Consider the following 104887-nt stretch of genomic DNA (forward strand, 5'->3'; position numbering starts at 1 on the left):
ATACTCAAGCTTCCCATCTCAAGATCGGCAGATCACCGATAGCACTGAGGGCCGCCCTTCGCTCCGTCGTGCCGGTAACCCTGGACCAACGGCACAGATGAGCCTGGTACTCATTCACTCATTCACTCATTTACTCATCAGGGAGTGAGTCGATGTACGCAGTGAGGAAGTCTTTGATGGACATGCCGCGTTTTGCTGCTTGGATGCGCAACTTCTGGTGCTTAGTCGAGGCAAGTTCGAAGTTCACGCGGCGGGTGGGCTCTTCGTCCTCGAGGGACTTCATGAGCTTGTCCCTGCTCTTGGTTGCGCTGGGACGGCCTGGGCCGAGATTTCCAAGGCTACTCATTTACTCAAATACTCATTTCCGCGTTGGTGAACTGCTCAACTTCGGCGATCAGTTCGAGGACTTCCTTGGCTGCTTCAGACTTTGGGTACATTTCCAAGACGGTGCTGCCGGTAGCTGCCGTTCCGGGGTAGTCAACACGCTGGTGGATGCGACTAGTGAGAACGGGCAGCTCGTAGCCTTCAAGAACCTGGGCGATGTCCTTGCCGATGTTCGTGCCAGCGATTGCGCGCGAGACTACGAAAGCTGCGCGCAACTTGCCGTCCGTAATCTCGATGCGACGCTTCACTAAGTCCACGAGGTCCGAGGTGGCCCATATGTCGTAGGGCGAAGGCTGGACGGGGATCAGGATGACGTCAGCTGCTTTCACGGCGGATACGGCGAGGTCGGCAGCTTGCGGGGCTCCGTCGATAACGACGTAGTCCACCTTGGCCAGGGCTTTGATGTCCTTGTCAATGGTGGGTCGATCGATCCCGAGGACGGTTAGCGGGTGATCCTCGCGAACTGCGGCCCAGTCACGGGCACTTCCCTGAGGGTCGGAGTCGACGAGGAGGGTAGATTGCCCCGAGAGCTGAAGTCCTCGGGCTAGATGCGTGGCCAGGGTTGTCTTCCCGGCGCCACCCTTCTGGTTCAGTACGGCGATGACTTTCAACGGCAACCTTCCTTCACTCATTTACTCAGATACTCATTTACTCACATACTCTCATGAGTAAATGAGTATCACAACGCCTAAGGGTTTGGGCTGAGCGGGTTGGAAGCTGCATCACCGGTTAGGCCGGGGCAGTACTGCACGCCGTTAGGCTGATCTGATGGTTGTTACGGGTGTTATTCGGGGCGATGAGGTGGATCAGGTGAGCGCTGAGGGCTCGTCCTACGAGGAGGCGAAAGCTCTGATGCTGTCCCGGGTGCCGGAGGGCCAGCGGCTGATCGCCATTCACGCGGATCGGGCCTCGTAGGAGATGGGTTCCGCCGAGGGGACTGGGGCCGGCCCGGGTCAGGCTGTGGAGTTACCAGTCCACGTCCGTGCGACGCAGGTGAAGAGGGAGCATCGTTCGCTCATCCTGCGCAGGAAACGTGTGGGCACGTGGATCGTCTATGACGTCCGCTACCGGGACGGCGAGGTGCAGCACGACGTCAATCTCAGCACGGCGCTGATGCATGGCCGGTACCCGGCTGATTTCTGGTCTACCCGGCATGGTGCCGACGCGGTTGCCGGTACGGACGGCACCCCGGGTGCGTGGGTTGATTACCCGTACGGTCACCCCTTGACCGACTGACCACTTACTCACCGGGGGAGTGGTCGGAGCCTGGTGTCGGGGGAGACCGCTACGATGTGCCGATGACCCCCGTTCCTCGCCCCGGTTGGCATGGCATCCCGCCGAGCGCGGACCGTTTCGAACCCCCACTCCAGCTCCCCCCACCCAGCACACCGGTCACGGAGCCCACAAAGGCGCCGGCCCTGTGGGTGGAGCTGGAGTACCCGGACGGGCAGCAGCAGACCGTGAAGGGCTTCGCCATGGCATGGACCAAAGAGGCCGTGTACGCGCAGTGGATCGAGTTCTCCCGGGCCCGCACAGCGTGGGTGCGCCCGGACCAATGCACCCGGCGCGAGATTCCCGTCAAAAACCTCCCCGGCGAGTGACCCTGACCGGACGACCACCGCCGGAACCGGCGTGACCTCCGTAGCGCGGCAGCCGGTGTTCCGTGGTCCTCCATCTGCGCAGAGCACCGGCTCTGTTGGTGTTCTATACCCCGAGCGCGCCCGCGGAGGCTGTGCACGCCCGCCGCTCACTCCGAGGTGAGGTATCCGGTGTCGCTGACGGTGGTGGGGGTGTGCAGGCGGTCAGGGTGGTTCCTGCTGTGCCCCTGTGCGCGGGACAAGCAGCGAAGCGTGGGGGGCTTGTGCCGTGCACCTGGGTGCAGGAGGCTCAAAGCTTCAGTAGCGTCTCCAACTCATTGGTCATCTTTCTTTTGACGATTCTGGAACCCAGGGGAGTCTTCGCCTGGGTTTACGTTTGTGATGGATTGCAAGTCCAGCGGTGAGTCCGCCGACTTCTCCACGCCTGAATCATGCTCGGACGAGGATTGCTCTGCCTGTGTTAGCGCACCTGCTGCCCGGATGAGGTTCGCGACTCCCGGGGTCGCCGCGACGTCTGATAAGTCAACGCCACCGAACATCCCTCTTACGTCGATGGGGGGCACGAAGCCCGAAAGATCGAACCCCGGAAGCATCCCTGCTGTATCGAAGTGAGACTTCAAAAAATCGGACCACTTGATACCAGGTAGCCAAGATGAGGTGTCGATCTCGGGCAGCGGCCCGGGGAAGTCGAACAGATTGAGGTAGGCCAGGGAAACCATGCGCTGGCGTCGCGCCTCCTCTGTCCATAGGGATCTGTTTGGATCGCTTGGCAGCGACTCAATAGTGAAAAGTTCAAGACTCTCGACCTTTGACGACTGATTGAAAGTGATTCGTCCCCCGGTCTTCAGGGGCTTTGATACCAGCACGGCATCCCCACTGTGCGTCCTTGTCTGAATAGTTGCGTCGACAGTGATCTCAAAGTTTGCTGTCCATCGGCCTTGGCCACGTCGTGCAGGATCTGAGTAGTGCCAGGTGTAGCCGGTGGAATCAGCGTTCGCTATCGAAGCGGAGACCGCGTTCAGGGACAGCGCTGCTTGGGACGGAGAGATCTCCTGACCGTTCATCTGCTCCTCCAGGAGGAATGACAGTGCGGGCCCGTCCAGCTCTGAGATGAGAGCAGTCATCTCATCGTCGGAGATGGGTCCGTGAAGTGCAGCAAGGTGTTGTTCCAAAGTCTGCAGGCTGGTCACATATTTCACCCGCTGCACCAGCCCTCGAGCGTCCAGGTCCTTTCGAAGGTGAGAATGAAAGAGGATGGGGCAGTCGTTGTGACTTCCTTGGTTATCCCCGGTCCAGTTCGGCGGGATAGGGCCGAAGTCTTTGTGGTTGTCGCTGACAAACCACACTTCGGCGTCCGGGTTCTCCTCGGCTATAGACATGACAGTGAGCCAGATCACCGTGTCTCTGTAGCCGTCTCTTGTTCTGTGTTGGTAGGGAGCAATTCCATAGGCAGCACGATTTGCGATTTCAAGATGATCCACTGCCGACGGTGAGACGACTTCGGCTCCGAGTTCGGTGAACCTTCTCATCAGGTCGGCTTCGTAGCTGTCGATACGAGCCTTGATCGCTTTAGTAATCGCCGTCACGTCATCCTGTAAGCCAAACTTTCCCAGACGCGCGTCCTCGAACGGCTTGCACTCTTGGGTCCATTTTTCTCGAACCTTACGGATGGTTTCCATCTCGACAACGTCTGGGACGGCGATCTGAATCGCCCATTCCTCTCGGTGGTCGCCTAGTGATTTCCACGGGCCAGCATCCAGCAAGGGAGAGTTGAACAGGATATTTGTATCAGGGACGATGACGATCACAAGATCAGTATTCCTCAATCTGAGGCAGCAAAACCTTGGATCAGGCTGCGGCCCATAGCGCGCGTTGATGCTCGTACTCGTCCTCGATCGGTGGCTGCCAGTATTCGTCCGCTTCCACGTCGTAGAGCTCGTGCTCCTCGAGCTGGGGGACCAGGTGCCGGTCGAGCCAGGCGTGCCAGGCGGCGCGTTCCTTGCGGTAGCGGGTGAGCTGAGCCTCCCGGTCCTCGGTGGCACCGAGCCGGTCCGCGAGCTGGGCGAGATTCGTGGTGGCCACGATCTCCCAGCGGCCGTGGTGCCGGCGAATCATGCCCAACGCCTCCATGCCGGCCAGATGGTCGGTGAGGGCCCGGCGTGAGATCCCGGTAGTGCGGGTGAGCTCGGCGGTGGTGGGGGAGCGGTGCCCACGCTCGATCGCCTCGTAGGCAAGGGCTGAGACATCGCCGAGGACCCGGAACACGGGCCGAATGGCGTGGATCTTGCCCTTGCGCCAGGTGAGCTCGCGGGCGAGCTGCTGGAAGTGTTCGGGGAGCTGCACGGCGTACGTGTCGGCGTTCTTCCCGCGGCCCCGGTCGATGCGGGTGAGGATCCCTGCTGATGCGTGCTCGAGGACCGGCAGGAGCCGTGCGATCGTGGCGTGGCTCTTGCCAAGGGCGAGGGCGAAGGTGCGACAGCCGACGTCGAGGATGTTCGTTTCCATGGTCCGCATGTACGCCAGCACCGCACGGATCAGGAAGCGGAGGTGGATACCTTCTCTGCCTCGTTCCATCAGCCGGTAGTCGAGGCTCGCGTAGAGGACATTCTCGAGGTCGTTCACGAGCTGATGGATCGAAGACGAGCTTGCCGGGAATCCCGGTGAAGGAGCGGCTGTAGGGCTGCCCCCCGTGAGCAAAGTAGGGCTTGTGTCGTATTTGTGCGCAGTCTTCGTCCCGGTGCGCGGGAAGGGGCTTTTCGCAGGTGTCCGGGTGGCGGTGAAGGCCTGGGCTTTGGCCCATTCCAGGGGCAGGAGCCGGTCGGTCTTGGCCCCGTAGAGGGCGGCGAGACCGGCGTATTGCCCGTTCATGCCGGCCTGGACCTGGTCGAGGCTCCAGTGGCAGGCGGCGAAGTGGTTCAGGACCGCCATGCGGGCCTCGGAGTCGCTGGCGTACCGGCTGGTGTCGTACAGCCCAGTGCGGGCCACGGAGCGCAGCGGCCGCTCGTTCCCTGCCGACGGTACCGAGGGTGCTGCGGAGCTCTTGGCCATCGTGTGGACGGCTGCTGTCGCCGCTTCTGTGCGTGCCTGGGTGCGGCGTTGCTGCTCGAGGCGATACAACTCCGGAGCCAAAGCCGTGCGCAGGGCTACTACCGCGCTGACGGGGTTGCGGCGGGTAAAGATCCCGTAAGCATCCGTAAGTGGCGTAACGAGGCGTTGGTGGCCGCCGGACTTGTGGGCGGATCCGGGGACGCGGATGCAGCCGTGGACGACGTTCTGGTGCGGGCTCGGATCAAGGCTGACCGCCCGGCGTCCGAGGGCTTCGACCAGCTGACGGGCCTCGGCCGCCGTCATCGGCTCCTGCAGCGGCACGTACAGGTGGCGGCCGCCACTGGGGGACTCATCCTCGACGTAGGCGAGGCCGGCTGCGTGCAGGATCTTTCCGAGGCGCCGGGCGTCGTCGTCGACGACCGACTTCCGGGCCTTAGAGGTGTCGAGGTCGAGGACAAGTGTGCGGACGGTGCCATCGACGTCGTGCAGCATGACTGCTGCAGGCTGTGCAGGCACCGTCTTGGTGATCGGCCGGGGAGCAGTGGGCCGCGGGTACTGGAACCGGCCGTCCTTCCACCGTCCAAGGCGGTAGAACTGCTGGCCTGCGATGAGGGGCGCCAGAACCCACGCATCGTCGGCGTGTGAATCGTTGCGGCGTGGCGAGGCGTGAACGACTAGAGGAGCTTCCAGCACGTGTAGTAGAATCTTTCTCGTAGTAGCAAACAGGCACAGCGAAAGCAGTGGCTGCGGAGCTTCTCACCGAGGATCTTGGCGGATATGACGGTGTGAAGCTCGAAAACTTGGATGAAGGCCCGCGCTAAGCGGGCCTTCGTCGTTTAACTGGCTTTCGCCATGTGCAGCGCCTCCGGAATGATGTCTCGGTCGGCCCAGGGGGGCAGCCCGTCGTCATTGAGTTCGAGGTGCTTGAGAATCAACTCCAGGCCTTCAGCGGCACTGACTCCAAGCTGTTGAGACACGTTCTCCAGCTTGGCCTTGCAGTCGTTGGGCACCTTGTAGTTGACCTGCGTCATGTTGAGCGCAGCGCCGCGAGGTCTCCTCAGTGTCTTTCCCATAGAAGTCACTCTAGCCCTAGGCTTTAGCTGCCGTGGGAACAAGCCATGGGTAGGCGTGTCGCGCACCACGTGAAGCTCCTTCAGCTGCCTGACAAAAATGTGACTCTAACGCTACACGATTGGAACATGTTCCGAACTAGACTGGAGACTCCATTACGGCTTGAGGAGATGCATGGATGACCGACTGCGCTCTCTTGCGATGGATGCGTTTCTGCAGCTGGGCCTTCCGACGCACCTGACTCTGGCGCTGCTGATCGCGCACGTAGAGCGTACCCGCGGCCGGCGGATCGTCATCGTGGAAACAGCGAAGCTGACCGGCAAGAAGATCTGCGGGTTGTGGATCCCCCGCGAGAACGTCGACGTTGTCTACCATTCGGTGACGCGCGGTCCGCTGCACAGGCAGCAGATGATCTTGCACGAGATTTCACACATGATCCTCCGTCATGATGAAGTCGACGGTGCGACCTGGCAGGGAATTAAGGTGTTCCAGCAGCTGTCTGGTGAAGTGGTGGCCAAAGCCCTTGCTCGTGGCGACTTCCGGTCGGACCTTGAAGCCACGGCCGAGCACCTGGCGGATCTGCTCGCTTCTGCTTTGCGAACATCAAGCAAAGAGATCCTCAGTTATGAGGACTACTTCGAATGATTACCGTCGCCGTAGCCGTGTTCATGTGGGTACTCGTTCTCATCCTTGCCTTGCGCGCACGGAGGCGGCCCGATAACTCCATGCTGCGTGCAGCTGGACTTATCGCCGCGTCTCTGACGACGAATATCGACCAGGTTTACCTTTGGGTGAACGCGCAGCTGCCCTGGGCTAACGCACTCGACCTTGTGGCGAACCTGTTATTGATCACGGGCATCTACTACCTCTCTAGCGCCATCACTCGAGGAGCAACCCGCGTAGCGGCCCTGCGAGAGAGGGGAACGATCTGGATGCGCGGCGCGGCGCAAGCCACGGCCGTCCTGATGGTCGTCAGCTTCTCTCTCATTGAGGATCCGGTAGCGTCACCAACCTTCATGCGCGATTACGGGAACCAGGTCGCGGCCGCCGCATACTCCGCCGTGCAGTACATCTACATCTTCTCTGTGATGAGCGGGACGCTCATCACTTGTGTTCAGAACGTCCCGAGGATGCGGCGACCGCGCTTTCGAGTGGGTTTCAGCATCATAGGGGCCGGCTGCTTCTCAGCGCTGGCACTATGTTCAACAGTGATTGCCATGGACGTTGCCAATGTCCTTGGCGCGGCTGGGTTTCTGTCCGCCGCGGGGCCCATCTACGACCTCCTGTACCTGATAACGGTTCTACTGCTGTGTATCGGGTTGGCCATCCCGCCCGTTGGACGGCTCGTCACGTCCGTCTCTTTACGACGAAAACTGGCTCGGATTGAACCGGGTATTCGGAACGTATGGCTCACGACCGTAGCAAAGTCGCCGACTGTGAGCTTGGTCGGGACAACGTCTCAGGACGTGCAACATGAGGGTCGCAGTGGAAGGCGGAGCCTGGAAACAGTCCATCGACTCGTCATTGAAATTCATGATTGGTTGAACGTGGAAAGCAGCTCTGACCTCAAACTCACACCTGCCCAGCGTGAAACCTTGGAGCGCGCAGAAACGCTGTGCCTGCGCCACGGACGGGCAACCAAATGAGGCGGCCGATGATCGGTGTGATGTCGATGTCGACGGCTGTTGTCGGCCTCCTCGCGGTGCTGCCCTGGTACGTGCGGAGGGTTGTCACCGATGCGAGGGCTCAGCGTCGGCTTGTGGAGGTAGTGGGCCATGGGGAGGACGACCGGGGCGAGTACCTCGAGTTCACCTGCGGATCGTTCGCTGATCACCCGGGTCAACTGAGTATTCGGGCTGCGTCAGGTGGACCTTTGATCGCTTTGGACGCACCGGTCCTCGGGACTTTCACCCGGAGGTACGTGATGCGAGGGAACACTTGTCGGGTTGCGAACGATCGATGCGGACAGCTCTCCGGATTTATGGGCGAGACTCCGCTGGACTTTGGCTTGGTGTACGAGGACGTCGACATCAACGGACGGCCGGCCTGGGAGGTATCTCCCGGAGTCCCTTCACATGGTGTGTGGGTGATCCACGTGCACGGCCTGGGGAGCTCTCGGCAACAATGCCTTCGGGCGATTGGCGTTTTCGAGCAACTCGGCTTCACGTCTCTTGTACCCACCTACAGCACCTCTCTCGACCTCGGCCGTCAGGCAGGGCATCGAAGCGCCCTGGGGACTACCGAGTGGCGTGACGTAGCAGCTGCCGTTACCTACGCAGCCAGCTGCGGCGCATCGGGAGTCCTTTTTGTCGGATGGTCCCTGGGTGCATCCATCGTCCTTCGTGCCGCTCGTGAGGTAACTGCACTTCCGACTGTGGGCGCGGTACTCGTATCGCCCGCGCTGGATTGGGCGGCCATTATCGACAGCGCACTTCGACAGTGGCACCTGCCTACGTGGCTCCGTGCCTGGACAGTGGCAGCATTCGATCTCTTCCGATGGCCGTCGTCCCCCAGAATCGGCCTTCGGCGATTGCCGGGAGCGTCATCCGACAGCGATCCGACTTTTCCCACGCTTGTCCTCCATGGGTCCGCCGACAAGTCAGTGCCGGTGGAGTTATCCCGCAGGTACGCAGCAAGAAATGCCACGAGCGTTTCATACGTCGAGTTCGATCACGCTCATCACACGCTGGAGTGGAATAGTGATTTCGAAGAGTGGACGCAGGCAGTACAGGACTGGTGCCGTTCCATCGGTCTTACGCAGGACAAGAGGACACTCGTTCACACTTTGGAGGGGAAGTAGACGTGGCCACTGAAAGCACCGCACAACGAAACCTGAGGGAATCTCAGATCCTCAGCAGGAAGATCGACCTGCTGCTGGATGTGATTGTGACCTCTGAAGGCAAGCAGTTCGAGTTCAACGACATCGCCGCCAGCCTTGCAGAGCGCGGCGTGAAACTGTCTCGGACCCGGTGGCATCACCTGAAGGTGGGGGACTCCACCGTGAAGCAGCCTTCCGAGGTCATCGTGGCCCTGGCCGACTTCTTTCAAGTCGATTCGGATTACCTTCTTAAGGCCGATGGTGAGGTTCCCGAACGGATCCAACATGAGCTGGAGTTGCTGGCCGCGATGCGGCGAGCGAAGGTCAAGGAGTTCGCAACCCGGACGCTGGCGGAGGTAGATAACGACACTCTCGATGCGATTGCAGCTCTGCTCGATGACTCCAAAAAATACTAGCTAGCACCCTACGTTCTGAACATGTTTGGAACGATCGTCGAAGGGCGCTAGGCTCGTTGTGGCAGTAGTGTCCACTACTGCTTCGGAGCCACCCCTGGGAACTGATAGTGAGTCATGTAAGAGCGCCTGATCCTTGCAAGGGCGAGCTCGTCAATGACGACCTAGTCTGGCAAGCCCAACGCAGACTTCAAGGCGTCAAGGTGGCTCTGCACTGTGTCACTCACGACGGTGTACCTGACCCGCTGGCCAGTTCGGTCCTCGACGGGCATTGTCCGAGCCGGATCAGCAACAACAACACCAGAGTCAGCAAACTGGTAAAGGTGCGCTTTCACCGTCGGGCGGCCGAGCCCGGTACCTTCCGCTACTTCTGCAGCCGTAGAGGGCCCATGCTTTGCTAAGTACCCCAAGACCGCCACCTTCGCGTGGTTGCCGCCGAACGCGTCAATAGCTGCCTCGATTGCGGAGGACGCGTATGGACGGACGTATCGGGGCATGGAATATATCTTGCCGCACCGCCTCAGAAACGAACACACGGCGAGCTTAGCGCATACTTAAACTATGCGCTAAGCTCGAAACGTAGAAGGTCAGGGCTCGAGCTAACCCGGTAGACAGCGCCTCTTAATCGGTCCGTCAGAGCACTGCGTGCCACCAAGCCAAACAACGATGAGGGGGAATGGTTCCTGAGCGACGATGAGAAGCGCGGCTCGGCTCCGGTCGTCGCACTGGCTGTACTGGTTCCGATCCTCGCCGGCCTTCCTCTGTTGGGGGTCGGAGCGATTGCAGTCTTGACGCAGACCGAGGAACGCACCGATACATGTTCGATCACGGACACCGGAACACTGGCGTCGACCCCGACGATTCCTAACGGTTGGGGTCCTTTGGTGGAGGCTGCGGCGAAGACCGCTGGCCTACCGGTCAGTGTTGTTGCGGCGCAGTTGAAGCAGGAATCAGGCTGGAACGAAGGTGCACGGAGTTCCGCAGGTGCTCAGGGCATCGCACAGTTCATGCCCGGCACGTGGGCGATGTACGGGGACGGGGGTGACCCGTTCTCGGCTGAGGACGCGATCCCCGCGTACGGCCGCTACATGGCTGCACTGAAAGATCAGGTGCAATCCCTGGCCGGCGACGATGCGGATCTTCTGGTGAAGCTCACCCTCGCGGCCTACAACGCGGGCCCCGGTGCCGTGCAGGACGCGAAGGGCGTTCCGCCGTTCACGGAAACCCAGCAGTACATCGAGAAGATCCTGAACACCGGGCAAAACGAGTTCACGACCGACTGCGCAGCCCCGACTGGGGCAGTGGCGTGGGACGGGGACCTCGGAGACGGCGAGTGGACGACCCCACTGCCCGGCGGCGTGTTCACCTCCGGCTACGGGCACCGGAACATCCCGGGCCTTCCCGCCTGGGCGCAGGACCACGTCGGAGTTGACCTATCCACTCCGGGCTCCGGCTACGGCAGCGGCGGCAAGGTCATCGCACCGACCGAAATCCAGGTCACAGGCTTCCTCCCTGTTGACGGCTGCGTCATCGCCAAGGTCATCGAGGAGGGAGAACCGGCGTTCAAGTTCGCCTTCTGCCACCTCAACTCCAACAACGTGAAAGTCGGAGACGTCCTGGAACGCGGCGATGTCATCGGCATCGAAGGCAACACGGCAGGACTCGGGCAGGTGGCCACGCATCTGCACTTCGAGATTTACAGTCCCGAGTCACCGGACGCGGCCTACCCCTACAACAACTTCAACATCGACCCCGAGCCGATCCTGAAAGAGAAAGGAGCGTGGGTGCAATGACCCTCCGCTCACACACACACGGATACCGGGCCGCAGTTCTCGCCGTCTCGATGGTCGTCCTGACCAGCTGCGGCGCTAACGCTCCCGCCTCCAACGACGACGTCGCGCCGATTTCCGCGCCGACGACCACCTCCGAAGGCTCCTCCACGTCGACCCCGGCCGAGGAGATCCTGGGCGGGGACACATTCGTCTCGCCTGAGGACGCTGACCGGTCCGACGTCGACTCGACCGCCCGGGTCGCGGCCCTGATGCTGCACTCCTGGGATACGACGGTGGACCGCACGGAGACGGCGGCCGCGGTCCGTGCAACACCTTTGATGAGCGAGGAGTGGGCGGCGAACCAGGTCGAGCCGGAACGGAACGCGAGCAACGGTGACTGGCTGGAACCAGCCGAACACGCCGCCTACAGCGTTCCCCGGGCCGTTCCCGCGATCGGTGACGCCGCGCAGGACGTCGCCGACGACAAGGCGATCCGGGTCCTCGACGTGACCTGGCGGTGGGTCGCCCGCGACGACACACCGCTCGAGGGCACCGGTCAGCGGCAGGTCACCCTCTACCTCGAGAAGGTGGACGGCCAGTGGGACGTCGTCGGGCACCAGACCCGGGACCTGACCGCAGCGGTCGGGGGTCAGCGATGAGCCACGCCGTACATCCATGGCCGGTGATCGTCCTGACCATCGGGGAAGGCGAAATCGTCGCCGACGCCAACGGTGACATCCTCACCTACCCGGTCCTCGGGGATGCATCCCCGGCCGACGTCGCGGCCGATGCCGCGTCGGAGGCATGCCGCCGGTTGGGCTTGAAAGCCTGCCGGGTACAGGGCCACACCGCGGACGGCGAGGTGTACGAGATGATCGTCGACACCGAGTTCGGCACTCTGGAAGAGCGTTCCACCGACCCCGCCACGACGCTCACTAGCGGCCAGGGAACCATCCACGAACAGACCAGTGCCCGCAGGAGCGGGCGTCTTGGCCGTCGTCGTACCTCAAGCGGAGCGACCGCCGCCCGTGGTGGCGTACGGCGTCCGCAGGCACGCCGCCGGAAGCTGATGATGTGGGGCAGTGCCGGGGTCTTCGTCGTGACCGTCGGGGTATGCGGGGCATACGTCCTGCAAGATCCCGAAGCGACACCGGCCGCCACCATCTACACGCCGCCCCCGGCGCAGCTCCCGGTTCCGGCTCCTGCCGGGTGGGACACCTACGCGACGTGGACGGCACCGATGCAGTCCTCCACGGTCCGGGCGATCCTGGACCCCTCTGGGCAACCGGTGAGCGTGGACGGGTCAACCCTGACCGCACACGACCCGGAAACGGGGGTGGAGCGGTGGACCCGCACCGCACCGTTCACGGTCAGCCAGGTAGCGGTCTTCACTCTCGACGGGCAGTCCCGGGTCGCGGCGTCGACCGCGCGTGAGCTGGTCATGTTCGGGGACGGGGCCGACCCGATCCGGGTCGACGTGCCCACCAACGGGACGATCGTGCTCGACGGCGGGACAGCGCCCCGGGTGGACCTCCGGACCAAGCAGACCCTGATCGTCGCCGCCGACGGCAGCACCGTATCCCGGGTCGTCCCCGCGGCCGCCGAACCAATCGAAGCCCTCGGCGCGGACCTGGTGACCGCGGACCTGCAAGCCGGCAGGATCTGGCGGATCACCACGGACTCCGCCGCCCTGCCCTCCCCGGCAACACTGCCGTCCCCGGCAAAGGGTGCGGAACTGATCAGCGTCCTCGGATCCATCGACGGTCGCGTGGTGGCCGCCTGGAAGAACGGGGACGGGGCAAGCGCCGGAGTGAGCATCGGCTTCTACGATCTCGGGACCGCCTCGGATGCCACGGAGGTGACGCAGGCCGCACTCGTGACTTTCGAGGGCGGGGACGTCTCAGCGTCCGGGATTCAGCTGGACCGGGAGAACGGTTTGATGCTGGCCGGGTCCGTCCTCATCGACGTCTCCGCCGCAGAAGCTCACCGGCTCCCCGGCGCAGGCAAGCTCTCGGCCGGGTACGCCTGGGTCAACACCGGCGGCGAACAGTCACGCATCAATCCCCAGGGCGAGGTCGAGAACACCACCGACTCCACGCAGGCCTCCGTCCCGGACCTCATCACCGCGGACGGGAAAGCGATCACCCGTGCCACCGGATCACCCACCGGAGACGCACCCAACTCTCTGTACGCGCTGGCGGACACCGGGCCCCGTCCGACCGCTTCACCGACCTCAACCACGAAACCCACCATGGCGCCGACTCCTGCGGCGACAAATACCCCTGATCCTGCCTCCACTTCCGCTGTTCCCTCAAAGGAGAACCCCTGATGAAAATGACCGCTGTGATCGATCAGACCGGAGCCCTCGACCTGGACGTGGAAGGACACAAGACCCACGCGGATTACTCCACGGTGACGGAAGCGCGGCGTTCCGTGATGACAACCGCGACCAGCCTTGCTGCGGACGCGACTACCAGCGTCGAACTGCACATCGAGGACCCGGCCGGAGCTCGGACGGTCCTCGTGCAGGCCGATGGAGCCGTCGTCGAGCAGGCCGCCACCACAACCCCGGATGAGCAGCAGACCCTTACGCCCGAGGCTGCACCGGCGATGTTGGCTGTGCCTGAGCCACGACCAGCGCCTGCGGCACCTACCGAGCCGGTGACGGAATCACCTGCACCGAAGACAGCGGTGGCGGTCCTTGAACCGGATACGGATGCAGAGACGGACACGGCGCAGGCACCTGCGGACGTCGTGCAGCAGGCACCAGTGGCAGCACCGGCCGAGAAGGATGAGGTCACGACTGTAGAAGTCCTGCCGACGCGCCGGTCCTCGATGCCGTCGTTCGTGGATCGGCCCGATACGGCGTCTCCGGCGCAGCTCGGGATGCGTGGACTGCTGAACCACGTCGGGATGAAACTCGCCCCGTCCGCCGATGAGCTGGACCAGCGCAAGGACGAAAAGACGGTGTCCCAGCACTGGGCGGGGCCCCGGACGATCACGGTCCTGAACCCCAAGGGCGGCGCAGGTAAGACGCCGACGGTGATCTGCCTGTCAGCGGTGTTCGCCCGGCTCGGCGGGTCCGGTGTCCTCGCCTGGGACAACAACAACTCACTGGGCTCACTCGGCTGGCGGACCTACGATGCCGGCCACGAAGCAACCGTGGTCGACCTCCTCGGGCAGACGGACTACTTCATGACCGCAGGGGCCCGCACCGGTGACCTGGCGTCCTACGTCCACCACCAGCCCGCCGACCAGTACGACGTGCTCCGCTCCGATGACCGTTCGGGTGCCAAGGCCCGTCATGAGGTCACCGGCGCCGAGGTCCACCGCCTGTATGCCGTGGCTGCGAAGTATTACCGGCTGATCGTCAAGGACTCCGGGAACACCGAGCGCGGGGACAACTGGGAGGCGATGATCAGTCACACCGATCAGGTCGTGATCCCGGTGAAGTCCGTCGATGACGCAGCCGAGGGCGCATCCAGGATCCTCAGCGCACTACGGGCCGGGGACGAGCACGCGCAGGCGTTGGCGGACCGCGCAGTGGTGATCGTCCTCGGGTGCACGCCCGCGCATGGCAAGGCGAAGCTGGACGCACTGGCCGAGTCCTTCCGCCCGTTCGTGAAGGCTGTCGCCACGGTGCCCTATGACCCGTCCCTGGTCGAGGGCCGTATCCGGTTCTCTGCGATGCTCCCGCGGACCCGCCGTGCCTGGCTCCGTGCTGCCGCTCTGATCGCGGAGGAGCTGTGAGCGTGACGACCAAGGGCAACCCGTTCATCACCGAACCGGAAAGAGCACCGGAAGAGGACCCGATCGACAATGACCCGATCCTCGGGCACCGTGAGTCGCTGCGCGGTCCGCAGAACATCCAGCAGATCCTGGCCGAGGAACCTGTCGAGGAAACCGAACCTGCGGCATCAGTCGTGGTGACCACCGCGACGCTGTGGTTGGTTGGTGCCTCCGGTGGCGTCGGGACCACCACCCTTGCGGGCATGTGCTCGGAGAACGTCGTGGACGAGTCCGACCAGCAACCAACCTGGGCGGGGCGTGCCTTGCTGGTGTGTTCGACCAGCGGGTCCTCCCTCGAGGCCGCACAGCAGCTGGCCCGCAAATCAGCGTCCGGGCAGCTCGCCTATGAGCTGGTCGGCCTGGTCATCGTCCACGACCGGCCGAAAAACCGGCTGACAAAGCCGACCCTGGACTTCGCGCGCGGCGTCGCCCGCATGTTCCCCGTCGCCATGACCGTCCCTTATGAGGCGTCCTGGCGTGAAGTCGGCGCAACCCCACAAGCTTCCGGCACGCGCCTCAAGAGCGTGCTCCGGAAAATCGAAAAGATCGCCCACACCGGGCACTGAGAGAAGGAAACCATCATGTTCGGAAACACTCTGGCAGCACACACCATCACCACCATCAACGCCTTCACTCCCTCCACGGAGGGCACGATCACGGCCCAGACCTACACCCCGACGCAGCCTCCCGGCACCGAAGGTCTCACCACGGTCATGGGCTGGGTCCTCTGGGGCGCCACCGCACTGCTGTTCGTCTACTTCATCTTCGGCCTGGTGCAGGCCGGTAAAGCACGCCGCAATGGGGAATCGGTCGAGGCACCGCTCTGGCCGATGATCGGAGCACTCCTGATCGGCTCGTCCGGGGCGATCTGGACCGCTGTCACCGCAGCCTGATCCATACCTGACTGACCCACCCGCAACGAGACAAAGGACAGACGATGAGTACACAGGACACTACCGACGGACCTACCGGCCGCCCCGCATGGTTCGGTGCTGCTGTCATGCTGCTGATCCTCGTAGTGGTGGGCCTCGCAGCCTGGGGCATACGGACCTTCTTCTTCGACAACAACGCTGATGACTCTGCCGCACCGACGAGCCCGACCAGTCAGGCTCCCGGTGCGGCAGAGCCCACACCTTCCACCACGACAGGACCCGCCGTGGTGGAGGCTGATACCGCGTGGGACTGCCAGGCGGACCTCAGCGACGATGACACTTCCGTCGCCGATTCCGCTCCTGTGGTCGAGGAGTGGGTAGCCGCCGGCTACAACGTCGTCCCGTTCTCGGAGTTCGGAGGCTGCCAGAAGCAGCCTTCAACCCTCCGGGTCGGATACTCACACACCGAAGCCGGTGCACTGATGGCAGCGGCCACCTATGTGGTCGCACTTGATCCCTCGGTCAGCGAGGAAGCAGCACCCGATCTTGAAGCGGCGGTAGCGGAAGGACCGAATCGGGTCCTTCTGGGGGAAAGAGCGCAGCGTATTCGGGATGGAATCGAGCAGAGCGAAGATCCTACGCCCATCACACGGCTGAATTTGATCGGCTACATCCAGAACAACTATGACGCCGACACGGCGTCTCATCTACTGATCTACTCGGCAGCGGATTCAAATGGAGTCGACCAGACGCTTGTTGCTCAGGTTGACCTGGTCTGGGAAGACGGAGACTGGAAGCTCGACCCGGCGTCCGGCAATGACTTCAACACATGGGCCCGGTACCAAGGGCAGCCCTACATTGAGTGGGGACCCAGATCTTGATTGGGGTAGTGGTAGGAAACTTCCTGGAAACGGCTGCTGGGGACGCGATTGAGAAGCTCATTACTTTTCTCGCGGGGTGGGTCATCCAGATTCTGACGGAGATTTTGAACTTCGTCGGGACGTGGTGGTTGAAGATTGGGGCGCCCGAGATGGGCGAGGGCTCCGCAACCGAGCGGATTCAGACGTCGACGGTGCTTTTCGTCGGTGTCGCGGGTGTCCTCGGTACTGCGTTTGCGCTGATTAAGGTTGCCCGTGATCAGGACCGCAGCTCGGCGGAGAACCTGGTGATGGGAATGGTCCGCACCGTTCTGACGACGGCGATCACGGTTCCCATGGTGGCGTTGCTGTTCGCTGCGACTGATGAGCTCGCACCGTGGTTGGTCACAACCATTTCCGGGTCCGCGCAGGAGGACGGGCTTGGGCAGGCTATGGGGCTGGAGGCTATCGCGGGTGGTGAGATGACGTTGCAACTCGCTGGCGTCATTTTGGTCATCGTTCCTTTGGCCCTGTTGGGGGCAGTCCTGAACGCGTTCATCGTGATCTTTTCCTACGGTATGGCGATCGCCCTATGTGGGGTCCTGCCGATCTTCGCCGCTGCTTCGCAGACCGAGCGCGGCCGGAAGTCCTTCGACAAGGCAGTGGCGTGGCTTGCCGCCGTGGTGCTGTTCAAGCCTGCCGCGGCGATCCTCTACGGGGCGGGTCTCGCGTTGCTCAAGGGCATCAACGGCACAGCGGAGAACGAGCTGGGGAACACGATGATCAGCCTGATCACGGGCCTCGTGGTGATCCTCAGCGCCTCCGTTGCGATGCCTGCCCTGGCGAAGGTCCTCGTTCCGGCGGTCAGCGCGGGACCGCAAGGGATGGGTGCGTCAGGGCTCGCGATGCTCGGCGGAGCAGTGGCGCTCGGCGCGGTCACTGCCGGCGTCGGGGCGGCGGGTATGGCCGCCGCCGGGACCGCAGGAGGAGCTGGGACCGCAGGCACTGCCGGCGCCGCAGCGGCAAGTGAGGCGGCTGGGACCGCAGGCACTGCCGGCGCCGCAGCGGCAACCGAAGCGGCTGGAACCGCAAGCGCTGCCGGAACAACGGGGGCCGCAAGTGCCGACGGGACGAGCAGCGCGTCTGCCCTGACCGGCGGAACTGGCGGACCTGGTGGTGCTGGTCCCGGCGGGGGCGACGGGACCAGCGGTGGCGCTGCCTCGAGCGGTGGGGCCGGAGCTGATGGTGGTGCTGGTTCTGGTGGCAGCACCGGAGGAACCGGAAGTGCTGGTGGTTCTACCGGTGGACCGACGGGCGCAGAGCAGCAAGCCCAGCGATCCGGCGCACCGGGGGCCACGGAGACCGGAGCGGACAGCAACAACAGTGGAGGAGCTGGTGGAGGTGCTGGTGCCGAGTCTGGTGGAGGCGCAGGCGGACCAGCAGGTGCGGAGCGGCAGACAGCTAGCTCGGGGGCACCTGCTCAGACGGAGGGCGACCCGGGAACGGTCTCAGGTGATGGAGGGTCCAACGGGTCAGGAGGCGGTCCGGCTGGTGCTGAACCGTCAGCTGGGTCAAATGCTTCTTCGACGGGATCTGCCGTACCGGACGGCGACGGACCGCAGGCACCAACGGGCGCGGGCAGCGAGTCACCAACTGCACAGGGGTACCGGGACGGCGCCCCTGGTGGGGCGGAAAAGTCGGCAGATAAGTCGGCGCTTAATCGACAGCGCATCGAGTTCGCATTGCGGGACGCGGCGAAAGACATGGAACGCGGAATGGAAAGCGGGAATGACGTATGAGCACTGATCAGCAGGTTGTCCGGCAGTACGGCAACATCGCCGAGGACAAGACGGCGGGGCTGATGGGGTTCACCATGGCCTCGACCGCTGTCCTGGGTGTCGGGGCAGTGGGCGTGTTCATCGCGATCATGATGTCGCAGATTTGGGTGGCTATCGGGCTCTCCGTTCTCGCGTTAGCCGTGGCCGCGGTGCTCGGGTCTAAGGATCGGTATGGCCGTTCCAAGCCCGAGCGGTGGATCGCCCGTTCCATGCACACCAAGGGCAAGACGGCGGGCGCCACCACGTACAAGGCCGGGCCGGTATCGCAGATCCCGGACGGCTCATTCCGGGCACCGGGTCTGCTTGCCGCAACGGAGCTGATCGACTTCCAGGACCTGTTCGGGAACGAGGGTGTCATGCTGTGGCACCCACGGCTGAAAACCGGGACCGTGTTCTTTTCCACCAACTCTTCCGGTCTGGGGTTGCTCGATCAGGACCGGGTGAACCGCCTGGTCGGGTCGTGGGCGGCGTTCCAGCGTGACGCCGGATCGAACGCCCGGGTGGAGCAGATTGCGGTGACCACCCAGTCGACCAATGACCCCGGCGAACGTCTCCCGGACGCGGTGGCCGTGGCCCGCCAGCAGGCCGGTAACCACGAGGTTCCCTCGTTCGCTCGTGAGGTCATGGACGACGTGGTGCACAACCTCAACCACAATGTCCCCAAGCTCGAGCAGTGGGTATCGCTGACGTTCAGCGGCAAGGCCAGTGATCAGGGCCGGGCGCCGGAGCGCACCGCCGATGAGCTGGTGTCCGATGTGAAGTCCCTGCTGCAAGGGTTCATCGAGGAACTGGAGTCAGCAGGTGCGGGCAGTGTGGCGCTGATGAAGGCCGCGGACCTGACGGATCAGACCTATGTGGCCTACAACCCGCTGGGCGCGGCCGCGGTGGAACGGGCCCGTCTGACCGGTACCGGTACAGGGTTGACGTGGCATGAGGTCGGTCCGGCCTCGGCACGGACGGTCGGGTTCCCGGGTCAGTACGAGCACGCCGGTGTCGTGTCGAAGTCCTGGCAGATGTTCCGGCCGCCGGCCGGGACGTTCCGGGAGAACGCGCTGGTGGCGCTGTTGAGCCCGGATTCGAGCATGGTGCAGAAGCGGGTGACCGTGTTCTACCGGCCGCAGGCGCCGGAGAAGTCAGCGGTGCAGGTGCAGGAGGCGTTGACCAATGCGCAGTTCGCCACGAACCAGAAGGGACGCCGTCCGACCAGCTCGCAGATCATCGCTCTCGAGAAGGCCCGCAAAGCCGAGCGGGAGCAGGCCGAAGGTGCGGCGTTGGTGCGGTTTGCGATCGGGATTACCGCGACCGTCCACACCCCGGAGCAGCTGCCTCAGGTGGAGGCGTCCATCATGCGCAACGCCTCCAGCGGGATCCAGATGCGGGTGCGTGGGTGTGACTACAACGACGATGCGGCGTTCGCGTTCAACCTCGGCTTGGGGCTCATCCCAGAGAATGTCGCCACTATTTCCGCCAGCGTGAGAAAGGCCCTGTAGATGTCTGTCTTCGATCAGCTGGTCGACAAGGTCAGCGACAAGTTCTTCGGCAAATCCGCGGCGGCGACGACGGCGGCCGCCGCGTCCTTCCCGCAGCTCACCGACAAGGGCATCAAGGTCCGTGACGGGGGCATGGTGACGTGGGTGGAACCGCCGCCGGAGTTCACGGCCACCTCGAACCAGACCGCCGGCCTCTGGCCGTTCTGCGTCGGCACATCCTCGCCGCTGGTCGGGGCGATCCTCGGCCGGAACCTCCTCAACGGGTCCGTGGTGTGCGGGGACCCGATCAGTCTGTTCCTGCGAGGCATCATCTCCTCCCCGTCCGGGTTCATCCTGGGCCTGAACGGGCGCGGGAAGTCCTCGGTCGCGGTCCGCATGGCATTGGCCCTGATCGATCAGGGGTTCCTGATCCTCGTGGCCGGGGACCTCAAACCCGACTTCGCCGGCGTCGTGAAGGAAACCAATGGCCAGATCATCCGGGTTGCCCCGGGTGTCGGAGCGATTAACCCATTGGACGCCGGACCGCTCTGGAACCGACTCGGAGGCCTGGAGGCTCCCGTGCAGCGTCAGATGCGCGCCGAGATTCACAGTCGCCGGCTGATGACGCTCTCCGGGCTCATCGAACTGGTGTTCAAGGAGCCCCTGGACGCGAAGAAGCAGGAGCAAACCGTCCTGTCCATGGCGATCGCTATGGCAGCAGAGAAGGCCGAAGCCGAGGGCCGGCAGCCGCTGGTCGGCGACGTCGTCGACGTCATCAAGAAAGGCCCACCGCAGATCCGGGCGGCGCTGCTCATCGAGGACTCCACGGAATACCTGCCGCAGGTGAAGAACCTCCTGGCGGGCCTGAACGCGCTCGGGGAGCACGGCCCGTTCGGGGACGTGTTCTGCCAGCCGACGACCGAAGAAATGCTCATGGACAAGTCGGTGGACTTCGACATCTCGATGATCGACGAGTCCCAGCTGATGCTCCGGGCCGCGGTGCAGACGGTGTGCTGGTCCTACGGGCAGGCCGGTGTCTCGGCTGCGAAGACCATGGCCGATGCCGGGCTGATGGAGGAACGCCATCATCTGATGATCATGGACGAGCTGTGGCAGTCGCTGCGGGCCAGTGAGCTTTTGGTCCACCAGATCGACGCCCTGACACGCCTGAACCGGACCAAGGGGCTGGGTCAGCTGATGATCACGCACTCCATGAAGGACCTGCTGCTGTCCACGGACGAGCTGACGAAGATCGCCACCGGATTCGTGGAACGCTCCTCCGTGAAGATCCTTGGGGGTCTCGCGCAGAACGAGATGAGCCTTATCGAGACGGTGTTCCCCGTTTCCGAGCGGGAGAAAGCCTTGCTGGTCGGGTGGTCGGCGGAAGGGTCGATGAACCCGAACACCGGTCAGGTTTCGCCCCCGCCCGGGCGGGGCCGGTTCATGCTCAAAACCGGGGACGAGCCCGGTGTGCCGTTCCGGGTGAACCTCACCGCCGGGGAGCACCGCGCCCACAACACGAACAAGGCATGGGCTGCTGCGCAGGAGAAGGTGAACCGATGAACAATCAGGAGAACGGTTCGGGTGCCACAGTCATTGGGGTCCTGGGCGCGATCGCTCTCGCGGTTGGCCTGATCCATCTTGGGGCGGTTCTGACGCCTGTGTCGGTGGACTTGCCGTGGAATCCGATCGCCTTGGGTATCGGCCTGATGCGGGGCACGCCGTGGCCGCCGGCGGCCACCTGGTTGCTCGGGGCCGAAGCACTGCTCGTCCTCGTGGCGCTGGGGTGGTGGGGGACTCGCACTCCCTCGAGGACCAGTAGCGCAGCGCGTCGGATGAGTCCGGGCGGGAAGATGCGTCCGGCCATGGAGGACGCCCGGCTGGTCGAGGCGGCCAGACTGCACCCTGATGCTGAGGGGATCGGCCCGGGCCTGACCATCGGGTACACCGGGGACGCCGGCACGAAGGCCGTCATTCAGGGGTGGCGTGAGTGCTCCGCGCACGTGTGGGGCACCGGGCGGGGTAAGACCACGACGCAGGTCGTCCGTCATGCCACCGAGGCGCCCGGTGCGTACCTGATGACCAGCAACAAGGTCGACGGCGTCGCCGAGGTCCTGGCGGCCCGCTCTGAGACCGGGACGGTGTGGTTGTTCGACCCGCAGCGGATCTGGCGTGACAGCCACCGCCCCGCGATGATCTTCAACCCGCTCTCGGTCGTCACGGACACGATTAGTGCCGGCGAAGTCGCGTCGATCTTCGAGACCTCGTCCGCTCCTAGCGCCGGGTCGGGCCGCGGGGATGCGCAGTTCGATTCGCAGGGCCGCGACTTCCTGTCCTGGTGCCTGCTCGCGGCCGCCAAGAGCGACGGCACGATGAGGGACGTCCTGCACTGGGTGTCCGGCGCCGACTTCCTGGAACCGGCCGGTCTGCTCCAGCGCGCCGGCCATGCGGGCCCAGCTGCCGCGTTGAAGGGCATGGGTGACCAGCCGGAGGACACGCGGGGGTCCGTCGCCGCCAGTGCCCAGCGCATGGCCTCGGCCCTCGTGCACGACGAGCTCGTGGCATGGTCGACGCCGACGCCGGGGGTTCCGATGTTCGACCCGGCACGGTTCGTCACCGGCAAGGACACGCTGGTCCTGCTCTCCCAGGACGCCGCCGGTTCCGGGGCCGCATTCGTGTCCACCCTCGTCTACGCGGTGTTCACCGCCGCGCAGCAGGCCGCCCGCCGCGCCGGTGGACGCCTGACTGTGCCGCTGGTGGCTGACCTGGACGAGGTCGGGAACGTCGTCAAACTCAAGCAGCTGCCCGAGTGGTATTCCTACTTCGGGTCCATGGGCATCGTCGTCAGCGCGTACTTCCAGACCAAGGGGCAGGGCGTGGCGATGCTCGAGCGCACCGGCTGGGACACCCTATGGTCCGCGGCCGCGATCAAGGTCTACGGCGGCGGGTCCGACGACGACGCGTTCCTGGGCTCGCTGTCCAAGGTCATCGGTCAGTACGACGCGAAAGTCCGCAGCTCCTCGACGTCGAAAAACGGGTCCTCCCGGTCCGTGCAGACCCAGCGCCGCGACATCATGTCCGTCTCCCAGCTCTCCGAACTACCCATGAACCGGGCGTGGGTGAAGACCTCCAACGGAGGCGGCACCATTGTCCGCACCATTCCCTGGTTCCGCGACAAGACCATCAATACCCCCATCGGCCCTACGGTCGAGCGCATCAAGACAGGAAAAACCTCATGAGTGATGATCTGGCGTCGCACGAAGAGACCGGACAGGACCCAGAGGTCATCACCCCGGCCGACCTGGTCGCATGGGTCGAGGAGTTCATTTCAGAAGTGGAGTCCGTAGACCGCTCCAGCGGCCAGCACTGGTGTTCCCAGTGGTGGAATCACCCCGAGGCCGTCAGCCGCTTTCGTGCGCTGCACGAGAAGTGGTTGGAAGCTCAGGCGGAGGGCGGGATGTCGGGCTGGTGGGTCGATCACTTCGACAGTCACGCGACCGTGCTTTTCGCCAAGCGTGGTCCCTTCGGCGAATGTGGCACCACGCACCAGTCGAAGACGAGCCGGAAGGTACTCGCGTGTGAAGCGCCCCCTACCGACTGGTCCTGGGACTAACTAAGTCACCATGAACAGCGGCTGGTCACACGTCCGCGTTGATGTTTCTCGAACTCAGGTTGGCCTCACGGTGGGCAGATGGAGCCGCCGTTGGTTGTTACGCACCCCATATCGTCCATGAACCCATTTTGGGTTCCTCCGGCCGGCGCGTTTGGGACTACTGTCGTCGTGACCGACGTCCATGAGGTGATCGTGTTGGCAGGAATCCCGTCTTGGGCGGTAAGTTCGGTTCTTCTCTCGCCGATGAATAGGCCCGTGTCGGGGTCGACGATGATGTCCTGCCGAAAGTTGCCGTTTGTTTCCACCCTGCCGATCGCGGTGCCGGTGCGACCATCGAGGGTTGCCTGGTCCTCGACGAACTCGACGCCGGGAATGAGCGCTGCCGCTTGGTAGAGCGATGCCCGCACGTCGGCGGGGAGTACTCCTGACCGCAGCCTGTCGGCGATGAAAACCAGGGCTTCCCCGTCTTGGGACGGGCCGGAACCGAGGGTGGTGCGGTAGATGTAGTTCAACAGGCGGTGCGGGTCCCGAGGTAGGTCGGACAGTGCTTCTGGGGAGACCTGAGAGTCGCCGCTGTACCAGCGGCCGGCGGGTGCGCGGAGCTTCTCCACGTAATCCTCGCCGTGCTCGGCGTAGATCGCGGCGAAGTTCGCCTCTGACGCCGCCTGCGATTCCGGGCCAAAAGACCCATACGGCTGGCTGACAGGGCGGAACCACACCCAGTCATCGTCACGATCTTCTGGGATGTACATCTGGTCCGTGGTCAATGCAAGGAAGGACGTTCCATCTGTGGAGTTGATGTTCACTGCCTTGGTTTCCACCAGCAGGTACTCCCCATCGCCGACGACAGGATCGGAAAGCTGAACTGCGCTGGTAGCTGCCTGCTCCAGAACGGCCGCCGCGGCAGTCTCGGAGCCACCGCGCCAACCGGCGAACCCGACCACGTCCGTGAGCACGAGCGCGACAGCAAGGGCTGCGGCTGCAACTGAGCTAACGCCGATCCACCGTCGTCGGGATCGAGGAGAGCTGATTTCTCGCCCTGCGACGGAGTTGTGGCTTTCGGTGCGACCCGGGGTGTTAGCTTCGGCGGCATCGATGCGGGCGAAGAGAGCAGCTTCCATTCGGCGCATTGAGTGCTCGTCCAGGATGGGTGCGGGTGCCGTGGGGGTGTTCATGCTTCGTTCCTCTCAGCGGTCATTTGCATGCGAAGCTGCCGTCGAGCTCGGGAGAGGCGGTTGCGTACTGCGCCGTGGGTGACGCCAGCAGACGCAGCGGCTTCCTCGTAACTGTTGCCATTGATCAAGCAGGAGGTAATGAGGTCTCGGTCCAGGGAGGGTAGATCCTCGATCGCCGCAGTGAGACGTCGCTGCAGCTCTGCGGCCAGCACGATCGTTTCCGGGCTGTCGGACACGCCAGTGTCGAGTTCTTCGATCAGTGGCACCGTTCGCCGCCTGTTCGCTGCGCGCCGGCGATTCGATGCTTCGAACCGCGCCGTGATGATGAGCCAGGGCAGCACTGAGTCGCCGACGATGGTCACTTCGTTGCGCTTCTGCCAGAGGAGGAAGAACGCGTCCTGTGCTGCCTCTTCGGCGTCCGGTTCGCTCCTGGTGACGACGAAGGCCGCGCCGTAGACGATGGGCAGATGGCGGCGGAAGAGGACACGTAATCCTTCCAGGTCCCCTCGCTGCACGCGCGCGATTGGCTCCAGGTCGCTCACCCGTGCGTCCACTGCCAATATCCGTGCATCGGATCGATCCCCATTCGCTTGATGGTCAGACGATGACTTCGCCCATCGAGTTACGTCCAGCCGACGGAAATCGTCTCAAAGATCGGTTCTCGAAAGAGGAATCGACTGCGACGTGAGTGCAGGAGCGCTCGAGGTGAGGGCGTTAGTCGATCCGCTTACGAACGTATTTCCCAGGCTGGCCCGAGCACCGCGGGTACAGTCGTCCCAACGTTGAAGTTGGGGGACTGCAATGACCAGTGCTGGAAACCGTGTGATAGTCATCGTGTTCATCGGAGTGGGGCTACTCGCCGTCGCGGTGATTCCGTTCCTGGTCATACCTGTGATCGTTGCCGGCTCTTGGGTCCTCGCAGCGAAACTGAGGACCACTGACCCAAGCTTCTCCCTGGCATGGCTTTGTGCTGGCGTCACTGCCAGTCTCCTAGCCGCAGCAGTGGGCGCCAGCATCTTTCTGGCACCGCAGGCCGCCGTGTCAGTCCTCCTACTTCTGGGATTCATCGTTCACGCGGTGACGGTACTTCTCTTCGGTCAGGCCTGGAGCCAAGGAAGCAACCATCCGGCGGCTGCTTGGGTCGCTTCAGTGTCCTTTGGTCTGGTGGGCCTCCTCGGGGTGGTGCTGATGGTGACTTTCGGCCGAGGGATTACCCTGGCCGATGCAGGGCAGTCTTCCTGGGTGATTGACACCCTGCTCCTGCTCAGTGTCATCGGCATACCCGCATCCCTTCTGACAGGCCTCATTGCCCTCGTCAGAATGCGCACACACCGTACGCCGTCGCTCACCCGCTGAAGGATCGCTCAGCGCGACGGTTTACCCCGTCCACCCGTCACGCTCAAGGATCGCCAGTAACAAGGGCACTCTAGGCTGGTTGTATGGAGCCACTGTCAGGTCCGCAGCAGGATTTACTACGCCGGATCGTCGAGCACGCCGGCGACCTTAGAACGATCCTGGGCGCACAGTTCGCTTCCTGCAGGACGGCGCCGGAAGAGTACTGCGCGGAGTGCTTTCTGATCGACGTCATCGGGGATGTGCCCCTGCTGCCGGCGGACACCGAATGCCCCTTGTCCTTCGACGCAGACGTCGAAGGCGGCAATGCTCCTGACGACCCTGTTTTCGTGCTGCTGTGGCATGAGAACGGGCAGGTGGACAGCGCAGAGATCTCCGACGTCCTCAACCATCCGGTGCTGGCAGATCTGCAAATTGTCGAACGAGTCATTGAACCCGGGCGGAAAAGCTGATTGGCCCTTGCCGACGCTTTCGTTTCCTAGATCCAGCCGGTCCCTTAGGGATCCTCCTATGGATGCCGTCTGGCAGACGACCGTGGTCGGCAGTAGCGTGGCATGACTTACGAAGGAAGGCACGAGATGAGGGAACAAGGTATCAACGGGCCGGACAGGAAACTGCACTGGTCGCAAACGAATAGATTTGCAGGCATCACGAGCATTTTTGGCGCGGTCGTAGCTGCCGTCATTACCGTCACCCTGTTTCTCTCTGGGGAGACGTTGTGGGGCTTCTTAATGCTCATCGCGTTCCTTGCCAGCATCACGGCCATGACGCTCAGATTTAGGCGATTGAGAAGGGGTGGGGGTGCAGCTTAGCTCTGGGTACCCGCTGATTGATATGGCCACCGGGGACAGCTGCCCGCCTAAGGATCCGCGACCGGACGTTGTCACTCGCCTGGTGGAACGACACGCGTGGCTGGTCTCAGGCGCTGGTAACCGGTGCATCTTAGGGTCGGATCATGGGGAATGGCGTTGATGGTGTGAGGGACGGTAGTCATCAGATCGGTCGTGTCCAGATTGTTGATCTTGGCGCCGATTCGCCGGAGGAACGGTCCCTTGATTCCGACAGCCGTCCAGCACCCTCGAAACGGAGGCGATTCGTTGTGGGCGGGCTTGTCGGGGCCGGGTTGGTCGGTGGGCTTGCCCTTCTCCCGCCGATCAACGACATCCCGCCTCCTCAGGAGATCAGCCCTCCCATCGAGGCGCTCAGCGCCTGCCAGGCTGTTAAGCAGGCAGAGCAGGATGAGGCCGCCATGCTCATAGGCGAGGATGGCGGGGGGCCAGCGAGGAATCTCCCATCGGGATACAGCTTGTTCGGCGTCATGGCATCGCCGAACACAACGAGCCTCATCGGCATACTGCACCCGGACGGTTCCGTCGAGATCTGCGAAGAATCCGCACGCCGCGCATCGTTTACTGTCCGCTTCACCCCGCAGGCCGATTTGGGTGAGCTCCCGGAGGGTATGACCTACGCCTACGACCAGGCCCGTGGATTGACGGACAACACTCTGACCTTGGGCGTGAAAGGTGTCCGGCTCGGCGACGGGACAGTCGTACGAAGCCTGACCCTGTCCGATGGGCGCACTGTTCCAGCCGCGCCGGGCTCCGAGCAGCAAGCCAACACTTAGGGAGTGACGCTTGCGCGCAGAGCGATCCTTCTGCGAACGGCGGGTACTGCGCCTCGGTGACTGGCGATTGCGTGCCCCATCCTGCAAGAGCGAATAGTTGTGCCGCGACCTCTGAGGGATTGAGTTCGTCAGTATCGATGCGGTGGACGAAGGTAGGAGCCTCCTCATCGAGTCGTCTTCCCATTGCAGCACTGTGGTTAAGCAACCCGGCGTCGATTGCCTCGTGGTTGCGGTGTTCCATTCGTGAACGGGCGTGCCGGTCACTGCTGCGCAGGAGCACTGCGGTCACGATCGGGTTATCCCCCATCGCTGCAGCAAGATCCGCTGACATGAGTGCGGCCACGGTGTTCGTGTAGATGAGGCGGTGGTATCCAAGGGATCGGTACGCAGACCACATGGAGGCAAGGTTCTGCTCAGCGAGGTTCGCTTTGGGGAACGCCTCATGTGGGGCCGGGTGAGCGAGGTCGAGGTAGTCGCCTTCGATGACGGCGTGCTGGATGTTCTTATCGATGAGTTGTTCGTGGAGGGTCAGAGCGGCAGTTGATTTGCCGACACCGGAGCGGCCGCTGATAAATAGGACGTGGGAGCGCATTGGACCAACTGTGCTAGCCGGCAGGAGCTTCACGCAAGGGTGCCCCGGTGGAGGATCGCTCAGCGGGATGCTGCCTAAATGATCAGTCGCGAACGGCGGCCACGGCTTCAATCTCCACGAGTTGGTGCTCGTAGCCAAGAACTGTCACGCCCAAGAGGGTGCTTGGGACGTCATGGGTGCCGAAGGCTCGGCGTACAACCTCCCACGCACGGACGAGATCATCCCGGTCAGTTGATGCCACAAGCACCCGAGTACTGATCACGTCCTCGATGGTGGCTCCAGCGTCCTGGAGAGCGGTCGTCATGTTCCTGATGCACTGTTCCGCCTGAGCTGCATAGTCACCGTGACCTACGGTCGCTCCGGCTGTGTCGAGGGGGCAGGACCCTGCGAGGAAGATGAGTCGAGCATCTGCCGGTGCAGTGGCCGCGTAGGCGTACTGCGCCACGTCAGATAGCGCGGTGGAGCGAATCAAAGTCACTGTCGAAGCCATCCGCGCCCAGCTTTCCCTCGTACCAACGAAGCTCCAGCATCCCACCTGCCGCACTACGCAAAGGAGGATCCTTCCCGGTACAGCTCATGGGCCTCGGTGAATGAGTGGCGCTGTAGGTACGGCCAGTCAGTAGCTTGGAATGAGCGCTCGGATCCGGTCGATCCGCTGGTCGCCTGGGCTAACAGGGACTTCATGTCGATCGACCCAGTGCCAGAAGCGCTCTGCTTCATCCAGAAGCTCTCGACAGAAAACTAAGGGATCAACGCGCAGTTTGGTGTCGCCGATGGTGATCAGGGCACCGCCACGGATCCGCTCGAGAATGATCGGGGTGGGCTGATCAGGGAAGTAGCAGTGACCGCGACCAGTCACAAGGTAGTCATCGACGACGTTCACCAGGTAAACCCAGAGGACCACAATGTCATCCCACACAGGAATGCCCAGTAGCTCGACGCCATCCCACATGAGAGTGATGACCCCGTCGTTGTAGCTGAAATGACGCGGGATACCAGCACGCAGCCACGCTTTTTCTGCCCGGTCCTCCTCGGCGAACAGGTCGACGACATACAGGTCCGGGTGAGCGGCGAGGTCATCAGGATCCTCCACCAGTCGTGTGAGGATTGCGGTTGTGCTGGTCAGCCGGGGCGTTTTTGGTTCCATACGCTGGTCCTTCCAAGGTTTCGGTGGTCGACGACCGTGCATGTATGCGAAAGACGGACGCCGTCCATCATCAATGAGCCTCTAAGCGACCGCCACAACCTGATTGCACGATGCCCTGAAGGATCCTTGATCGTTCGTCGTAGGCCTCACCCCAGTTGTGCGCACCTGTTGATTGCGTCTATATGAGGCCCGCGACCAGTTCCACGCCGTGTCGTTCGAGCTCCCCCGGCGCAATTCCTTCGATGGGGTGAGCCCAGGCCGCGTCGCCAAGGCGGCCGTTCAGCAAGCCGTCCGCGCAGTACGTATAAACAACGCCGTCGAACAGAGCGACACTCCCCGGACGACGCTGAGGCCTCTTCCCCGCGAGGTGGGGGGCGGAACCAGCATGGATGATTGCTGCTTTCCGCAGCTCCTTGGTCGGCACAGGCCAGAGCCCGGTTGCGTCGGTGTTGTCGTCCTCGAAGAAGGTCGAATACCAGCGGAGACCACTGAAGGTCAGCGTCCGTTGATCCCAGGTGGTTGGTACGAGAGTTGCCCACCACTCATGGTTGATCGTCGCTCGGTTGTTCAGATCGACGATTGATCCGGCACTGTCCGGGAGATCACTATGCCGTGTTGAATCCTTCATCTCCGGAGCGTAACGCGAGCCGGTCTAAGAGAGGTCGGTGACACTACGAGATCCTGCCAACCGGCCCTGTCCCGCACCGTATGTTCATGGCGATCGTCCCCACTCGTGATTCGATGAACCATGAGGGTTTCGAGGAAGACTATGTACGCGGTTCTAGGGATCTTGCTGACCGTGGTTGGAGCGGTAGGTAGTTTCGTAGTCTTCCTGCAGCCTTGGCGCAGCTGTCCTGAGATCGACGACAGCTCCGCAGGGTGCCCCGCTACTCCGAACGACCAGGCCCTGCTGGCGCTGGCGCTCTTTATCCTTCTCGGGGGAGTAGTTCTTCTGGTGAAATCGATGAAACCAGAACGCTTGTCATCCGACGCCGTAGGGCACTTCAGGAAGCTCGGCTGAGGCTGACACCGGAAGCTGTTCCGTTCATCCATCCCTCAGCGTGTGGCTACTACTGGATGAAGTTTGCTACCGCTCATGGCGAGCATGTTCGTAGCGACACAAGAGCTACGAGGCCGAGAACACTTCGACTGCGGCGCACTTCTCTGGGTATGCGTTTGCTTCGATCAGTGGCTTCGTTTCGGTGAATCCACCACCAATCGCGATGGCATCGCCAAGCGTGTACTGCTCGTCAGCCACTGTGAAAGTAAGTGGTTCATCCTTGAAGACCGTTGTGCCCGTCGGAAAAATGACGGGGACAAAACCAATATCTGACGCTTGAACGCCCAGGCACCCTGTCGACCCAACAGACAGAGCTCCCTCCAGAAGTGCTTCCTGAGACATCTCCTCCGGATCTCGGGGCGGGGCAATCATCACCGTCGGACCGTCCGGTACCTCGAGAATTTCGTACGTCGGACCAGTGCTGCAACCCGACGCTGCGAATGCTGTCACCAACACAGCAACGATGAACCTTGCACCTCGATAGGCCGTCATGCCATGACCGTACCGACCCACACCGGCGAGCAATCAGAGAACGCCCAAGCGTGATGCACTCGCAACGAAGAGCGTTCGAAACCCAATCCGTGGCGGACGTCGGCTCGTCGACGCCGTCACTCAGGCACATGCGCCCTTGATCCATAAGTCCTCCTGTAGTTGAGGATCAAGAGTGCCGCCACGATGGCGCAGATGATTCCTGTAGTCATGTCGCCCCATTCGGATCGCTCAGGGAGGGAGAAAAAGAAGAAGCCTAGGCCTCCGAGAGCATTGATGAGAAGAAGAGCGATGGCCGCTAGCCACGTGTTTTTCGGCATGCCGATCACCGTAGTACCGCCGCTGGTGCGCAGCTCGGAAGCGGATCCACTAACGGTCATGTGCGCGTGGGCTCATGCCTTCGCTGCTGAACACCTGGAATCTACTGGTCCGTGTTGAGGAGTATGGGCGTGGAGCGTGCGTTTCCGCCGCATTGTTCGGACCCGCTGATCCTTGTCCATTCCAAAGCCGCTTCGGTCCGGACGAGGATCCTGCCGCGGAGGTCCAATGCCTGGGCTGTGACCGCAGTTGGGGTAACCATGTCGGTTTCGATCTGCCAGTTCGCTTGATCGATGCGTGAGGTCATGAAGTGGGAGAAGGGCCCGGCCGGGTCCGCTCCAGCGGGCGTTTGGGTGGCGTTGGCCGAGGGAACAGGCGGTACGGATGCTTCCAGTGGCGCCCCAACAGGTACACCCCTGGAACAATCCTCTTCATCCGAGCAGATTTGCACTGCAGCAACTGAGCCGGCAAGGGATCCACTTATCTGGACAGGGATAACCGTCGAGTGACCAATTGCAGGACACGCTTGGGAAACTGGTGGAACGGAACACCCGCTTGCAGCTAGCAGGAAGACAAATGCCGCTGCCGGGACCCCCAATTTCCCCATGCCGTCATCCTGCCAGAGTCGTCCTGCAGCAGGAACCCCGAGCGGGAGAGGATCGATCATCGCCCTGGTTCCCTGCCGTTGCTCGTACAGGCTTTAAAATAGAACACAGATTTGATTACTTGGAAAGCGAAGAGCGAAATGGTGTCACGGTCGGCGAAGCGCTGGGTTGCGCGCCCAGGCGTGGTTCGGGTGGCGATTTGCAGGCTCGGCGGTTGGGCGAGCTGAGCGCGCAGTCGTCGAGCTACTTGCCTCGCCCTAGCGGGCCGACTATCTGCCGCACTGGGTGATGCAAGCCCTGTAATGCAAGCCTTGCATCACAAAGCTTGTTCAAGATGGTCGCTGACCCCTGCCTGGCGGTCCTTCGACACGCCGCGAGGAACACGACACGAATTATTTCTGCCTGTGAGGAATTGCTCCACAGAGCTGTGGACGAGGTCCCCGCGAGCCCTTTAATTGGCTAATTTCTAGGCTTTTCGATGGGTCTTATCTGTGGACATCGCGTGGACGACGATCTCGCCGAATGGCATACTTGTAATACATCATCTAGGGGTTGGCATCACGCGGCTGCACTAGATGTAGTATTTGAAGCTCCGGGTGACGCACAAAAAAGCGACCCACGTCGGTCGGAGCCGGGTCGTAGGTCGCAATTCTCTTTGGTCGGAGATCTATAGCCTATCCCCTTCTCGGCAATCAACGGGAATCGCGAGAAAGAAATTACATGTCCCAGTGCACCGCGCCTCGTGAGGGCCATCGGACAGCGAGCGGGGCCGCGAATTGTCCGGCATGCCGCTACCGGTCATCAGGCCGGAGCTCTTATTCGGACTACACGCCGCGTCCCACCTACACGCCCCCGACGCGGCACGCCAGTTACGCGAGTCGATCGTCGAGCGCTAACGGGGGAGGTGGCGGAGGCAGCAGTTCGAGCCGGGCCCGTCGTGCGTCCGTGTCGTACTCAACCAGCGAATATCGGGTCCTAAACCCCGTACATGAGCAGGTGGTGCGGATCGCTCAGACCGATACCGACCGTCGCGATTTGTTCCTGTGTCACGCCTGGGGTGACAGGCAGAGCTCCGCGCTGGAGTTCTACAACATTCTGACGGGCTTGGATGTGAAAGTCTGGTTCAGCGAAAAGGATGTACCCCTGGGGACGCCGTTGATGCGGCAGATCGACAAGGGTCTCAGGAACTCACGCGCCGGAATCGTTCTGGTAACCCCGGCACTGCTTAAGAGTCTTGACGCCGAAGGAATCGCTGAGAAAGAGCTTTCGGTGTTGCTCTCGTCGGGTCGGGTCATTCCGATCTTCCACGACACGACGCATGCGGCTCTTGTGGACGTTAGCCCCATGCTTGCGTCGCACGCGGGACTGGCCACCGCGGACTACCCTTCGCTGGAGGTCGTCGCACTGAAGATCGCTGACACGGTTCTGCTCGACGTGTAGCGAACGAAGAACGCATTGGTGCGTCATCCGCGAGGGTGACGCACCTTTTTCATGCTCCTTACTCTGCTGCACGGTGCCCGTAAGCCGGTCCTCCACTGGGACACCGGCACGCCGTCCAGTCAGCAAGAAAAATTCCACATCGGTGCTGAGCTGAAGCGTTCCCGTAAGACCCGCCCGAGAAAAAGCCCGGTGGAGGCCCCCTAAACGCTACAGTTCGAGCACGCTCATCGGATACGCCCGGGTTTCGAGAGAAGAACACCGCCACCTTCGGGAAAAGTCACATCACAATGACCGGCCGCTGTTTTTTGTCTGCTCAGCTCGACGTTTCGCGGCAGTCGAATCGTTCTTGGCGGTTGTTGCCTCCCGAGCCTGACGCTCGGCGGCGGCAGTCTTCCTGCTCTGAATCAGCTCGGCTTGCCGCTGACTCCGGTCTTTCTTCCGCGCTGCATCCTGTGCGACGCCACCCTTCTCCTGAGCCATGGGGGTCTCCTTCTTCTGGGGACTGGTTGATTGCCCGGTTGCCTCACTGCCGGACCCGGAAGCGTCGGAGGGCGTCGTCCCTGCGGCATTGCCGGCTCCTGCCCGGTGCCGGGCAATCGCGCGTGCGATCGCGGCTTCTTCCGTTGCGGAGCGTGCCGGCTGCGCCTCGGGCGTCGCCACAGGTTGAACGGCGGCCGGGGCAGCTTCAGCGGACTGTAGAGCGTCGACGATCCGGGCTTCGCGCTGCTGCGGCGCCGGCAGGGGGTCGCTGGCGGCGGCACGTTCGGCTTGGAGGCGTTCGATAGCCCTCCGTGCGGCGGCCTGATCCGCGCTCATGCGATCGGTGATCGCCGCTTCGTCGGCGGTCTGCTGAATCTGTGTGCTGCTGCGTGGCGGGACCTGCGTGAGGGCGCTGTGCTTGTGCAGGGCGGTGGCACGCTCGATGAGCCGCTGCGCGGTCGGGTCGTCCCGATACTGCTTCGGGATGAAAGCTGTCTCGTGGGCGCCGATGTTGTAGCGGTTCCGGTACGCCTCGGTTTCGGCCGCGATGCCGTGCCACTCAGCAGCCTTGGACTCCTTCGCCGGCACTGGTCCGAGTGCGGCCGCCCACGCCGGTTGTTCTTCTGCGAGCTGCGCGCCGCGGACCGCGACTCGTTGCCCAAGGTGTGCCCGGAGACGGTCGAGTTCATCCCGGTACTCCTTCGGTACCCGTGCGTCCTGCACGAGCGCGGACGGGGCGATGTCCTCGCTGATGGTGGACCGGCCGAACCCTGCACCGCCGGCACTGGCTGCCGCGGATGTGCTGACAGCTTCGGTCGACGCCGATGTGCTGGTGGTGGGGATACCGGCTACGCGCAGCTGGCGTTCCTGGTGGATTGCCTCGGCAATCGTGACCTGGTGGACGCTGCGGGGGTCCTCTCCACGGGCGGTGCGCTCGATCGCGGTCTGTGTCGGGGAAAGATCCAGACGGCGTTCCAGCTCGAGCGTCATTGTCTTCACCATCCACTGTTCTTTCCTGGTGGCGGCACTGATTGAGGCGGTCGGGTTGAGGGACTGCAACCGTTCCACAGCGTTGTCGCGTGTCTCGGTGAGTCTGCTGGTGCGCAGGAGCGCGAACGGCCGGGCAGCCCATTCTCCGTCCAACCCGGTGTCCATGGGAGGCTCACCGGGCGTCCGGCGGAACTGACCGGCATCTGTGCCTGTTGCCTGCTTCTCGGCCTGCTGTGCGAGGCGGTCGAGATGATCGTCGGTGAGGGCACCGAGCGGCCGGTGTCCGGTGTTCGCGCGGATCTGCTGCGCGGTCTCGATCCGGTTCTCCACCCGGAAGGCGAGGACAGCGGACGCGTCGTCGGCGCCTGCGAACCCGCGTTCGCGGTACGCCTGCGCGAGGACCGTGGACGCGTCCAGGCCCTCGTTCTCGGCCCGTCGCAGATGCGCGGCCACGGCGCCCCACGACTCGTGCGAGGTGAACGCAGCGGCGGCTTCCGGCCCCATGACGACGGCGGCAATGCCCCGCGTCTTGGCGGTCCATGCTGCTGCTTCTACCTCGTTGTAGACGCCGGCGAGGGTCGCGATGTCCCCGGTACGGACGGCTTCGCCGCGAACCGTTTCGTGCGCGGACAGGGTCCGGTCATAGTTCGCGGTGATCGACGCCAGGACACTGTCGCGAGTGATGGCCTGGTCATTGTTATCTCCCAGGGCGACGTAGAGCTTGTTCGTCTCGCGGCCCCGGGTGGCGGCGACGTAGGCTCCGGCCCGGTCGGCCCGCTCGTCGAGGATCGCGTGCGCGGTGTCCACGGTCGCACCCTGGGCGCGGTGCACGGTCGCGGCGTAGCCAAGCTGCCCGTGCTCGTTCAGGTAATCGGCGTCCACGGTGATACGCCCCCCGTGACCGGCGTGCCGGAGGGTCACACGCTGCCGGTCCTGATCCGTCTGTGCTGCTTCGGGGTTGGCGGTGACCTGTTCGACAATCCAGACGTCGTTGTTCTTGACGAAGTCCTTGCCCTGGTTGACCTGCAACGTCCGATCGTTCTTCCGGGTGACGACAGTGTCGCCGGGGTAGGCGCGGAGCCCGTCCCGTAGGACCACGGACGGCGTCGCCTCGGTGATCGGGCCTGTCCCGTCAGTGAGGTCGCCGGTAGCGATGCGGGCGGCTTGGGCTCGGGCGTTGAGGTCGGTGACGGTGGCGTTGTCGGTGGCGATCATCAGCGACGTCTTGCCTGCTGCGGTGTCGGTCATCCACGCGGTGAGGGCGTCCTGGGTCATGGCGTCAAGGGTGCCGGCGGTGACGCGCTGGTTGTCTAGGTACCACTGGAAGGGGGTGTCAGCTGCGACGGTTGCCGGTTCCCGTAGGGCCAGGGATGCGGTCGCTTCGCCGTCGGTGTGGAAGCGGTGGACCTCCTCGAGGCGGACCGCTCCGACTTCGTTGTTCAGCAGGCGCAGCGCACCGCCGGAGCCGATCGCGCCGAGCTGCCGGTCATCGCCAATCGCACGCACCACGGCACCGTTGCGCGCGGCGACCGCGACGACCTCGGCGAGTTTCGGGGTGGTGACCATCCCGGCCTCATCGACGATGACCACGTCCCCGGCACCGAGAGCGAAGGTTGACCCGCCGTTGTCGTGGCCGTCCTTGGCCGTGGTGTTCTGCTGGCCCCGCTGGTTCCGGTGAGCGATGAGGAACGCGTCGATCGTCGTCGCGTCCGCTCCGATGTCCTTGGACATCACCGCTGCGGCCGCTGCGGTGGGTGCGAGCCCAATGACTTTCCCGCCGCTGTCACGGACGGCGTCGGCGGCCAGGGACAGGCTCGTGGTCTTGCCCGCGCCGGCGGGTCCAATCCCGAGGGTCAGTAGCTTTTCGTCGGTCGCGAAAGCGCGTGCGAGGTCGATCTGACCCTGCGACAAGACCGGTCCCCCACTGGTGGCAGCGGCCTCGACGTGCTCGGCCAGGATCGTGTCGAATCGCTCGGCGGACACGGCCGGGATGACGATCTTCTGGCCTGCGGCCAGGACCCGGTGCTCGGCGTTCAGGACCTCCTGCGAGGTGAACAGGGTGACGTCGGCCTGCCGGAACTGGCTCGACCCGTCGGCCCGCTGGAACTCGCGCAGGCGCGGGGTGATGGCCTCCGGGGTGACCTGAAGGCTGTGCGTTCCGGTGGCTGCCCGTGTGATGTTCTCTACGGTCTCGTCGGTGATGATCTGCCCGGGAAAGGCTTCTTTGAGGTGCCGGCGGGTCTGCGCGATGACGTGGTTCCGTCCCCACACGGCGCGCTTCGCGGCCAGCTCGTGCACGACCAGGCGTGCGTGTTCGTGCACGTCGAGGTCGTTGACCAGTGCACAGGCGGCTGTTCCTTTGCTCGCGGTGCGGACGTGCTCGAGCAGGTCCGGTCCGACCGGCATGTTCATACTCGAGCTGTAGTCCTGCTGCCATTCCTCGACCAGCTCGGAGAGGCGGCGGGCACTCTTCTTCTCCGGCCGGGTCTCCAGAGTGGCCTGCTGCGCGAGGGCGATCTTCTGCTTCTCGTTCGGGGCGTAGCCGTGCTTGTCGGTGAACTCACCTTCGAGCCGGGTGATGGCTCCGGCGATGTTGGTGCGCCTGGAGGATGCCCTGTGGATGGTGTCCAGGTCGATGCCAGCCACTTCATAGATGGGCTCGCCACCCCCGGATGTACGGGCAACTGTGCTGACGCCGAGGGACGCGCAGACCTTCTCGATGACCTTCGCGTTGTACGTCTCGGACGCCGCGACGCCCATCTTGTAGAGCGCCCTGCCATCGAGGGAGGACCACTTCCCGTCGACGCCTCGCACCTTGTTCGCGATGACGACGTGGTCGTGCAGCTGGGGATCCCCGGCGCGGGAGTCGTAGTGCCGGAACTGGGTAGCAACCAGACCACCCGCGACGTCGACCTGTCGCACACCCTGGGGTCCACGGCGGGTGTAGGTCGCGTTCTTCTCGAGGAAGGTGATCGTCTCCGCAATCGCTTCATTGTGTGCGGTTTCGATCGCTTGCCGGGCTTCGTCGCCGCCGAGCGCCCACAGCAGGGACACCGATTTGGCGGGCGAGAACACCAGGTCATACCCGGCGACGGTCTGCTGCTTGGGTGTCGTCTGCGCGGTGACGTACCGGGCCAGCTCCTCATTACTGCGGGCGTTCCGTCCGTGGGACTCACGGAACAGCTCTCCCCCGACCCGGGACCGGATCTCGTGCATGGCTTCCGTCGGCAATGCTTTGTCTGCGTTCTCCGTATCGGCCCAGGCGGGTCCGTTGGTACGCCGGAAGCGGGCCACTTCCTCGTCGATGCGGCGCGTCATTTCCGTATCGGCCGCCCCGTACTGGGAGTATTTACGCCCCAGAGCCACATCGGCCTGCGTTCCTCCATCAGCGATTATCTGAGCCGCGTTGGGCTTGATGCCTTCCCCGAAGAGGGCTTTCATCTGCGCTTCGGTCACTTCGCCGGAGACGCCGAGGAGCTGTTCGGAGTGTCCGACCCACTGACCCGGGGGCATGCCCTCGACGGTGTAGTAGTCCCCCAGCTCCCGGTCCCCTGCGCGGAGTTCGTCGGCGCTGGCAACCTCGGATGTGTAGTAGGCGTAGCCGTCCCCAGCACTGAGCTTATGGACGGTCATCACAGGCCCATTCTCGCGCACAAATGGCGCGGGGTCGACCTCACTTACAAGAGTGCAAGAGGTGTGACAGATCGTGCCGGTTGGAAGGGTGCGAAATCGCATGGTGACGACGGAGGAGGAAACCGAGATGGAGCGCCGTGGAAACCAGTACGATTGGTCCATCGACTTTCGATGCGGTTGTGCACATGAGAATGGGCGGTGGGTAACAGCTTCACCGTTATCCACGGGTCGTTCGATTGTGTGTCAACCGCAAACGGACGTTATCCACCGGGTGGGCAGGGCAGAGACGTGAGGGTTATCTCGGAGCTGTCCACGTGTGGTCAACGTCCGTGGTATCCAGCCCGAGCGTCAGCGAGGCCCGCATGGGTATTTCATGGTGCCGGCGGTGCCGGCGGTGACGTCGGGCATGGTCGGTGATCGGTCGGGGACGGCCCGTGGTGGGTGGCCGCTGACCGTTAGGTTTGGCAGGAATAGTTCGCCGGATCGCAAATCGCGGCCGGGGCAGCATCAGGTACAGGTTTTGAGCACAGGATCAGTGAAGGGGACGAGTCACCATGGCAGCACCGAGGAAGTCAGCGCAGCAGGTCGCGGCACGGGAAAAGGCGAGGGCGAAAGCCCAGGAGCTGACCGAGCGGCACGAGCGGTTGATCGACCTGGCGGCGGAGTTCTTCGAGCAGGAGCAGCAGGCCGAGCAGATCCGCGCCGAGGCGCAGGAACGCGCCGACGCGATCCTCGCGAAAGCCGAGCAGGACGCCAAAGCTGCCGCGAAGGAAGCCGGCGCGAAGGTTCAGCAGATGCTCGACACCGGCGAGAGTCGGGCATCGGTCGCCGCCCGGCTCGGGCTCAGTACCGCCGAGATGAAGCGTGCCCTGGACGGCGCGGTCGTCGGCGCCTCATCCGCGGATACCGGCAAGGGTGGGACCGCGTCGACGCTGGCAGGAACAGCAGACGAGATCGCAGACCAGGTCGCCGCCGAAACGCACGCCGCCTGACAGTGAAGTCCTAGCGGACAGCACGAAGTGAGGGGACCGACTATGTCGGCCCCCTCACGGTTGAGGAAGCATCTGCAGAATCCTTCCCCGTGGAGCTGGTGGCGGAGCAGGCGGCCAATAGGATGAGGCCGGCGGTGCAGATGCCCGGCTTATGCTGGGGATCATGGGGGTCATTGAGGAGCAGCAAGCTAGAGAACCGCACGTCCTTGCGACGACCTTTCTAGTCCTGATGTCCCTGCCGCTGCTGATCGCGCTCTGGTACTCGGCGGCATACGTGTTCGATTTTCTGTCCGGGGGCGACATCACCGGATCCCAGGCAGCGGCCATGGCACCGACCCTCGCCGCCGGCGTGGGTGCAATCGCCTCCTACGTCATGTTGAAGACACGGAAGCACACGACGAAGCAGGCGTGGGCGTGGTCCGTCATCACCATCGTCCTGCTGTTGGCAGCCGCGCTGCCGATGCTCTACTCGATGAGCTTGGTGTTCAACGACCAGTGGTGCGAGTACCAGCCAGGCGGCAAGGGCAGCATGGAGCCAGTCGACCTCGAGGACATACCGCGGTCCTGCCGGTAGCAGGTTGGACCCGCCCTCGCCGGGTGAGGGCGTGCCCGGTCTACCGCCCTCCGACGCACATCATGTCGGTGTGCACCCCGGCCAGCACCTGTAACCCTGATTCGCGCCACGGAAGCCAGGTCGCTGGGAATGCGAGGGACGGCGGTTCGTCGCCGGCGACCACAGCTCGAGGTACCCGCAGCGGCGGCGAACCGCCCCGCCCACCAACGGCGAACAGGCCGGCCTCCCCTCCCCCGCTCTGCCTTCCGGACCGGGGCCGGTGGTACTCGGCCGTCGTGCTCGCTGCACCACCGGTGTCTGGTGCTACCCGGCGGCGTCCTCTTCGGCGGTCATCTGCTTGTCGGCGTGGACTTCCCCGCACGTTTCACCGGGCTGCGGCGAGACGTGCGTGGGGCAGGTGGGAGCGGTGGCGGGCTATCCGGCAAGGTAGCCTCCGGCTATCAGGATCCCGCTCGCCATCACCCACTGGCCAATGGCACACGCCGAGATCATCGCGCTCCCGAGAATGTACAGCCCGGTACGCCCGACCTTCGTCATCTGATGCGCGTCAGGCTTTCGCCCCGATCGCCACAGACCGATCAGAACCAGCGGGCAGGGAATCATCGCGATCTGCATCGGGATGCCGGTCCCACTTCGGTTGTACTTGCCGTCATACGGCATCCGCGTATCCCACGGAACGTTCGTGAAGGTGAAGACCGCGATGCCCACACAGGCCACGAAGGCGATGACGCAAAGGATGTCCATCACTTTGGAGGCTTTTCTCCCCAGGCGCAGATCCTCCTCGGTGAGCGGCCCTCAGAGCTTCCCTCCTTGTCTCAGGACCCATGCCACCGGTCACCACGGGGCCGCCCCCGTTCCTCGTTCGATAAGTTCACGGCTGACCACATTCACGCCTCCCACGATAGTTCCGGCATGAGCCTCGGCCCCGTCGGCGTAGCCGATTGACGGTGTGGAGCGGGGGCGCATAATCCGCAAGGACAGCAGCAAAAAACACCCGGACGGGATGTGACGAAGGAGCAGCCCGACCGCCTTAGGCCGGAGCGAAGCGAGAGGACCATTGCTCTGGTTGGAGCGCCAGCGACAAGCCAGGGAAGCACGAGAACCGCCGTCCACCCACGGGCGCCTGCCGCCGTCCCTCGGGCAGGAAAAAAGGGCCGACACCTACAGGTGCCAGCCCTTACTCATTCGCTCAAATACTCATCTACTCCGGCGGGGCATGGTCGTCCTGGCGGAGCGTGATGATCGCCTTGGCGACGTACACGACGGCCCCGATCGCGAGGAGGCAGGTCCCGAGAATGCGGAACCAGTTGTCGGCGGTGGGCAGCGCCATCACGAAGAGCAGGGCGGACACCATGCCTGTGAGGGCTTCGATCACCGCGTCGCGCTTGGTTTTGCGCGTTCGTGCGCGCGGATGTTCCTGTTCGTTCGTCCCCATTGTCATGCCCGTGAGTCTAGAGCGCGACGGTACGACCGAGCCGAGCCGCGCTCGATCGGGCGGTGGTCCTCGTTGGGCGTGGTGTTACTGGAAGAGATCCTTGTCCGCTGCCGGCGTCCAGGTGAGGTCGACGCGGTCGGGGTGTGAGAACGTGACGGGCTCGGCCTTGATGCGGTCCTCGAGCATGTCCTCCACGCCGGGCGCCGGGATCTGGGGTACGTGGACGCTCAGGCTCTCGCTGAACGGCTTCGCCAGGGTGATGTTCAAGGTCGGGTGCGCGCTGTAGTCCGTGGTGTCCATGATCGTTTCTTCCTGGTCGGTGGCGTGGGCTTCACTGTACGGGCCGGCCCTGTCAGTCCTGGTGTGGTGCGCCGGCTGGTAACGGCTTCCCCGGTACGCTCACTGGATTGACCGTTCGTTCTAGGCATGGGGGAAGCAATGGCTCTTAACGGACCGGAATTGTTCGTCATCCTGGCGGTTTATCTGCTCGTGATCGCGGTCTTGGGCTTGGTCTTGTATGTGATCATCCGGTTCGGGGTGAAGCACGGCATGCGCTCCTACTACGCGGAAGCCTCCCGTCGCTCCGGCCCAGCGGCTGGCCCTGCTGGTGAGCCGGCGCCCTAGGCGCAGCTCGTGGCTGGTTCGTGTGGTCGCGCCAGCGTGTGATGCGGCGGCCGGGGGAGCGTGCGGCGGAGGCCGCCGCCGCGCACCCAGGGATGCTGGTCGCTTGTCCTGGTGTGGCTGGAAACGAAGAGAGGGCCAGACTCCCGTGGGGGTGAGTGTCCGGCCCTCGGCCTAAGGGTTCAGCCTAGCGGTTTGGCCTGGTCCCGTTGCCGGGTCCGCCTGCTAGTGGCGGTAGGCGGTGTGTTCGTTCTGCGCGGCCAGCGGGAGGATCCCGCGGCTGACCATTTCACGCATCAGTCGTGCGAGGCGGTGCTGGTGGTCGGATTCGAGGGCCTTGTCGAAGTACGCGGCGGCTACGGATGACTGCCCGCGGTACCAGCGCAGCCAGCCGAGGAAGCAGAACAGTGGGGCGCGGTCCTCGATCGGCGTGTAGGCGAAGATCCTGATGAGCAGTTCTTCGGTGGCTTCCACCCGGGCCCAGTCGGGCTGACCTTCGAACCGGCCGGCGAGGACCTGCTGGTAGGTGGCCTCGTCGTCGGTGGGGCTGATCGCATCAGCCATGATCCGGTCCCGGATGGGCTTGATGAACAGGTACCCGGCGAGGTCGCATGCCTCGTTCTCCTTGGCGGACTCCTCCCCTAGTGCGTCGTGGAACTCCTTGCCGAGTGCGTCACTCCACTGTTCGCGGGCGATGCGCATGCTCGTATGGTCGAAGTCCAGCGCCTCCGGCACTCCACCAAGATTCACGAGGTAGGTGAACTCGGTGATGGTCAGGTGCGCCTGATCGGAGCCGATGAACGCAGGGTCTACGGCCAGTGTCATGGGGTCCTTCTGGGTGTTGTAGCCGCGGTAGATCAGTTCGGCGTTCATGATGCTGTCGCGGATCTCGTTGGTGGGGTTCAGGGTGCAGCACCCGCTGTCCTCGCAGAAGTAGGGCGTCCATCCCTTGTCGGTGATCAGCCACCCGTTCTGGAGGCTGATGCCGGCCCGGTCCAGCTCGGTCTCGATGGCCCGCGCGTAGTCCATGTAGGGCTTGGCGTCGGGGTTCGTCCCGGACTGGGCGGCTTCGGCGACCTCGTTGGTGTAGACGAACAGCAGGACGCTGTCGGCGGCGGTGTCCGTGCGCAGGTAGCGCATGAGCTTGTGGGCGAAGTCGGTCGGGCTGATCATCTCGGCCGGGGTGTCGACCCGCAGGGTCGCCCCGGTCATGGTGCCGCGCATGGTCACGAATGCGAAAGACTCGCGCGGCTGGAACCCGAGGGCGCTGGGGATGAAGGCGAGCAAGTCAGCTGCCGTCGTGGCGGTCAGCTGGTTGTGGGTGTTCTCGTTCACGGTGTGTGCTCCTTGTGACAGGTGGGTGGGGGCCGGGGCCTGTGGTGACCAGTAGTGGCCCCTTTCCCCTCATGTTTTTTGCCTGCTGGCGAGCTCGCTCGCTCGTTCCCGACGGAGCACCGTGCAACCCGAAGGGCGCGGGCCTGCCAGGAACCTCGAAGGAAATAAGCGACGCAGGAGCGCCGTAGAGGTTCATGGCCGGCCTGCGTCGCGTCAGCGATTGACGGTGTGGAGCGGGGACACATAATCCGCAAGGACAGCAGACAAAAAACATCAGGGTCGGGTGCGACGAAGGAGCGCCCGGGCCTCATCAGGCCGGAGCGAAGCGCAGGACCATTGCCCTGGTTGGAGCGCCAGCGACAATCCTGGGAAGCCTGTAGACCGCCGGCCGCCCGCGGCCGCCAGCCAACGGAACCCCAGCAACGACGAAGGGCCGACACCCATCAGGTGCCAGACCTTACTCACTTACTCAAATATTCATTCACTCATCGGTGTCGACCAGGCGTAATGCGCGCGGTCGGGGCAGCAGTAGAGGCCGAGGCTCAGTCGAGCCAGTCCGGGCGGCCGGCGAGGCCGAGCCGGTAGCGCGCCGCATCCACGGAGGGGCTATGCGGCCCGAGGGCCAGCTGGAAGGTCCGCAACTGCAAGCGGGTGCGCTGCAACCGGAGGCGATTGGTGAGCGAGCGGTCACCGCGGCCAGGCACCCCGGCGAAGGGTGCCACGGACGGGGAGATGACCAGCGCCCCGGCGCTTGCAATGCCGGCGTAGAAGAGCCGCTCGGCACGGTTCAACCCGTCCGGTGCGGAGAGGAAGGTCAGGAGCTCGGCGGGGACGGGTTCGAGGTCGGGTTCCAGCGCGCGCAGCGCCTCGTCGAGTTCCCGGCGGGTGACCGGCAGGTCTTCGGCGCCGAGGGTCCGGGCGCTGCGGGACCAGTCTGAGACGTAGGTGTCAGCCCAATCGCGGCCGAACCGCGGGGCCAGGTCGTGGCCTACGGCCTCGTGGGCGCCGAGGAAGGCATCCGTAAAGGCCAGGTGAACCCAGCGCAGCAAGGCGGGGTCGGAGGCGGAGTAGTCGCGGCCGTCGTCGGTGGTGCCGCGAACCCGCCCGTGCATGCGGCGGACTCGTGCTGAGTCCCGCTCGGCGAGTTCGACGGAGCCGAAGGTGGTGATGGTGAGCCAGCGCGCGGTCCCGGCGAGACGCGCCCAGGGATCGCTACGGTACGAGGAGTGCCGTGCGACCCCGGCCATCGCCAGCGGGTGTGCGCCTTGACCAAGGAGGGCCGCGACGCCGCCGACCAAAGTGGACATACCGCCGTGGACTTGCCACACGACGCCGTCGGGTTCGAACAGCCCTGGCCCTTCGCCGACGAGGGCGATGTCGCGCACCCAGTCCGGCGCCCCCGTGGGGTCACCGGAGACCCGGGCGCGGAAAGCACTGCGGACGCGGTGGGACAACTCGGCGGGGCGCGGTATCGAGCTCACAGGCATCATGCTCCAACGCTAGGTCGACGACGACAGACACCCACGGACAGGAATCTACTACACAGCGTAGAACACGGACCTGACACGGCGATGGCAGAGAAAACCCTTCATGGTCAGAAGAGCGTTGGCGCTTCGGGGTTGGCGCCGATCAGCAGGAGCCGGATGATCGTTTCGTTCCAGCCGTGCTCGAGGAGGGCAGTACGCAGCTCGAGTGACTGGGCATGGAACTGGACCCGGCCGATCCCGCGCCACCGGAAGGACGACGCGTTGGCGTGCCGTCCCTTCCGGGACCGGTCGAGCATGTTCAGCGCCTGAGTCCCTGGGACCAGGTGCGTTTCCGTCCCGGTACTGGCATGAACGCACAGCGGCACGTCGCAGACGTGCATAAGGATGATCCCGGGGTGCAGGGTTTCCCCGGTGAGGTCTTCGTAGGCGTAGCGTTGCGGCCGCAGGGCGCGTTGTCCGCCGTCGCGGGTGACCCAGAACCGTCCGTACCCGTCATCAGCGACGGCGCCGGTCCAGATCCAGCAGTCAGTCGGCCGCGGACCTCGGACGACTTTCTCCCAGAACCGGTCGGCCTCTCCCCTGCGCTGCCTCATCCTCTGCTACTTCCGCCGGTAGGTCATCGGACCCGGACTGGCCGGCCCGTGATTGGCCGGCGGCCCTCCATCCGTACCACCCACATGATGACGAGTGCGGCCGTTGCAGCGACCATGGGCGGTCCCCACCAGGACGAGTCGGACAGGGCGACCACGACGAACCAGCAGGCGAACCAGAGCGCGACGGCCAGCGCGCCGGCGACCTGATTGCGGATGCGCGGCGGGATTGGCAGGAGCAGCAGCGGGAGTCGGAGAATGGCTCGGCCGAAGAGGTAGCTGTAGCGGGTGCTCGAGGTGAGTAGCCAGCAAATGATTTTGATCATCGTCGTCTCCTGGCCGCCGGGCGATCGTGTCGAGCGGATTCAATCTGCATCGTCTAGGTCCTCACTTGGCTTTTTGGTGCCGGTACAAGGTGGCCCTGCTCCAGCCGACCAGGCGCGCGGCGTCTTCGGCGGTCACGCCTTTGGCGCGGGCTTCGGCAACGACGGCGAGCTTCGCGGCGATGACCTTCGGGTCGGAGGGTGGTCGGCCGAAGCGGGTCCCGTTTTGCCGGGCCGCGACGAGGCCCGCGTTGACACGTTCGACGATGAGCTCCCGCTCGTACTCCGCCAGGGTGGCCAGCATGTTCAGCATCAGCCGGCCCGTCGAGGTCTCCGGATCAATTCCATCTGACAGAGATCGGACCAGGATCCCCCGCTCCCGCAGCAGGTTCACCGTATTTAGGACGTCAATGAGCGACCGGCCCAGCCGGTCGACGCGCCAGACAATGACGGTGTCTCCCTCGTCGGCGTACTCGAGGAGCTTCTTCATCCCGGGCCGGTCGACCGCGGTCCTGCTGCCCGAGGTGACATCAGCGAAGACATCACGTTTCTGCACCCCGGCGGCGACAAGTGCGTCGAGCTGCAGCTTCGCGTCCTGAGCCGATGTACTCACGCGGGTATAGCCAAGATGCCTCATTCAAACAGTCTGCCTCACAAAGTGCTGGCGACACGACCGTTGAGACACTTTACGGTGAGGCGACTTTCCGAGACACCCAGAGCCCCGAAATCTAGGGGAAGTACTCAAGCTCGGAAATGGGCGACTGGTTGTCTCATAAAACTATAGTTTTTCGAGACACGACCAAAGGGCGGTTGAACTGAATAGGCGTTTCACTTGAGGTAGCCCTGCGCCCGTCTTCTTCGTCCCGGCTATACGTACGCTTCCCCGGCCTGGCGCGGCCGGCCGGTCCGGAACCCTGCGTGGTGTCAGTGGACGACCGGCTATCGGAACGGTACGCAGCAGTTCGTCGCTCGCTCGCGTCCACTGATTCGCGCGTGCGCCTTAGTCTCGTTGGGCTGCGCCGGTCGTGCGAAGCTTGATCATGCGTATCGCCGATTTCCCTGTGCCAGATACTGCTGCCGCCCGTGGCGCTCAATCGCTGGCGACCCAGTACCAGTCCACCGCGCTCACCGCTCACGCCGTCCGCTCCTGGCTCTGGGCCGAAGCGTTCGCCGTCGTCGAAGAGTTGCGGGACGTCGACCACGAACTCCTGTACGTTGCTGCACTCCTCCACGACATCGGCACCGTAACTGAGTACGACAACCACATCACCTCCTACGAGCACGCCGGCGGGCACGTAGGGGTCGCGCTGACCGCCGGTGCAGGATGGTCCGCAACGCGCCGTCAACGTGTGCTTAACGTAATCGTGCGTCACAACTGGCCGACCGTAGATCCAGATCTCGACGTTGAAGGGTACTTGCTCGAGACGGCCACCGGTTTAGACATCTCCGGTGACAGGCCGGACGCGCTTCCCGAGGAGTTCCTTCGCGAGGTGCTCGCCGTGCACCCGCGCGGCCGCCTCGCGCAAGAGTTCGGCGCGTGTGTCATCGATCAGGCCGAGCGGAAGCCGACGACGGCCGCCCGACGCATCGTTGACGGTGGTGTCGTCCGCAAGCTGAAGGAGAACCCGCTCGAGCGGCTTTAGCGATACTGGCCGGAAGACTCTAGTTTATGTGACTGAGCTAACGACTATCAGGTATCGCTAATCCAGCCGTGCGCTGTCTGGTGGCCGATCGGTTACCGGGCACTCTCCTGCAGGGGAGCTTTTAGTGGTCGAGTGATGCAAGAAGTGCGGCGAGGGTGTTCTGCTGCTCGGTAGTGAGTACTTTAAGGAACTCGCGCTCGACGGCTACATGGTCGGGAAGGATGCTGTCGACGATCTCGCGGCCCGTGTCGGTGAGATGGACAAGTTTCCCTCGTCCGTCGTGCTGGTTCGCGATGCGTTCGATCAGCCCGTCGGCCTCGAGCTTGTTCAAGCGCTGAGCGATCGCGCTCGAGGTGACCATCGAGGTTCCTACTAGGTCCTTCGGACTCAACGAATAGGGGTCTCCGGAACGGCGCAGAGTTGCCAGCACGTCAAAGGTAGGTGCATCAATTCCGTGGGCTGCGAAATTCTCGGACAGCCGGACCTCGATCCTGCGCGCTACCCGGGAGAGACGACCGATGACGGCCATCGGGCTCACGTCAACATCTGGGCGTTCACGCGCCCACTGCTCGAGCACGCCTGCCACATGATCCTGAGCTTCTGACCGGGTCATAGGAGCAGCCTAGTCAGAAGCTAAGCACTAAGATAGTTTTGCTTAGTGCTTAGCAATCGGTGGATGGTCCTACTCCTGACAGCTGTCGCTCCTTGCGTGTGGGGGACGACGTACATCATCACCTCTGAGCTGCTGCCCCCTGACAGGCCGCTCCTGGCCGCAGCTCTCCGCTCCCTCCCGGCTGGGGTGCTGTTGGTGGTCCTGGTCCGCAAGCTCCCGCAGGGGAGCTGGTGGTGGCGCTCCAGTGTCCTGGGAGTCCTGAACATCGGGGTGTTTTTCGCGCTGCTGTTCATCGCCGCCTATCGGCTACCCGGTGGAGTCGCCGCAACCATCGGAGCCGTCCAACCACTCCTGGTCGCGGTCCTGGCCGCCGGCTGGCTCGGGGAGAAACTGACACGGACGAAACTTACCGCCGGGGTCACCGGCCTGGTGGGTGTCGCGTTGCTCGTCCTGCAAGCCCAGGCCCGACTCGACCTTTTGGGCGTGGTCGCCGCCCTCGGAGGCGCGGTAGCTATGGCCTGCGGCGTGGTCCTGACGAAGAAATGGGGTAGACCTGACACGCTGCTGGCTACCACGTCCTGGCAGCTCGTCGCAGGCGGGCTCTTCCTCACTCCAATCGCCTTCCTGATCGAAGGTCCGCCACCGGCGGATCTGACGCTGCCCAACCTTCTCGGTTACCTCTACCTCGGGATCATCGGCACCGCCCTGGCTTATACGCTCTGGTTCCGAGGCGTCCACCTCCTACCGGCATCGACCACCGCGATACTCGGCCTCCTCAGCCCACTCGTAGCAACCCTGGCAGGATGGGCCCTTATCAACCAGGACCTGACCCCCGGGCAGCTCCTCGGCGCCGCCATCATCCTCGGCACCCTTGCCCTGAGCGCACTCCGAACACCCCGTAGCGTCGCACCAACCTCTCAACACGTTGCCTCGACAACAGGCAACGGACGCTAACCCATCCTCAATCGCATCGCCTCGCACTAAGGCACTCGTCTGCCGTCGTAGCCATGTATCAAGCCGAGGCGAGCGAGCGAAACATAGGGTGCGTACCAGTCGATGGATTGCTCTGATAGCCACGCTGTCAGTTCTTCGAGCGTGGCGAACCAGGGGTCCGGGTCGTGGTCTCCGGGGCCTGCCAGCGCTTCGTCGGTGATGAAGTAGTCGGTGGCGAAGTCGAAGTCCTTCGGCTCATAGGATCGGTCCAGGTCAGCCTCGCCGTATACGTGAATGAGAAGGTCGTGGCCGATATAGGGACCGCTCATCACTCTGCCGGCGAACTCACGCCGTCCATCAACGAGTCCTTCCCAGGACGGGCCATAGCCGTAATCAGGCATCGGTTGGGCTTCCAGTTCCAGCAGGCGAGCTTTCCGAACGCGCCACTCGCGACTGAGCTTCAGCTTGAGCCCCCACCATTTCCACATCGCTCAATCATGAGCCATCGCATCACTCCATGATTGAGCACGGAAAAGTCGTACCTGGCTCTTCACGGATGAGGGTGTAGTGGTCGGCGCTCGGTGCGCGTTGCTGAAGTACGTCGCAACAATCCATAGAGGATCGCGCCCCAGGGCAAATCGGGTGGTGGGGGCCGACTACATGGACTACCTACATTCCAGGGTCGACGACCACGCGTAGGACTGAACCCGGCATCTAAGCCGGACACCATGTCCTGTGCAGGTGTATGTCGTGATGTGTTCTTAGGCGAGGGCGCGGGCGACGTCGTAGCTGGCTGATTTGGCGAGGTTGTTGCGTGCCCGGTCGTATCCGCGGGTGGTGCGGGGGTCGGCGTGGCCCATGCTGTCCTGGAGTGCGTGGAGGCTGGTGCCGGTGTCGAGGGCGATGGTCGCGAAGGTGTGCCGGAGGCTGTGAGGACTGATTCGCCCTTCAATACCGGCCTTCTGTGCCAGGCGCCCGATGGTGCGGAAGGCCTCGCTGCGCTGCCATGACTTCCCCGTGCTGGTAGTAAATAACGGCTGCCTCACCAGGTAGGCGGTGCCGGGCCCGTGGACGTGGATGAGCTCGGCCCCGCTGGTCTCGAGGTACTCGTTCACGGCGACGGCGGCCGGCGCGGGGACGGCGACCTTCGCAGCCTTGCCGCCTTTGCGCCGGATGGTCAAAGTCCGATGCCCGGCGTCGTGCCCGTAGTCGGTGGTGCTCGCGCCTAACGCCTCCCCCACTCTGATTCCAGTGAACAGCAGTAGGGCTACTAGAGCGTGCGATCGCGGGCCGTCGACACGGGCAACAGCAAGCAACGCCCGTGCCTGATCTCGGGTGAGGCCCTGGGCGGAGCTGTGGTCGGCATCGACGGCCGGCCGGGTGACGGTGGCGACCGGGTTCAGGGCTGTCACGCCATCAGCCATCGCATACCGGTAGTAGCTCGACAGGGCGGCGAGGGTTCGGGCGATGGTGGACGGGGCCCCGGTGAGGGTGTGCCGGTAGCCGTCGACGTGGACCCGGCGGACGGTGAGCAGGTCGAAACCCATGGCGTCCAGCCACGTGCAGTAGTCAACGAGATCTCGGGTGTACGCGACGAGTGTGTGGTGGGAGGTCTGTGCGAGTTGCCACGCGGCGATACTACTGGCGTGTCGCTCCCGGTTTGGAACGGGCACGCTGGTATAGGCATCAGTCAAAACTAGGTCGCTCATCGTATCCACATCATAAGAGACATTATGATGTGTTTCCTGAGCGTCATCTGGCAATCACAGGGAGTTGCTATTTTTGCCCTGAAACTCTTGACTGACGTGCTGGTCTCCCTGTAAGGCTCCTCGTAGGTGGAAGAGGTATCGAGGGTATTGGAAATTCATAATCTCGAAATACCTGTGCTTATCCGGTGCCACCCCTGTCGTCGACTCCGCAACCACGATGCGGAACACCACGTCCCTTCGAGGTAGGTAGTTGTCTCATGTCCACGCTCCTCGACATCTTCGGGACTGTGGGTTTTACGGTGTTTCTGGCCCGAGGCTTCGCGCGCGAACGTAGCAAGAAAGGCGCCGTCGTGACGACATAGGATCTTGTGAGTCCATTAGAAATCGAACGAGGATCGGTCGGCGGAGGCGGCCGCTGCGGCTGAGCTCGTGCTCATGGCCAACGAACAGGGCTTGGCGCTAACCGGCCCTGACGCGCTGCTGGAACTGTCGACGAAGAATGTGCTCGAGACAGCGCTGAACAACGAACGCACCGCGCCCGCTCGGGCGCAACAAGCATCGCCCTGACCCCGACCGCACATCGGGCAACGTCCGTCACGGGACGCGTCCGAAGACCGTGTTAACGGAAAGCGACCGCGGAAGTCACGATCGAAGTCCTGTGGAATCGCGACGGGTCTTTCGAACTCCAGATCGTGAAGAGACGACAACACCGCCTGAACTGGGTCGAGGAAGCTGTGTTGTCGTTGCACGCCAACGGTCTCACAACAGGTGAGCTCAGGGTCAAGTCCTTGATGTTCATCATGTTGGGTTTTTCGGGCCCCGTACAGGCGCTAGGCTGATCGGACCGAGGGTCTAGAAACGGGCCGTGGTCACCATCTCCTTAAGGTCACCCATGAGCATCCCGTTGACAGACGAACCATCCAGCATTGTCGACTTGATTACTGCTAGGCCGACAGTAAACGACTCAGCCTCAACCGGTCCGCCCCCACCCAATGCGGTGCAGGAGAAATCCGGGCAGGCAGCGGCTGACCTGAACGGCACCTGGGGCGTTGAGCGCCTTTTCCCATGGGAAGAGATACACGCACTTCCAACCAGGCAGCTACGACTTCTCTGCAATAAAACTTTCAAGGCCATGGACACTGATTTACCACCGGCTGAAGCCTTCGATCAGTACGCGGCCCTCATTGAGGAAATCAAAGAGCGCGAAAAAGCAGAAGAGAACTCGAGTGAAGGTGGGAAAAGGTATCGCAGAGAGGAGCGGGTCGCCTTTCGCGACAACGCAATAGCGCAGCGCTACGAACTATTCGTAGACGGTGATGTTGCCGGGTATGTGAAGTATCAGATGCACGGCGGTCAGGTCGTCCTGCTCGAAACGGTCATCACGACCGAGTTTTCTTTTCCCGAGAGTGGCATTGAGGAAACCCTGCTCCGCCGGACATTCCTCAATGCCCATCAGCGCAGGCTCGCAATGAGAACCCGCTGTAGCAGGGCGCACACCTTCCTCACCGAGTACCCCCAGTACCGGTCCCTGGTACCAGCGACAGCACAACGTGCAGTGACCCGCATCAACCGGGCAGCTTCCTGGAACACGTGACACTTCTCAACACCACAGGCCTCCGAGTACAACAGCAGCGCCGGAATGGGGTGAGAGGTCACCGGTACCATGTCCGCCGGTGAGCAAAATCGTGTACATCCGACGTCGTCCACGTGGCGTCGCTAAACCCCCGATCGTTGATCAGTAATACGCCATAGGTTTTACTGAGCGGAAATAGGCGGCATCATAACCGTCAAAAGTAAACACCGTTCTCGTTGTTGAAAGGTATTCAGTGAACCACCTAAAGTACATTCTAACCACGTTTGATGAGGTAGCTGATTACGCTCCAGATCGGGAGCCGACCGTTGCCGACGACGAGTCTGCATATTTAGCGATGGTTGATGGGCAGTCAGGCGCCGCCGCTGAGGGTTCGGCGGTATATCGGGACCTTTTGCGCGCTGTTGTCGGCATGACATATTCCGTCGACGCCGACCCGAAGGGCGGGCCGGACCTTTTCAAGGTTCTACCGGCGGACGCAATACGAGTCATCTCCGTTTTCCGGCTGCTAGGCGCCGTGGACCAGATTACTGTCACACTGCCTGAAAGGTACTGGGAAATCATCGAGGAACACGCAAGTAGCATCGAGAATCAGATGCACGCGGCTGAAACAATTCGCTGGGCTGAAATTTCTGGCGGGGTCCTGCGTAGACCCGCCAACTAACTGTTTTACGTCGTGACGTTTCCAAGCTCCGTCAGTTTTATAGCTAATGGGTGGTGTCGTTGATGAGCCACCATATGTTGTCTAAGGTATATCCGCGCCGCTGGGTTCGGCTGGCGGTATGTGCCTGGTCGGCTCGGTGGGCGACACCGCGGTAGGCCCAGTCCTCTATGGTGGCCTGACTGTCGGCGTAGCGGGTCCAGAGTTCGTCGCACATGTTGCGGGGGAGCCGAATAATGGCCCCATATGGGCCGCGGAAGTCGTCCTCGGGTCCTTCGAAACAGACGGTGAGGTAGCCGTATCCGGCCTGGACGAACTCCAGGCGTAGTCCGCTCATCCGAGGACACTTCGCGAATGCAGCTTCCGTGGCCTGAACATACTCCTCAGGCCCCGGACCAGGCATTACATCGGGCTCCAGATCGGGCCCTGGACCGGGCTTTGGTTCTGGCTGTCGTTCTGGTTTTGGTCCAGGTTCTGAATCGGGGTCGTTTCGGGGTTCTGGTTCTTTCATACGAATCAGTGTCGCTCGGCGCTCGGTCCGGCACGGAAACCGACTCGGGAGTTGCTTTTGCGGGCAGGCAGTCACTCCAGGAGGAGAGCCGCTCGCATCCGCCGTGCCAGGCTTCGTGTTCGCGGCCCTCACATTTGTAATCCACGGGAGCTGGCGTAGTTCAGGCACAATCGGTGACAAACCATAATGGGTGAATGGGGATGGATCAGATGCACCGCGTGATAGGGGAACTACGATCAGAATTACCGGGGTTGTCGGAATGGTGGGGGTCGCACCGGACCGCCGTCCCGGCGTTGGCTGCGCTGCTGGTGATCGTCGTGATCGGGATTGTTGGTGTTTTCGGCGGGCTCAGATACTTGCAGGATACTTCCTCGCCAACGGCGATCCTGGGCGGTCTTTATCTGATGCTGGCGGTGATCGGCGTGAGCGTCGTGGTCGCCGTCGTCGCGGTGAACCATCTCATCGAGCACTTCGCGCGGTCCAAGGAACCCTTGGATTGACCCTGCGCGGGCGCGCCGGCACGGGCGCAAGGGACGTCGCCCCGTCGTGGTGATGCAGCAAACGGGGGCCGACCCCGGCAGGGTCTGCCTGGCTGGGTCTGCCTGGCTGGGCCGGTTGACGAGGCTAGCCTGCCGGGGCCGGCTTGCGGAGTCGTATGAGGTGCGGGCCTGAAGAAATTCGTCCGAGAAGCGCGCAGGTCAGCTTGTGTGTAGGTGAGCTTGTTGATGGGGTTGGCAGGAAGGTGGTTCGGTGGGGGTTGGTAAGCTGTAGGTTCTGTCGAGATGAGGTCAAGTAGCCGGCCCGCTCCTAGCTTTCTTTCCTTGATCGGCGCCCTTTGTATGTCTTATCCCACGTTTCCGCGCCCTTGTCCTGATCCTGCCGCCGCCGGCACTTCGCAGGGATCCTCCGGAGGGCGCGGTACTCAGCCCTGGGACGCGGCGCCCTGGGCAGGGTCGGCGCTATCAGCTGGGACGCCGGATCCTGCAGAGGGCTCAGAGTTTCGCGTGGTTCCGGTACTCGATCACGGCGCTGCTGGGGGGCTCAGACCCCGCTTGGATCAGGTAGGCGTTTTCACGTATCGGGGCGACACGGCGGCGCTGACCTGGGATGAAGGGATGTACGCGATCCACGGGTATGAGCCCGGTGATATCGTGCCGGCCCTCGAGGTCGGGTTCGCGCACGTAGAGCCCGCCTCCCGAGATGAGGCCCGATCTTATTGGGGTGAAACCCTGACTGCCGGCATTCCTGCCGCGTGGTACTACACGCTGATCAATGCCCGCGCCCGGCCCCGCCGGGTCCTGGCGGTCGTCGACCCGCTCATCGAGGACGGTGTCGTGCGCGGAGTGCGGGGATTCCTGATTGATATCACCGTTTCCGTGCGGGATGAGATAACTTCAGTGGCGAATACTGCCGTGGCTCGTTCCGCCGCCAAACGCGCGGTCATCGAGCAGGCCAAGGGGGTGCTGCTGGTCACACAGGGTCTGGGCGCGGAGGAAGCCTTCGCCCGCCTGAACCAGTACAGCCAGCGCGTCAACCGGAAAGTCGCCCTGCTTGCCCAGGACATCCTCGATGCCACAGCAGATCCCCAGATCCTGAGAACCCTCACCCGATCAATCTGCGCAGCCACAGCAACTAACCAGTGAACCCGCAACCACCCAATAGCACGCCAATATCAGGTGGAGGACAGGCGGGGCGTGGACTGTAGGCGGAACATCGACAGTGTCAGCGGAGTGTCGGCGGAGTGTCGGCGGAGTGTCGGCGGGGAGACGGGCGAAAGGATGCGCCCCCCCTATTTCTGGCAGCTTCCCCACCATCGAAGCCGTATCTATGGTCAACTAGTAAGTGCACTTACCGTTCCGGTCAAGAAGTCGGCCGGAGTGAGTGCCCCGATGGTGTCCGGGCCTGCTGTGAGAGTGCCCGGGCACCTTCGCGGGATCGGTCATCATGGCATCGGCTCGGCTCGGAGCCAATCGGTTCAGTGCAGCTCGGCTTGTTGCGCCGATTGTTCCGAACCTAGAGGCTTTGGAGCATTAGCTGGCTTGGGTTAGGGTCAGGGTGCTCGCGTCCCGTCATGAGCGGTGCCGCTCATATCGCCTTCAGATGAGGTGATCAGGGTAAGTAGGAAGGGCCGGAGGGCCTCCAGTGCTGTCCGTAACGGATCCGTGTGGAGCAGAACCGTGTCATCGACATCCTCATTTGTGCCGCTCGCTCGCCTCTGTTCACGTTCCTCGCGATCCCGGTGGCCGGCGCGACCGTTGCACCCCAGAAGGTGCGCCCGCGCCGGTAGGCGGCCATCATTAGGATGCCTCTGATCTGTCTTCGCCATTAGTTGGCGGGCGGCGGCAAGAGTTGAGCGCCCCTGGTCGGTGATGGTCACGGTGAGGTAGTTGCGGTGCCCGCTGGGTCGGCGTGTCACCCACCCCTGGTGTTCGAATCGGCTCAGTAAATGCCCGATGGTCTGCGGGCGCAAGTAGAGCAGCTGGGCCAGGCGAGCTTGGTCCATCGCCCCAATGCACTCCAGGTCTTCTAGTGCGTACAGGCCCGTCGGGGTCAACCCAATACCCCGCAGGGCAGCGGTGTCGCTGATGCTGAACTTCCGTGCCGCAATTACTAAGAGGTAACTTGTCTCCAGTGTCATCATGATCCGTACACCGATCCTCTGTGAATCACCGGCCGTCGCGCCACTGAGCACCATACTGCGAACAAGTGACCGTACCGCCCGAGGATGACTGACCCATGTGGCTGACCCGCGGATGGCTGGATCGCAAATGGTTGGACTAGGGATGGTTGGACTACGGACACGGGTTTTCCATCCTCCTGCCTGGCAGGTGCCTGGCTGACAGATACTCAGATAGCGGTGCGGGCTTGGTTTGTGGCCGATCCTGCCTCTGCTCAGCGGAAGTGGTCATCAAAGACCGCGCGCATTACGGGCTATGCCGCGAGTCAAGACTCGTGCCCGACCTGACGGGCCGCACCGGGTAGGAAGGGTGCGGGCAGGACACGGAAGTGCCCTGCCCGCACCGCATGCGCAGTATCGCGGTAGTTCAAATGCGGTAGTTCAAATGCGGTGGGCGCCGTCGGGGCCGCCTGAGGCGCGTCGGTTTACTTGATCCATCTGGTTCGTCTGGGTTGTTTGGTTCGTCTTATTTTTGGTCTGCTGGGCTTTGGCTTTGAGCTGCTGACCGGCCGAGGGTGCGGCGTCGGCCTGCGCCTTGATTTTCGGTGCTTCTTCCTCAGCTTTGCCCAGGTAGCCTTCCCACCGCTTGGACATCGGACCAACAAGCCCACCACCAACACCGACGACGATCACGCCGACGATGGCTGCGAGGACCGCGATAAGGATGGGGGTGGTCACCGTGGTGGCAATTTCGACCTGGTTCAGGGCGGCGATGCTGCCGATGCCGAGGATGAAGACACTCGCGATATTCGCCAGGATCCTGCCGTAAGACAGCCCACCGAGCGCGTTCTGGATGAGGGACTTCACGGCCGCGGCGATGGCCGCTGCAATGACGACGATGACGATCGCGACGATGACCTTGGGCAGGAACGCGATGATCCCCGCGAGAAGGTCACTGACCGGGTTGGGGCCGAACACGCCGAAGGCGAACTGCAGGACGAACAGGACCAGGAAGTAGTAAACGATTTTCGAGACGATGTCGCTGGCATCAAGTGTGGACTGCGCGAGGGCTTTCTTCACGCCGCCGCGCTCGACCGCACGGTCGAACCCGACCTTCTCCAGAAGCTTGTCCAGGGCCTTCGCGACCACCTTCGCGATGATCAGCCCGACGACGAGGATGACCAGGAACAGGACGAGCTTCGGCACGAACTCCACCACGGTTGCCAAACCGGTTCTGAGTGTTTCTTCCATGAGTGCTCCTTCAAACAGGTGGGTGCTAGGGGACGTGGCGTGTGAGACCGCTGCACAGTAGATCACCAGCCAGCAGATTACTGGGCATCGTGACAAGCTAAGTGCAAGGCTACTTATTATCAGCCTGCTTAGATAGTCTAAGGAGGCGCAGCACGGCCCATAGGCTCGTTCCGGTTAGCAGGCAGGACTGGCGGGCAAGACCAGCAGCCAGGGTTGGCATGTGGGATTGTATGAATGGTCCTCAGCCTGATTGGTGTCGTGCCCCGGCGCCTTCGCTCAATCATTTTCGACAAGGGAGCTTTACATGATTTCGCAGAGTGATATCGATGTCATCCTTTCCGGGCGCAGCAGCGTCCTGGATTCCGGTGGGGCGAAGATCGGCTCGGCCGGTCAGGTGTATCTGGATGATCAGACCGGCGAGCCGAGCTGGGTGACCGTCAAGACGGGCCTGTTCGGCACGTCGGAGTCGTTCGTGCCTCTGCAGGGCGCGCAGCTGAGCGGTGATGATGTCTCCGTCGGCTACACCAAGGACCAGGTCAAGGACGCTCCTCGCATCGAGGCCGATGGGGATCTCAGCCCCGAGGAAGAGGACCGCCTGTACCGCCACTACGGGCTGACCAGGCCCACGGCGCAGGGCACCACCGGCAACACTGCAGGCAACACCGCGGGTGTGACTGGTGGTGATCGTTCCGGGCGCACCGGGGATGCTGAATATACTGAGCGGTCGCAGGCACGTGGCACGGTCGGGCATGACACCTCCGGTCCGACGACGGATGATGCGATGACCCGCTCCGAGGAGCAGCTACGCGTGGGCACCGAGCGCCGCGAAGCGGGCAAAGTGCGTCTGCGTAAGTACGTGGTCACCGAGAACGTGACCAAGACAGTCCCGGTCCAGCATGAAGAGGTGCGCGTCGTGTCCGAGCCGATCACGGACGCGAACCGTGGGGATGCCCTGGACGGGCCCGCAATCAGCGAGGAAGAGCACGAAGTCGTCCTCCACGAAGAGCGCGTCGTCGTAGACAAGGAAGCCGTTGCCGTGGAGCGTGTCCGTCTGGACACGGAAACCGTCACCGAGCAGCAGGAAGTCAGCGACACGGTTCGCAAGGAAAAGATCGAGATCCTCGACGAAACCGCCAACGACACCGGTACCACCAGGAACCAGAAGAACAAGCGCTAACCACACACGGTCAGTAGCAAGAAAAAGGCCGGTGGTGTGCTGCGAAAGCAGCACACCACCGGCCTTATTCGTGGGTGATCAGGTAACGATTACGCAGTCCCCGGGCGGTTATCGGACGGTTATCAGACAATCATCGGACGGTTAGGAACCGTAGTTCTCGAAGATCAGGTCCTCGGTGGACTTGTCCCATTGCATGGCTTTGGCATGCTGGATCAGACGCGCGACCGTGGACGCTTCGTCGGCGGGAACCACGAGCAGGTGTTCTTCCACCCCATCATCGAGGGTGAGTTCGAACGTGTAGGAACCGGCCTCGTTCTCGCTGGTTGTGCTGCGGACCACGTCGACGCTCGTGACCCGGCGGATATTTTTGCCCTGTCCTGCTGGCATGCGCTGTTCCTTTCGTAGTCGTCACAGCTGTGACGAGATTGGATAGCTCTCGCTGCAGGTGATGCCTCGCCCTGACCAGGTATTCGATAGGTCCGATGGAACCGGCGGCACCCGCAACACCGTCAACGCTACCCAATAGTCAGTAGGCTGACTACTTCTCCGGATGAGAAGAGAGGTAGTTGCCACTGACGCTTCACGCGTTCAGGGTGGGGCTTTCATCCCGGGCTAAGGGAGGTCCTGTCTGGTGTTACTGGTAGTTGTGTCCTGGGTGTCGGGTTCGAGGCTTTGATGTCTGGGCGCGACGAGGGAGCGCTCGGTGAGCAGGGCGGGGTTGATTTCGGGCAGTTCGGGTAGCGCCGACTCACCCCCACCGTTGTCGGGTAGCGTGCTGGGTCCATGGCCTTGTTCATCCATCAGCGTGTGCGTTTCGGCGAGCAGGATCGCCTCGTCGGTGATGAGGTGATCGGATTCCGCGTTCCATGCTTTGATGGCAGCCCAAGTGACCGCGGTCAAGGGGACGGCGAGGATCGCCCCGATGATCCCTGCGAGGACTGTGCCTGCAGTCAGGGCGACCAGGATCACCAGCGGGTGCACGCTCAAGGTATGGCCCATCACGACCGGTTGCAGGAAGTTCCCCTCGAGCTGGTTCACGAGGATCACAACGCCCAGGACGATCAGGGCGGTGACCGGTCCGTTGGTCACCAGCGCCACCACGGTCGCCAGCGCCCCGGCCAGTGTCGCCCCGATCAAGGGGATGAACGAGCCGATGAAGACGATGATCGCAAGCGGCACAGCCAATGGGACCTGAAGGATGACCAGGGCCAGGCCGATGAAGAACGCGTCCACGGCGGCGATGATTGCCGTGCCGCGCACATACCCGCCCAGCACAGCCAGCGCCTGGTCCCCGACCCTGCGTGCCTTGACCAGACGCACGTCCCTGAAGAATCTCAGCGTGAACGCCCAAATCTTTTCCCCGTCCTTGAGGAAGAAGAAAAGGATGACGACCATCAGAAGTGTCCCCGTGAGGAACGTCGTGGCCGCACTGAGACCCGCCAGCGCTGTGGTGCCCGCGGTACTGCTGGTCACGAAGTCCACGACAGCGTCCCTGGCTGCCTGCAATTGAGCGTCGCTGACGGGGACCGGCCCGTTCTGCAGCAAATCGATCAGTTGGTTCGCTCCCTGCGCGGCTTTCAGGACAAGAATGTCGGTCTGGCCGATGACCGCGACAATGACACCTGTGGTGAGAGCGCCCACGCAGAGCACCAAAAGGATGAAGGCAATAGCCGTAGCCACCGAGCTCGTGCACCCCTTACGTCGCAACCAGGACACGAACGGGCCGATGGCCGAGGCTAAGATCAGCGCAAGCAGCAACGGGATGACGACCAGACGGACCTGGACCAACGCGAACACCAGGACCGTCACCAACACCATGACCAACAAGACATGCAGGGACCGCAAAGCAGCCCGCCCCAACGCCCCATCCCACATGGACGCCCCAGCCAGCCGCGTCGAGGCGCCGTACTGCACCGAAGAAGACCCCACGAACACACCCTCCACATCCCGGCAGCACAAGACCAGCCCCCGAAACGGGGTCGGGCGTGCTGGGCTAATACCAACCAACAAATCACAGCAGGCTTACTATCGTGGCTGCAGCAGCCCCCTTACGCAAACAGCACCACACGAGCAGCACTACTTGGACGCCTCGTACTCGAGTCGGACAGCGTGGAACGCCCTGCGGAGTACCAGCACCAGCAGCCAAGGACGAGCAACTCGACGAGCAGCACGTACGACGATCACACCTGGTCGTGGATGCGACGCCAGGCATAGGCGACGGGATCGTGGGAAATGGTTTCACGCTTTGATGCGAGCCATCAAAGAAAGAAGGAGAGTGCGTCCAACAGAGCGCACTCTCCTTCCTAGCCCCTAAACGTAGGCCTTTCACCCTGGCCCCTGAATCCTAGGCCCTTGGGCTTGGGGTCCTGTGAGTCTCAGTTCCGAGGTGGGTTGCTGGGCCGGGGTGCCGCGGATCAGTCTTTTTTGAAGACGTCCTTGAGTTTCTCGCCCGCCTGCTTGAGATCGCCCTTGACCTGGTCGGTCTGACCCTCGGCCTTCAGGTCCTGATTTCCTGTGGCATTGCCGGCTGCTTCCTTGCCCTGACCCCCCAGCTTTTGCGCTGCATTGCCGATCTTGTCATCGAGTCCCATGATGCTCCCCTTCCCAGGGTTTCGTCAGATGTCTGAGTATGTCCCGTACGTTCCCAATCGGACGATGCCCCACCGATCCAATGATGCGGCGCCGACCAAAAACGCCGGTCCTCACTTTCTAGCATGCCGACGGCGGAAACCGGCGCGCATCCCACATCTAGCATCCTGGCTCATCACCTAAGGTGCACGTCCGCGCTGCCATAGACGCCATGAATGCTAGGGCTGCCGCGCCTTCACGGCTTGGCTCGCCCTATCACTTATCCGTGCGGCGGACCGGTTTTGTCACTTAGAAATGTAGCCGAATGCCATCATCTGAGACCTCAGCCCGGCGTTGTACCGCGGTGCCGTACCTTATGGGCGATGGGACGGAAAGAGCGTTCCGCACACTTCAAGTAGTAAGCATACTTAGCTATCATGGGGGTGACCTCAGTGACTTACCCGGTTGCCGGAACCTTTCGTTGAGGTTCGTCACAGCACATGCTGACCATCGAGAGAGCGGTGCTCGGACGGGGTAGGCACGACCAATGAAAAGGACTTGTCATGGCTACAGAACACACTTCGGGAGCCAGCACTCCCAGAAACCGGCGCGATGATGTCGTGGCCGCGCAGAAAGACCGTTTCGGCGGCATCAAGTTCGGCTCCGCGTTCTTCGGCTGGCTGACCGCGATCGGCCTGACCGTCATCCTCAGTGCCCTCGCGACGGCGATCGGCGTTGGGATCGGGGCCGCGAACACCAGCAGCACCACTGATGCCGCGAACCAGGCTACCGAGAACGCCGACACGATCGGCATCGTGAGCGGGATCGTCCTGGCGATCATCCTGTTCCTGGCTTATTACTGCGGCGGCTACGTCGCCGGCCGTATGGCGCGCTTTGACGGCGCGAAGCAGGGCCTGGCTGTCTGGCTGTGGGGCATTATCATCGCCGTCGTTCTGGCGGTCCTGGCCCTCATCGCCGGAGACCAGTTCAACGTCCTGTCCCGCCTCGACGGTGTGCCCAGTCTCCAGTTCAATCAGGACACCCTGACAGCCAGCGGTCTGATCGCCCTGGCGATCGCCGTCCTCGTCCCACTGATCGCGGCGATTCTCGGCGGCAAGGCCGGGATGCTCTTCCACCGCAAGGTCGACCAGGCCGGCATCGACCACCAGGCCGGCCTCGATCAGCATCGTCGCCCGAACTGATGGGACGCTTTCACCCCAGAGCAGGCGACCATCTGAGTGGGCCTTTCCTTACCCTTGACGCCCCGGCGACGGGAGGTACCCGATTCCACGACAAGGCAGGGCAGACCCTGGCGTGGGTGAAAGCCGACATCTTCCCTCCTGTGGGGACGGCCGTCGTCCTCCCGAATGGCAGCACCCTGCACGTCCAGAGCCTCTACCTGGATCTCAGTCGTGAGGACCAGATCGCCCATATCTCTGTCCGTCTCGGCGCAACCTCCACGCCGGGCCACCCAGCGCCGGACACCTCGACAGCGATCCACTCGACATCGGATCACTTGAGCAGCGGGGATTTCTCCGGCGCCGTCCCGGCAACGCACCCGCGAGCCTCCTAAGAGGCGTACCGATGACGAAGCGGAGTCCGGGGGTGTCCACGACGTCTCGGACCGGCAGAGGGCCCGTTCTATCTCCGGTCCTCCTCAGATCATCCCGAGGAGGAGCGGAGATGTGCCGGAAGCGAAGGATCTGCTTCCTGATGCTGGTTCTGATCATGGTGCTACCGGTTCCTGCTTGTCGCGGTGCGGTTGAAGACCCTAAGCCCGCTCTGGTGAGCCAGGAGCCGATGGTGACCTACCACACGGGCACAGATGCTCTCTGGTACATCACCATCGACATCACCAAGAAGACCACCGTTGATGGTACTAACGTCGACGGCATCGCCAGCGGCAGTGCCGAACGGTGCGTTCAGGATCCTATGGTCGCCGAAAGGTTACCGTCACCGGATGCATCGTCTGCGGCGTTCACCGTCATCTTGCCGCCGCACGCCATCGAAGACGACGCGCAAAGAATCGTCAGCTGCTTCCAGCAAGAGCTTCCCGAGACTCCACTGACCCTCACCCGGCCCGCAAACCCACCCAGACAGGGCTGATCAATAAGCTACAAGCTCCCCCTGGCCGGCACTGACCAACCCGGAAATGCTTCGTATGAGCACCGGATACGACCGCATGCACTCTACCCATGTAGTTTTGCGCCCCCTGGTAGGGGCGGGCGGCGAAATGATCAGACCCCGACCGGCTTGATGGTGACCACCACAACCGGCCAGGGCCTCACCCCCAACGATAGAAGCATCACGCTGCTCAGCCAAGTCCAATGCCTAATACGCCCCAATCCCAAAGACAGAGACAACATAGGGGCGGTGCCATCTGCTCGGTCTGGGCGGATGCCTGGAACTGCTCTTGTATGCGGGGTGACCTTACATGAGCTCACGTCTCGTCCGCATCCGGGTGATCTGCAGGTACCGGCTCGCGGCCACGGCTCTACACTGTCGGTTATGCGTTCGCTGACTGCCTATCGTGTCGTGGTGGCCGGTGCCGTCCTCCTGGCGATGGGGGCCTGTGATGACGGGACCTCGGCAGAGGAGCTGGAGAGATGCATGGAGAACAGGCAACCCACCATCAGCGCGGCCATCGACGCCGGCACCGAAACCGAACAGGCCTACCAAGAAGCACTAACGGCGTGCGGGAACGATCGGCTCAGCGACACCGAGCGCACCAAACTCTTCACCCGACCGTAAATCCTCTCCCCACACCCGATCAACGCCCTGATCGCTGTTCTGACCGCCGTCCTGACCGTCGCCCTGACCGTCGGCGAGGTCCCGGCGCGAGGCAGCAGACGCCAGTGATCGCTGACGCATCAATGGTTCTTGGCCTCCGAGAGGGGGCGAAGTGCCCTGCAATGCTCAGTGACATCGGGCAAGGATGAGCTCATGCTCCCCGTCCTGGATCTCGGTGTCGTCTCTGCGCTGGCCATCGACCTCAACTCATCATGCGACGCCCTTGAGGTGCTCGGCAGATTCCAGGCGGATCTACCCTCCCGGGTCCGCGCGATCCATGACGCAGTTTATTCATGGAGCCCTGACCGGATTACCACCGCCCTGACAAGCCTGCACACGCACGCATCCACGGTCGGTGCCCTGCGCCTGTACGAGCTCACCGCGCTGGCCCTGTCCGGGATCGACCCCGCAACCTCCCTCGTGCACGCGATGCCTCTGGCCGCCGACCCCAACGCCTTGCAGGACCTCAACCGCGAGGCGGCACTGTTCACCCATGCCTACGCCGCGCTCTGCTCCCACCCAAGACTGCTCGACCCGCCCAACGCCGGCTGACACCCTCGCATAACCCCCGCGACCCGGCTACAGCGCATCACCAACACGATCCACCACCACCAATCACAGCAGACAGGCGACCAGGCGGGCAGGCAGTCAGGCAGGCGGGCAGGCAGACCGGCAGTCAGGCAGGCGGGCAGGCAGACCGACGGGCAGGCAGACCGGCGCCAGCGGGCGGGCAGCCGGGAGGGCAGGTGGGCACGCGGGCACGTTCAGCCGCGTCTCGGTTTCAGCCGGTCGGGGTCGCCAAGCAAGATGGGTGGGTTGCATGATGGGCCGATGATCCCTGTCCTGGATACGGCCGTCGTCTACGCTCTGGCCGCAGATCTGCGGTCTTCTCGCGAGGCGTTGAACTTCCTGGACAGATTCGACGCCCTGCTCTCGAGCCGTCTGCAAAGAATCCATGATGCCCTCATGACCCAGGATCTCGAGCAGATGACAGTCGCCCTGCTGGGCCTGCATACGAGCGCTGCGATGGTCGGGGCAGCCCAACTCCACCACTGCACAGCCCGCATCGTGGAGGAACTCAGCCGGTGGCCGTTCTCCGCGATCGCATCACGAGCCATCATGAAGGATCTGGGGAAAGAAGCCGTGCAGTTCACCCGCGCCTACCGAAGGATGCGTTCACGGCAAACCCCCAACCCCGCCCCGACAGCAGACACCCCGGCGCAGCCCACCGCACGACAGCGCACACGACCCAGCCCACCGACAGAACCCCTCCCGCCCAGCTCATCAACAGAACCCGTCCTACCGACACAACCGCAGGAACCCGTGCCGCCCGGATAATCTCAGGTACCCGCACCAGGGCGAGCCCGGCGGGCTAGCAGCCTGCCTCGTACCTGCACTTCACAAGAAATCTCTTCGCCGAAAGAGCAGCCGCTGACTCCTGCCCGGCATGCTCTAGCCCACTTGGCCCGGTCGATGTTCTACTGGAAGCTGTCGTGCCAGTAGAAGCTTCCACCTCCTTTTGCTGGCACGACCTATAACCTACGACGCGCGGAGACCTCGGGAACCTGCAGAACTCGGAAACGTCCCGGGCCGCGCGGCGCGTCAGCCCAGAAACACCGTCAAGTCCACAGTTTTCGCAACTCTGATTTGGTTTCGCCTCGTCATAGTTTCAGCCGATCAATGCCGTGAAGAAGGCCCAGTGGGTCGCATGATGGGCCTATGATCCCTGTCCTGGATGTGGCCGTCGTTCAAGCCCTGGCCGCGGATCTGCGCTCCACGCGCGAGGCCTTGAGCGTCCTGGACAGGTTCGACGCGCTGCTATCAAGCCGTCTGCAAAGGATCCACGACGCCCTCATGACCCAGGACCTCGTGCAGATGGAAGTCGCCCTGCTGAGCCTGCATACCAGCGCTGCGATGGTCGGGGCAGCCCAACTCCACCACTGCACAGCCCACATCGTGGAGCAGCTCAGTGGGTGGCCGTTTTCCGCGCCCGCATCACGGGCACTGATGAAAGACCTGGCCAGCGAAGCCATACAGTTCACCCGGGCCTACAGGATGCTGCGTTCACTACGAACCCTGAACCACGCCCCAGCCCGGACCACAGCCCCGACCCTGCTGACCACCCGCAAACGCAAAAAACCCTCGCTACCCCCATCACCGGCACCACCGGCAGTGCCGACACCACTACGGCGACCCGGGACTGAAGAAAAACGGTCGTGAAGTCGTTCAGGGACTGTAAGAAAAACGGTGTGTGAGGGCCCGGCCTGATCCAAGAGGAGATGGCCGTGAACGACTTCACGACCGAAGCAACAGAAGCGACGATCGATCCTGTGACGGGAGAGATCATCGTTTCTGTTGGATCTTGCCGAGCGGCTGCTCGCCCAGGCAAGGAGCAGGGCGTAAGCCTGGTCGGGCCCGGCGGCCTGTTGAACCAGCTCACGAAGAACGTCCTGGAAACCGCTCTGGACGCCGAGCTGACCGAGCATCTCGGGCATGAGCACGGGCAGACACCGATCGCGGCGAGCATGCGTAACGGCACCCGATTGAAGACCGTGCTGACGGAGATCGGCCCGGTCGAGATCGAGGTGCCGAGGGATCGGGATGGTTCGTTTGAGCCGGTGATCGTGCCCAAACGGAAACGACGCCTGGACGGGATCGATCAGATTGTGCTTTCCCTGTCCGCCCGCGGACTGACGACCGGGGAGATCGCCGCGCATTTCGAGGAGGTCTACGGGGCGAAAGTCTCCAACGACACGATCAGCCGGATTGCGGAGAAGGTCGCCGGGGAGCTTGCAGAGTGGGCTTCTCGGCCGTTGGATCCGCTCTACCCGGTCCTGTTCGTCGATGCGATCGTGGTCAAGGTCAGGGACGGGCAGGTCCGCAACACCCCGTTCTACGCCCGTCTCGGGCGTGACGACGAACGGGGAACGCGACATCCTGGGGATCTGGGCCGGCGACGGAGGTGAAGGGGCGAGGTTCTGGCTGCAGGTCTTCTCCGAGCTGAAGAACCGCGGCGTCGAAGACGTGCTCATCGCCGTCTGCGACGGGCTCAAGGGCCTGCCCGAGGCGATCACGACCACCTGGGAGCGGACCGTGGTGCAGCAGTGCATCGTGCACCTGATCCGCAACAGCTTCCGGTATGCCGGCCGGCAACACCGCGACGGGATCGTCAAGGCGCTCAAACCTGTCTATACGGCACCGAGTGAAGCAGCGGCGAAGGACCGGTTCACGGAGTTCACCGCCGAGTGGGGCGAACGGTATCCGGCGATCGTGAAGCTCTGGGAGTCCTCCTGGGCCGAGTTCGTGCCCTTCCTCGAATACGACGTGGAGATCCGCCGGGTCATCTGCACGACGAACGCGATCGAGTCGATCAACGCCCGCTACCGCCGAGCGGTCAGGGCCCGCGGACACTTCCCGAACGAGACCGCTGCGCTGAAGTGCCTGTATCTCGTGACCCGGTCTCTTGACCCGACCGGCGGCGGCAGAGCACGCTGGGTGATCAAGTGGAAACCAGCGCTCAACGCGTTCGCTTTTCCCCTTCGCAGGCCGGTTCGAGAGCACCACTCACTGATGAAAACCGCCGGACCCACACACCGTTTATCGGACAGTCCCGGGAACGTAGAGGGGCGAAAGGTTGTCCTACCGGGGTGGACGGCGACAGAAGCAGTCGTTCACCTCACGAACACCATGACGATGAGGTGGGTGCAGGCATGGCTTAGGGTCTGTGGGTGTGGTGGTCCTCGACGGAACCGGGCTCACCGGGGGTCCCCGGCAAGAATGCTGGCATGAGGATACGAACCTCGATAAAGGGGTGTTGACCGCTTCGATAATTCGACGGGTGCAGATACTGATTCAGTACCCGCACGGCGGCCTGGTCAACGCGCCGTGCCATCGTCAGGTCGACCAGGACGGTGCGCACTCCGCTGATCGAGGTCGCCCGGCGGATGAGTGCTCGCAACGCGAAGCTGCCGCTCGTCGTGAAAAAGCCAACAATGCGTAACTCCGCGGTTCCGGATTGGGCGGTGAGGCGGGGTATGACCCGCAGCTTATGCAACATGAGACAGTGAACCTCGCAGTCAAGGACCGAATCAGGACCCTGCTGCTTGAGTGCCAGGCTCCCTGATAATCCCTCCTCCCGCTATGCGGCCGGTGTATCCCTACAGCAGGACCTACCGGAATGCACCGACGGGTATCCCAGCGACAGGGATAGTCCGGCCGGAGCGGACGCCACTCGGGGCTGGGGCACCAGGTATCCGCCGAGGAACACGGTAGTTCGAGGAAACCTCAGGTCCGAGACACAAGCCCTATCCCGGACGGCACTACGGAGATAGCAGTCCAAAGCAATACCTGCGCGTGCCGCTGCGACGCGATTCCCTGCCTGATCGCAACCTAAGCGGCTCAGGTGGCTTCAAGGATGGTCCGGGCTGTGGCGAGGGCGTGATCCTTGACGTCTGCGATCTCGGATGCCCGCGCAACGAGGCCCCTGGCGATGACGGTGACCTTCCGGTTGGTGTCCTGGCTGTGCTGGCTGATCAGGTGAAAGGCCTGATCGGCTGTGATGCCGGCCTGTCCCATCAGGATGCCCTTGGCTTGTTCAATGACGCCGCGCTCACGGGCTGATGCTGCCACAGCGTCCCTGGCTTGTTGAGCGGAGTCGACGCGGACGGAGCGGGACACATCGATCATGATTCCCCAGACTCCGACCACCGCATCCTCGTGTCGGATCTGGTCTCCCACGATCAGCACCTTGTGCTCGGTTCGATGCGCGTCGTTCAGGGTGAGGTAAGTCGACAGGGGCCCACCGTGCGTCCGGACTTCCTGCCAGTACGCGGCCGCCTGATCCCGTATCTCGGGCGGGAAATGACTCAGCCCGAGCTCGAGGGAGGGAGCGACCTGGCCTGGCTCGTAGCCGTGGAGAGCGAACATCTCATCAGACCAGTAGAACGTGTCGGTGTCGAAAAAGTACTCGAACGTCCCGGTCGGAGAGTCATCGAACAATCTGGTTGGAACAAGATCACCAGGGGTCCTGGTCTTAGCCTTCTGAGGAGGCGTCGGCATGCGCGGTGCACCCATCCGTTGCGTGCGGATACGGCGCTGGCTGCCTAACCCCGTCCATCACGAATCATAGCAACCAAGCGACTCGGGAGTTGAGTCCCTGATAGTGGTGTAGCGCGGTTGCCCGGTTCGTCATGGTGATCGACATGGGCGCGGCCACCGCGTGATCCTTCGAGTGATCTCTCACAACCGAACTCGAAGAAGGACACACGATGACCGCTCCCCATATTGTCGACCCTGCCGGTGTGCTTGCTGAAGCCCTGAGCGACGCGTCGCCGGATCTGATGCGTTCGCTGCTGCAGAGCATGATCAACGCGCTACTCTCGGCTGACGCCGATGCCGTGGCCGGCGCTGAATGGGGCAAGTCCAGCCCTGACCGGCTCACCCAGCGCAACGGCTACCGGCACCGCGACCTGGATACCCGGGTCGGAACGATCGACGCCGCGATCCCGAAGCTGCGCTCCGGCACCTACTTCCCCGACTGGCTGCTCGAGCGCCGTAAGCGGGCCGAGTCCGCGCTGATCACGGTCGTCGCTGACTGCTATCTCGCCGGCGTCAGCACACGACGCATGGACAAGCTCGTGAGAACTCTCGGCATCAACTCGCTCTCGAAGTCGCAGGTCTCCCGCATGGCGGCCGAGCTCGATGACCACGTCAACGAGTTCCGCCACCGACCCCTGGGCGAGGCAGGCCCGTTCACCTTCGTCGCCGCCGACGCCCTGACCATGAAGGTCCGCGAAGGCGGCAGGGTCATCAACGCGGTCGTCATGATCGCGACCGGCGTCAACGCCGACGGGCGTCGGGAAGTCCTCGGCCTGCGCGTCGCCACGTCCGAGACAGGGCCCGCCTGGAACACGTTCTTCGCCGACCTCGTCGCCCGCGGACTGACCGGCGTCCGCCTCATCACCTCCGACGCCCACCAGGGACTGGTCGGAGCAATCGCAGCGAACCTACCCAGGGCGTCCTGGCAGCGGTGCCGCACCCACTACGCCGCAAATCTGATGAGTGTGACACCGAAGACCATGTGGCCGGCTGTGAAAGCAATGCTCCATTCGGTCTATGACCAGCCCGATGCCGCCGCCGTGCACGCCCAGTTCGACCGGCTCCTGGATTACGTCGAGGAGAAACTTCCCGACGCCCATGAGCACCTCGACGCAGCCCGCGCGGACATCCTCGCGTTCACTGGATTCCCTGAAGGACTCTGGCAGCAGGTCTGGTCGAACAACCCCAACGAGCGGTTGAACCGTGAAATCCGCCGTCGTACCGATAGCGTCGGGATCTTCCCCAACCGGGACGCGATCATTCGCCTCGTCGGGGCGGTCCTCGCCGAGCAGACCGACGAATGGGCTGAAGGACGCCGCTACCTCGGACTCGACATCCTCGCCAAGAGCCGCCTCACCCTCGTCACCGACACCGACGACACGACCACCGACAAGGAGACCCGCCCCGCACTCACCGCCTAACCCCTGAAGGGTCACGCAGCGCTACACCACTCCCAGGGGCTTGACTTCCTTTCGGGTGTGCCGATCGGAGGCAACGCCGTCGTGGCAGCCGCTGCTGTCGTGACAAAGGCCGTGCCGGGTAACACGGATGTTGTGGGATCACCCGCACGAGCAGTGCGCTCGGTCAACGACTGAGCGACCGTCGAAGTGGAGAAACCAAAAGTCTTTGATTACCGCTGGACGACTCGTCCGTGCGAAAAATGCTGGGTCCCGTCCTGTGTGTCACAGTGGGCACAAAAGGTTTTGGTTTACGCTTCGATCGGAACTGCGTGTACTGAGGGAGATAATGATGACGTTCGATGGAGCTGGTCTGAAGCCTGTCGGTATCGAGGATGTCGCGCGCGCCGCGTCTGTATCCATCACCACGGTCTCGCATGCTTTGAGTGGTCGAGGCCAGGTTGCAGAGGCTACGAGGGAGCGTGTCCGACGGGTTGCCGATGAGCTCGGGTATGCGCCGAATCGTATGGCTAGTGGGTTGAAAAGCAGGCGTTCGCAGATCGTTGGTTTGGTTTCTGATGACATTGCTACCACGCCGTTCGCGACTGGCGTGGTCCTGGGCGCACAGGACGCAGCGTCGGAGCGCGGGCAACTGTTGGTCGTGGTCAATTCGAACCGTGATAGTGACACCGAGTCCAAGCAGTTATCGGCGCTGCTGGCGGCACAGATCGATGCCATCGTTTACGCGCGCATGTTCCATGAGGACTCAACCGAACTCCCACAAGAACTCACCCGGGTTCCGTCGGCCTTAGTTGATATTACCGATCCGCGGGGAAAGGTCCGCTCCGTGGTTCCCGATGAGGAGCAGATTGGTCGGTTAGCCACGGAGACTCTGCTTGCTGCCGGCCACAGGTCTATCGTCCATTTCACACTCACCGTGGCGGGTCCTGGCACTAGTGGGCGGGCCAGGGGTTACGAAGCGGTGATGCGGGGTGCAGGGTTGCAGGGCAGAACGTTCACCGGAGGTGATTCCGGAACCGCCGAGGCGGGTCGCATCGCTTTCGCTCAGATGATGGAGGCCGGCGCCCGAGACACTACCGCCGTGTTCTGTTTCAATGACCCGATGGCCATGGGCGTGTATCAGGCCGCCATCCGGCTAGGGGTGAACATTCCCGCCGATTTGTCAGTGGTCTCGGTCGATAATTTCGAACCGGTCGCGAACGCGCTCCTGCCGGGGCTAACGACTGTTGCCCTGCCGCATTATGCGATGGGGCGATGGGCCGTGACCGCGGCACTGGATGAAATGGAATCCAAGAAACCAGATGGGCCGCTGGACACTCGACTTCCGGGCTACCTGGTGACCCGGAAGTCAGTTGCCGCTCCGCGCATGGGGGACCTAATTTCGCGCTAGCCGGTGAACGGCGACGGCTGCCCCGGCAATGGTCCAAGGACCTTCCAGTGCTGTCATCGGAGCGGCGAACACTCCGGCCCAAGAGGCTATCTCGACCACGGGGCCGTCGATGATGACACGGATGTCGCCTGCCCAGGGAAAGCTGTACACCTCATCCCTGATGCGCACCACGAGTTCCGCTGCAGTGCGCTCCAAGGCCAGGACAGGCCCGCAGTCCTGCCGAATCGCAAAGGAGTTGCCCGAGGCCGCGGGCCACACGATGTCGCACGCCGAGCCCGCCGGTCCGAGCTGCTCTCCGGCGGGGACCCGGTAAGCGTCGAGGTCGGGATGCGGTGTCAGCACTAGGGTATCGTCCTGGATTGATATGCGGTATGGAATTGAGTGTGCTCCCGCCCATCCGGGGCCTGTTATCTCACGGAGCCAGAACATCATGCAGGAGGACCCCTTGGCGTCCTGAAAGACTGTTGCGGCGTAAGGGGATGGGCCGTGACTGAGCCGGCGCCACGTGCTGGCGGTGAAGATCCCGTCGATGAAGGTACCGAGCGCGTAGACGACGTCGAAGAGGACGTTGTCCTCCCATACCGAAACGATGAGTGCGTGCTGTCCGTTAACCTCAAGGATTTGCGGGCACTCCCACATGCCCCCGCTCCGGACCGGCTCCCGTTCGCTCACGGGACGACTGAGCACGATTCCTTCAGGGCGCCAGTCCACCCCGTCGGCGGAGAAATAGCCCAGAGCGCCGGCCGTTCCGTCATCAAAGGCAGCACCGACGATCATCTGCCATCCCTCAGTGGTCCGGATGAAGGCGGGATCACGGTAGGCGATCAAGTTTTTGTCCCCCGCAGGGCGAGCCACGATAGCGCCCTTTTTCCACTCGATCCAGTCATCGTTGACTGGTGTTGCTGTGCGCACCGTTCCCAGCGCCGGGTTCTCGGCGGTAACCGATGTGTAGAAGATGGTTGGTGTTCCTGCATCATCGACGATGAGCGAACCCGACCACACCCCGTCGTCTCCTTCTCCGGGAACGAGAGCGGGTTCCATCTCCTCGAGGGAGAACAGGTCAGTGCCACTGGCATGACCCCAGTAGCACCCCAGCCCCCATGTCGTAGCACTGGGTACGTGCTGGAAGAAGTGATGGTATCGCCCGTTGGCGTAGGTGATCCCGTGAGGATCGTTGATCCACCCCTGGGAGGTGAAGTGGAATTGCGGCCGCGCTGTCGCTGGTGAGGGTTCCATCGGTATCCAATCGTTATGAAGCTGAAACATGATCTGTTTTGCGAGCGGGTGTGACACTGGTTACTGTCGATCATCATCAAAACGTTTTGGTCGATAATACTCGTCACGGAAAGGACGAAGCGATGAGGCTTCAAAGCAAGATCGCCAGCACAGTAACCTTCGCGTTGGCTCTCGCTCTCACCGGCTGCAGCGGCAGCAACACCGGAGAGGGAGGCGAGAGCAGTGGAGAGCCGATCACCATCCTCGGTGCTTTCACCGACGCCCAAGCAGAAGCTTTCCAGGCGGACCTCGACAAGTGGTCAGAAACGTCCGGTATTGAGGTTACCTACGACGGCAACACCGACTTTCAGACGGCAGTCGTGTCCCGTGCTACCGCCGGGAACCCGCCGGACATCGCCATCTACCCTCAGCCCGGTGTGCTGAAAAGCCAGACCTCGAACCTGTACCCGCTGGAGGAACTGGGCATTGACGTGGAAGCCATCACGGCCGATGAAGCCAACGGTCTGGGCACGATCGCGCAAGTAGACGGTCAGACGTATGCGCTTCCATATTCGATCAATGTGAAGTCACTGGTCTGGTACAACCCGAGCGCGTTCGAGGCGGCAGGACTCACTGTGCCGACGACGGACGCCGAGCTCACGGAGTTGCAGCAAACCATTATTGAGCAGGATCTTGGCACCCCCTGGTGTGTGGGTCTGGAATCCGGCGCAGCAACCGGGTGGCCGGCAACCGATTGGCTCGAGGAGTACGTCCTGCGATACGGCGGGCTCGAGCAGTACAACGCCTGGATTGCCGGGGATGTGACCTTCGACAGTGATCTCGTCAAGCAAGCAGGCGACAAGGTCGCCAGCCAGCTGCTGGAAGACGGCAAGGTCAACGGTGGCGGTGCTGCGGCCGCAACCACGTCGTTCCAGACCGCCGGCAACCAGCTCTTCGCCGAAGGCAAGGACAACGGTCAGTGTTTCATGATGCGTCAGGGGTCGTTCATCTCGGACTTCTTCCCCGATGACATCAAGGCTCAGATCCAGGCTGGCGACCTGTCGAACATCGACTTCTTCCAGCTCCCCTCGCCCGAGGGAACCGACGTGGCGATGCTCGGCGGCGGTGATCTCGTCGGAGCGTTCACCAACTCCGATGAGACCAAGCAGGTCCTCGAATACCTCGTGAGCAAGGACTTCGGGACCAATGGATATGCCAGCCAGGCGATCTTCCTCTCCCCCCACAACGATTTCGACGCCTCGAACTACACCACGGAGTTCCAGAAGAAGGCACAGGAGCTTCTGTCCGAGTCCACGGTCTTCGGCTTCGATGCTTCCGACCAGATGCCAGGCGAAGTAGGCGCAGGCACCGAGTGGACGCAACTCACGAACTGGTTCTCGGGCCAGACCACCATGGAGGAAGCCTTCAAGGCCATCGACGCATCCTGGCCCGACCGGTAATCAGCGTCGGACCGGCGGCCGGGGTTTGTTCGCATCCCCGGCCGTCTCCCGGCATATCCTCACAACGACGTCAGGTGGTACGCGATGCCTATTTTCAGTGCACTCATCTCCGTGATCCTCGGACTCGGGGTCTCCTTGCTGATCTTCTGGAGCCTGAACTGGCTCGTTGAGAGGACCAACAACCGGTGGAAGACCCGGCTGCTGCCCTATGTTTTCCTCGCCCCGGTCTTCGTGCTTGTGTCGATCTTCCTCCTTTACCCGGCCCTGCGGACGGTCGTGCAGAGTTTCACGCAGACCAGTCAGCGGCGCGGTGAGGGCGACACTTTCGTCGGCCTTCAAAACTACAGCGAGCTGGTGACGGACCCCGGTTTCCTCGGGGTTCTGCTCAACAACCTCCTCTGGGTACTTGTCGTACCGGCCGTGAGCGTCATCATCGGCCTCACCGTGGCGATTCTCACGGACAAATTGGGTAAGCGCCGGGAAACGGCCTTCAAGTCCATGATCTTCCTGCCCATGGCCATCAGCGGTGTCGCAGCGGCCGTGACGTGGCGCTTCATCTACTTCTATGCGCCGCCGGGAAACCCGCAGATTTATCTGCTCAACGCCCTTTGGACGGGTGTCACCGGCCAGGACCCCGTCCCGTGGCTGACCTTGGACTCCGGACGCCTCAACAGTTTCCTCATCATGTGCATCGCCATATGGCTGCAGGTCGGCTTCGCGATGGTGCTCCTCTCCGCGGCCATTAAGGCCGTCCCGGAGGAAACCATCGAGGCCGCACGGCTCGACGGCGCGAGCGAGCGGCGGGCCTTCTTCCTGGTCATTGTTCCGCAGATTCGCGGCACGATCCTCGCGGTCTTCGTCACGGTGGTCATTTTCGTCATGAAGATCTTCGACATCATCTACGCGATGACCGGAGGCCAGTACAACACCAGTGTCCTCGCCGTGGATTTCTACTCCCAGCTGTTCAGCTTCCAGAATCCCGGCAAGGCAGCCGCCGTGGTCATTATCTTGATGATCGCTGTCGTGCCCCTCATCGTTTACCAGGTCCGCAGCTATAAAGCGCAGGAGGAACTCCGGTGACAGTTATCCCAACCCCCGTGGTGGATTCAGACCACCGCCCCAGGACGGTCAATATCCACCGGAAAAAACGACGCGTCAACGCCGCCGGCGAAGCCCAAAAACCTCACGTCCTCACCACCGTGATCATGGGCGTCATCGCCCTGGCGTGGCTCTTCCCCCTGATCGGCTTGCTCATCACGAGTTTCCGCACCAAGGCCGGAGTCGATGCCACCGGCTGGTGGACGGTCTTCGTTGACCCCTTCGGACAGGGTTGGACCGGGCAGAACTTCGTGGACGCGTGGGCTTCCCTGGACGTTGGCACCACCTTCTGGAACTCGGTCGCCGTCACCGTTCCCGCGACCGTCCTGCCGGTCATGATCGCGGCTATGGCCGCCTACGCCTTCACGTTCTTTCAGTTCCGCGGCAAGGAAATCTACTTCGGTATCGTCCTTGGTCTGATGGTCGTCCCGGTCCAACTGGCCATCATCCCCGTCCTTCAACTGTTCGTCTGGTTCGGGGAGACCACCGGTATCCAGATCATCGGCCAGTATCCGGCCGCGTGGATCGTCCACGCGACGTTCGCGATGCCTCTGGCCATCTACATGCTCCGCAATTACATGCAGACACTGCCTAACTCCCTCATCGAGGCAGCTAAAATTGACGGCGCAAGCCACTTCCAGATTTTTTGGAGGCTTATCGTCCCTATGTCCGTCCCCGCCCTGGCATCCTTCGCAATTTTTCAGTTCCTCTGGGTCTGGAACGACTTCCTCGTCGCGTACATCTTCATCCAGAGCGGACCCAATGCCGTGATGACCCAAGGCCTTTACACGCTGCTCGGACAATACGGACAGGGCTGGCAGCGCGTCGCCGCCGGATCCTTCATCACTCTCGTGGTGCCCCTACTCATCTTCTTCGGACTGCAGCGCTTCTTCGTACGCGGACTCACCGCGGGCAGTGTGAAGTAGCTCCGACGGGGCCCGCAGAACTACCACCAAAGCAGGCAGGGGAACTATGGCAACGATGGATGACGTGGCCGCCGTCGCTGGAGTGTCGGGTGCCACGGTATCCCGTGTGCTCAACGGAACAGGGGGCGTGAGCGTCTCCACAAAGCACAGGGTTGAAGCAGCCCTTACCAGCGTGGGCTACCACCACAACCGAGTCGCAGGGTCTCTCGCAGGCGGACGGACGATGATGATCGGTGTCGCCCTCCCATTTCAGGGCTTTCCGGCCTCCACGGTACTAGGTGTCGTCGTCCGCATAGCAGCCAACCATAATTATGCGGTCCTGGTCGGAGAGTCCGGCAATGACCCCTCGTCCAACCTAAGAACCCTGAACAGTTTCATTGAACGCCGCGTGGACGGCATCATCTTCGCCGCAGAGGAGGTCCTCGTACCACCAGAGCCACTGGTAGAAAAGGTTCCGCTCATATTTCTTGATCCCCGCCGCATAACTGGCTATCTCGCGCAATCTAACCCCACCGAGAACCGGGGAACCCTCAGCCTCCATGCGGCTCGAATGGGTAGGCAGAGCGCCGAACGCCTCCTGCAGGCGATCCAGCGAGACCCCAAGCCGGTGCTCTAACCAGCTGACCGATCTAACTCAGCCCGACAGGTACGCCCTCACAGTAGAAAGGCGAGTCTCGATGTCAACGCAAGAGGCCAGCGACGAGCCACAAACCTGCCCGCACTGCGGGCAAGTCCTGCATGACGAACCCGTCGTCGTCGATCACGCGCTACGCGTCGCACTGGCCTGCATCCAGCACGGCATCGCAACCATCGCAGACCCCTTCATCCCGTAATTCAGCTTCGCTGTCGTTGCCCCCAGGTCCTCACGATTGGACCTCCAACCACACCCTGGAAGACTGTGCCCTTCACTTCTCACATCCTGACCAAAGATCACATTCGGGCCGAGCTTTCTTCGATGCGCCACCCGACGACGTCGGACGCCAACTGGCAGTCCTTCCAGGCACGCTTTCGACACCGAGTTCCCCCGGCTACAGGCGCTGTTCCACCGCATCTACGGCCCCGGGGCGGACGGCGAGCCGCTGCAGGTGGCGCTCGACGCCGCGGCATCCTGGCAGGACCGGCCCGCGGGCCTCAAGGCTCTCGACGCATCCCGTGCCATGGCACCGGACTGGTTCTCCTCCCACCGGATGCTCGGCGGCGTCTGCCACGTGGATCTCTACGCCGGGGATCTCGTCGGCCTCCGGGCGCGGATCCCCTACTTCCGCGAGCTCGGCCTCACCTACCTGCACCTCATGCCGCTGTTCCGGGCGCCCGAGGAGAACTCCGACGGCGGGTATGCGGTCTTGAGCGCCGGCACGAGATCCCGGAGGGCACGGCCTGGGTCAACTACGTGCGCAGCCATGACGACATCGGCTGGACGTTCTCCGACGAAGATGCCGCCGAGCTCGGCATCAACGGCCACGACCACCGCCGCTTCCTCAACGCGTTCTACGTCGACCGGTTCCCCGACAACTTCGCGCGCGGCCTCCCGTTCCAGGACAACCCCCGCACCGGGGACTGCCGCGTTTCGGGCACCACGGCATCCCTCGCCGGACTCGAAGCCGGACTGGAGGCGGGCGACCCCGTTGAGTGCCGTGCCGCCGTCGCCCGGATCCTGCCCGCCCACTCAATCATCCCCAGCACCGGCGGCATCCCGCTGCTCTACCTCGGCGACGAAGTGGGCCAACTCAACGACTACGGCTACCTGGATGATCCGGCTAAGGCGGAGGACAGCCGGTGGGTCGGCCGGCCCACCTACCCCGCGGAGCGCTACGCGACCCGGCAGGACGCTGCGACGGACGCCGGAGCCATCTTTCCGCGGCTCCGCCACCTCATCGACGTCCGGAAGTGCACGCCGGAACTCGCCGGCGAACAGCTACTCCCCTTCCATACGAACAACGCCCACGTCCTCGGCTACCAGCGCCCCGGCCCGCCCGACGCGCTGGGAGAACCAGAACCGACCGTCGTCGTCCTCGCGAACTTCGCGGACACCCCGCAGCACATCAGCGCCGAGACACTCTCGGGCCTGCCGGGCACAGCACAGGAACTTATCGGTGGGCAGCAGGCATTCCTGAGCACGGGCATAACCCTCGAACCCCACGGCGTCCGCTGGTACCGAATCTAATGTTTCGTCTCGAGAAAGAATCAGTAATGACCTTCCATTTGTCCGTGGCGGACACGAGCGTCGTCATCGACGCATCTGCACCCGGGGTCCCGGCCATCCTGCACTGGGGACCGTCCCTGGGGGCTCTGAGTGAGCAGCACCTTTCAGCATTGGTGGCATCACTGGTGCCACAGCATGTTTCCGGGGGGCTCGATGTCCCGGCTCGACTGTCCGTCATGCCGCAGGAAGCGTTCGGCTGGCAGGGAACTCCAGGCTTCACTGGCCACCGCCAGGGCACACATATCTTTCCCGCGTTCCGCCTCACCTCGATTGAACAGACGGACGTAGATGGGGGTCAGCGCGTAGCGTTCACGGCCGATGATGAGGTCGCCGGTCTTCGCGCTAGCGGGTCGATCAGCCTCACCGCCGCTGGTGTTCTGCGCCAGCAGCTGTCGGTGACGAACACCGGTGAGTCCGACTACGAGGTGCGGTCCTTGCTGGCCGTTGTTCCCCTGCCGGATTCAGCGGTCGAGGTCCTGGACACAACCGGGCGTCATCTGCGTGAGCGGAGCCCGCAACGCTATGCGCTCACCCAAGGGAGCCACCGGAGGGAAAGCCGGCGTGGCAGGCCCGGCGCCGATGCCACCGTGGTGCTGGCTGCCGGCACTCGGTCCTTCGGATTCGAGACAGGTCTGGTGCACGCCGTGCACCTGGCCTGGAGTGGAAATCATCAACTCAGCGCCGAGAAGACTCCGACCGGTCAGGCCTTCCTCAGCGCCGGTGAACTGCTCCTCCCGGAAGAAATAATCCTTGCCCCCGGTGAAACCTATGCTGCCCCCGAGATGCTGGCCTCGTGGGGCAATGGGCTCAACGAGCTGTCCGCCCGCTTCCATGAGGAGGTCCGGGCGCGCCCGGTTCACCCCGTCAGACCCCGACCTGTCACCCTCAATACGTGGGAGGCCGTGTACTTCGACCACGACCTGGGACGTCTGACCCGTCTCGCGGATACGGCCGCTGCCTTGGGCGTAGAGCGGTTTGTCCTCGATGACGGCTGGTTCGATGGCCGTCGCGATGACACTTCGAGCCTGGGCGACTGGTTCGTCGACCCCGATGTCTGGCCCGACGGTTTGTCCCCGCTGATCGACCACGTGCGCGGCCTCGGCATGGAGTTCGGGCTCTGGTTCGAACCAGAGATGATCAACCTCGACTCCAAACTCGCAGAGGCCCATCCCGAATGGATCATTCAGGCCGAAGGCAGGCTCCCGATATCGGGCCGGCAGCAGCACGTCCTGAACCTGGCCATTCCCGAGGCGTACAACTACATCCTGGAGTGCATTGACTCCATCCTCAGCGCCCATGACATCGCCTACATCAAGTGGGACCACAACCGGGACCTGCTCGACTCAGCCGACGCGAGCACCGGGCGCCCCGTCGTCCACAGCAACGTCCAGGCCCTCTACCGCCTGATGCGCACCCTCAAGGACCGGCACCCCGGACTGGAGATCGAAAGCTGCGCCTCCGGTGGAGCCCGCGTGGACCTCGGCGTGCTCCAGCACACCGACCGTATCTGGACCAGTGACTGCATCGATCCGATCGAGCGCCTGACCATCCAGAAGTACACCGGGATCCTCCTACCGCCCGAACTCATGGGAATGCACATCAGCGGACCCACCTCCCACTCCACCGGACGCACCCACACCCTGCCCTTCCGGGCCGCGACCGCGATCTTCGGCCACTACGGCATCGAATGGGACATCTCGAAGCTCACCGCCACCGAGACCGAGCACCTCAAGGAGTGGATCGACCTTCACCTTCAATGGCGGGACATCCTCCACACCGGACACGTCGTCCACGCGGACCTGCCCGACCCGGCAATGGATCTCCGCGGAACCGTCGCGTCCGACAAGTCCGCTGCCCTCTTCGCCTACTCCCTCACCGCCTCCAGCGCGTCCTACCCACCAGGAAAACTCACCTTCCCGGGCCTCGACCCACACCGCGCCTACGCGGTGCGACTCTCCAGCCCCTACACATCCCTGCCCGGCAACGGCCAGTCACCCCTCGCCTGGGCAGAAGCGTCTCTGACAGGAAACCCCCTGGAACTTACCGGACGCACCCTCTCCCACGTCGGCATCCAGGCACCTGTCCTGTTCCCGGAGCAGTCCATCCTGATCGAGTTCCATACAGCCGGTGGGAGTGTCTAAGTGGCGGTGGGCTTGCGATCGACAACCAAGCGCCGTAGCGACTCCGAGCCCCGCCAATCAACCGTGAATAACCCCGCCATTTTGACGAAAGTTCACACTCTTGCTTCTGCTGCTGAGTGTTCTATGGACGGTCGTTCTTGATGCATTACCTCGGGATATCTAGCAGCAGCGTCTTCACCTGTTTGGCAAAGCGGTTCCCGGCTGGGAGAGTGCCGGACTAATTCCCTCGCACCGGGCCGCGGCAGCGCGCCGGGGTTTGGTGGGGAGGGGTGTGGGGCAAGTGACGAGCGCGGGGACAGTCCAGGGTGCGGCGCTCTGATGGTGACTTCCGGGGCCTTGCGCTTAGCTATGCTCCATTGATCGGGCGACTTCGATGAGGATTCGCGTGCAGTCGATGGTGTCGGTGATGCTCGCCCATTCGACATCGGCGTGGGCGCCTTCTCCGCCGGGACCGAAAAGGACTGTCGGGATCCCGCGGGAGGCGATGAAGGCGGAATCGGCCCAGTAGCTCATACCGACGACGTCAGGGCTGCCGCTCCGCACACCCGTGTATGCGCCGGCGAGGGCGGTTACGAGCGGGTGATCGACCGAAGTTTCGAGCGGCGGGCGGCACATCGTGGTGCGTGCTTCGGCGACGAACTGCCCGTCCGCCTCAGAGCATTCCTTCAGCAGCCGGCGGATGCCGTCTTCAACGTCCTCAACACTCTGGCTTGGGAGTGTGCGGTGCTCGATGGTTACGAGGCAGCGTTCGGGGATGGTTGAGGCTTCCTGTCCGCCCTGAATGAGCGAGGCATGCACGATCGAGGGCCCAAGGAGCGGGTGAGCCCTGGTGGCGAGGGAAGCGTTGAGACGCTCGAGGCCAGTCAGTAAGGCCCCGGTTCTGGCGATCGCGTCGACGCCGAGGTGGGGGCGTGAGCCGTGCGCGGCGACGCCTTTGACCTCGATCTCGGTCCAGACGAATCCGCGGTGCGCGACGCCGATGGCCATCTCTGTTGGCTCCGTGACGATTGCGGCGTCTGCTTCGAGGCGTCCCAGGATGCGCTGGATGCCGAGGCTGCCGTGCTCCTCGTCCGCGACCGCGGCAACGACCACGTTGACGCCGATGCCCTGCCGTGCAACTTCCCGGCACGCGATGAGCGCGGCGGCGAGGCCGGCCTTCATGTCGTAGGCGCCGCGCCCGTAGAGGCAGTCGCCCTCGATCCGCGGTTCGAGCGGGTCCGCCATGGCACCGAAGCCCACGGTGTCCAGGTGCCCGCACAGGAGCAGCGTGGGGAAACCTGCGTGTGGGGGTCCGCTACGAAGGAGGACGCTCGGTCTTCCGTCTTTGTCGTCGATGATGTCGGCGGACAGCCCCTGGTCCACCGCCCATTGACTGAGGTGGGCTGCGATCGCGGACTCCCCGTTCCCATCCGGCGCGAGGGAGGGGTTGACCGAGGGGATCCTGACCAGGTCCTGGAGGAGTCGGGTGACCTCGTTGCCGAGAGTGTCCATTGTCAGCGCCGTCCTTCGTTCGCCGCCGCGCCTTCGGTGCTCAGCAGGACGACGCATGCGTCGGGGCCGAGACCGAGGATCTCGGCGCCCTCGGGGGCGGCCCAGGCGGCGGTGAGTCCGGCAAGCGACGCGGCACCGCATGGTCCGACGGGGATGCCCTCTTGATGAAGGAATTCGAGGGCCTGCTGGGCCTCGGAGTCGGTGACCCCGATTGCCGCGTCGAGGCTTGCATGAATGGGAGGCCAGGCTGTTGCGGACACCGTTCCGCAGTTCAGCCCGGTCATGGAGGTCGGGGCTGAGGTGTCCACGCTGACGGGCCGACTGGCGGCGAGGGACGCGGTGACGCAAGCGGCGGTTGCGGGTTCGACGGCCAGGACACTCGGCCGGATGAGTCTGTCCGCGGCACGGTAGTGCTGGAGGGCTGCCTGCAGGAGGGACCCGACCCCGGTCGGCACGGCCACGGTCGTGGCCGGTTCGGGAAGCTGTTGATCGATCTCGGCGAACAGCGTGGAGTAGCCGTCGATGATCCAGGCGGGGGTTTCCTCGTAGCCCTGCCATGCCGTGTCCTGGATGAGCAGCTCGCGCCCTGTTGTCTCGGCCGCTGCGAGGGCTACGGCGTTGTCGTAGATGACACCGGTGTCGATGACGGTGGCGCCCTCCCCACGGATGGCTTCCGCGGTGCTTTCCGGCAGGCCGCCCGGGACGTAGATCCGGGCGGGCAGGTCCAGGAGGCGGGCCATGTAAGCCAGCGCGCGGCCGTGGTTGCCGTCGGTGGCGGTAATGAGTGTGGTCCGATTGTCGGCCGCCAGGGTTTGGAGTTCCTGCAGTGTCCGTGCCGGGGGTTTGCCCGCCGTGGCGCTGATCGCCCGGTTCACGGCCCAGGAGGCGCCGAGGACTTTGAAGGCGGGCAGGCCCAGGCGGTCGGATTCGTCCTTGACCCAGACCGAGGCGACGCCCCAGCGTTCAGCCAGGGTCGGCACTGGAATGAGGGGGCTGGGGGCGTAGCCGGGCATGCTGCGGTGGAACTCCGACGCAGGGGTGGGCTCGTCTGCGAAGACCCAGGGTTCGGGGCGCCGAGTGAAGGACCAAGGGCGAACGGTGACGGTCATGCGCTCAGCTCCAGCATGGTCTTTGCCAAGACGGAGATGCCGGCCGCGCAGTCCTCGGGGGTTGAGTATTCGCGGGGGTTGTAGCTGATGCCGTCGTACTGGCCGCGGACGAAGATCATCGCTGTCGGGGTGATGGCGGCCATCTCCTGGGCGTCGTGCCCGGCGCCTGACGTCAGGCGCATGGTGTCAAAGCCATGGGTGTCGGCCGAGGCATCGATCACGTCCTGAATCTCGTTACTGAAGGATACGGCCCGGGTCCTGGCCACGCGCCTGGCCTCCACGCGCAGGCCAGGCTGGGTTTCGGGCAGCGCGGCGAAGAACTCCTCCAGATCAGCCTCCGCCTTGGCCATGAGGGTGTCGTCGGGGTTGCGCAAGTCAACAGTGATCTCTGCAAGATCCGGGACGACGCTGGGAAGGCCGGGCGATGCGCGGATGTGCCCAACGGTGGCGCGCAGCTGGCCATACTCGCCGGAGTTCACCATGCGGCGGGCCTCGACAATGATCTGGGCGGCGGCAAGGCCTGCGTCGATGCGCAGCCCGATCGGGGTAGTCCCGGCGTGGGCGGCGCGGCCGTGGAGGGTCACCTTCTGCCAGGAGATCGCCTGCACCCCGGTGACGACGCCTACGGCGTAGCCCTCCTGCGCAAGGACGGGGCCTTGCTCGATGTGGCATTCGACGTAGGCGTGCGGCGAGTCAAGCCGGACCGGGCGCGGTCCCTTGAATCCGATGCGCTCGAGCTCGTCGCCGAATCGCAGCCCACCCTCGTCGGCGAGATCATAGGCGTAGTCGAGGCTCAACCGCCCTGCAGCGACGGCTGAGCCGAGCATGTCCGTACTGAACCTCACGCCTTCTTCCTCGGTCCAGGCGGCGATCACGATCGGGCGGCGGGTCTGAATCCCGGCGTCATTGAGCGAGCGGACCACCTCGAGGGCGCCGAGGACGCCGAGGCATCCATCGAAGGCGCCTGCAGTGGCCACTGTGTCGATGTGCGAACCGGCCATCAACGCATCCAGACAAGGTTCAAGGCCTTCGCGCCGGCCGAAGATGTTGCCCATCTCGTCGATGCTCACCTCGAGGCCGGCCTCTTCCATCCATAAGATGATGAGGCGGCGCCCCTCGCGGTCTCCATCGGTGAGGGCTTGCCGGTTGATACCGACGAGACCCGTCGCCTGATCGTCGTACGCCCCAATTTCGGCCAGATCCATCAGGAACTTCCACAGCCGGTTGCCGTCGATCGCCAGCTGGTCGGGTGCGACGCTGGCACTGGGAACAGTCGTCATGTTCTTCTCCTCTGGAGAGGTTATGAGTGCGTTTCACTGATGACGGTACGGATCAGCAGTCATGCCGTCGATAAGATGGTTTCCATCACCTGTGATGAATTATTTGCATGAATCGGAGTTGCGGATGTACAGCGTGAACAGACTGAGGCTGCTGCGGGAAGTGAGCATTCGGGGAACGCTGGCAGCCGCAGCGCAGGCGCTGGGATACAACCCGTCATCGGTTTCACATCAACTGCGACTACTCGAGGACGAAGCCGGCGTTCGACTCCTTGAACCGGTCGGACGGAAGGTCAGGCTCACGCAGGAGGCACACATCCTCGTCCGGCACACCGAAGGCATACTCCAGCACCTGGAGAGCGCAGAGGCAGAAATTTCCCTGACGCAGCAAGTCGTGCGTGGAACGGTGCGCGTCGCCTCGTTTCAGACCGCCAACCACACACTAATTCCTCCGGCACTGACGTCCCTCAAAGCAGAGCACCCCAACCTCCAGGTCTGCGTCGCGCATATCTCCGCGGAACTGGCGGTACCGGCGCTGCTCGCACGCGACTTCGACATCGTGCTTCAAGAGGAATATCCCGCTCACCCGAGGCCCGCCGTCGAAGGGGCTGAAATCACGACCATCGGCATGGATCCACTTCTGCTCCTCACACCGGCGGACGAGCGATCAGCACGTTTGGAAGACCTTACCGACCGGCACTGGGTCATGGAGCCTCAGGGCACGCAGGCGAGAAGCTGGGCTGAAGCCCAATGCCGAGGTGCCGGTTTCGAGCCCCGAATCGCCTACGAGTCCTCCGATGTGTTGCTCCATGTCCGGCTCGTAGCCGCCGGCCTCGCCGTCGGCCTCGTCCCCGGGCTCGCCCTGGCCGCATCTGACGCGCGAAGCGTGCGGGCCCATCCGTTGCAGAACGAACCCGCACGCCGGATTGTGACCGCAGTCCGCCGGGGCGGTGGCCACGCACCTGCCATAGCCGCGGTGCGCCAGCAAGTCAGCCGAACAGCAGTACAGCAAATAACTGGTTGATGCAGCCTGTTTCTCGGACATGGGAGTACCAACCACCACCCCGCAATGGCGAAACAGCGTGGATTACCCTTGCGATCCGCAGGGCTACCGCATTCCACCGCCGACGCCGACGCCGCCTATTCGTACCAGCAAGGGATCCTTTATCGTGCGTTCGACGTGAACGAGGGCGTGGCGACAAAGCTTCTCGAGAAGTTCGAAATGAGGATATTGCTCGGGCTTGCTAGCTCAAAGGATCGGTGTTCTTCTCTACAATCCACTCGGACCATGACAAAAACTCCGCAGCACTCACAAATTGCAGGCTCTTAATGCTGACCTTGCACACATAACCCGCGTCAGAGGCCAGACTAGCGCTGATTTTTCCGCGAAGCTTGTCGGCTGCAGCTTGAAGACCCACTAGGTCAGCCTTCGCGTCTTCGCCTAGCCAGAAGCTCGCCTTCTTCAACGAGGCCTCCGACGCGACTGCAATAAAATTGACCATCTTGTCGTTGCCATCCAAGTACCACCGGTCAACCGCTCCGACTAGGCGAGTTGCAGGATCACCGACGTCACCCTTGGCAAACTTCTTCGCGTGGTCTTGAATTACTTTGGCCGCTTTGGGGAGCACGTTCGCCTCCAATTCGTTTGCATGAGGAACGCGCGCATAACGCGCGCCCACCCAGCGGCTGAAGCGGGCTCTTTGAGGAGCCGTAAGGGGGTGAATGGTTTGCACGGAGGGATCGAGAAGCGCCGCCTTATCAATGCTGGTGACAAAGCGTAGGTCGGCTATGGTCTCCATGCCTTCCCTCTGGATACGAGAATCGGGAGGAAGAGGAAACTCCCGGGGAGATCCCGGTCCTCGACGCAAAGTCTGCCACTTCTCGCGTGTTACGAACTTCACCGGGCAGACAACTATGCACGGCTCAATTGCAGCTGACCGAACAATGTCGCAGTCCTGGGTTATAATCACATACCAACCAGCGTCACTCTCAATCACCAGTGACCAAATGCCTTCACTAGGCTCCGCTTTCGCGTCTCCCTCATGGGCTGCGGTAGATGTCCACGCATCTGTCTCGCCAACTCCAACGAGACTGACTGCCCCGAGGGAGATGATGTCTCCCTGGCGAGTATCCTTCAACCGGAGATCAAGGGATGCAACTTTGTCTGAAGCTGAAGCGACAGGTGGGACATCTGACACTTTGCATCAGCTCTCTCTCAGTTGATTACCCGACGGTGACTAGGACCCGCTTCGCACTGCTAAGCATCTCATCAAAGGCCGAAGTAGATGGTGCCTGAATCTCCGAAATATCAACTGGGTCCTCGGTGATAGGTGAAGTGTATGTCGCTCGAAGGTCCTGACTCATTCGAGACTGAGGACTCATAACCACTTCAGACCCAAAGACTAATTCGTCGAAGCCCAGTGGCTCCATGAAGACCGTAGGCTCCTTCACCCAGCGCAAGGCTTCGACAACCTCTTCCGTGTTGTATCGACGATGACCCTTGGGTGTGGTGTCGAAGGGCACGATACCCTCGCGTGCGTATCGAGCAAGCGTCTGCGCGGAGACGCCGAGAGCCTTTGCCGTGATGTTGGGGTGTTCGGTACGGGAAACTATGGTGCCCATGGGGGTGTCCTGGTTTCTTCTACGTCGTGCTCGTCGTTATCGTTTTAGATGGTTTGAACGCTTTGAACGTTTCGTCTAAGTAGTCTCGCGTCATCCCAGATCCTTGTCAACTCCAGGTCTCTCATCCCCGTGGCGTACTTCGTGTCGCACCTCAGAATCGGTAGTAGGACTGAACCTTGAGCCCTTGCAGCCTGAGATTCAGCGACCCTAGACGATGCCAGGAACCGGCAGGTCAGCCTCCATCGCTACGCCCGCAGCCCATCTACACCGCAGTGCTTCATCGCATAGCCCCTCGTTGCCCCCGTTGCCCGAACCGAGACGACCCGGGCGAGGTCCGCCATACACGGGTGCAGCTCGGTTAGACACCCTCACTTGATGACGCCTCATAAACGATGAGGGCCTCAATCGGCTTAGACACTGCGAGGCGGTCCACGCTGTGGTCGGCTCGCCTCAGCTCGAGCGGCCATTCAACACGTCGCTGCCGCTTCAGGCCGTGGCGTCGTCGCCAAGGTGCCGGTAGATGGTGCCGCGGGAGACCCCGAACGTCTCGGCGATCTGCTGCACCGTGTACGTCTTCTCCTCATACATGGCCCGGGCCTGCCGGGCCCTGTTCGGTGTCATCTTCACCCGACCCCCACCCGTCCGGCCCCGCGCTCTCGCTGCAGCGAGGCCGTCCTTCGTGCGTTCGACGATCAGGTCGTGCTCGAACTCCGCGATCGCCGCCAGCATGTGGAAGAACAACCGCCCACCCGGGGTCGTCGTATCAATCCCCTGAGACAGAGCCCGCAGTCCGACACCCCGCCGCTGGAGCCCGTCAGCGACTTCCTTCAGATTCCGCACCGACCGACCCAACCGATCCAGCTTCGTCACCATCAGGGTGTCCCCGGCGCGCAAATACTCCAACGCATCCTCCAGGGCCGGCCGCTTCGCCAACACCCCCGAGGCATGCTCGATGAACACCTTCTCGCACCCCGCCGCCTCCAACACATCGGTTTGACCATCCAGATTCTGCTCCCGCGTCGAGACCCGCGCATACCCCACAGCTGCCATGCCCCAAACTGTACCGCAAACGTGCCTTACAGTACGTAGGTCTCGGACACGAGCCATGGAACACGACACGCCGTTCTCGGCGATCCCGGGCTGAAGTGTCTTGTGGACGGTCGTTCATGGGACTTTGACTGTCCAACCAATCCTGGCGTGCATCGATGACAATGGGCCGCCAACGCTTACGCCCCATTCGAACGGGCGCTGGGCAACCGGTTCGCGGCCGTAAGTGCAGCATGGAGTTGGTGCAGGGCCGGCAAGATTTTTACACGGATTCTTCTTCCTCTGAAGGGCCCGACGCGACTTCAGAAGTGGAAACGATCATGCATTTACAACGAAACGTTCTAGTCTGATTGCATGGGGCCCCTAGATCTCTTCGTCGACGTTCGCACAAGCAGCCCCTGGAGCATGAACGGTGGGGATGAGACTTGGTCCAGCGACTTGAACGAAGATCTCGTCAAAGCGCTGGCGGAAGGTAGCGCAAACGATGTTGCTGACGTCGCCGGCGCCCTCGCGCTGCTCAACCTTGCCGACGCCGAGCTTCGTGGCTTCGGGACCGACGGAAGCAACACTCTCAGCGAGGCACAGATTGCCCTGGTCCTGCATGCGCTACGGGCTGCCTGTGGCCGAATAGGGATAAAGCTCGAAATACCCTTCCGTAATTTTTCTGGCTTTCGTTCCTATTGGATACGGAAGGGTGCCTCTGGAGCTGGAGGATGGCAAGCTCGACGAGATCTCGTACATGAGCTGTTCGATTCTGCCTTTCAGCTGCTTGAGCGCATGGAGGCGCAGCCCCGTGGGGCTTGGCTGGAAGAGTCTTCGCTCGCTGGCTTGACAAACCCCGTAGCTATCCAGGAGCAGCTGCTCCGACTCAACCGGGCAGTCAACGATGACCCTGCCCTAGCAATCGGGAGTTCAAAAGAACTCATAGAGAGCACGGCGAAAGTAGTGCTGATCGAGCGTGGACATGTTGTAGATGACCGAGCTGACCTTCCAGCTCTCGTCAAAGAAGCGCAACATGCACTAGGACTTCACCCATCTTCGGTAACACCAGGGCCAGACGGAACGGACGCAATTAAGAAGATCCTGGGTGGCGTCTCGAGTATCGCAATCGGCGTGGCCGAGCTACGGAACCGAGGATATGGCACCGGGCATGGCCCTGCTGGGGCTCGCACTGGTCTGAGTGAGCGCCACGCTCACCTCGCAGTGAATGCGGCGGTCACATGGTGCCAATTGATGCTCGACACACTCAAAGACCCTGCTGCGCCTTGGCGAAATTCGTAGTAACGCCCCTTTAAACCGCTTATTCGCCGAGGGGACTGGTATGAAGATTTACCTACTCATCAGCAGCGCGTTGCTCGCTGTTGCTGCAATTCTCAGTCTCATTCCGGGACGTTCGGACGTACGGGTCGGCGTCGCCCTCGGTCTCTTGGCAGTCATCGCCTCGGATGCTTTTGGCTGGCGCAGCAACCAGCCCAAGGAACGAAAAGCGTGGCCAGACCTCACACAAACCGATGACACCGGGCGGACGAGCTACTACTACGAAGACGATGAGGACATCCTCAACGCACCAAGCTCTGGCTGTGCCACGAATGATCAATAAGATGCACCTGGAAGCGATGATGACCAGGCGCCAGATCAAAGTGGGAAATGACACGAAGTGCCGTCAGGGATCCGCCTCAGAGCGCTGATCGGCCGCAAGGGATGCAGGAACCATGCCACCTACAGCTGCAGCACACAGGGTTCCTTCACTCGACCATGAAGCTCGCTCCTCCTTCCAAGCAAAGGATCCTTTGATCGGACGACTACGCGACGCACACGATGTCTAGCCCGATGGACGGCCTGAGATTTTCTCCGGCATGTTGGTAGCCCGCCTAGGGGGCGTGGGGGCGCTTAGCGGGCTCTCTGAGCGAGTTGGTGGACGCGGGACAGGCCCAGCTTCAGTAATACGCCGATGTCCTCCAGTGTCCACCCCTGGTGTTTCGAGTTGACTTGGCTCACTTACTGATGCCAGCTTTCGATTCGGCAACACCGGCAGTACTAGCGAATCAAAATATTCTTACTAACTGCCTTCCAGCCAGATTCTTGCAAAGAATATCCTGAATATGAATCGGTTACTAGCATCAGTTGAGGCAGCTCTGATTCGACCGCTGGAGAAACACTAACAACTTCAACTGAAGCGTAACCGCAACCACCGATGAAATCGTTTGCTGTAGAGGCATACACGCAGAATCCCTCTGCGTCGTTTGTTTTCCCAATATAGTAAGTAATCCCGTCAGCTTCTTCGATTTGACGAATAGAAGAAACATTTACAGCTCTATCGTCGTTATCACCTAGAACTTCGTTCATGAAATTCGGAATCTCATCACTTGAGGTTGAGGGGCGATCTATGGCTTCTACCGCGGCTTGCGTAGGAACTACGTTTGCGGACTCGGACGGAGACGGGGCAGGATCAGATGTTGTTGGGGATGACCCGCCATCACAACTACTCAAGCCAATTAAAATTGGGATTGAAAAGCCGACCACGATGCGCTGCTTGAGTTTCATTCATGCTCCTTTGGTGTCAGATTCAGTGTGGGAATGGTTCAGCAACCACTGTAACTCTAGTCGGTCGAACTTACCAATTCTATCGGGCAGTTAAAGCCTGGAGGTGGGTAATCACGTTGATGTGACTACCCACCTCGCCTTATTCCCCTAAGGCAAACCAGGCTTGTCTACCTTCACATCACTTGTCGATAGAGGGTTTGACCAACTTAGTGAATAGGAATGGAGATTTACCGTTTTTCCCCGGCAGCTCTGCCGAAGCCGGGAGCGCATCGCCCGTTGGGTCTACGATAAGCTGCTCGGCACCGTCTGATCGGATTTTCTTGGTAGGTGGTTCACTCTTCTTTAGCGAGGACATGTCGACATCCTTCGGAAGGAGGTACGCAGTCGACTCCTGTCCGGCCTCGGGTCCAGAGATGAAAACCTTTAGACCAGCTCGGGCGAACTTTTCTTTCGAGGTGCAACTGCTACCCATCACCTCTCCGGGACCTTCGAGACTAACAATGATACAAATTTCTTTACCAGACCGATCAAGAGCAGTCGCATAAGAAGCTGATGCGTCGCTAGCTAATACACGAACCGAACTTTGGTCAATTTTATCCTTAATCACACCGTCAAGTTCGTTGGCGACTGGAAGGTCCAAAGTCGCTTGTTCGGACCCCAACGTCGGAACAAGCTTCTCAACAGTAGTGTTTGGTATAGCTTCGGCAAAAGACGGCGCACTTGCGGCAAGCAAGGCGGTAACTGCCACACCTCCCGCTAGTAAAGAAGCACCCTTTTTGGTCAACATTGAATTCAAAACATCCTCCTCAAGTGTTTTTATGCTAAAAGTTTTTCTAAGAATAGATTTTCTTGAGGGCTAGTTTTTATAACTGCATAGGAGTTGCGGCTGGGCATTAACCGGGGCGTCTGTGTTCCACCAACACTTACTGACTCCAGTGACGGCCGCGTGGCTAAATCCACCCCAAGTATCTCCCTGTGCTCCCCCAGTTGCATATGCTGCGCCGGTCCACCGGTTATACGTTCCACCCCACGCATACGTGGTGTTATAAGGGTTGCTATACCCGACATTCATTTCCCCGCCCGTAAGGCGACGCTCAGCCGAGGTCTGAACTTTATTTTGGTATACAAACCCAGTGAACCACCTGTAAATCCCAGCGTTCGCGGGCGCACTGGTGAATAGGGTAATAGCTATAAGAGTTACGGAAATGGCGGCAAAAATCCGCCGCTGTCTCCGAGTAGACCATTTCGTTAATGAAGAATTGGGTGAAGTCTTGCTAATCAAATTTGACATTGTTCCCCCTGGTCTTTGGGCAACGTAGGTAAATATACGGTGCTCCAGGATCCTATTTGTGCTGACTTCGTAACTATAGGTCCGTGTTCGGATGGTCGTCAAGGTTTCGAAATGCTGTTTGTTCTCCGGATTGATAATATGCGGCGGTTACATTAGGGGCGCTCAAGTAATTAGGCAAGAGAAAAGTACTTCCCTGCGTATTCGTTACACGATCGTTACTTAGAAGTTCTCGCAAATCAGATTGTCAACTTCATAGGGGCCATGAACGGCAACGAGGGCTATTGTGGCTCGTCTTACTTCAGGTGGGGGTGGATGAGCCCGCTGCCGATAAAAAGCATGCGGAACCGGTAGTTGTCGCGGTTGCGGAATCCTCGCGCGATGCGGTGGTGGAGTTCGATGAGTCCGTTCACGGCTTCGGTGCCGCCGTTATTCGATCGGTCGGCGTCGAGGTAGGCCAAGAATGCCGCGGGCCAGCGTTTGAGGGTCCGGCCGAGCCGTGCGACCTTGGGAACCTCGCATGTCGGAAAACAGTCGAGGATTCTTTCGGCGATTGTGCTTCCCGGGGCCGGGTTGGGATGGCGCTAAGCTGCGCGCAACTGTTGGGCCTATGACGGCTCTTCGTAATTGAGAGTGCGGGCGGAGTGGTCAGGGTGGGCGCGTCGGTGGCGGGATAGGCATCGAGGCCTTCCGATGATGGGAGTTCCTACGCTCGCCATCTGAAAGACCTCGACGTGCTCCACGCTACCTTCGCTGCGCCTGATCTGACGACGTTCTGCCGCCTCGACGAACTCGGCCTGATAGCCATCGGACAACACCTGGGACCGGAGCGGGCAGTGATCGAATGCCGTGTCGTTGACGCGGATCCGTGGTGCCGCGGATGCGGGACCGAAGGCACGCCGCGGGACACCGTCACCAGAAAGCTGGCGCACGAGCCGTTCGGTCACCGACCCACCACGCTGTTGGTGCGGGTGCGCCGCGACCGGTGCGGGCACTGCGGTCGCACCTGGCGGCAGGACACAAGCCTCGCCGCTGAGCGTCGGGCGAAGATCTCCCGCCGCGGGCTCAGGTGGGCGCTCGAGGCCGTCATGGTCGACCACCTCACCGTGACCCGGGTCGCGGCCGGACTCGGGGTGTCCTGGCATGCCGCCAACACCGCGGTCCTCGCCGAAGGCAGGCGCCGACTCATCAACGACCCGGGCAGGTTCGAGGGGGTGTCCGCGATCGGCGTCGATGAGCACATCTGGCGGCATACCCGCCGCGGCGACAAATACGTCACCGTCATCATCGATCTGACGCCGATCCGTGAGGAGACGGGCCCGGCACGCCTACTGGACATGGTCGAGGGCCGCTCCAAGGCCGTGTTCCAGGACTGGCTCCAGAGCCGGCCTCAGGCGTGGCGGGACGGGGTAGAAGTCGTCGCCATGGATGGGTTCACCGGGTTCAAGACCGCCGCCTCCGAGGAGCTCCCCGACGCGGTCCCGGTCATGGACCCCTTCCTCCCCCGCAAGCGGGGGTACCCCCAGTGGTCCGGCTCGCCGGGGACGGGTTGGACCGGTGCCGGCAACGCGTCCAGCAAGCGACCCTCGGGCATCGAGGTCGTGCCGGTGATCCGCTGTATCGGGCTCGGCGGACCTTGCACACGGGCGCGGACCTGCTCACCGAGAAGCAGAACACGCGCCTGAGCGCTGTCTTCGCGACCGAGGAACACGTCGAGGTTGAGGCGACGTGGGGCATCTATCAGCGGATCGTCGCCGCGTACCGGGAACCGAACAAGAAACAAGGAAAGCAACTGATGCAAGCCGTCATCGACGCGGTCACCGCAGGCGTCCCGTCCGCACTGGTCGAGATCCGCCGGCTCGGCCGGACCCTGAAACAACGAGCCGCGGACGTCCTGGCGTTCTTCGACCGCCCGGGCACGTCTAACAGGCCCACAGAAGCGATCAATGGGCGCCTCGAACACCTCCGCGGCTCAGCCTTGGGATTCCGAAACCTCACCCACTACATCGCCCGATTACTCCTGGAATCAGGCGGCTTCAGGCCCCGCCTGCACTCCCAATCACGATGAGCCGCTTTAGTGGCGTCTTGTCATTTCTCACAGGCTAGTTGGAGACCCACCCTTCAGCATTCCCTTATGTACGTACCCTTGTTGTGTTGGTGAATTTCATATCTCTCGGTGACGTCTCTGCAGCGCGTTACGGTACCGTTCTGCTGGTGTCAGAAGCGGGGAAGGGACAGAAGATTGTTGTTCCATTGCTTGTCGGCGTAGGTCCGGAGGTAGGGATTTCCGTTGTCAGGTTTGATGACGCCGACGCGGACCTGCGAGTTTCCTCGCCCCACATACGCTTTGCCCTTCTTGACGTCAATCCAATCGACGAAGGTTGGCTTGTCAGTGGTTCCGGTGGCGTTGTCTGCCGGATTGACCCACCTGTACTGGGTTATGTGCTGGTGATCCTCGGGAGTGCCCTCGAGGTGAATCGCTGTGATGATTACGGCCATGAATGCGCTCCTGGGCTGGTGACTGGATTGAGAACTAACGGCTGACCAATGGTGGCCGGCCTCTTCTTTCTTGGAAAATGCTGCGTAGTTTAAGCTTGCGGTCGTGGTAATTGTGGGCCGAGGACCGGCAAGGGTGGCGAACACGCCTGCACTTGTCGGTGGCTTGATCGTTGAGTGGTGATTAGTCAGTTGACCTACATAGGGTCAGCCCGATCCTCCCCAGAATCGCTTCCACCAGTTCACGCGTCGCGTCGAAGGTGCTGCCGGCGCCCGATGGTGATCGCTTGTACGGCGGTCGGCAGCCCGGGCCTTTTCCACCTGGCCAGTATTGAGCTGGGGGTGCCAGTCCACGCTTCCCCGAGTGATGAAGTAGTGGGAGTTACAGGGAAATGCCGTTGAGGCAATGGAAGGCTTGAGCGATACCTCTCCGTCGTAAATGACTCGCCAGCGCGCCAGGGATAGCTTGTTCGTCACCTCGCGCCCGCAACCGCAGGGACAGATGTGCCCAGCGAGCGAATAACTCGTAGAAATATAGAGCACACCCGCTTCCATGGGAGTCGGGAAGGATTCTACGAAGCATGCTGTGTAGTGCTCGGTTCGCGTCACTCGAGGTCTCCGTTCCGCACCTCGTTGGAGAACAGCTTGTACACGGTCAGGTTCGACACTTCGTGGGTCGCGTAGAACCCGATGTGGCGCTTCCAGCGGATGACAGCGAGGACGGCGTTCAGGGCGTTGAGCTCTGCCAGCTGAAGGTTGCTGCTGTAGTCGTCCTCGCCCGGCGGGAGGGCCGGAGCGGTCGGCAAGGGTGCTTCTTGGCCCGGGAGGTACGCCGCAACCTTCACCATGCCGGTGATCCCGATGTCGGCTTCCCTGAAACTCATGCCGACATCGATGAAGGGCACGCCGCGAGCTCGCAGCCACTGCATGATGGTCGGCCGCGTCTCAGCATCTGCGGCTGCCAGGAAGACGAACGTTGCTCCGTCAAGGAGGTCGAGGTTGTCCGCCGTGAGGGAGACGGGGTGAGCTGTGACGCCGGTGTGCATGCGCGCATACTCTGCGGCGAAGTACTCGGCCTTGTTGGGTTGGGCTGTGACCGTTTCGATGGCTGCAGCCCCTGGAGCGCGGTAGGCGTTGTGGGTTTCGAAGCCGTCGCCGTCGATAAGGATAATTCGGTCAACCCAGGTCTTGGCAACCTGGTCGAGAATGTAGCTACCCGTACCGCCGACCCCGACGATCGCAATCGTGTGACCGCGGAAGAGGGTGTTGAGCGTAATCAACCCGGCACGGGTCGTGTTCGTGTCAGGGTAGACGAGCGGCAAGTCGTCCGGCACGACTTGATAAGACCCACCCGGGGTATCTGTAACGGTGGGGTCTACCTGCCAGGCAGCATTGCGCAGGATGTGGGCGTACTGCCGGATCTTGTCATACACACTCGCGTACAGGCCTGCGGGCGGCTTGAAGGACATCATGAATCCCGCACGCTCCTGCACCCCGAAGTCGTGCGAGTCCGGACTTCCGAGCACACCACCGTTGTCGTCGCGTGGTTCCTCGCCGGCGAACCAGATCCGGTGGTCGGTTGCATCGGTAATCAAGCCTTCGACGTTGATGACCGGAAGGACCAGCCGGCCATCATGCCGCAGACCGGACTGCGTCAGGTACGGGATCCGGCGAACAATAAGGTGCCCGTTTTGGAGGATCATGTCGTACCCATCGGCGACGAGCCTGGCGATGGAGTCCTTAGGATCGATTGGCGGGTTCGACATCGAAGACCATCCCATCCTTCACCACAACGTCTTTACCCGGACGCAGAGCGTGATCGGCACCCTCTCCACGGCTGTACTCGACCGTTGTACCCGCCGGGTCGTACTGCTGTCCCGGGAAGGCCTTCTCCAGGACCTGCTCAAACGTGATCTTCTTCCCCGTCCAGGACTGCGGCCTGGTGTTGACGATGATCGTCACCGTCTTAGCCTTCCCTGCTGTCTCTGCGTTCATCTTCTTACCTCTCGCTTGCCGTCACGCAGGTCCCGATTGAACATGCGCACCTTCTACAACGACTGTATCAGTAAAGAATCACTGATGTCCAAGTGACTCAGATTTGGTTCCACGCTAGCGTCAATTGAGCGGTAGGCTCGGGGTATGCGACGAACTTTCGATATATGGGCCATGACGTCGAGAACAGCATGACCGGGTCATCCGACGCTTCTGGTTCGGAGCAGATTGACCTCGCCCAGCTGGGAGCGTTGCTGCGCGAGCGTCGTGGATCTTTATCGCTTCGGCAAGCCGCCGCCGAGGCCGGGGTTAGTTTCAGCACGCTTACGCGTGTGGAAGCGGGAGCTCAGCCCGATCTGACGTCTTTCACCCTGTTATGCGGGTGGCTGGGAGTGTCACCAGCCCAGTTTTTCATGCCCGTAGCCGAACGCCGGGTAACACCAATTGACGAAGTCATCGCGCACCTGTCCGCTGACCCCCGTCTCGGATCTGACGCGGCGTCGAAGATAGCGAGCGTGCTACGAAATATGTATGACGTCCTCGCAACGACTCCCGCTCAACGCCCCGTAGTTGCCTGCCACTTGAGAGCTGCGTCTGCCCTTCGCCCTGGGGTTCCCCACCGGCTAAACTCTCTTCTGAGTGCGATGCATGATGGGCTAGCCGAGCGGGTCGCCGCCGGGGAGCTATGACACTGAGACGCGGGTTTAAGGCAGAAGCTGAGCGGGATGCGGTGCGAGTCCGGAAGGAACTTGGGTTAGCCCCCCATGATCATCTCAACCCACGGGATCTTGCGAAGCATCTGGGCATCGCGGTGATTGATGCTTCCGACCTTGTGGACATTAAAGAGTTAGAGGAACTCGAGCGGCTCCAGGCCTTCGCATTTTCCGCGGCGACGTTCGAGATCGAAGACCGGTCAATCATTGTCGTCAGCCCACTTCGGAGCCTTGGCCGCCAGAACAGCGACATCGCCCACGAGCTGGCTCACGTGATGCTGAGTCACAATCTTTCCGAGATCCGCGAAATCGACGGCATGCCGTTCCGGACATGCAAACCCGAAGAAGAAGAGGAAGCGACCGCGTTTGGGGGGACACTCCTCCTCCCCCGTCCGCTCCTGCTCAGTGCGGCTCGCCGGCAGGCAACCATCGATGACATCTCCCAGCAGTACGACGTGACGGTCGAGATGGCCCGTTTCCGGTACAACTCGACAGGAGTTTCAAGGCAATTGCGCAGCTGATGGCGCTGCACCCGCGGAGCCTCGTAGAGACCTCCGCAGATCCGCCACTAGGCGACGCGGGCCTGATCTTATTGGGCTTGTTTGCGGCGGAGACGTGCTTCTTTGTGGAGGTTTACGGGTGTTGCATCGAGGACGCGTCGGACCATTTCGGCGATGAAGTGGCCTGGTTGCAGGTCTGCGGGTACTCGTTCATGCTGGATGATCACTCGGGGTAGCGCCGTCAGGGCGACGTCGACTTCCGTCTGGTCTACCTCTATCTCAAGCTCTACTTCGGTCTGCTCCCCGATGGGCGTGGTGAGACCGGCCTCTGCGAGGGGGTCTTCCCCGTCGCCGGGGTCGTCACTGCCGTCGTTGACGGCGAGGTGGTCGCCGTATTCGATGATGATGAGCGAGACCGCGTGATAGGCGTCGTCCTCTCGCCCGAGCTTCTGCAGCAGGTCGATGAGCCATTCGGCTTTGTCGGGTGCTTCCTGGAAGATCGTGGAGCGTAGCCCGTACACGAACCCGAGGGCCGCGAGGGGGTGGCGCAGACGCAGGTTCTTGGCGTCGCCGTAGGACTCTTCGACCCGGTTGGCGGCATTCTTGCCGAAACTCGAATCCATCCGCTTCGTGCTGATCAGCAGCTCAGGTCCTGCAACCCAGTTCGACATGACGACGTCGACTTGCTTGAGGTAGTTCTTGCCCAGAATGTTCGCACTGGACGCCGCGGCACCCGCCGGGGGCGTTGAGGCCCGAAGGCGCTTCCATAAGGCGTCGCGTTCCTTCGCCGTCACCTTCTCCAGAAGACTGACAATCGGCCCAGGGAGGATCCGCGGTGCTGTGGGGCGGGGCCAGGCGGCGTCGGGGTCGAAACCGGCACGACGCAGCTCATAGGACAACCACACGTCCAGGGTCAGCGCGGGAACACCCGTGGTTGTCTCGGCCTCCAGGTACAGGGGCACACCGAGGAGGCGGACCAGCGTGTCATAGTCAGGCTCATAGGTCAGCGATCCGGCGTCGTTCTTGGTCCACGGGTTGGTGTGGACGCCGTCGGGGGCCGCGTCGGCCACGATGCGGTCGAAGATCGCCCAGGCTCTGGCTTTGGTCGATGGTTCAGCGGCCACTTCGTCCCCTTGTTGTCCGTCGTGCGGTCATGGTGGTGTGCGCTGCACGAACGGTCTCAAGCGCCTCAGCGCTGATGATCCCTGATCCAATGAGCAGGATTTCATCGACGAGCTTCACTGCGTCAGTAAGCTTGCCGTCCTGCAGGAGCTTCTTCACTGCGGGCCGGATAGCGTTCAGGTCCTCTGTATTTGAGTCCACGAGGGCGGGTGAGGGCATGGCCCAGACGTCGGCTTCGCGGGGCTCAAGTTTGAGGATCCCTCCCCCATAGGAACGGCCGACCATTTCCGCGTTCAAGAGCGTCACGGAGTTCAGGCTCGCAAGAGGCAGAAGATCCCGCCCCAACCCTTTGAGGTTCTCCGCGAGGTAGACCCCGTGAACGGAGTTCAGGTGATGGGCCTTCGCACTATTCGTGGTCAGGCGGGGCGTGTCAGCGTTCATGCAGGTCAGGAACAAATCTGCCGGTGGCAGCAGCGGTACCCGGTACCAAGGCTTCCGGACACGGCACTTGTAGGCCTGATCAACGCCCGCCCGGTGTCCTGTGTCGATATACGCCTGAGCCGCCGGGGACGGGTCGGCCGATGGACGGAAGAGCCACGTCGCCTTGTCCTGCCGGCCCAGGCTGGTCATCTTGGACGTCGAGAGGTCCAGTCCGCGCAGGTGAGCGCTCCCTGGGGGCGAGAGACGGACGAGGTCTCCGCGACTAAGCCCGAGTTCAGCAACCCGCGCCGGCGATAGTGCAAAGAAGCTGTTGTTACCCGTGACCATACCGAGGGTGGTATCACCCCACGCCTCGAGATCCGTGAAGTGGCCGGCAGTTCTCAAATTCTGCAGGGGTTCGATCGCGTCAGCGGCGACCAGAAGCCCGGTCCACTTACCGGCAGGATTCTGAGGCGTCCACGTCAGTGGATCACCCATGGTCGCCAGCGCTGCTGCGTCCTTGGCCTGATGGATCGTTGCGTGATCCGTGGGCCCTTCCCCGTACCCCTCGGCCAGGAGCAGAACAACATCGGCTTCGGCGTCCGGGAAGACCTGTTCGGTGAAAAGCACCAGCTCCACGCTGCGAAAACGATCAAATAGGAACTGCCGGACGGCGGCCGCGTAGTTCACGCTCAACAGCTCAGCCGGCAGGACGAGGCCCATCCGACCGCCTGGTTGCAGGAACAACGCGGAATGGACGGTGAAAGCAGCCCAGCTCGACGCCAACGCGGTGAGTGACACACCCACCTTCAGCGCGGCTTCACGGGAGCGGATACGAGACTCACCGGTGAAGTCCTGGTACCGGATGTACGGAGGATTACCGATGACCGCCGAGTACAAGGGCCGCGGCGATACCTGGAAAAAGTCGCTCACAGTGATGTCCGCGACTCCCCCAGCCTCCGCAACCCGGGTCCGGGCCACGTCGGCGCTCTGCTCGTGGATCTCCACCCCATCCACCTGAGGAACCTTCGAATCATCCTCCGACAGGTCCCGAAGACGCTCGACAGCACTGACCAGGAACGCGGCATCACCGGTCGAAGGCTCCATCACCCGGTCATCAGGGCTACGAATCGCCCACTGCACGATGAAACGCGTGATGAACTCAGGCGTGAAGAACGCCCCCCGTGCTTTCCGGAGCTCAGCTGTATCGACAACGGAAAAAACAGCGAGATCAGGCATAAGTCCCATTGTGGTCCATCCATCCGACATCCCAAGACCGACCCGTCACCCACCGCCCGCAGCCTCCCAGCGGCGCCTGCACGTTAATCCGCATGAGGAGAGCTTGCACGGGTCAGGTCCCCCAATCCGGGTATGCAGGGTATGCGAACCAGGGCAGAGCAAGGATGATCCCCTGCCCTGCCGCCGATCGTCCCCCAGCAATCCGCAGGTGAGCCGTCCTTCCGGTGAGGGAAGGACGGGAGCGACGGCAGCGGAGTCCAGCGGTCGGGTCAGACCGGCTGCTGGTCGCCGTACTTGGCCTGAACGGCTTCCCAGTCGCCCGTCTGCGCGATGGGATCCATCCACATGATCTCCCACGTGTGCCCGTCGGGATCCGAGAACGACCGTGAGCGCATGAAACCGAGCTCCTGCGCCTTGCCCTCGACGGCCCCGGCGGCAACCGCCTGCTCCACAAGGGTGTCGACATCATCTGCGGCGTCCACACCGATCGCATTGATGACAGCGGACGTCGACCGCGTGTCGGCGACAGGCTTGTCGGTGAACTGCGCCCAGTGCCCGTGGGTGAGAATCATCAGGTGGATGGTGTCACTGATGGTGATGGCACCGGCGTCGTCGTTGGAGAAGCTGGGATTGAGCGTCCAACCGAAGCTGGTGTAGAACTCCTTGGACCTGACGAGGTCGCTGACCGGGAGGTTGATGAAGACATTCGTAGCCATGGCCGTTCTCCTGTTCGTAGGTGACGCGTCGATACCGCTCATGAGCCTTGATGGGGCCCTGCACTCCTTTGGACGCGGTGACGCCCACAAAATCATCGACCGCAGCCCACTATCCGACAAGAGGTGTCCACCTAACTGGGCCGAAGCTACAAACCGCACTCAGGCCGAGAGACGACCGCTGCGGACGGGGACCATCGCACCCTCCCACTGAGTATCCGATAGACCTCTGACAAGGTCCTTCGGAATTCTCAACGAGGACCGGGCTACCAATCGAAACAGCCGCAGTCTTTCATGGGGCTTTGGCAATGATTTTTCTACAGCCTGTTCGTGCGGGGGCGAGCGGCAGCCAATGATTCTCGGGTATTAGGTGTCATAGGACACATATTTACAATGCGATAGGGTGAAGGTAATGGGGCCAATGATTCACCACGACAATTTCAGGAGTGACAAACACTATGGCGCAGCGTGTACAGGTTGAATTGGTCGATGACCTCACCGGTGAAGTAGCTCAGGAAACCGTCCGTTTCGGTGTGGACGGCACCGAGTATGAGATCGACCTGACCACCGAGAACGCGGAGAAGCTCCGTGCAACACTCGGCGAGTACGCGGAGAAGGCCCGCAAGGCCACCGGCCGCCGCGGCCAGGGCAAGTCCCCCGCCTCCGCAGGATCGGGTTCGGGTTCGGGCAAGTCCAAGCGTGAGGAAACGCAGCGTATCCGCCAGTGGGCGCAGGACAACGGGCACTCCACCAGCTCGAGGGGCCGGGTCTCCCAGTCCATCATCGACGCCTACAACGCAGCCCACTAAACCCGTCCAGGGTTGAAGGCGGTCCTCGTGTTGCGGGTCGTGACCGTGACACGGGTCGCCTGACGGAGGTGTAGGGAGGAGGCCGGTCGCCGAAGGGCGGCCGGCCTCTTCGTTGTCCTGCCGGTTCGGGCGGTTTGCGGCTGTGTGACGGCCGGCGGCGGTGGGCCAGGACGTTGGTGACCCGGACGATCAGGCACACCACCGGGTGCAGCGTCCTCCACGCCGTGTCCGGGGCCGTCACTGTTGCCTGTGGTTCAGCGCGTTGGTGTGGTCCATCCGGGCAGCGTCTGGTCCAGTTGCTGGTGGCGGTCCTGGCGGAGCCGGCCCGCCCGTGACCAGGTGCGTTGGCGGTGTAGCCAGGTCGCGAGGACTTTCTCCTCCGGGCGGCGCTGCGGGGTGTAGACCGGGAACCGCCCCCTCACGGCGTGGAACTGCCGGACCTGTTCCAGGCGTGACGCCCAGAGGGCGTCGGGGTTTCCCCTGCGGGTGCCCCTCCACTCCCCCAGCCCGTCCAGGGCTTCGATCCTGTCCTGGGTGAGGTTCCCGGCGTCGTGCTGGCGGCGCTGGGCCTCGATCCACCGGTACAGCTCCCGCGCCCGCACACGGTCGTTCTGCGCTGGCAGCACACCGCCACGCTCCCCCATGTGCGCGGCAACATCCGCGTAGTGCTGCCACCACACCCGGTCCCTGTTCCGGGCGAACCGCTTCGCCGCGGCCCCGTCCCAGGCGGGTTGGTCGCGGACCAGCAGGCACGCATCGAACCAGTCAGGGTTCTTTTCGATCTGTCGGTCCACGGCCCGGTGTACCCGCCGGACATCAACCCGGCACCACCGGGCAATCCTCACCGGGCTGACCCCGCGGGAGTACATGAGCAACCACTCCTGCCTGTTCTCACAAGGACCCTGCACGTACTCCCCCGCTGGCAGCAGCAGATCATCGAACCTCACCGTGGGATCACCAGGGCGTACCCCCTAACCTCAGGTCGGCGGCACCGGTTCGTGCATGCCAGCCCCCTCAGGCCGCCCCACTCCTCGTCCGCGCGTTCGTGCCCTTTGTGAACCATTCAGTCGTCGGTCGCTTGTTCAGGCGCGTCTCGGAGTAACGGGGCCGCCGTTCTGACGAGAAGGAAACCCAATAGAATCAGCAGGGCAAGACCTGCGAGGGTGAACAACGACGGGTTCGCGCTCATGAATGCTTTGATCAGTGCTCCTGCGCCGAGGAGCGCGATGATGCTTCCAAGACCCACACAAGCCCAGAGAAGGTAGCGGGGCGTGGGGTACTCCTCTTCATCCCACACCGTTCAGCCCGCCGCCCTAAGTTGCGCGACAAACTGCGGCTTCATCCCAAGACCGCGGGGGTTGGTGTCGGCCGTGCATCCGTTCATGCTCGTCATCCTGACGCAGCGAGACCGCTGCGGACAAGACCACGGGTCGGACAGTGAATTCGCCTTCAGCCCACCCGGGCACGGCCAACGCTGCCATCATCACTCGTCCCTAACCGGATCGAAAACACAGCAGGAACGGGACCTACTCCCCTAACCCGACACGGCACTACACGGTTGACTGTAGGTGTGACCGGCCGCAGGTCTAGCAGCAGGCACCGGGGGTCGCCCATTAGGGGTGGCAGGGCCGCAAGCCCTGCTCCCCCGGGCCCCTCCCGCACCCAACAACATACCCACACCCGACGGACCCAGCCCGAGTCCTAAGCCTGGCCCTGGGTTTAGGGTGGCTGGTCGAAGCGCACACGCACCTCGGCCGGCGACAACCCGAACACCCCGGCATACGGCGGCTTCCCCATCAGTTCGACTTCTCAATCAATTGAGAGCGGTTCTTCGCTCCGTCGTGCTGGTAACCCTCGACTGACGGCACAGATGAGCCTGGTACTCATTCACTCATCTACTCATCTACTCAAATACTCATGGCCTCGATGAGTGACGCTGAAAGCGCCTGAGCAGAACTTGGACTCGCGTCGAAGCGGCAGGACCAACCAAAGCGAAGTGACCGCACCATGACTTGGGCAACAACCAGTAAGGGCCAGCCCTCCTGGGCCCACCCTTACTCAAATACTCAAATACTCAAGCTTCCTATCTCAAGATCGGCAGATCACCGATAGCACTGAGGGCCGCCCTTCGCTCCGTCGTGCCGGTAACCCTGGACCAACGGCACAGATGAACCTGGTACTCATTCACTCATCTACTCATCTACTCATCTACTCAAATACTCATGGCCTCGATGAGTGACGCTGAAAGCGCCTGAGCAGAACTTGGACTCGCGTCGAAGCGGCAGGACCAACCAAAGCGAAGTGACCGCACCATGACTTGGGCAACAACCAGTAAGGGCCAGCCCTCCTGGGCCCACCCTTACTCAAATACTCAAATACTCAAGCTTCCTATCTCAAGATCGGCAGATCACCGATAGCACTGAGGGCCGCCCTTCGCTCCGTCGTGCCGGTAACCCTGGACCAACGGCACAGATGAACCTGGTACTCATTCACTCATCTACTCATCTACTCATCTACTCAAATACTCATGGCCTCGATGAGTGACGCTGAAAGCGCCTGAGCAGAACTTGGACTCGCGTCGAAGCGGCAGGACCAACCAAAGCGAAGTGACCGCACCATGACTTGGGCAACAACCAGTAAGGGCCAGCCCTCCTGGGCCCACCCTTACTCAAATACTCAAATACTCAA

At 62.6% G+C, this 104887-nt stretch carries 102 protein-coding genes and 6 pseudogenes; 55 read left to right on the forward strand and 53 right to left on the reverse strand.

The window, feature by feature from the left end:
- Window positions 1-130: 130 nt before the first annotated feature.
- Both V6S67_RS19175 and parA read right to left on the reverse strand, forming a co-directional pair.
- On the reverse strand, window positions 131-283 hold the full coding sequence (locus V6S67_RS19175) for a hypothetical protein (protein ID WP_334211928.1): 153 nt from the start codon (window positions 281-283) through the stop codon (window positions 131-133).
- Between the two features lie 67 nt (window positions 284-350).
- The gene (parA, locus tag V6S67_RS19180) at window positions 351-995 is read right to left on the reverse strand and encodes a ParA family partition ATPase (protein ID WP_334211929.1); all 645 of its coding nucleotides are present in this window, start codon (window positions 993-995) and stop codon (window positions 351-353) included.
- A 424-nt stretch (window positions 996-1419) separates the two neighbouring features.
- On the opposite strand from parA, the gene V6S67_RS19185 reads away from it, so the two are divergent.
- Together V6S67_RS19185 and V6S67_RS19190 are read left to right on the forward strand one after the other, a co-directional pair.
- Window positions 1420-1620, forward strand: a complete 201-nt coding sequence (locus tag V6S67_RS19185) for a hypothetical protein (RefSeq protein WP_334211930.1) — start codon at window positions 1420-1422, stop codon at window positions 1618-1620.
- Between the two features lie 62 nt (window positions 1621-1682).
- Entirely contained in the window at window positions 1683-1985 is a 303-nt protein-coding gene (locus tag V6S67_RS19190; RefSeq protein WP_334211931.1) for a hypothetical protein, read from the forward strand.
- Window positions 1986-2296: 311 nt separating this feature from the next.
- Here the strand turns inward: V6S67_RS19190 and V6S67_RS19195 are convergent, their stop codons facing one another.
- The 3 genes from V6S67_RS19195 to V6S67_RS19205 all read right to left on the reverse strand — a co-directional run bounded on the left by V6S67_RS19195 (window position 2297) and on the right by V6S67_RS19205 (window position 6103).
- Window positions 2297-3790 (reverse strand): PIN domain-containing protein, encoded by a 1494-nt coding sequence (locus tag V6S67_RS19195; RefSeq protein WP_334211932.1) that lies wholly within the window; start codon window positions 3788-3790, stop codon window positions 2297-2299.
- Between the two features lie 40 nt (window positions 3791-3830).
- Window positions 3831-5546, reverse strand: a complete 1716-nt coding sequence (locus V6S67_RS19200) for a hypothetical protein (protein ID WP_334211933.1) — start codon at window positions 5544-5546, stop codon at window positions 3831-3833.
- Between the two features lie 320 nt (window positions 5547-5866).
- Window positions 5867-6103 carry a hypothetical protein gene (locus tag V6S67_RS19205; protein ID WP_334211934.1) on the reverse strand — a complete coding sequence of 79 codons (237 nt, stop codon included), beginning with the start codon at window positions 6101-6103 and terminating at the stop codon, window positions 5867-5869.
- Between the two features lie 172 nt (window positions 6104-6275).
- Here V6S67_RS19205 and V6S67_RS19210 point away from each other — a divergent pair, with 172 nt between their 5' ends.
- The 4 genes from V6S67_RS19210 (at window position 6276) to V6S67_RS19220 (ending at window position 9335) form a co-directional block, all read left to right on the forward strand.
- Window positions 6276-6746 carry a hypothetical protein gene (locus V6S67_RS19210; protein ID WP_334211935.1) on the forward strand — a complete coding sequence of 157 codons (471 nt, stop codon included), beginning with the start codon at window positions 6276-6278 and terminating at the stop codon, window positions 6744-6746.
- Complete coding sequence (locus V6S67_RS19215; RefSeq protein WP_334211936.1) at window positions 6743-7747, forward strand: hypothetical protein; 1005 nt, start codon at window positions 6743-6745, stop codon at window positions 7745-7747. The genes V6S67_RS19210 and V6S67_RS19215 overlap by 4 nt, the downstream gene beginning before the upstream one ends.
- A gap of 335 nt (window positions 7748-8082) precedes the next feature.
- Window positions 8083-8901 carry an alpha/beta hydrolase gene (locus tag V6S67_RS20050; RefSeq protein ID WP_442884950.1) on the forward strand — a complete coding sequence of 273 codons (819 nt, stop codon included), beginning with the start codon at window positions 8083-8085 and terminating at the stop codon, window positions 8899-8901.
- Between the two features lie 2 nt (window positions 8902-8903).
- Complete coding sequence (locus tag V6S67_RS19220) at window positions 8904-9335, forward strand: hypothetical protein (RefSeq protein ID WP_334211937.1); 432 nt, start codon at window positions 8904-8906, stop codon at window positions 9333-9335.
- A gap of 161 nt (window positions 9336-9496) precedes the next feature.
- Here the strand turns inward: V6S67_RS19220 and V6S67_RS20055 are convergent, their stop codons facing one another.
- Window positions 9497-9829, reverse strand: coding sequence for a helix-turn-helix domain-containing protein (locus V6S67_RS20055; RefSeq protein WP_442884938.1), 333 nt, complete (start codon window positions 9827-9829; stop codon window positions 9497-9499).
- A gap of 291 nt (window positions 9830-10120) precedes the next feature.
- On the opposite strand from V6S67_RS20055, the gene V6S67_RS19225 reads away from it, so the two are divergent.
- The 12 genes from V6S67_RS19225 to V6S67_RS19280 are packed head-to-tail and all read left to right on the forward strand — an operon-like array spanning window position 10121 to window position 23542.
- The gene (locus tag V6S67_RS19225) at window positions 10121-11125 is read left to right on the forward strand and encodes a transglycosylase SLT domain-containing protein (RefSeq protein WP_334211938.1); all 1005 of its coding nucleotides are present in this window, start codon (window positions 10121-10123) and stop codon (window positions 11123-11125) included.
- Window positions 11122-11763: a hypothetical protein gene (locus V6S67_RS19230; RefSeq protein WP_334211939.1), complete on the forward strand. Its 642-nt coding sequence runs from the start codon at window positions 11122-11124 to the stop codon at window positions 11761-11763. The genes V6S67_RS19225 and V6S67_RS19230 overlap by 4 nt, the downstream gene beginning before the upstream one ends.
- Window positions 11760-13433, forward strand: coding sequence for a hypothetical protein (locus tag V6S67_RS19235; RefSeq protein WP_334211940.1), 1674 nt, complete (start codon window positions 11760-11762; stop codon window positions 13431-13433). Before V6S67_RS19230 ends, V6S67_RS19235 begins: the two co-directional genes overlap by 4 nt.
- Window positions 13433-14854, forward strand: coding sequence for a MinD/ParA family ATP-binding protein (locus tag V6S67_RS19240; RefSeq protein ID WP_334211941.1), 1422 nt, complete (start codon window positions 13433-13435; stop codon window positions 14852-14854). Before V6S67_RS19235 ends, V6S67_RS19240 begins: the two co-directional genes overlap by 1 nt.
- Entirely contained in the window at window positions 14851-15459 is a 609-nt protein-coding gene (locus V6S67_RS19245; RefSeq protein WP_334211942.1) for a DUF6668 family protein, read from the forward strand. The genes V6S67_RS19240 and V6S67_RS19245 overlap by 4 nt, the downstream gene beginning before the upstream one ends.
- A 15-nt stretch (window positions 15460-15474) precedes the next feature.
- The gene (locus V6S67_RS19250; RefSeq protein ID WP_334211943.1) at window positions 15475-15786 is read left to right on the forward strand and encodes a hypothetical protein; all 312 of its coding nucleotides are present in this window, start codon (window positions 15475-15477) and stop codon (window positions 15784-15786) included.
- Window positions 15787-15830: 44 nt separating this feature from the next.
- Window positions 15831-16646 (forward strand): hypothetical protein, encoded by an 816-nt coding sequence (locus V6S67_RS19255; RefSeq protein ID WP_334211944.1) that lies wholly within the window; start codon window positions 15831-15833, stop codon window positions 16644-16646.
- A complete protein-coding gene (locus V6S67_RS19260; protein WP_334211945.1) occupies window positions 16628-18421 on the forward strand; it encodes a hypothetical protein in 1794 nt (597 codons plus the stop codon). Before V6S67_RS19255 ends, V6S67_RS19260 begins: the two co-directional genes overlap by 19 nt.
- Window positions 18418-19950, forward strand: a complete 1533-nt coding sequence (locus V6S67_RS19265; protein WP_334211946.1) for an SCO6880 family protein — start codon at window positions 18418-18420, stop codon at window positions 19948-19950. Before V6S67_RS19260 ends, V6S67_RS19265 begins: the two co-directional genes overlap by 4 nt.
- Window positions 19951-21492: a hypothetical protein gene (locus tag V6S67_RS19270; RefSeq protein WP_334211947.1), complete on the forward strand. Its 1542-nt coding sequence runs from the start codon at window positions 19951-19953 to the stop codon at window positions 21490-21492.
- On the forward strand, window positions 21489-23168 hold the full coding sequence (locus V6S67_RS19275; protein ID WP_334211948.1) for a type IV secretory system conjugative DNA transfer family protein: 1680 nt from the start codon (window positions 21489-21491) through the stop codon (window positions 23166-23168). Before V6S67_RS19270 ends, V6S67_RS19275 begins: the two co-directional genes overlap by 4 nt.
- Entirely contained in the window at window positions 23165-23542 is a 378-nt protein-coding gene (locus V6S67_RS19280; protein ID WP_334211949.1) for a DUF4913 domain-containing protein, read from the forward strand. Before V6S67_RS19275 ends, V6S67_RS19280 begins: the two co-directional genes overlap by 4 nt.
- Window positions 23543-23607: 65 nt before the next feature.
- On the opposite strand, the gene V6S67_RS19285 is transcribed toward V6S67_RS19280, so the two are convergent.
- Together V6S67_RS19285 and V6S67_RS19290 are read right to left on the reverse strand one after the other, a co-directional pair.
- Window positions 23608-24717, reverse strand: coding sequence for a CU044_5270 family protein (locus V6S67_RS19285; RefSeq protein WP_334211950.1), 1110 nt, complete (start codon window positions 24715-24717; stop codon window positions 23608-23610).
- The gene (locus tag V6S67_RS19290; RefSeq protein WP_334211951.1) at window positions 24714-25259 is read right to left on the reverse strand and encodes an RNA polymerase sigma factor; all 546 of its coding nucleotides are present in this window, start codon (window positions 25257-25259) and stop codon (window positions 24714-24716) included. The genes V6S67_RS19285 and V6S67_RS19290 overlap by 4 nt, the downstream gene beginning before the upstream one ends.
- A 280-nt stretch (window positions 25260-25539) precedes the next feature.
- Here V6S67_RS19290 and V6S67_RS19295 point away from each other — a divergent pair, with 280 nt between their 5' ends.
- The 3 genes from V6S67_RS19295 to V6S67_RS19305 all read left to right on the forward strand — a co-directional run bounded on the left by V6S67_RS19295 (window position 25540) and on the right by V6S67_RS19305 (window position 27694).
- A complete protein-coding gene (locus V6S67_RS19295; protein ID WP_334211952.1) occupies window positions 25540-26073 on the forward strand; it encodes a hypothetical protein in 534 nt (177 codons plus the stop codon).
- 83 nt (window positions 26074-26156) lie between these two features.
- Window positions 26157-26522: a hypothetical protein gene (locus tag V6S67_RS19300; RefSeq protein WP_334211953.1), complete on the forward strand. Its 366-nt coding sequence runs from the start codon at window positions 26157-26159 to the stop codon at window positions 26520-26522.
- Between the two features lie 503 nt (window positions 26523-27025).
- Window positions 27026-27694: a hypothetical protein gene (locus V6S67_RS19305; protein WP_334212024.1), complete on the forward strand. Its 669-nt coding sequence runs from the start codon at window positions 27026-27028 to the stop codon at window positions 27692-27694.
- Between the two features lie 478 nt (window positions 27695-28172).
- Here the strand turns inward: V6S67_RS19305 and V6S67_RS19310 are convergent.
- The 6 genes and pseudogenes from V6S67_RS19310 to V6S67_RS19335 form a co-directional block, all read right to left on the reverse strand.
- Window positions 28173-28286, reverse strand: a pseudogene (locus tag V6S67_RS19310) (adenylyl-sulfate kinase); the annotation flags it as partial.
- Window positions 28287-28368: 82 nt separating this feature from the next.
- Complete coding sequence (locus V6S67_RS19315; protein ID WP_334211954.1) at window positions 28369-28776, reverse strand: RidA family protein; 408 nt, start codon at window positions 28774-28776, stop codon at window positions 28369-28371.
- Window positions 28777-28902: 126 nt separating this feature from the next.
- Window positions 28903-29433: a hypothetical protein gene (locus tag V6S67_RS19320; protein WP_334211955.1), complete on the reverse strand. Its 531-nt coding sequence runs from the start codon at window positions 29431-29433 to the stop codon at window positions 28903-28905.
- 178 nt (window positions 29434-29611) lie between these two features.
- The gene (locus V6S67_RS19325) at window positions 29612-30061 is read right to left on the reverse strand and encodes a hypothetical protein (protein ID WP_334211956.1); all 450 of its coding nucleotides are present in this window, start codon (window positions 30059-30061) and stop codon (window positions 29612-29614) included.
- Between the two features lie 498 nt (window positions 30062-30559).
- Window positions 30560-30985, reverse strand: coding sequence for a hypothetical protein (locus V6S67_RS19330; protein WP_334211957.1), 426 nt, complete (start codon window positions 30983-30985; stop codon window positions 30560-30562).
- 116 nt (window positions 30986-31101) lie between these two features.
- Window positions 31102-31302 carry a hypothetical protein gene (locus tag V6S67_RS19335; protein WP_334211958.1) on the reverse strand — a complete coding sequence of 67 codons (201 nt, stop codon included), beginning with the start codon at window positions 31300-31302 and terminating at the stop codon, window positions 31102-31104.
- 1548 nt (window positions 31303-32850) lie between these two features.
- Between V6S67_RS19335 and V6S67_RS19340 the strand changes: the two genes are divergently transcribed.
- Complete coding sequence (locus tag V6S67_RS19340) at window positions 32851-33345, forward strand: toll/interleukin-1 receptor domain-containing protein (protein WP_334211959.1); 495 nt, start codon at window positions 32851-32853, stop codon at window positions 33343-33345.
- 282 nt (window positions 33346-33627) lie between these two features.
- Here V6S67_RS19340 and mobF read toward each other — a convergent pair whose 3' ends face one another.
- Window positions 33628-38448, reverse strand: a complete 4821-nt coding sequence (gene mobF / locus V6S67_RS19345) for a MobF family relaxase (RefSeq protein ID WP_334211960.1) — start codon at window positions 38446-38448, stop codon at window positions 33628-33630.
- Window positions 38449-39002: 554 nt separating this feature from the next.
- Between mobF and V6S67_RS19350 the strand changes: the two genes are divergently transcribed.
- Together V6S67_RS19350 and V6S67_RS19355 are read left to right on the forward strand one after the other, a co-directional pair.
- On the forward strand, window positions 39003-39440 hold the full coding sequence (locus V6S67_RS19350; RefSeq protein WP_334211961.1) for a hypothetical protein: 438 nt from the start codon (window positions 39003-39005) through the stop codon (window positions 39438-39440).
- A gap of 163 nt (window positions 39441-39603) precedes the next feature.
- Window positions 39604-40014, forward strand: coding sequence for a hypothetical protein (locus V6S67_RS19355; protein WP_334211962.1), 411 nt, complete (start codon window positions 39604-39606; stop codon window positions 40012-40014).
- Between the two features lie 414 nt (window positions 40015-40428).
- Here the strand turns inward: V6S67_RS19355 and V6S67_RS19360 are convergent, their stop codons facing one another.
- The 8 genes from V6S67_RS19360 to V6S67_RS19395 all read right to left on the reverse strand — a co-directional run bounded on the left by V6S67_RS19360 (window position 40429) and on the right by V6S67_RS19395 (window position 46442).
- Window positions 40429-40758 (reverse strand): hypothetical protein, encoded by a 330-nt coding sequence (locus V6S67_RS19360; RefSeq protein WP_334211963.1) that lies wholly within the window; start codon window positions 40756-40758, stop codon window positions 40429-40431.
- Between the two features lie 457 nt (window positions 40759-41215).
- A complete protein-coding gene (locus V6S67_RS19365; protein WP_334211964.1) occupies window positions 41216-41455 on the reverse strand; it encodes a hypothetical protein in 240 nt (79 codons plus the stop codon).
- 78 nt (window positions 41456-41533) lie between these two features.
- Window positions 41534-41749 (reverse strand): hypothetical protein, encoded by a 216-nt coding sequence (locus V6S67_RS19370; RefSeq protein ID WP_334211965.1) that lies wholly within the window; start codon window positions 41747-41749, stop codon window positions 41534-41536.
- Between the two features lie 546 nt (window positions 41750-42295).
- Window positions 42296-43405 carry a DUF4192 domain-containing protein gene (locus V6S67_RS19375; RefSeq protein WP_334211966.1) on the reverse strand — a complete coding sequence of 370 codons (1110 nt, stop codon included), beginning with the start codon at window positions 43403-43405 and terminating at the stop codon, window positions 42296-42298.
- Between the two features lie 542 nt (window positions 43406-43947).
- Window positions 43948-44895 (reverse strand): oxygenase MpaB family protein, encoded by a 948-nt coding sequence (locus tag V6S67_RS19380; RefSeq protein WP_334211967.1) that lies wholly within the window; start codon window positions 44893-44895, stop codon window positions 43948-43950.
- A 104-nt stretch (window positions 44896-44999) separates the two neighbouring features.
- The gene (locus V6S67_RS19385; RefSeq protein ID WP_334211968.1) at window positions 45000-45485 is read right to left on the reverse strand and encodes a hypothetical protein; all 486 of its coding nucleotides are present in this window, start codon (window positions 45483-45485) and stop codon (window positions 45000-45002) included.
- 23 nt (window positions 45486-45508) lie between these two features.
- A complete protein-coding gene (locus V6S67_RS19390) occupies window positions 45509-45808 on the reverse strand; it encodes a hypothetical protein (protein ID WP_334211969.1) in 300 nt (99 codons plus the stop codon).
- A 61-nt stretch (window positions 45809-45869) separates the two neighbouring features.
- Window positions 45870-46442 (reverse strand): recombinase family protein, encoded by a 573-nt coding sequence (locus V6S67_RS19395; protein WP_334211970.1) that lies wholly within the window; start codon window positions 46440-46442, stop codon window positions 45870-45872.
- Between the two features lie 403 nt (window positions 46443-46845).
- Between V6S67_RS19395 and V6S67_RS19400 the strand changes: the two genes are divergently transcribed.
- The gene (locus tag V6S67_RS19400) at window positions 46846-47448 is read left to right on the forward strand and encodes an HD domain-containing protein (RefSeq protein ID WP_334211971.1); all 603 of its coding nucleotides are present in this window, start codon (window positions 46846-46848) and stop codon (window positions 47446-47448) included.
- A 121-nt stretch (window positions 47449-47569) separates the two neighbouring features.
- Here V6S67_RS19400 and V6S67_RS19405 read toward each other — a convergent pair whose 3' ends face one another.
- Window positions 47570-48061, reverse strand: a complete 492-nt coding sequence (locus V6S67_RS19405) for a MarR family winged helix-turn-helix transcriptional regulator (RefSeq protein WP_334211972.1) — start codon at window positions 48059-48061, stop codon at window positions 47570-47572.
- Window positions 48062-48124: 63 nt separating this feature from the next.
- Between V6S67_RS19405 and V6S67_RS19410 the strand changes: the two genes are divergently transcribed.
- Window positions 48125-49015 (forward strand): EamA family transporter, encoded by an 891-nt coding sequence (locus V6S67_RS19410; RefSeq protein ID WP_334211973.1) that lies wholly within the window; start codon window positions 48125-48127, stop codon window positions 49013-49015.
- Between the two features lie 26 nt (window positions 49016-49041).
- On the opposite strand, the gene V6S67_RS19415 is transcribed toward V6S67_RS19410, so the two are convergent.
- Together V6S67_RS19415 and V6S67_RS19420 are read right to left on the reverse strand one after the other, a co-directional pair.
- On the reverse strand, window positions 49042-49482 hold the full coding sequence (locus V6S67_RS19415) for a hypothetical protein (protein WP_334211974.1): 441 nt from the start codon (window positions 49480-49482) through the stop codon (window positions 49042-49044).
- 273 nt (window positions 49483-49755) lie between these two features.
- Window positions 49756-50703: a tyrosine-type recombinase/integrase gene (locus V6S67_RS19420; protein WP_334211975.1), complete on the reverse strand. Its 948-nt coding sequence runs from the start codon at window positions 50701-50703 to the stop codon at window positions 49756-49758.
- 435 nt (window positions 50704-51138) lie between these two features.
- Between V6S67_RS19420 and V6S67_RS19425 the strand changes: the two genes are divergently transcribed.
- The 4 genes and pseudogenes from V6S67_RS19425 to V6S67_RS19435 all read left to right on the forward strand — a co-directional run bounded on the left by V6S67_RS19425 (window position 51139) and on the right by V6S67_RS19435 (window position 52958).
- The gene (locus V6S67_RS19425) at window positions 51139-51270 is read left to right on the forward strand and encodes a hypothetical protein (RefSeq protein ID WP_334211976.1); all 132 of its coding nucleotides are present in this window, start codon (window positions 51139-51141) and stop codon (window positions 51268-51270) included.
- Window positions 51271-51347: 77 nt separating this feature from the next.
- A pseudogene (locus V6S67_RS20060) lies at window positions 51348-51542 on the forward strand (transposase); the annotation flags it as partial.
- A 26-nt stretch (window positions 51543-51568) separates the two neighbouring features.
- On the forward strand, window positions 51569-52297 hold the full coding sequence (locus V6S67_RS19430) for a GNAT family N-acetyltransferase (RefSeq protein ID WP_334211977.1): 729 nt from the start codon (window positions 51569-51571) through the stop codon (window positions 52295-52297).
- Between the two features lie 232 nt (window positions 52298-52529).
- On the forward strand, window positions 52530-52958 hold the full coding sequence (locus V6S67_RS19435) for a hypothetical protein (RefSeq protein WP_334211978.1): 429 nt from the start codon (window positions 52530-52532) through the stop codon (window positions 52956-52958).
- Window positions 52959-53001: 43 nt separating this feature from the next.
- Here the strand turns inward: V6S67_RS19435 and V6S67_RS19440 are convergent, their stop codons facing one another.
- On the reverse strand, window positions 53002-53292 hold the full coding sequence (locus V6S67_RS19440; RefSeq protein ID WP_334211979.1) for a hypothetical protein: 291 nt from the start codon (window positions 53290-53292) through the stop codon (window positions 53002-53004).
- A gap of 368 nt (window positions 53293-53660) precedes the next feature.
- On the opposite strand from V6S67_RS19440, the gene V6S67_RS19445 reads away from it, so the two are divergent.
- Window positions 53661-53966, forward strand: coding sequence for a hypothetical protein (locus V6S67_RS19445; protein WP_334211980.1), 306 nt, complete (start codon window positions 53661-53663; stop codon window positions 53964-53966).
- A gap of 552 nt (window positions 53967-54518) precedes the next feature.
- Window positions 54519-55109, forward strand: coding sequence for an ANTAR domain-containing protein (locus V6S67_RS19450; protein WP_334211981.1), 591 nt, complete (start codon window positions 54519-54521; stop codon window positions 55107-55109).
- 407 nt (window positions 55110-55516) lie between these two features.
- Here V6S67_RS19450 and V6S67_RS20065 read toward each other — a convergent pair whose 3' ends face one another.
- Both V6S67_RS20065 and V6S67_RS19455 read right to left on the reverse strand, forming a co-directional pair.
- Entirely contained in the window at window positions 55517-56161 is a 645-nt protein-coding gene (locus tag V6S67_RS20065) for a MarR family winged helix-turn-helix transcriptional regulator (RefSeq protein ID WP_442884941.1), read from the reverse strand.
- Window positions 56162-56524: 363 nt separating this feature from the next.
- Window positions 56525-57334 (reverse strand): mechanosensitive ion channel family protein, encoded by an 810-nt coding sequence (locus V6S67_RS19455; RefSeq protein ID WP_334211982.1) that lies wholly within the window; start codon window positions 57332-57334, stop codon window positions 56525-56527.
- Between the two features lie 304 nt (window positions 57335-57638).
- Between V6S67_RS19455 and V6S67_RS19460 the strand changes: the two genes are divergently transcribed.
- Window positions 57639-58511, forward strand: coding sequence for a YsnF/AvaK domain-containing protein (locus V6S67_RS19460; RefSeq protein WP_334211983.1), 873 nt, complete (start codon window positions 57639-57641; stop codon window positions 58509-58511).
- 141 nt (window positions 58512-58652) lie between these two features.
- On the opposite strand, the gene V6S67_RS19465 is transcribed toward V6S67_RS19460, so the two are convergent.
- From V6S67_RS19465 to V6S67_RS19475, 3 genes are all read right to left on the reverse strand, one after another.
- Window positions 58653-58898, reverse strand: coding sequence for a hypothetical protein (locus V6S67_RS19465; protein ID WP_334211984.1), 246 nt, complete (start codon window positions 58896-58898; stop codon window positions 58653-58655).
- Between the two features lie 225 nt (window positions 58899-59123).
- Window positions 59124-60440, reverse strand: a complete 1317-nt coding sequence (locus V6S67_RS19470) for an AI-2E family transporter (protein ID WP_334211985.1) — start codon at window positions 60438-60440, stop codon at window positions 59124-59126.
- Between the two features lie 485 nt (window positions 60441-60925).
- Window positions 60926-61102: a CsbD family protein gene (locus V6S67_RS19475; RefSeq protein ID WP_334211986.1), complete on the reverse strand. Its 177-nt coding sequence runs from the start codon at window positions 61100-61102 to the stop codon at window positions 60926-60928.
- Between the two features lie 540 nt (window positions 61103-61642).
- Between V6S67_RS19475 and V6S67_RS19480 the strand changes: the two genes are divergently transcribed.
- The 6 genes and pseudogenes from V6S67_RS19480 to V6S67_RS19505 all read left to right on the forward strand — a co-directional run.
- Entirely contained in the window at window positions 61643-62281 is a 639-nt protein-coding gene (locus V6S67_RS19480) for a hypothetical protein (protein ID WP_334211987.1), read from the forward strand.
- Window positions 62282-62792: 511 nt separating this feature from the next.
- The gene (locus tag V6S67_RS19485; RefSeq protein WP_334211988.1) at window positions 62793-63185 is read left to right on the forward strand and encodes a hypothetical protein; all 393 of its coding nucleotides are present in this window, start codon (window positions 62793-62795) and stop codon (window positions 63183-63185) included.
- A gap of 402 nt (window positions 63186-63587) precedes the next feature.
- Window positions 63588-63830, forward strand: a complete 243-nt coding sequence (locus V6S67_RS19490; RefSeq protein WP_334211989.1) for a hypothetical protein — start codon at window positions 63588-63590, stop codon at window positions 63828-63830.
- Between the two features lie 192 nt (window positions 63831-64022).
- A complete protein-coding gene (locus V6S67_RS19495; protein ID WP_334211990.1) occupies window positions 64023-64421 on the forward strand; it encodes a hypothetical protein in 399 nt (132 codons plus the stop codon).
- Between the two features lie 1167 nt (window positions 64422-65588).
- On the forward strand, window positions 65589-66089 hold the full coding sequence (locus tag V6S67_RS19500) for a hypothetical protein (protein ID WP_334211991.1): 501 nt from the start codon (window positions 65589-65591) through the stop codon (window positions 66087-66089).
- Window positions 66090-66148: 59 nt separating this feature from the next.
- A pseudogene (locus V6S67_RS19505) lies at window positions 66149-67433 on the forward strand (IS256 family transposase); the annotation flags it as partial.
- 834 nt (window positions 67434-68267) lie between these two features.
- On the opposite strand, the gene V6S67_RS19510 reads toward V6S67_RS19505, so the two are convergent.
- Entirely contained in the window at window positions 68268-68927 is a 660-nt protein-coding gene (locus V6S67_RS19510) for an ANTAR domain-containing protein (protein WP_334211992.1), read from the reverse strand.
- A gap of 209 nt (window positions 68928-69136) precedes the next feature.
- Here V6S67_RS19510 and V6S67_RS19515 point away from each other — a divergent pair, with 209 nt between their 5' ends.
- A complete protein-coding gene (locus V6S67_RS19515; RefSeq protein ID WP_334211993.1) occupies window positions 69137-70387 on the forward strand; it encodes an IS256 family transposase in 1251 nt (416 codons plus the stop codon).
- 325 nt (window positions 70388-70712) lie between these two features.
- Window positions 70713-71774 (forward strand): LacI family DNA-binding transcriptional regulator, encoded by a 1062-nt coding sequence (locus V6S67_RS19520; RefSeq protein WP_334211994.1) that lies wholly within the window; start codon window positions 70713-70715, stop codon window positions 71772-71774.
- On the opposite strand, the gene V6S67_RS19525 is transcribed toward V6S67_RS19520, so the two are convergent.
- Window positions 71760-73040, reverse strand: coding sequence for a glycoside hydrolase family 32 protein (locus V6S67_RS19525; protein ID WP_334212020.1), 1281 nt, complete (start codon window positions 73038-73040; stop codon window positions 71760-71762). The genes V6S67_RS19520 and V6S67_RS19525 overlap by 15 nt on opposite strands.
- A gap of 92 nt (window positions 73041-73132) precedes the next feature.
- Here V6S67_RS19525 and V6S67_RS19530 point away from each other — a divergent pair, with 92 nt between their 5' ends.
- The 5 genes from V6S67_RS19530 to V6S67_RS19550 all read left to right on the forward strand — a co-directional run bounded on the left by V6S67_RS19530 (window position 73133) and on the right by V6S67_RS19550 (window position 77306).
- Window positions 73133-74449: an ABC transporter substrate-binding protein gene (locus V6S67_RS19530; protein ID WP_334211995.1), complete on the forward strand. Its 1317-nt coding sequence runs from the start codon at window positions 73133-73135 to the stop codon at window positions 74447-74449.
- 111 nt (window positions 74450-74560) lie between these two features.
- Window positions 74561-75529 carry a carbohydrate ABC transporter permease gene (locus V6S67_RS19535; RefSeq protein ID WP_334211996.1) on the forward strand — a complete coding sequence of 323 codons (969 nt, stop codon included), beginning with the start codon at window positions 74561-74563 and terminating at the stop codon, window positions 75527-75529.
- Entirely contained in the window at window positions 75526-76473 is a 948-nt protein-coding gene (locus tag V6S67_RS19540) for a carbohydrate ABC transporter permease (protein WP_334211997.1), read from the forward strand. The genes V6S67_RS19535 and V6S67_RS19540 overlap by 4 nt, the downstream gene beginning before the upstream one ends.
- A 55-nt stretch (window positions 76474-76528) precedes the next feature.
- Window positions 76529-77089, forward strand: a complete 561-nt coding sequence (locus tag V6S67_RS19545; protein ID WP_334211998.1) for a LacI family DNA-binding transcriptional regulator — start codon at window positions 76529-76531, stop codon at window positions 77087-77089.
- A 61-nt stretch (window positions 77090-77150) separates the two neighbouring features.
- On the forward strand, window positions 77151-77306 hold the full coding sequence (locus tag V6S67_RS19550; protein ID WP_334211999.1) for a hypothetical protein: 156 nt from the start codon (window positions 77151-77153) through the stop codon (window positions 77304-77306).
- Between the two features lie 195 nt (window positions 77307-77501).
- Here V6S67_RS19550 and V6S67_RS20070 read toward each other — a convergent pair whose 3' ends face one another.
- The gene (locus V6S67_RS20070) at window positions 77502-77762 is read right to left on the reverse strand and encodes a hypothetical protein (RefSeq protein WP_442884953.1); all 261 of its coding nucleotides are present in this window, start codon (window positions 77760-77762) and stop codon (window positions 77502-77504) included.
- Window positions 77763-77815: 53 nt separating this feature from the next.
- Here V6S67_RS20070 and V6S67_RS19555 point away from each other — a divergent pair.
- Both V6S67_RS19555 and V6S67_RS19560 read left to right on the forward strand, forming a co-directional pair.
- Window positions 77816-78637: pseudogene (locus tag V6S67_RS19555) on the forward strand (amylosucrase); the annotation flags it as partial.
- Between the two features lie 26 nt (window positions 78638-78663).
- Window positions 78664-80817 carry an alpha-galactosidase gene (locus V6S67_RS19560; RefSeq protein ID WP_334212000.1) on the forward strand — a complete coding sequence of 718 codons (2154 nt, stop codon included), beginning with the start codon at window positions 78664-78666 and terminating at the stop codon, window positions 80815-80817.
- A 342-nt stretch (window positions 80818-81159) separates the two neighbouring features.
- On the opposite strand, the gene V6S67_RS19565 is transcribed toward V6S67_RS19560, so the two are convergent.
- Genes V6S67_RS19565 through V6S67_RS19575 form a run of 3 tightly spaced genes read right to left on the reverse strand, consistent with a single transcriptional unit; the run spans window position 81160 to window position 84697 of the window.
- Window positions 81160-82308 carry a M20/M25/M40 family metallo-hydrolase gene (locus V6S67_RS19565; RefSeq protein ID WP_334212001.1) on the reverse strand — a complete coding sequence of 383 codons (1149 nt, stop codon included), beginning with the start codon at window positions 82306-82308 and terminating at the stop codon, window positions 81160-81162.
- A 2-nt stretch (window positions 82309-82310) separates the two neighbouring features.
- Window positions 82311-83417, reverse strand: a complete 1107-nt coding sequence (locus V6S67_RS19570) for a diaminopropionate ammonia-lyase (RefSeq protein WP_334212002.1) — start codon at window positions 83415-83417, stop codon at window positions 82311-82313.
- The gene (locus tag V6S67_RS19575) at window positions 83414-84697 is read right to left on the reverse strand and encodes a M20 family metallo-hydrolase (RefSeq protein ID WP_334212003.1); all 1284 of its coding nucleotides are present in this window, start codon (window positions 84695-84697) and stop codon (window positions 83414-83416) included. The genes V6S67_RS19570 and V6S67_RS19575 overlap by 4 nt, the downstream gene beginning before the upstream one ends.
- A gap of 124 nt (window positions 84698-84821) precedes the next feature.
- Between V6S67_RS19575 and V6S67_RS19580 the strand changes: the two genes are divergently transcribed.
- Entirely contained in the window at window positions 84822-85718 is an 897-nt protein-coding gene (locus V6S67_RS19580) for a LysR family transcriptional regulator (protein ID WP_334212004.1), read from the forward strand.
- Between the two features lie 220 nt (window positions 85719-85938).
- On the opposite strand, the gene V6S67_RS19585 is transcribed toward V6S67_RS19580, so the two are convergent.
- The 4 genes from V6S67_RS19585 to V6S67_RS19600 all read right to left on the reverse strand — a co-directional run bounded on the left by V6S67_RS19585 (window position 85939) and on the right by V6S67_RS19600 (window position 88966).
- Window positions 85939-86493, reverse strand: coding sequence for a hypothetical protein (locus V6S67_RS19585; RefSeq protein ID WP_334212005.1), 555 nt, complete (start codon window positions 86491-86493; stop codon window positions 85939-85941).
- A 424-nt stretch (window positions 86494-86917) separates the two neighbouring features.
- Complete coding sequence (locus tag V6S67_RS19590; RefSeq protein WP_334212006.1) at window positions 86918-87316, reverse strand: MerR family DNA-binding transcriptional regulator; 399 nt, start codon at window positions 87314-87316, stop codon at window positions 86918-86920.
- Window positions 87317-87802: 486 nt separating this feature from the next.
- Window positions 87803-88366: a recombinase family protein gene (locus V6S67_RS19595; protein WP_334212007.1), complete on the reverse strand. Its 564-nt coding sequence runs from the start codon at window positions 88364-88366 to the stop codon at window positions 87803-87805.
- Between the two features lie 360 nt (window positions 88367-88726).
- Window positions 88727-88966: a hypothetical protein gene (locus V6S67_RS19600; RefSeq protein WP_334212008.1), complete on the reverse strand. Its 240-nt coding sequence runs from the start codon at window positions 88964-88966 to the stop codon at window positions 88727-88729.
- Window positions 88967-89140: 174 nt separating this feature from the next.
- Here V6S67_RS19600 and V6S67_RS20075 point away from each other — a divergent pair, with 174 nt between their 5' ends.
- Window positions 89141-89644, forward strand: coding sequence for an abortive infection family protein (locus V6S67_RS20075; RefSeq protein WP_442884952.1), 504 nt, complete (start codon window positions 89141-89143; stop codon window positions 89642-89644).
- Between the two features lie 40 nt (window positions 89645-89684).
- Window positions 89685-89963, forward strand: a complete 279-nt coding sequence (locus V6S67_RS19605; RefSeq protein ID WP_334212009.1) for a hypothetical protein — start codon at window positions 89685-89687, stop codon at window positions 89961-89963.
- A gap of 437 nt (window positions 89964-90400) precedes the next feature.
- Here the strand turns inward: V6S67_RS19605 and V6S67_RS19610 are convergent, their stop codons facing one another.
- The 3 genes and pseudogenes from V6S67_RS19610 to V6S67_RS19620 form a co-directional block, all read right to left on the reverse strand.
- Window positions 90401-90907 carry a hypothetical protein gene (locus V6S67_RS19610; protein WP_334212010.1) on the reverse strand — a complete coding sequence of 169 codons (507 nt, stop codon included), beginning with the start codon at window positions 90905-90907 and terminating at the stop codon, window positions 90401-90403.
- A 178-nt stretch (window positions 90908-91085) separates the two neighbouring features.
- Window positions 91086-91694, reverse strand: coding sequence for a hypothetical protein (locus tag V6S67_RS19615; protein WP_334212011.1), 609 nt, complete (start codon window positions 91692-91694; stop codon window positions 91086-91088).
- A 797-nt stretch (window positions 91695-92491) separates the two neighbouring features.
- Window positions 92492-92803, reverse strand: a pseudogene (locus V6S67_RS19620) (transposase); the annotation flags it as partial.
- Between the two features lie 126 nt (window positions 92804-92929).
- On the opposite strand from V6S67_RS19620, the pseudogene V6S67_RS19625 reads away from it, so the two are divergent.
- A pseudogene (locus tag V6S67_RS19625) lies at window positions 92930-94263 on the forward strand (ISL3 family transposase).
- A gap of 149 nt (window positions 94264-94412) precedes the next feature.
- On the opposite strand, the gene V6S67_RS19630 reads toward V6S67_RS19625, so the two are convergent.
- From V6S67_RS19630 to V6S67_RS19640, 4 genes are all read right to left on the reverse strand, one after another.
- Window positions 94413-94694, reverse strand: a complete 282-nt coding sequence (locus V6S67_RS19630; RefSeq protein WP_334212012.1) for a DUF3892 domain-containing protein — start codon at window positions 94692-94694, stop codon at window positions 94413-94415.
- Between the two features lie 204 nt (window positions 94695-94898).
- On the reverse strand, window positions 94899-95246 hold the full coding sequence (locus tag V6S67_RS20080; protein ID WP_442884947.1) for a DUF6527 family protein: 348 nt from the start codon (window positions 95244-95246) through the stop codon (window positions 94899-94901).
- Between the two features lie 50 nt (window positions 95247-95296).
- Window positions 95297-96457 (reverse strand): ThiF family adenylyltransferase, encoded by a 1161-nt coding sequence (locus tag V6S67_RS19635; RefSeq protein ID WP_334212013.1) that lies wholly within the window; start codon window positions 96455-96457, stop codon window positions 95297-95299.
- Window positions 96432-96686, reverse strand: a complete 255-nt coding sequence (locus tag V6S67_RS19640) for a multiubiquitin domain-containing protein (RefSeq protein ID WP_334212014.1) — start codon at window positions 96684-96686, stop codon at window positions 96432-96434. Before V6S67_RS19640 ends, V6S67_RS19635 begins: the two co-directional genes overlap by 26 nt.
- 188 nt (window positions 96687-96874) lie before the next feature.
- On the opposite strand from V6S67_RS19640, the gene V6S67_RS19645 reads away from it, so the two are divergent.
- Together V6S67_RS19645 and V6S67_RS19650 are read left to right on the forward strand one after the other, a co-directional pair.
- On the forward strand, window positions 96875-97372 hold the full coding sequence (locus V6S67_RS19645; protein WP_334212022.1) for a helix-turn-helix domain-containing protein: 498 nt from the start codon (window positions 96875-96877) through the stop codon (window positions 97370-97372).
- Window positions 97369-97917 (forward strand): ImmA/IrrE family metallo-endopeptidase, encoded by a 549-nt coding sequence (locus V6S67_RS19650; RefSeq protein ID WP_334212015.1) that lies wholly within the window; start codon window positions 97369-97371, stop codon window positions 97915-97917. The genes V6S67_RS19645 and V6S67_RS19650 overlap by 4 nt, the downstream gene beginning before the upstream one ends.
- Window positions 97918-97985: 68 nt before the next feature.
- On the opposite strand, the gene V6S67_RS19655 is transcribed toward V6S67_RS19650, so the two are convergent.
- The 3 genes from V6S67_RS19655 to V6S67_RS19665 all read right to left on the reverse strand — a co-directional run bounded on the left by V6S67_RS19655 (window position 97986) and on the right by V6S67_RS19665 (window position 101393).
- Window positions 97986-99020: a hypothetical protein gene (locus V6S67_RS19655; protein WP_334212016.1), complete on the reverse strand. Its 1035-nt coding sequence runs from the start codon at window positions 99018-99020 to the stop codon at window positions 97986-97988.
- A complete protein-coding gene (locus V6S67_RS19660) occupies window positions 99010-100677 on the reverse strand; it encodes an HsdM family class I SAM-dependent methyltransferase (protein ID WP_334212017.1) in 1668 nt (555 codons plus the stop codon). The genes V6S67_RS19655 and V6S67_RS19660 overlap by 11 nt, the downstream gene beginning before the upstream one ends.
- A 269-nt stretch (window positions 100678-100946) precedes the next feature.
- A complete protein-coding gene (locus tag V6S67_RS19665; protein WP_334212018.1) occupies window positions 100947-101393 on the reverse strand; it encodes a VOC family protein in 447 nt (148 codons plus the stop codon).
- Window positions 101394-101836: 443 nt separating this feature from the next.
- On the opposite strand from V6S67_RS19665, the gene V6S67_RS19670 reads away from it, so the two are divergent.
- Entirely contained in the window at window positions 101837-102199 is a 363-nt protein-coding gene (locus V6S67_RS19670) for a histone-like nucleoid-structuring protein Lsr2 (protein ID WP_442884949.1), read from the forward strand.
- Window positions 102200-102453: 254 nt separating this feature from the next.
- On the opposite strand, the gene V6S67_RS19675 is transcribed toward V6S67_RS19670, so the two are convergent.
- Window positions 102454-102993, reverse strand: a complete 540-nt coding sequence (locus V6S67_RS19675) for a helicase associated domain-containing protein (protein ID WP_334212019.1) — start codon at window positions 102991-102993, stop codon at window positions 102454-102456.
- Window positions 102994-104887: the final 1894 nt, after the last annotated feature.

It is taken from the genome of Arthrobacter sp. Soc17.1.1.1 (assembly GCF_036867195.1).
GTDB lineage: Bacteria > Actinomycetota > Actinomycetes > Actinomycetales > Micrococcaceae > Arthrobacter_D.

Coding starts and splice junctions, on each gene's coding strand:
- V6S67_RS19175 (WP_334211928.1), bottom strand. CDS start 283: ATGAAGTCCCTCGAGGACGAAGAGCCCACCCGCCGCGTGAACTTCGAA.
- V6S67_RS19190 (WP_334211931.1), top strand. CDS start 1,683: ATGACCCCCGTTCCTCGCCCCGGTTGGCATGGCATCCCGCCGAGCGCG.
- V6S67_RS19205 (WP_334211934.1), bottom strand. CDS start 6,103: ATGGGAAAGACACTGAGGAGACCTCGCGGCGCTGCGCTCAACATGACG.
- V6S67_RS19210 (WP_334211935.1), top strand. CDS start 6,276: ATGGATGACCGACTGCGCTCTCTTGCGATGGATGCGTTTCTGCAGCTG.
- V6S67_RS19215 (WP_334211936.1), top strand. CDS start 6,743: ATGATTACCGTCGCCGTAGCCGTGTTCATGTGGGTACTCGTTCTCATC.
- V6S67_RS20050 (WP_442884950.1), top strand. CDS start 8,083: ATGGGCGAGACTCCGCTGGACTTTGGCTTGGTGTACGAGGACGTCGAC.
- V6S67_RS20055 (WP_442884938.1), bottom strand. CDS start 9,829: ATGCCCCGATACGTCCGTCCATACGCGTCCTCCGCAATCGAGGCAGCT.
- V6S67_RS19230 (WP_334211939.1), top strand. CDS start 11,122: ATGACCCTCCGCTCACACACACACGGATACCGGGCCGCAGTTCTCGCC.
- V6S67_RS19235 (WP_334211940.1), top strand. CDS start 11,760: ATGAGCCACGCCGTACATCCATGGCCGGTGATCGTCCTGACCATCGGG.
- V6S67_RS19240 (WP_334211941.1), top strand. CDS start 13,433: ATGAAAATGACCGCTGTGATCGATCAGACCGGAGCCCTCGACCTGGAC.
- V6S67_RS19250 (WP_334211943.1), top strand. CDS start 15,475: ATGTTCGGAAACACTCTGGCAGCACACACCATCACCACCATCAACGCC.
- V6S67_RS19255 (WP_334211944.1), top strand. CDS start 15,831: ATGAGTACACAGGACACTACCGACGGACCTACCGGCCGCCCCGCATGG.
- V6S67_RS19265 (WP_334211946.1), top strand. CDS start 18,418: ATGAGCACTGATCAGCAGGTTGTCCGGCAGTACGGCAACATCGCCGAG.
- V6S67_RS19270 (WP_334211947.1), top strand. CDS start 19,951: ATGTCTGTCTTCGATCAGCTGGTCGACAAGGTCAGCGACAAGTTCTTC.
- V6S67_RS19275 (WP_334211948.1), top strand. CDS start 21,489: ATGAACAATCAGGAGAACGGTTCGGGTGCCACAGTCATTGGGGTCCTG.
- V6S67_RS19280 (WP_334211949.1), top strand. CDS start 23,165: ATGAGTGATGATCTGGCGTCGCACGAAGAGACCGGACAGGACCCAGAG.
- V6S67_RS19285 (WP_334211950.1), bottom strand. CDS start 24,717: ATGAACACCCCCACGGCACCCGCACCCATCCTGGACGAGCACTCAATG.
- V6S67_RS19300 (WP_334211953.1), top strand. CDS start 26,157: ATGGAGCCACTGTCAGGTCCGCAGCAGGATTTACTACGCCGGATCGTC.
- V6S67_RS19305 (WP_334212024.1), top strand. CDS start 27,026: ATGGGGAATGGCGTTGATGGTGTGAGGGACGGTAGTCATCAGATCGGT.
- V6S67_RS19315 (WP_334211954.1), bottom strand. CDS start 28,776: ATGGCTTCGACAGTGACTTTGATTCGCTCCACCGCGCTATCTGACGTG.
- V6S67_RS19320 (WP_334211955.1), bottom strand. CDS start 29,433: ATGGAACCAAAAACGCCCCGGCTGACCAGCACAACCGCAATCCTCACA.
- V6S67_RS19325 (WP_334211956.1), bottom strand. CDS start 30,061: ATGAAGGATTCAACACGGCATAGTGATCTCCCGGACAGTGCCGGATCA.
- V6S67_RS19330 (WP_334211957.1), bottom strand. CDS start 30,985: ATGACGGCCTATCGAGGTGCAAGGTTCATCGTTGCTGTGTTGGTGACA.
- V6S67_RS19335 (WP_334211958.1), bottom strand. CDS start 31,302: ATGCCGAAAAACACGTGGCTAGCGGCCATCGCTCTTCTTCTCATCAAT.
- mobF (WP_334211960.1), bottom strand. CDS start 38,448: ATGACCGTCCATAAGCTCAGTGCTGGGGACGGCTACGCCTACTACACA.
- V6S67_RS19350 (WP_334211961.1), top strand. CDS start 39,003: ATGGCAGCACCGAGGAAGTCAGCGCAGCAGGTCGCGGCACGGGAAAAG.
- V6S67_RS19355 (WP_334211962.1), top strand. CDS start 39,604: ATGGGGGTCATTGAGGAGCAGCAAGCTAGAGAACCGCACGTCCTTGCG.
- V6S67_RS19360 (WP_334211963.1), bottom strand. CDS start 40,758: ATGGACATCCTTTGCGTCATCGCCTTCGTGGCCTGTGTGGGCATCGCG.
- V6S67_RS19365 (WP_334211964.1), bottom strand. CDS start 41,455: ATGACAATGGGGACGAACGAACAGGAACATCCGCGCGCACGAACGCGC.
- V6S67_RS19370 (WP_334211965.1), bottom strand. CDS start 41,749: ATGGACACCACGGACTACAGCGCGCACCCGACCTTGAACATCACCCTG.
- V6S67_RS19380 (WP_334211967.1), bottom strand. CDS start 44,895: ATGATGCCTGTGAGCTCGATACCGCGCCCCGCCGAGTTGTCCCACCGC.
- V6S67_RS19385 (WP_334211968.1), bottom strand. CDS start 45,485: ATGAGGCAGCGCAGGGGAGAGGCCGACCGGTTCTGGGAGAAAGTCGTC.
- V6S67_RS19390 (WP_334211969.1), bottom strand. CDS start 45,808: ATGATCAAAATCATTTGCTGGCTACTCACCTCGAGCACCCGCTACAGC.
- V6S67_RS19395 (WP_334211970.1), bottom strand. CDS start 46,442: ATGAGGCATCTTGGCTATACCCGCGTGAGTACATCGGCTCAGGACGCG.
- V6S67_RS19400 (WP_334211971.1), top strand. CDS start 46,846: ATGCGTATCGCCGATTTCCCTGTGCCAGATACTGCTGCCGCCCGTGGC.
- V6S67_RS19405 (WP_334211972.1), bottom strand. CDS start 48,061: ATGACCCGGTCAGAAGCTCAGGATCATGTGGCAGGCGTGCTCGAGCAG.
- V6S67_RS19410 (WP_334211973.1), top strand. CDS start 48,125: ATGGTCCTACTCCTGACAGCTGTCGCTCCTTGCGTGTGGGGGACGACG.
- V6S67_RS19415 (WP_334211974.1), bottom strand. CDS start 49,482: ATGTGGAAATGGTGGGGGCTCAAGCTGAAGCTCAGTCGCGAGTGGCGC.
- V6S67_RS19420 (WP_334211975.1), bottom strand. CDS start 50,703: ATGAGCGACCTAGTTTTGACTGATGCCTATACCAGCGTGCCCGTTCCA.
- V6S67_RS19425 (WP_334211976.1), top strand. CDS start 51,139: ATGGCCAACGAACAGGGCTTGGCGCTAACCGGCCCTGACGCGCTGCTG.
- V6S67_RS19440 (WP_334211979.1), bottom strand. CDS start 53,292: ATGAGCGGACTACGCCTGGAGTTCGTCCAGGCCGGATACGGCTACCTC.
- V6S67_RS19445 (WP_334211980.1), top strand. CDS start 53,661: ATGGGGATGGATCAGATGCACCGCGTGATAGGGGAACTACGATCAGAA.
- V6S67_RS20065 (WP_442884941.1), bottom strand. CDS start 56,161: ATGGTGCTCAGTGGCGCGACGGCCGGTGATTCACAGAGGATCGGTGTA.
- V6S67_RS19455 (WP_334211982.1), bottom strand. CDS start 57,334: ATGGAAGAAACACTCAGAACCGGTTTGGCAACCGTGGTGGAGTTCGTG.
- V6S67_RS19460 (WP_334211983.1), top strand. CDS start 57,639: ATGATTTCGCAGAGTGATATCGATGTCATCCTTTCCGGGCGCAGCAGC.
- V6S67_RS19465 (WP_334211984.1), bottom strand. CDS start 58,898: ATGCCAGCAGGACAGGGCAAAAATATCCGCCGGGTCACGAGCGTCGAC.
- V6S67_RS19475 (WP_334211986.1), bottom strand. CDS start 61,102: ATGGGACTCGATGACAAGATCGGCAATGCAGCGCAAAAGCTGGGGGGT.
- V6S67_RS19480 (WP_334211987.1), top strand. CDS start 61,643: ATGGCTACAGAACACACTTCGGGAGCCAGCACTCCCAGAAACCGGCGC.
- V6S67_RS19485 (WP_334211988.1), top strand. CDS start 62,793: ATGCTGGTTCTGATCATGGTGCTACCGGTTCCTGCTTGTCGCGGTGCG.
- V6S67_RS19490 (WP_334211989.1), top strand. CDS start 63,588: ATGCGTTCGCTGACTGCCTATCGTGTCGTGGTGGCCGGTGCCGTCCTC.
- V6S67_RS19495 (WP_334211990.1), top strand. CDS start 64,023: ATGCTCCCCGTCCTGGATCTCGGTGTCGTCTCTGCGCTGGCCATCGAC.
- V6S67_RS19500 (WP_334211991.1), top strand. CDS start 65,589: ATGATCCCTGTCCTGGATGTGGCCGTCGTTCAAGCCCTGGCCGCGGAT.
- V6S67_RS19510 (WP_334211992.1), bottom strand. CDS start 68,927: ATGCCGACGCCTCCTCAGAAGGCTAAGACCAGGACCCCTGGTGATCTT.
- V6S67_RS19515 (WP_334211993.1), top strand. CDS start 69,137: ATGACCGCTCCCCATATTGTCGACCCTGCCGGTGTGCTTGCTGAAGCC.
- V6S67_RS19520 (WP_334211994.1), top strand. CDS start 70,713: ATGATGACGTTCGATGGAGCTGGTCTGAAGCCTGTCGGTATCGAGGAT.
- V6S67_RS19525 (WP_334212020.1), bottom strand. CDS start 73,040: ATGTTTCAGCTTCATAACGATTGGATACCGATGGAACCCTCACCAGCG.
- V6S67_RS19530 (WP_334211995.1), top strand. CDS start 73,133: ATGAGGCTTCAAAGCAAGATCGCCAGCACAGTAACCTTCGCGTTGGCT.
- V6S67_RS19545 (WP_334211998.1), top strand. CDS start 76,529: ATGGATGACGTGGCCGCCGTCGCTGGAGTGTCGGGTGCCACGGTATCC.
- V6S67_RS19550 (WP_334211999.1), top strand. CDS start 77,151: ATGTCAACGCAAGAGGCCAGCGACGAGCCACAAACCTGCCCGCACTGC.
- V6S67_RS19560 (WP_334212000.1), top strand. CDS start 78,664: ATGACCTTCCATTTGTCCGTGGCGGACACGAGCGTCGTCATCGACGCA.
- V6S67_RS19565 (WP_334212001.1), bottom strand. CDS start 82,308: ATGGACACTCTCGGCAACGAGGTCACCCGACTCCTCCAGGACCTGGTC.
- V6S67_RS19570 (WP_334212002.1), bottom strand. CDS start 83,417: ATGACCGTCACCGTTCGCCCTTGGTCCTTCACTCGGCGCCCCGAACCC.
- V6S67_RS19575 (WP_334212003.1), bottom strand. CDS start 84,697: ATGACGACTGTTCCCAGTGCCAGCGTCGCACCCGACCAGCTGGCGATC.
- V6S67_RS19580 (WP_334212004.1), top strand. CDS start 84,822: ATGTACAGCGTGAACAGACTGAGGCTGCTGCGGGAAGTGAGCATTCGG.
- V6S67_RS19585 (WP_334212005.1), bottom strand. CDS start 86,493: ATGGAGACCATAGCCGACCTACGCTTTGTCACCAGCATTGATAAGGCG.
- V6S67_RS19590 (WP_334212006.1), bottom strand. CDS start 87,316: ATGGGCACCATAGTTTCCCGTACCGAACACCCCAACATCACGGCAAAG.
- V6S67_RS19595 (WP_334212007.1), bottom strand. CDS start 88,366: ATGGCAGCTGTGGGGTATGCGCGGGTCTCGACGCGGGAGCAGAATCTG.
- V6S67_RS19600 (WP_334212008.1), bottom strand. CDS start 88,966: ATGCAGGACCAGGGCAATCTGTGCCTCGCTGAGAGTGTTGCTTCCGTC.
- V6S67_RS20075 (WP_442884952.1), top strand. CDS start 89,141: ATGGAGGCGCAGCCCCGTGGGGCTTGGCTGGAAGAGTCTTCGCTCGCT.
- V6S67_RS19605 (WP_334212009.1), top strand. CDS start 89,685: ATGAAGATTTACCTACTCATCAGCAGCGCGTTGCTCGCTGTTGCTGCA.
- V6S67_RS19610 (WP_334212010.1), bottom strand. CDS start 90,907: ATGAAACTCAAGCAGCGCATCGTGGTCGGCTTTTCAATCCCAATTTTA.
- V6S67_RS19615 (WP_334212011.1), bottom strand. CDS start 91,694: ATGTTGACCAAAAAGGGTGCTTCTTTACTAGCGGGAGGTGTGGCAGTT.
- V6S67_RS19630 (WP_334212012.1), bottom strand. CDS start 94,694: ATGGCCGTAATCATCACAGCGATTCACCTCGAGGGCACTCCCGAGGAT.
- V6S67_RS20080 (WP_442884947.1), bottom strand. CDS start 95,246: ATGGAAGCGGGTGTGCTCTATATTTCTACGAGTTATTCGCTCGCTGGG.
- V6S67_RS19635 (WP_334212013.1), bottom strand. CDS start 96,457: ATGTCGAACCCGCCAATCGATCCTAAGGACTCCATCGCCAGGCTCGTC.
- V6S67_RS19640 (WP_334212014.1), bottom strand. CDS start 96,686: ATGAACGCAGAGACAGCAGGGAAGGCTAAGACGGTGACGATCATCGTC.
- V6S67_RS19645 (WP_334212022.1), top strand. CDS start 96,875: ATGACCGGGTCATCCGACGCTTCTGGTTCGGAGCAGATTGACCTCGCC.
- V6S67_RS19650 (WP_334212015.1), top strand. CDS start 97,369: ATGACACTGAGACGCGGGTTTAAGGCAGAAGCTGAGCGGGATGCGGTG.
- V6S67_RS19660 (WP_334212017.1), bottom strand. CDS start 100,677: ATGCCTGATCTCGCTGTTTTTTCCGTTGTCGATACAGCTGAGCTCCGG.
- V6S67_RS19665 (WP_334212018.1), bottom strand. CDS start 101,393: ATGGCTACGAATGTCTTCATCAACCTCCCGGTCAGCGACCTCGTCAGG.